85 protein-coding genes and 2 tRNA genes (1 of these 87 running past the window's edge) are annotated in these 115,343 nt (G+C 46.7%); 60 read left to right on the forward strand and 27 right to left on the reverse strand.

The genetic code is table 11. From position 1 onward, the window contains the following. Positions 1 to 303 precede the first annotated feature (303 nt). From TBC1_RS17760 to TBC1_RS04030, 3 genes are read left to right on the forward strand one after another with little or no spacing between them, the layout of a single operon-like run. Positions 304 to 921, forward strand: coding sequence for a diacylglycerol kinase family protein (locus TBC1_RS17760; protein WP_137305417.1), 618 nt, complete (start codon positions 304 to 306; stop codon positions 919 to 921). A 32-nt stretch (positions 922 to 953) separates the two neighbouring features. Then, entirely contained in the window at positions 954 to 1,799 is an 846-nt protein-coding gene (locus tag TBC1_RS04025; RefSeq protein WP_062038862.1) for a hypothetical protein, read from the forward strand. 13 nt (positions 1,800 to 1,812) lie between these two features. Continuing rightward, positions 1,813 to 3,363, forward strand: coding sequence for a serine hydrolase (locus tag TBC1_RS04030; protein ID WP_062038865.1), 1,551 nt, complete (start codon positions 1,813 to 1,815; stop codon positions 3,361 to 3,363). On the opposite strand, the gene msrB is transcribed toward TBC1_RS04030, so the two are convergent. Next, on the reverse strand, positions 3,360 to 3,914 hold the full coding sequence (gene msrB / locus TBC1_RS04035; protein ID WP_236695635.1) for a peptide-methionine (R)-S-oxide reductase MsrB: 555 nt from the start codon (positions 3,912 to 3,914) through the stop codon (positions 3,360 to 3,362). The two genes, TBC1_RS04030 and msrB, sit on opposite strands and share 4 nt — an antisense overlap. Positions 3,915 to 4,359: 445 nt before the next feature. On the opposite strand from msrB, the gene TBC1_RS04040 reads away from it, so the two are divergent. Genes TBC1_RS04040 through TBC1_RS04050 form a run of 3 tightly spaced genes read left to right on the forward strand, consistent with a single transcriptional unit; the run spans position 4,360 to position 6,668 of the window. Further along, positions 4,360 to 4,836 carry a DUF456 domain-containing protein gene (locus TBC1_RS04040; protein WP_062038868.1) on the forward strand — a complete coding sequence of 159 codons (477 nt, stop codon included), beginning with the start codon at positions 4,360 to 4,362 and terminating at the stop codon, positions 4,834 to 4,836. A 4-nt stretch (positions 4,837 to 4,840) separates the two neighbouring features. Beyond that, entirely contained in the window at positions 4,841 to 5,713 is an 873-nt protein-coding gene (locus TBC1_RS04045; protein ID WP_062038871.1) for a transketolase, read from the forward strand. Beyond that, on the forward strand, positions 5,703 to 6,668 hold the full coding sequence (locus TBC1_RS04050) for a transketolase family protein (protein ID WP_062038874.1): 966 nt from the start codon (positions 5,703 to 5,705) through the stop codon (positions 6,666 to 6,668). The genes TBC1_RS04045 and TBC1_RS04050 overlap by 11 nt, the downstream gene beginning before the upstream one ends. Here the strand turns inward: TBC1_RS04050 and truA are convergent. Continuing rightward, positions 6,649 to 7,473, reverse strand: coding sequence for a tRNA pseudouridine(38-40) synthase TruA (truA, locus tag TBC1_RS04055; RefSeq protein WP_236695636.1), 825 nt, complete (start codon positions 7,471 to 7,473; stop codon positions 6,649 to 6,651). The genes TBC1_RS04050 and truA overlap by 20 nt on opposite strands. A 181-nt stretch (positions 7,474 to 7,654) precedes the next feature. Between truA and TBC1_RS04060 the strand changes: the two genes are divergently transcribed. From TBC1_RS04060 to TBC1_RS04120, 13 genes are all read left to right on the forward strand, one after another. Further along, complete coding sequence (locus TBC1_RS04060; protein WP_062038878.1) at positions 7,655 to 8,125, forward strand: NADH-quinone oxidoreductase subunit NuoE family protein; 471 nt, start codon at positions 7,655 to 7,657, stop codon at positions 8,123 to 8,125. Between the two features lie 33 nt (positions 8,126 to 8,158). After that, positions 8,159 to 9,325 carry an NADH-ubiquinone oxidoreductase-F iron-sulfur binding region domain-containing protein gene (locus TBC1_RS04065; protein ID WP_062042743.1) on the forward strand — a complete coding sequence of 389 codons (1,167 nt, stop codon included), beginning with the start codon at positions 8,159 to 8,161 and terminating at the stop codon, positions 9,323 to 9,325. Between the two features lie 97 nt (positions 9,326 to 9,422). Next, the gene (locus TBC1_RS04070) at positions 9,423 to 11,216 is read left to right on the forward strand and encodes an NADH-dependent [FeFe] hydrogenase, group A6 (RefSeq protein ID WP_062038881.1); all 1,794 of its coding nucleotides are present in this window, start codon (positions 9,423 to 9,425) and stop codon (positions 11,214 to 11,216) included. 264 nt (positions 11,217 to 11,480) lie between these two features. After that, positions 11,481 to 11,825 carry a hypothetical protein gene (locus TBC1_RS04075; RefSeq protein ID WP_062038884.1) on the forward strand — a complete coding sequence of 115 codons (345 nt, stop codon included), beginning with the start codon at positions 11,481 to 11,483 and terminating at the stop codon, positions 11,823 to 11,825. 11 nt (positions 11,826 to 11,836) lie between these two features. Continuing rightward, complete coding sequence (locus tag TBC1_RS04080; RefSeq protein ID WP_062038887.1) at positions 11,837 to 12,253, forward strand: ATP-binding protein; 417 nt, start codon at positions 11,837 to 11,839, stop codon at positions 12,251 to 12,253. A gap of 12 nt (positions 12,254 to 12,265) precedes the next feature. Then, positions 12,266 to 13,642: a [Fe-Fe] hydrogenase large subunit C-terminal domain-containing protein gene (locus tag TBC1_RS04085; RefSeq protein ID WP_062042746.1), complete on the forward strand. Its 1,377-nt coding sequence runs from the start codon at positions 12,266 to 12,268 to the stop codon at positions 13,640 to 13,642. A 2-nt stretch (positions 13,643 to 13,644) separates the two neighbouring features. Then, the gene (locus TBC1_RS04090) at positions 13,645 to 13,980 is read left to right on the forward strand and encodes a DRTGG domain-containing protein (RefSeq protein ID WP_062038890.1); all 336 of its coding nucleotides are present in this window, start codon (positions 13,645 to 13,647) and stop codon (positions 13,978 to 13,980) included. 13 nt (positions 13,981 to 13,993) lie between these two features. After that, positions 13,994 to 14,731, forward strand: a complete 738-nt coding sequence (locus tag TBC1_RS04095; protein ID WP_062038893.1) for a PHP domain-containing protein — start codon at positions 13,994 to 13,996, stop codon at positions 14,729 to 14,731. After that, complete coding sequence (locus TBC1_RS04100; protein ID WP_236695637.1) at positions 14,728 to 15,279, forward strand: ATP-binding protein; 552 nt, start codon at positions 14,728 to 14,730, stop codon at positions 15,277 to 15,279. Before TBC1_RS04095 ends, TBC1_RS04100 begins: the two co-directional genes overlap by 4 nt. A gap of 28 nt (positions 15,280 to 15,307) precedes the next feature. Beyond that, complete coding sequence (locus TBC1_RS04105; RefSeq protein ID WP_062038896.1) at positions 15,308 to 15,706, forward strand: (2Fe-2S) ferredoxin domain-containing protein; 399 nt, start codon at positions 15,308 to 15,310, stop codon at positions 15,704 to 15,706. Between the two features lie 12 nt (positions 15,707 to 15,718). Then, positions 15,719 to 17,512, forward strand: a complete 1,794-nt coding sequence (locus TBC1_RS04110) for an NADH-quinone oxidoreductase subunit NuoF (protein ID WP_062038899.1) — start codon at positions 15,719 to 15,721, stop codon at positions 17,510 to 17,512. A gap of 13 nt (positions 17,513 to 17,525) precedes the next feature. Beyond that, positions 17,526 to 19,298 carry an NADH-dependent [FeFe] hydrogenase, group A6 gene (locus TBC1_RS04115; RefSeq protein ID WP_062042752.1) on the forward strand — a complete coding sequence of 591 codons (1,773 nt, stop codon included), beginning with the start codon at positions 17,526 to 17,528 and terminating at the stop codon, positions 19,296 to 19,298. Between the two features lie 70 nt (positions 19,299 to 19,368). Continuing rightward, the gene (locus TBC1_RS04120) at positions 19,369 to 19,848 is read left to right on the forward strand and encodes an NADH-quinone oxidoreductase subunit NuoE family protein (RefSeq protein WP_062042754.1); all 480 of its coding nucleotides are present in this window, start codon (positions 19,369 to 19,371) and stop codon (positions 19,846 to 19,848) included. Between the two features lie 234 nt (positions 19,849 to 20,082). Here TBC1_RS04120 and sucC read toward each other — a convergent pair whose 3' ends face one another. Continuing rightward, positions 20,083 to 21,276, reverse strand: a complete 1,194-nt coding sequence (sucC, locus tag TBC1_RS04130) for an ADP-forming succinate--CoA ligase subunit beta (protein ID WP_062038906.1) — start codon at positions 21,274 to 21,276, stop codon at positions 20,083 to 20,085. 236 nt (positions 21,277 to 21,512) lie between these two features. Here sucC and TBC1_RS04135 point away from each other — a divergent pair, with 236 nt between their 5' ends. The 5 genes from TBC1_RS04135 (at position 21,513) to TBC1_RS04150 (ending at position 30,487) form a co-directional block, all read left to right on the forward strand. Then, a complete protein-coding gene (locus TBC1_RS04135) occupies positions 21,513 to 23,957 on the forward strand; it encodes a DUF5916 domain-containing protein (RefSeq protein WP_062038909.1) in 2,445 nt (814 codons plus the stop codon). 220 nt (positions 23,958 to 24,177) lie between these two features. Beyond that, positions 24,178 to 24,318 carry a hypothetical protein gene (locus TBC1_RS17925; protein WP_154669509.1) on the forward strand — a complete coding sequence of 47 codons (141 nt, stop codon included), beginning with the start codon at positions 24,178 to 24,180 and terminating at the stop codon, positions 24,316 to 24,318. Positions 24,319 to 24,549: 231 nt separating this feature from the next. Further along, positions 24,550 to 25,212 (forward strand): ABC transporter ATP-binding protein, encoded by a 663-nt coding sequence (locus TBC1_RS04140; RefSeq protein ID WP_062038912.1) that lies wholly within the window; start codon positions 24,550 to 24,552, stop codon positions 25,210 to 25,212. Positions 25,213 to 25,307: 95 nt separating this feature from the next. Beyond that, positions 25,308 to 28,838, forward strand: coding sequence for a tetratricopeptide repeat protein (locus TBC1_RS04145; RefSeq protein ID WP_062038916.1), 3,531 nt, complete (start codon positions 25,308 to 25,310; stop codon positions 28,836 to 28,838). Positions 28,839 to 29,026: 188 nt separating this feature from the next. Then, a complete protein-coding gene (locus TBC1_RS04150) occupies positions 29,027 to 30,487 on the forward strand; it encodes an aminotransferase class V-fold PLP-dependent enzyme (protein ID WP_062038919.1) in 1,461 nt (486 codons plus the stop codon). A 47-nt stretch (positions 30,488 to 30,534) separates the two neighbouring features. Here TBC1_RS04150 and TBC1_RS04155 read toward each other — a convergent pair whose 3' ends face one another. The 3 genes from TBC1_RS04155 to TBC1_RS04165 form a co-directional block, all read right to left on the reverse strand. Further along, entirely contained in the window at positions 30,535 to 31,791 is a 1,257-nt protein-coding gene (locus tag TBC1_RS04155; RefSeq protein ID WP_172668820.1) for a metallophosphoesterase, read from the reverse strand. Between the two features lie 181 nt (positions 31,792 to 31,972). Continuing rightward, positions 31,973 to 33,751, reverse strand: coding sequence for an aconitase/3-isopropylmalate dehydratase large subunit family protein (locus TBC1_RS04160; protein ID WP_082189471.1), 1,779 nt, complete (start codon positions 33,749 to 33,751; stop codon positions 31,973 to 31,975). Between the two features lie 181 nt (positions 33,752 to 33,932). After that, positions 33,933 to 34,970: a DUF6340 family protein gene (locus TBC1_RS04165; protein ID WP_062038925.1), complete on the reverse strand. Its 1,038-nt coding sequence runs from the start codon at positions 34,968 to 34,970 to the stop codon at positions 33,933 to 33,935. Between the two features lie 466 nt (positions 34,971 to 35,436). On the opposite strand from TBC1_RS04165, the gene TBC1_RS04175 reads away from it, so the two are divergent. Both TBC1_RS04175 and TBC1_RS04180 read left to right on the forward strand, forming a co-directional pair. Then, positions 35,437 to 35,523, forward strand: a tRNA-Ser gene (locus TBC1_RS04175). 37 nt (positions 35,524 to 35,560) lie between these two features. Then, positions 35,561 to 35,635 (forward strand) — tRNA-Pro (locus TBC1_RS04180). A 317-nt stretch (positions 35,636 to 35,952) separates the two neighbouring features. Here the strand turns inward: TBC1_RS04180 and TBC1_RS04190 are convergent. Together TBC1_RS04190 and TBC1_RS04195 are read right to left on the reverse strand one after the other, a co-directional pair. Continuing rightward, positions 35,953 to 38,250, reverse strand: a complete 2,298-nt coding sequence (locus tag TBC1_RS04190; protein WP_062042758.1) for a TonB-dependent receptor — start codon at positions 38,248 to 38,250, stop codon at positions 35,953 to 35,955. An 89-nt stretch (positions 38,251 to 38,339) separates the two neighbouring features. Further along, positions 38,340 to 38,714: a hypothetical protein gene (locus TBC1_RS04195; protein ID WP_137305421.1), complete on the reverse strand. Its 375-nt coding sequence runs from the start codon at positions 38,712 to 38,714 to the stop codon at positions 38,340 to 38,342. A gap of 246 nt (positions 38,715 to 38,960) precedes the next feature. On the opposite strand from TBC1_RS04195, the gene TBC1_RS04200 reads away from it, so the two are divergent. Next, positions 38,961 to 40,022 (forward strand): linear amide C-N hydrolase, encoded by a 1,062-nt coding sequence (locus tag TBC1_RS04200; RefSeq protein WP_082189472.1) that lies wholly within the window; start codon positions 38,961 to 38,963, stop codon positions 40,020 to 40,022. Positions 40,023 to 40,055: 33 nt separating this feature from the next. Here the strand turns inward: TBC1_RS04200 and TBC1_RS04205 are convergent, their stop codons facing one another. Beyond that, positions 40,056 to 40,616, reverse strand: coding sequence for a pseudouridine synthase (locus TBC1_RS04205; protein WP_062038940.1), 561 nt, complete (start codon positions 40,614 to 40,616; stop codon positions 40,056 to 40,058). 154 nt (positions 40,617 to 40,770) lie between these two features. Here TBC1_RS04205 and TBC1_RS04210 point away from each other — a divergent pair, with 154 nt between their 5' ends. The 4 genes from TBC1_RS04210 to TBC1_RS04225 all read left to right on the forward strand — a co-directional run bounded on the left by TBC1_RS04210 (position 40,771) and on the right by TBC1_RS04225 (position 45,448). Continuing rightward, positions 40,771 to 42,738: a glycosyltransferase gene (locus tag TBC1_RS04210; RefSeq protein ID WP_062038943.1), complete on the forward strand. Its 1,968-nt coding sequence runs from the start codon at positions 40,771 to 40,773 to the stop codon at positions 42,736 to 42,738. A 103-nt stretch (positions 42,739 to 42,841) separates the two neighbouring features. Further along, complete coding sequence (locus tag TBC1_RS04215) at positions 42,842 to 44,167, forward strand: dihydrolipoamide acetyltransferase family protein (RefSeq protein ID WP_062038946.1); 1,326 nt, start codon at positions 42,842 to 42,844, stop codon at positions 44,165 to 44,167. A 69-nt stretch (positions 44,168 to 44,236) separates the two neighbouring features. Beyond that, entirely contained in the window at positions 44,237 to 45,058 is an 822-nt protein-coding gene (locus tag TBC1_RS04220; protein ID WP_062042761.1) for a 3'-5' exonuclease, read from the forward strand. Positions 45,059 to 45,151: 93 nt separating this feature from the next. Further along, positions 45,152 to 45,448, forward strand: coding sequence for a DUF721 domain-containing protein (locus tag TBC1_RS04225; protein ID WP_062038949.1), 297 nt, complete (start codon positions 45,152 to 45,154; stop codon positions 45,446 to 45,448). 76 nt (positions 45,449 to 45,524) lie between these two features. Here the strand turns inward: TBC1_RS04225 and TBC1_RS04230 are convergent, their stop codons facing one another. The 13 genes from TBC1_RS04230 to nusB all read right to left on the reverse strand — a co-directional run bounded on the left by TBC1_RS04230 (position 45,525) and on the right by nusB (position 58,812). Beyond that, positions 45,525 to 47,315 carry a hypothetical protein gene (locus TBC1_RS04230; protein ID WP_137305423.1) on the reverse strand — a complete coding sequence of 597 codons (1,791 nt, stop codon included), beginning with the start codon at positions 47,313 to 47,315 and terminating at the stop codon, positions 45,525 to 45,527. Between the two features lie 69 nt (positions 47,316 to 47,384). Further along, positions 47,385 to 47,996 (reverse strand): fumarylacetoacetate hydrolase family protein, encoded by a 612-nt coding sequence (locus TBC1_RS04235; protein WP_062038955.1) that lies wholly within the window; start codon positions 47,994 to 47,996, stop codon positions 47,385 to 47,387. Positions 47,997 to 48,098: 102 nt separating this feature from the next. After that, positions 48,099 to 49,217, reverse strand: a complete 1,119-nt coding sequence (gene recF / locus TBC1_RS04240) for a DNA replication/repair protein RecF (protein WP_062038958.1) — start codon at positions 49,215 to 49,217, stop codon at positions 48,099 to 48,101. A 3-nt stretch (positions 49,218 to 49,220) separates the two neighbouring features. Next, positions 49,221 to 50,117: a 4-hydroxy-3-methylbut-2-enyl diphosphate reductase gene (locus tag TBC1_RS04245; protein ID WP_062038961.1), complete on the reverse strand. Its 897-nt coding sequence runs from the start codon at positions 50,115 to 50,117 to the stop codon at positions 49,221 to 49,223. Between the two features lie 53 nt (positions 50,118 to 50,170). Next, positions 50,171 to 51,256: a type IX secretion system protein PorQ gene (gene porQ, locus TBC1_RS04250; RefSeq protein WP_137305425.1), complete on the reverse strand. Its 1,086-nt coding sequence runs from the start codon at positions 51,254 to 51,256 to the stop codon at positions 50,171 to 50,173. A 224-nt stretch (positions 51,257 to 51,480) separates the two neighbouring features. Next, the gene (locus TBC1_RS04255; RefSeq protein WP_062038967.1) at positions 51,481 to 53,748 is read right to left on the reverse strand and encodes an aconitate hydratase; all 2,268 of its coding nucleotides are present in this window, start codon (positions 53,746 to 53,748) and stop codon (positions 51,481 to 51,483) included. 180 nt (positions 53,749 to 53,928) lie between these two features. Further along, the gene (locus TBC1_RS04260) at positions 53,929 to 54,462 is read right to left on the reverse strand and encodes a hypothetical protein (RefSeq protein WP_062038970.1); all 534 of its coding nucleotides are present in this window, start codon (positions 54,460 to 54,462) and stop codon (positions 53,929 to 53,931) included. A gap of 11 nt (positions 54,463 to 54,473) precedes the next feature. Further along, on the reverse strand, positions 54,474 to 55,079 hold the full coding sequence (gene coaE / locus TBC1_RS04265) for a dephospho-CoA kinase (protein WP_137305427.1): 606 nt from the start codon (positions 55,077 to 55,079) through the stop codon (positions 54,474 to 54,476). Between the two features lie 122 nt (positions 55,080 to 55,201). Next, entirely contained in the window at positions 55,202 to 56,086 is an 885-nt protein-coding gene (locus tag TBC1_RS04270; protein ID WP_137305429.1) for a CdaR family protein, read from the reverse strand. A 150-nt stretch (positions 56,087 to 56,236) separates the two neighbouring features. Next, the gene (yajC, locus tag TBC1_RS04275) at positions 56,237 to 56,560 is read right to left on the reverse strand and encodes a preprotein translocase subunit YajC (protein ID WP_062038976.1); all 324 of its coding nucleotides are present in this window, start codon (positions 56,558 to 56,560) and stop codon (positions 56,237 to 56,239) included. Between the two features lie 41 nt (positions 56,561 to 56,601). Then, positions 56,602 to 57,081, reverse strand: a complete 480-nt coding sequence (locus tag TBC1_RS04280; RefSeq protein WP_062038978.1) for a DUF1573 domain-containing protein — start codon at positions 57,079 to 57,081, stop codon at positions 56,602 to 56,604. Positions 57,082 to 57,403: 322 nt separating this feature from the next. Further along, positions 57,404 to 57,853 (reverse strand): GNAT family N-acetyltransferase, encoded by a 450-nt coding sequence (locus TBC1_RS04285; RefSeq protein WP_062038980.1) that lies wholly within the window; start codon positions 57,851 to 57,853, stop codon positions 57,404 to 57,406. Then, a complete protein-coding gene (gene nusB / locus TBC1_RS04290) occupies positions 57,850 to 58,812 on the reverse strand; it encodes a transcription antitermination factor NusB (protein ID WP_062038983.1) in 963 nt (320 codons plus the stop codon). Before nusB ends, TBC1_RS04285 begins: the two co-directional genes overlap by 4 nt. 774 nt (positions 58,813 to 59,586) lie before the next feature. Between nusB and TBC1_RS04300 the strand changes: the two genes are divergently transcribed. From TBC1_RS04300 to TBC1_RS04350, 11 genes are all read left to right on the forward strand, one after another. Beyond that, on the forward strand, positions 59,587 to 59,922 hold the full coding sequence (locus TBC1_RS04300; protein WP_062038989.1) for a DUF3276 family protein: 336 nt from the start codon (positions 59,587 to 59,589) through the stop codon (positions 59,920 to 59,922). A gap of 358 nt (positions 59,923 to 60,280) precedes the next feature. Then, on the forward strand, positions 60,281 to 61,096 hold the full coding sequence (locus TBC1_RS04305; RefSeq protein ID WP_062038992.1) for a ParA family protein: 816 nt from the start codon (positions 60,281 to 60,283) through the stop codon (positions 61,094 to 61,096). Next, positions 61,086 to 61,976, forward strand: coding sequence for a ParB/RepB/Spo0J family partition protein (locus tag TBC1_RS04310; RefSeq protein ID WP_062038995.1), 891 nt, complete (start codon positions 61,086 to 61,088; stop codon positions 61,974 to 61,976). Before TBC1_RS04305 ends, TBC1_RS04310 begins: the two co-directional genes overlap by 11 nt. Positions 61,977 to 61,998: 22 nt before the next feature. Then, complete coding sequence (locus TBC1_RS04315) at positions 61,999 to 62,628, forward strand: DUF5683 domain-containing protein (RefSeq protein WP_062038998.1); 630 nt, start codon at positions 61,999 to 62,001, stop codon at positions 62,626 to 62,628. A gap of 17 nt (positions 62,629 to 62,645) precedes the next feature. Beyond that, entirely contained in the window at positions 62,646 to 63,368 is a 723-nt protein-coding gene (gene dapB, locus TBC1_RS04320; RefSeq protein WP_062039001.1) for a 4-hydroxy-tetrahydrodipicolinate reductase, read from the forward strand. Positions 63,369 to 63,435: 67 nt separating this feature from the next. Next, the gene (gene lepB / locus TBC1_RS04325; protein ID WP_172668822.1) at positions 63,436 to 64,944 is read left to right on the forward strand and encodes a signal peptidase I; all 1,509 of its coding nucleotides are present in this window, start codon (positions 63,436 to 63,438) and stop codon (positions 64,942 to 64,944) included. A gap of 19 nt (positions 64,945 to 64,963) precedes the next feature. Beyond that, positions 64,964 to 65,401: a peptidylprolyl isomerase gene (locus tag TBC1_RS04330; protein WP_062039004.1), complete on the forward strand. Its 438-nt coding sequence runs from the start codon at positions 64,964 to 64,966 to the stop codon at positions 65,399 to 65,401. Between the two features lie 52 nt (positions 65,402 to 65,453). Continuing rightward, on the forward strand, positions 65,454 to 66,131 hold the full coding sequence (locus TBC1_RS04335) for a DUF4412 domain-containing protein (RefSeq protein ID WP_062039007.1): 678 nt from the start codon (positions 65,454 to 65,456) through the stop codon (positions 66,129 to 66,131). A 152-nt stretch (positions 66,132 to 66,283) separates the two neighbouring features. Next, entirely contained in the window at positions 66,284 to 68,800 is a 2,517-nt protein-coding gene (locus TBC1_RS04340; protein ID WP_062039010.1) for an FtsK/SpoIIIE family DNA translocase, read from the forward strand. An 11-nt stretch (positions 68,801 to 68,811) separates the two neighbouring features. Beyond that, positions 68,812 to 69,438 (forward strand): LolA family protein, encoded by a 627-nt coding sequence (locus TBC1_RS04345; protein ID WP_062039013.1) that lies wholly within the window; start codon positions 68,812 to 68,814, stop codon positions 69,436 to 69,438. 265 nt (positions 69,439 to 69,703) lie between these two features. Continuing rightward, positions 69,704 to 70,174, forward strand: coding sequence for a hypothetical protein (locus TBC1_RS04350; protein ID WP_062039016.1), 471 nt, complete (start codon positions 69,704 to 69,706; stop codon positions 70,172 to 70,174). Between the two features lie 41 nt (positions 70,175 to 70,215). Here the strand turns inward: TBC1_RS04350 and TBC1_RS04355 are convergent, their stop codons facing one another. Next, the gene (locus tag TBC1_RS04355; protein ID WP_062039019.1) at positions 70,216 to 71,424 is read right to left on the reverse strand and encodes a helix-turn-helix domain-containing protein; all 1,209 of its coding nucleotides are present in this window, start codon (positions 71,422 to 71,424) and stop codon (positions 70,216 to 70,218) included. 1,472 nt (positions 71,425 to 72,896) lie between these two features. On the opposite strand from TBC1_RS04355, the gene TBC1_RS04360 reads away from it, so the two are divergent. From TBC1_RS04360 to TBC1_RS04425, 14 genes are all read left to right on the forward strand, one after another. Continuing rightward, entirely contained in the window at positions 72,897 to 78,539 is a 5,643-nt protein-coding gene (locus tag TBC1_RS04360) for a choice-of-anchor J domain-containing protein (RefSeq protein WP_062039022.1), read from the forward strand. A gap of 90 nt (positions 78,540 to 78,629) precedes the next feature. After that, entirely contained in the window at positions 78,630 to 79,877 is a 1,248-nt protein-coding gene (locus TBC1_RS04365; RefSeq protein ID WP_137305431.1) for a hypothetical protein, read from the forward strand. A gap of 58 nt (positions 79,878 to 79,935) precedes the next feature. After that, positions 79,936 to 83,838: a T9SS type A sorting domain-containing protein gene (locus TBC1_RS04370; RefSeq protein WP_062039028.1), complete on the forward strand. Its 3,903-nt coding sequence runs from the start codon at positions 79,936 to 79,938 to the stop codon at positions 83,836 to 83,838. Between the two features lie 65 nt (positions 83,839 to 83,903). Further along, complete coding sequence (locus TBC1_RS04375; RefSeq protein WP_062039031.1) at positions 83,904 to 84,137, forward strand: hypothetical protein; 234 nt, start codon at positions 83,904 to 83,906, stop codon at positions 84,135 to 84,137. A 373-nt stretch (positions 84,138 to 84,510) separates the two neighbouring features. Further along, on the forward strand, positions 84,511 to 88,101 hold the full coding sequence (locus TBC1_RS04380) for a S8 family serine peptidase (protein ID WP_172668823.1): 3,591 nt from the start codon (positions 84,511 to 84,513) through the stop codon (positions 88,099 to 88,101). Between the two features lie 159 nt (positions 88,102 to 88,260). Further along, positions 88,261 to 88,902: a hypothetical protein gene (locus TBC1_RS04385; protein ID WP_062039036.1), complete on the forward strand. Its 642-nt coding sequence runs from the start codon at positions 88,261 to 88,263 to the stop codon at positions 88,900 to 88,902. A 392-nt stretch (positions 88,903 to 89,294) separates the two neighbouring features. After that, complete coding sequence (locus tag TBC1_RS04390; RefSeq protein WP_062039039.1) at positions 89,295 to 93,008, forward strand: choice-of-anchor J domain-containing protein; 3,714 nt, start codon at positions 89,295 to 89,297, stop codon at positions 93,006 to 93,008. A gap of 58 nt (positions 93,009 to 93,066) precedes the next feature. Continuing rightward, a complete protein-coding gene (locus TBC1_RS04395) occupies positions 93,067 to 96,972 on the forward strand; it encodes a T9SS type A sorting domain-containing protein (protein ID WP_062039042.1) in 3,906 nt (1,301 codons plus the stop codon). Between the two features lie 66 nt (positions 96,973 to 97,038). Then, positions 97,039 to 97,272 carry a hypothetical protein gene (locus TBC1_RS04400; protein ID WP_062039045.1) on the forward strand — a complete coding sequence of 78 codons (234 nt, stop codon included), beginning with the start codon at positions 97,039 to 97,041 and terminating at the stop codon, positions 97,270 to 97,272. A gap of 268 nt (positions 97,273 to 97,540) precedes the next feature. Then, positions 97,541 to 101,284, forward strand: coding sequence for a GEVED domain-containing protein (locus TBC1_RS04405; protein WP_062039048.1), 3,744 nt, complete (start codon positions 97,541 to 97,543; stop codon positions 101,282 to 101,284). A gap of 111 nt (positions 101,285 to 101,395) precedes the next feature. Further along, positions 101,396 to 105,976 carry a lamin tail domain-containing protein gene (locus TBC1_RS04410; protein ID WP_082189474.1) on the forward strand — a complete coding sequence of 1,527 codons (4,581 nt, stop codon included), beginning with the start codon at positions 101,396 to 101,398 and terminating at the stop codon, positions 105,974 to 105,976. Between the two features lie 274 nt (positions 105,977 to 106,250). Further along, positions 106,251 to 107,000: an NUDIX hydrolase gene (locus TBC1_RS04415; protein WP_062039054.1), complete on the forward strand. Its 750-nt coding sequence runs from the start codon at positions 106,251 to 106,253 to the stop codon at positions 106,998 to 107,000. A gap of 84 nt (positions 107,001 to 107,084) precedes the next feature. Beyond that, the gene (locus TBC1_RS04420; RefSeq protein ID WP_062039056.1) at positions 107,085 to 107,654 is read left to right on the forward strand and encodes a hypothetical protein; all 570 of its coding nucleotides are present in this window, start codon (positions 107,085 to 107,087) and stop codon (positions 107,652 to 107,654) included. A gap of 11 nt (positions 107,655 to 107,665) precedes the next feature. After that, positions 107,666 to 107,935, forward strand: coding sequence for an acylphosphatase (locus tag TBC1_RS04425; protein WP_062039059.1), 270 nt, complete (start codon positions 107,666 to 107,668; stop codon positions 107,933 to 107,935). Here the strand turns inward: TBC1_RS04425 and TBC1_RS04430 are convergent. The 3 genes from TBC1_RS04430 to TBC1_RS04440 are packed head-to-tail and all read right to left on the reverse strand — an operon-like array spanning position 107,918 to position 110,382. Next, positions 107,918 to 108,385: an NUDIX domain-containing protein gene (locus TBC1_RS04430; RefSeq protein ID WP_062039062.1), complete on the reverse strand. Its 468-nt coding sequence runs from the start codon at positions 108,383 to 108,385 to the stop codon at positions 107,918 to 107,920. The two genes, TBC1_RS04425 and TBC1_RS04430, sit on opposite strands and share 18 nt — an antisense overlap. 3 nt (positions 108,386 to 108,388) lie before the next feature. Further along, positions 108,389 to 109,075: a tRNA (5-methylaminomethyl-2-thiouridine)(34)-methyltransferase MnmD gene (mnmD, locus tag TBC1_RS04435; RefSeq protein WP_062039065.1), complete on the reverse strand. Its 687-nt coding sequence runs from the start codon at positions 109,073 to 109,075 to the stop codon at positions 108,389 to 108,391. Beyond that, complete coding sequence (locus TBC1_RS04440; protein WP_062039068.1) at positions 109,075 to 110,382, reverse strand: hypothetical protein; 1,308 nt, start codon at positions 110,380 to 110,382, stop codon at positions 109,075 to 109,077. The genes mnmD and TBC1_RS04440 overlap by 1 nt, the downstream gene beginning before the upstream one ends. Before the next feature lie 393 nt (positions 110,383 to 110,775). Between TBC1_RS04440 and TBC1_RS04445 the strand changes: the two genes are divergently transcribed. The 3 genes from TBC1_RS04445 (at position 110,776) to TBC1_RS04455 (ending at position 113,762) form a co-directional block, all read left to right on the forward strand. Then, positions 110,776 to 111,486: a 3'-5' exonuclease gene (locus TBC1_RS04445; protein ID WP_062039071.1), complete on the forward strand. Its 711-nt coding sequence runs from the start codon at positions 110,776 to 110,778 to the stop codon at positions 111,484 to 111,486. 90 nt (positions 111,487 to 111,576) lie between these two features. Beyond that, positions 111,577 to 112,323 (forward strand): FKBP-type peptidyl-prolyl cis-trans isomerase, encoded by a 747-nt coding sequence (locus TBC1_RS04450; RefSeq protein ID WP_201781630.1) that lies wholly within the window; start codon positions 111,577 to 111,579, stop codon positions 112,321 to 112,323. 5 nt (positions 112,324 to 112,328) lie between these two features. Further along, a complete protein-coding gene (locus tag TBC1_RS04455; RefSeq protein WP_062039074.1) occupies positions 112,329 to 113,762 on the forward strand; it encodes a hypothetical protein in 1,434 nt (477 codons plus the stop codon). A gap of 39 nt (positions 113,763 to 113,801) precedes the next feature. On the opposite strand, the gene TBC1_RS04460 is transcribed toward TBC1_RS04455, so the two are convergent. Beyond that, positions 113,802 to 114,917 carry a TlpA family protein disulfide reductase gene (locus tag TBC1_RS04460; RefSeq protein WP_062039077.1) on the reverse strand — a complete coding sequence of 372 codons (1,116 nt, stop codon included), beginning with the start codon at positions 114,915 to 114,917 and terminating at the stop codon, positions 113,802 to 113,804. 195 nt (positions 114,918 to 115,112) lie between these two features. Here TBC1_RS04460 and dnaB point away from each other — a divergent pair, with 195 nt between their 5' ends. Beyond that, positions 115,113 to 115,343, forward strand: partial view of a replicative DNA helicase gene (gene dnaB / locus TBC1_RS04465; RefSeq protein WP_062039081.1) — the start only. 1,302 nt of this gene lie beyond the right edge of the window; only the first 231 of its 1,533 coding nucleotides appear in the window; the start codon lies at positions 115,113 to 115,115; its stop codon lies off the right edge, out of view.

Here is a 115,343-nt window from a genome sequence, read left to right on the forward strand (position 1 = left end):
GGTCGTCGCCAACCTTATAACACAAAGGCTATCCGAAAGGGTAGCCTTTTGTGGTTTATGGTGGTTCTATTCGGGGAATATGCGACCTGCCAGATTAATGTATTGATCCATGGCTAAAATAAACATGCGACTCCTCCGGAGTTGGGAAATCCGGAGACGAGCCGAGGTTTCTATAAGCATACCAATCCTCCGGAGTCGTCAGACGGATATAGTTCTCCGCGCCTGAAAATATTTGATTCCCGTATAGATTCATTGAACATTCGGTTATTGTAAACAGCGGCGCACCAACAAAACGGCAATTTTATGACTCCGGAGGAGTCAAACGTGTATAGCACGGAAGATGCCACAAAGAAATTACGACTCCGGAGGAGTCGAATGTCCTCAGCCCAAGTGCATTCCACCTGCCAACCGTATAAAACCGGCCGGAAATTTTCATGCCGCATATCCTCCTTGATTGTCGGCTCTGATACAATCAACAAAATTTATAATCTCCCCCCTCCCCTTTCAGAAAATAAAAACTACTTTAGACATATAAAACCAACCACCATGAATCTTTCATTTCTGTCAATGCGTGTTAAATCTTTCCGATGCGCCACATCGGGGATCATTCAGGCAACCAAAACTGAATTAAATCTCCGAATTCATTTTGCAGCTGTTACCGCGGTTACAGCCGCTGGTTTTATTCTCGGACTCAGTCAGCAGGAATGGATCGCCATCCTGCTTCTTTTTGCACTGGTTATTTCGTTGGAATTAATTAATACCTCATTTGAGAAACTATGTGATGTTATTGATCCGGAATACAACAATCCTGTCAAGAAAATCAAAGATATTGCCGCAGGTGCAGTTTTGTGGTCTACGGTTATTGCCGTAATCGCCGGAATCATTATTTTTGCACCTAAACTTCTGATCATCTTTAAATAGGCTGATCATATTATTTAAATTCTTTCAATTACATGATGCTGATTGCAGACAGTGGTTCCACCAAAACAGACTGGTGTATTATTGACAAATACGGGGATAAAAAAGTCGTCCAGACCATAGGCATAAATCCCTATCATATGAATTCCGCTGCCATCAGGGAAGTTCTGGATAAGGAGCTCTATCCTTTCATGAACCCGGAATCAATAAATGAGATATTTTTCTACGGATCCGGATGTTCAACCGATCAGAAGTGCAGAACTGTTGACAATGTTCTGAGAGACTTTTTCAAAAAGGCTTCTGTTGAAGTAAACCACGACCTGCTTGGGGCAGCCCGTGCTTTGTGTGACCACAAACCCGGCATTGCCTGTATTCTGGGCACGGGTTCCAACTCCTGTTTTTTCGATGGAAAAGAAATCACACAAAATGCCGTATCCCTTGGTTTTGTGCTGGGGGATGAAGGTAGTGGTGCCCATCTGGGTAAGCAACTGATCGTTGATTATTTTCACAACAACCTGCCGCCTGAACTCCATGCCCTGATCAATGAAGAATTCCGGCTCAGCCTGGAATCAACACTCGACGCAATCTACAACCAACCCAGGCCCAACCGTTTCCTGGCATCTTTCAGCCCTTTTATATTTAAGCATAAGGAGCATCCTTATTTCAGGGAACTTATCATTAAAAGTTTCGATGAATTTTTCAGAATCAGTGTAAGCAAATATGAGGAGTATAATTCTGTAGATGTTAACTTCCTCGGTTCAATTGCCTTCTTCTTCAGTGACCTGCTGCATATCTCTGCAGAAAAATTCGGGATCAGAATCGGGACCATCAGCCGTTCAGCCATAGACGGATTAAGTTTGTACCACATTTCTGAAAATTAAATCATTGATATACATGGAACGTTCTAAAAAGTTCATAACCTCCATTATTTTATCTCTTACATTACTATCATGTATCACAGCCTCCGGCCAGAATAAAAAGGCCGGCGAACTGGATAAATACTTCGAAAATGCCCTTATAAAGTGGAGAGTTCCCGGCATGGCTGTCGGCATCATCAAGGACAATCAGGTGTTTCTGCTTAAAGGATATGGCGTCCGCGAAACCGGAAAACAGGATGCTGTTGATGAAAATACCCTGTTCGCCGTTGCTTCAAATACCAAATCATTTACGTCAACCGCCCTGGGCATGCTGGTAGATGAAGGGAAAATAAGCTGGGATGATAAGGTTACGGACCACCTCCCCTGGTTTCGGCTTTATGATCCTTATGTAACCATGAACATCACCATCAGGGACCTGCTGACACATCGTACAGGTCTCGAAACCTTCAGCGGAGACCTGATCTGGTATGGCAGTACCCATTCCCGCGAGGAAGTAGTCAGACGTGCTTCCAATCTGAAACCCACCCATGGTTTCAGAGCAGGATACGGTTACTCAAATATTATGTATCTCGCAGCAGGACTGATCATTGAAAAAGTCAGCGGGTTAAGATGGGACGATTTTATCAGCCAGAGAATATTCGGGCCACTCGGCATGAATTCCTCAAATACCAGTATAACCAGGCTGGATTTGAATGGTAATACTGCTATCCCGCACAATGACGCGGATAATGAAGTAATCCCTATCAAATACCTGAATTGGGACAATATAGGGCCGGCAGGATCAATCAATTCCTCTGCATCGGACATGTTGAAATGGATAAGATTTCAGCTGGAAAAAGGCAAAATAAACGGACAACCGCTGATAAGTGAGAAAGCACTGCGCGAAATATGGTCCCCCCAGATTATGCAGAAGGTTTCACCATTCTCTGAGAAAAACTGGCCCTCCACACATTTCAAAAGCTACGGAATGGGCTGGTCGTTAATGGATTATCATGGAAAGAAAATCATTTCTCATTCAGGAGGGTATGATGGATTTATTTCATTTTCTGCTTTTGTTCCTGAGGCTGATCTCGGGTATGTAATCCTGACAAACAAAAACTCAAGCCTCTACTTGCCGCTTTCGTACCGCATTCTCGACTATTTCCTTTCAGATGAGCGAACTGACTGGAGCGAAAAAATCTTCGAACTGATCGAACAGGGGAATGCCGCTGAAAAGAAAAAATCAGAAGAAGAAATTGCCGGACGGATTACAGGAACATCCCCTGCCCTGCCTTTATCGCAATACTGCGGAACCTATACCAGCGAAATATATGGTGATGCGGAAGTTCAACTGAAAGATGATCAACTTTATCTGATTTTTAAACATACTCCGATTTTCCACAGCCCGCTCGAACACTGGCATTACAATACTTTTACCCTGAAATTTCCAGAAGTACCCTCATTACCTCAGGGTAAAGCCGCATTTATCCTGAACAGGGATAACCAGATTGACAGAATGTTGATAGACGTTCCAAATCCTGATTTTGACTTTACCGAACTTGATTTTATCCGGCAACAACAGGATTAATGAATGCTTTGAAAATTTGCTGAATCCGCTTCATTCCGGATCTGAAGAGCACTCTTAAAAAGCAGTGCATCAGAGTTTATACAATACCTTAACCCTGTCGGGGGCGGTCCGTCATTAAACACATGTCCTAGATGCCCCCCGCACTTTGAACAAACAACCTCCGTCCGTACCATTCCAAAACTCAGGTCTGTATGCTCCTCTACATTTTGCTTTGCGGCGGGTTCACTGAAACTTGGCCATCCGCAACCCGCATCAAACTTGGTTCCTGAATCAAACAGCTCATTGCCGCATCCTGCACAGTAGTACTTTCCTTCCACAAATAACTGGTCATATAAACCGCTTCCCGGACGCTCTGTTCCCTTTTTCCTGAGTATATAGTATTGCTCCGGCGTTAAGACTTCCTTCCATTCTTCATCAGTTTTAACAACTTTTTCCGGTAGCTGAATCTTACCCTCTTTCATTTTAGCAGTTTTTTGTGTTTCATGTTTACATGCATTGAAACCCACCATCATTAAAATGACCAGATAAAAGTTTAATAGATTTTTTTTCATGATCAGAAAATATCAGGGTTCATTGAAAAAACAATTCATCATCCGGCTTTGTTTGCCGGATCATCATAAAGAATAACAATCCCTGACGTCCAGAATAAAAATTCATCGCATTATTGCAGAAATTAAACATGAATAGCTAAATTTACACTGAAAAGAGACTGTGGGTCTTGCCGTTCAGCATAAATCCACTTTCAGTGAATGACGGATGGAAAAAATGTCCGGTTAATTCTCATTTGGTCAATTCATCGTTGATCAGGTAAATCAGCAAAGACCCGCAGACTCAATCAGGATCCCGGAGACTGCCAGATCCCCGGGAATCGTAAAGATTATTTATTAATGCATTATCAATATAAAAAGAACAATATTGATTTTTTTATTCCCGAAAGGGAACCTGATTCCCCGGCCGGAAATAAAATTTAGTTTTCACCGTGTAAAATTTGAGCGTATGGATTGGCTTTGGATCACACTTGGAGTTGTTTTAATTATTGCAGGCCTGGCTGGTTGTATCATTCCCCTGATACCAGGCCCTCCGCTCAGTTATCTTGGTTTGGTAATAATTCAGTTTGCACTTAATGAACCTTTTACGTACCGCTTTATGGTAATCTGGCTGCTGATAACGATCGGTGTCACACTGCTTGATTACTATGTTCCAATCTGGGGTACAAAGAAATTCGGCGGAAGCCGGAGTGGTATCTGGGGGGCTACCTTTGGGTTGCTGATCGGAATTTTCTTTTTCCCACCATTCGGGATGATTGCCGGACCCTTTATAGGAGCAGTGATTGGAGAACTGATCATCGGTAAGGACTCTGCAACGGCCATCAGGTCGGGATTTGGTTCGTTTATCGGTTTTATCGCGGGAACAGTAATGAAGCTCGCCGTTTCATTTATTATGGCATTTTACTTCTTCAAAGCGATCATCTGAATCTATGATCAAAATCAGCGATCCCCGCAAATTACTGAATATCAGTTATCAGACCAGGGCACTCATTATTAAAATGCTTTCGGCGGCAGGCTCAGGTCATACTGGTGGATCCCTTGGGCTGGCAGATATTTTTACCTGTCTTTATTTCAACGAACTAAATCATAATCCTGAAAATCCTGTCTGGCCAGATCGTGACAGGGTGATTCTTTCTATCGGGCATGTTGCACCGGTTTTTTATGCGACCCTTTCTCAAGCCGGTTATTTTGATAAATCAGAGTTGTTTACACTGCGCAAACTCGGATCAAGGCTGCAGGGGCATCCGGGTATGGATTGGGGACTCCCCGGAATCGAAACATCCTCCGGATCTCTGGGACAAGGTTTGTCCATCGCCACAGGTATGGCAATCGTTGCAAAAAAAAGTTTGCCGGATATCAGGGTGTTCAGTATTCACGGCGACGGGGAGTTGCAGGAGGGACAAATATGGGAAGCCGCGATGGCTGCTGTACACTACAACCTTGATAACATTACCGCCATTGTTGACCTGAACGGAGTTCAGATTGACGGCCCGACATCGGCAGTAATGCAATTGAACCCACTGTCAGAAAAATGGCGGGCATTTGGCTGGAATGTTATCAATTGCGATGGTCACGACATTCCCGGAATCCTGGCTGCATTCAGAAAGGCACGGTTGTGTTCAGGCAAGCCCTCGGTTATCCTTGCCGAAACAATCATGGGGAAAGGTGTTAAAACCATAGAAAACGACCACCGCTGGCATGGCCGGGCTCCCTCACCCGCCGAAGCCATTGAGTTCCTTTGTCAGATAGATGAAATTTACCGTATTGAACTAGCCAAAATCAAAACTGTCAATGATGTTTAACAACAGGGGAAATCGTTCGACCAGAGAAGGATTCGGAGAAGGACTACTCGAAGCCGGCCGGATGAATCCTAACGTTTTTGCCCTAGGTGCAGACATCACCGTTTCGACAGGTGTCAATCTCTTTGCCGGGGCATTTCCTGAAAACTTCATCTCCCTGGGCATTGCAGAGCAAAATTGTGCGGGTGTTGCTGCAGGTATGGCTTTGATGGGTAAAATTCCGGTTTTCACAACTTATGCCGTTTTCTCAGCCATACGTGCTACCGATCAGGTCAGGATTTCCATTTGTTACAACAATCTTCATGTAATGATCGGTGGAGCACATGCCGGCATCTCTGTTGGTCCTGATGGAGCCACTCACCAGGCTCTTGAAGATATCGCTGTGATGCGGTGCCTTCCGAATATGACAGTAATATCCCCCTGCGATGCCACACAGGCTGCAATTCTCACCCGTAAAGCCATTCTTGAAGAAAAAGGCCCGGTTTACCTGAGGTTTGGCCGCGAAGCAGTTGCCGATTTCACCCCTCCGGAGCTTGAGACCCAAATAGGTAAAGCGCAAATGCTTCAACCAGGAAACCACCTCACCCTGATCGCGACAGGACATATGGTGTGGGAAGCACTGAAAGCTGCAGAAATACTATCCCTCAAAGGCATCAACGCCAGGGTTATCAACATGCATACGATCAAACCGATCGACGCCGATGCCATCCTGGAAGCAGCAAAAGAGACCCGGTTGATCATCAGCATAGAAGAGCACCAGGTTACCGGCGGACTGGGAAGTGCCATCGCTGAGGTGTTGGTCGGAAACTGCCCGGTGAGAATGGAGAGAATCGGAATCCCTGATTGCTTCGGTGAATCAGGAAAACCCGAAGAACTACTTGATAAATACGGACTTACCGCCGATAAAATCGCCAGGAAAGCCGAATCCATCTTCCGGGCTAAACAGATTTCATCCTGAATCCCTCGGGATATTCAATGTCTTCAAGAAACAGCCCATGGGCCGGAACCGATTCGCCGGCGTCAGAGCGACTCCCGTTCAGGATCAGATCCCGGAAACCGGTTTCATCCATTTTCCCCTTACCCACTTCAATCAGAGTTCCGGTTATTGCCCTTACCATATTCCTCAGGAACCTGTTGGCTTTTATATGATAAATCAGTAAACCGGGCTCTTCAATAAAATATGATTCGGATATATGACAAATAGTTGAACCGGTTTCGGAACCCTTTTTCGAAAAACATGAAAACTCAGTGTATTCAGGCAATAATGAGGCGATGTGTTTCATGGCCTCAAGATTGAGTTTCCCTTCATATCTCCATGAAAAATCCGCCAAAAACGGGTTCTTTTTTCTGCTCAGGTAATATCTGTATGTTCTGGAAACCGCAGAAAATCGGGCATGAATTCCAGCCTCCACCGGAAAAATCTGAAACAAAGCAACTGAAGGAGGGAGCACCCTGTTCATCCGGTAAACCAACTCCTTTAATTCATCCGCATGAAACCTGTGCTGAAAACCAAAATGGGCATAGTAATTCCGCGCATGAACTCCTGTATCGGTGCGACCGGCTCCTGTAACCGATATTTTTTCCCTGAGAAGCATTGACAGCGTTGATTCCAGGGATTGCTGCACCGAGGGAGATGCGGGCTGAACCTGCCATCCGTTAAATTCTTTGCCATTATATGCCAGATGAATAAAATACCTGAAACTGTCCATCGGGATAAAAGTACAAAATACAACCATACTTCCATGGTAGTCTGAACGAATCAAAAATTGAATTATCTGAATTTAGAATAGTTATAAATTAAGTAAAACATGCGAAAAAAGGACACTGTTGTTAATTAATTCACAAAAGAATTTCTACTTTTGAGGTGAATTGTTAATCAATTCACAAGTCACACTCAATCTACTAATCAACAAAGTATTTTATCAACTAAAGTCGGAGGATTAAATGTTAACAACAGAAGCACTCGTAAAAGAGCTGGTTGAAAAAAACGGCAGAACCCGAAACAGCCTGATGCCGGTATTGCAGGGCATCGTGCAACAGGAACACTTCCTGTCGGAAGAAGCTTTACTGTGCGTTGCCAGGGAACTCGATCTTGCAGCAGCAGATGTATACGGTACAGCCTCTTTTTACACGTTTCTCGACACTGTGCCGAGGGGAAAAAACATTATCAGGGTTTGCAAGACCATCACCTGCCACATGAAAGGCAAGGATGAAATCATCAACACACTGAGCAACGCACTTAAAATCAAGGTAGGTGAAACAACCCATGACAAGAAATTTACACTTTTGACCGCCAATTGCCTGGGATGGTGTCACAAGGGACCAGTTATGCTGATCAACGATGAGGTTTATCCTGAACTTACGCCTCAGAAGGCTCTTGAAATTGTTGAAGAGTACGCCAAAAGCACTCACTAAACCCAAATGGTCACAAACAAAAACAATATCCAAATGGAAAACAATCTTAAAAAAGTTGATATAATATTCGAGGTCGACGACAAATGCACTCCGCTCGAAGTACTTGATAAAACGCTTAAAAGATCAGCAGATGATATTATCCTGGATCTGATCGACAGCGGTCTTAAAGGTCGTGGAGGCGCCGGATTTCCAACCGGACTCAAATGGAAATTCACCAGGAATGAATCAGGTGATGTAAAATATGTTATTTGCAATGCCGATGAGGGAGAACCGGGAACATTTAAAGACCGCGAGATCCTCGACCGCGTACCGGAAAAGATTTTCGCCGGTATGACTATCTGCGGCTATGTTATAGGGGCCAAGGAAGGTTACATCTACCTCAGGGGAGAATATAACTTCCTGTTGAAGAACCTGTTGAAGAAACTTGAGGACTTCAACAATGCGTTGAAAAAACGCAACATAGATTTCAGGATCTATTTCAAGTCCGGCTCGGGCGCATATGTTTGCGGAGAAGAAAGTGCGTTGTTCGAATCCATGGAAGGGAAGCGCGGCGAGCCCCGCAACAAGCCCCCCTACCCGACCGTTGCAGGTTACAACAGCAAACCTACCGTCATCAACAACGTAGAAACCCTTGTTTATACCACGATGATCTGCCACATGGGTCCTGAAAAATTCAAGGCCCTGGGAACCAGCGACTCCAGAGGGTCAAAAGTATTTTCCGTTTCAGGTGACACGCCGATTCCGGGAATCTACGAGCTGGAACTTGGCATGCCCCTGCATGAATTTGTGAATGAATTCGGTGATGGCGATACCAAAGCTGTTCAGGTAGGAGGCGCATCCGGTCACTGTGTACCTAGGAAGAAGTTCAATGATACAATCATTGGTTTCGAAGGGATACCCACCGGAGGCTCCATGATGATTTTCAACAGTTCACGTTCAATGTATAACGTTCTTCATGATTACCTGGAATTCTTCACCGAAGAGTCATGCGGGCAATGTACCCCCTGCCGGGTTGGTTGCCAGCAACTGCTTAAGGGAATAGAAGCGGTAAAACGTGGGGAACGCCCGCCTGCTTACCTCGATGACCTGAAAAAGCTGACAGGGACCATGAAAATCGCTGCGAAATGCGGTCTTGGTCAATCGGTTGGCAATCCCTTCAATTCGATTATTGACAATTTCAGGGAAGAGATTATTTACTAAGTCAAAGGAAAAAAGTACAAAGTAAAGGGCAATGATAACCTCAGGCAATATGTACCGGAGGATATAAACCCCAAAGAACCAAAAAGCAAGCGAAACCATGAGCAAATACCTTGTTAACCTTAAGATAAACAACATGCCCATAGCGGTGGAAGAGGGCACAACCATTCTTGAGGCAGCTAAAAAGCTGAATTTCAGAATCCCCACCTTATGTAATCATCCTGACCTTACTGTCGCCGGCAACTGCCGCGTTTGTGTGGTTGAAGTCAAGGGCGCCAGATTGCTGGCTGCCGCTTGTGCCACACCGGTTTCCGAAGGCATGGAAGTATTTACCAACAGTGAGAAAGTAAGGGTTTCACGGAAACACATCGTTGAACTCCTGCTTTCAGAACACAATGCAGATTGCACCAAATGTTTTAAAAACGGGCATTGCGAACTGCAGGACCTGGCCAGCGAATACCGTATAGGCGATCACGTATTTCTCGATCTCGTAAAACCGGAGAGTCTGATTCAGGATATTTCATCTCCCTCCATCGTAAAAGATGACAGCAAATGCATCCGCTGCCAGCGCTGTGTCAGAACCTGCGCCGAACTGCAGGGTGTAAGTGCACTTGCGGTAGTGAATAAGGGAGATCACCAGAAAATATCGACCTTCCTGAACAAACCGATGCACGAGGTGGTATGTACCAACTGCGGTCAATGTATCAACAGATGCCCGACAGGCGCACTTACAGAACGCAATTACATTGAAGAAGTCTGGAATGCCATCTACGATCCCTCAAAATTTGTGGTGGTTCAGACAGCCCCTGCTACCCGCATCGCCCTTGGAGAAGACCTCGGCATCCCGGTTGGTGAAAGAGTAACCGGCAAGATGGTTGCATCACTCAAGAAACTAGGTTTCAATAAAGTGCTGGATACCGATTTTACCGCCGACCTCACCATTATGGAAGAGGGAACCGAACTGCTTACCCGCCTGAAACGCGCACTGGTCGATAAAGACGAGAAAGTTGTCCTGCCTATGATGACTTCCTGTTCCCCAGGATGGATCAAATTCCAGGAGCACATGTATTCGGACATGCTCGACAACCTGTCTACCTGCAAATCGCCGCAACAAATGTTCGGTGCAGTTGCCAAAACCTACTATGCCGATAAGATCAATATTAAAGCACAGGATATGGTTGTTGTCTCGATCATGCCCTGCGTAGCCAAAAAGTTTGAATGCGAAAGACCGGAAATGCGCGACAGCGGATATCAGGATGTTGATTATGTATTGACTACCAGGGAACTTGCGATGATGATCAAACAGGCAGGTATTGATTTCAACAAGCTGGAAGATGAGCATTACGACAGTATCCTGGGAGAATCATCCGGAGCTGCTGTTATCTTCGGCGCTACCGGCGGTGTAATGGAAGCAGCTTTGCGAACTGCCTATGAAATTGTTACCGGACGTGAAGTTCCGTTCACTAATCTGAACATTCAACCGGTCCGCGGTATGGAAGGCATCAAGGATGCCACCATCAAGATCAAGAATGTAAAACCCGAATGGAGCTTCCTTGAAGGGGTTGACCTTCACGTTGCAATCGCGCACGGACTTGCGAATGCAAGACAACTGATGGAAAAAGTGAGAAAAGGGGAAGCAGCCTATCACTTTATTGAAGTGATGGGATGTCCCGGCGGTTGTCTGGGCGGCGGAGGCCAACCCATTCCCACGTCACCTGAAATCCGCAAGAAACGCTCTGAAGCAATTTACCAGGAAGATGAAGATATGCCTATCCGCAAGTCTCATGAGAATCCTGAAATTGTGGAAATCTACAAGGAATTCCTTGGCGAACCTCTGAGTCATAAATCTCATGACTTGTTGCACACACACTATAAACCAAGGAAGAGATACTAATCCTTGATGATTTTCCGGCAAAGAGGATGGCTAATGGCCGTCCTCTTGGCATTTTCAGAATTTTAAATTGCACTGTTTAAGTATTTGTTTGCGTGCATCTTAAAGACCCTTGTTTAGAATAAAAATAAATTCATTGTTATTTTTATAACAATGTGAATTTATTCACAATAAAATTTGTTTGGCATGATTAAACTATTTAATTTTGCCGCTCCATTTGTAAGAAGTTTGTGACCCCACACCGAAAGGTGCTTAATTTTAAAATGAATGAAAATCAAAGAGGTTGTCGAATTACTGAATGCCAGGGTTGTTTCAGGACAAGACCAGCTTGATGCTGAAGTGGAATATGCATTTGCATCCGACCTGATGAGTGATGTGCTCACCATTGAAACGGATAATCTGCTTTTACTTACAGGGCTTGCAAACCTGCAAACCATCCGGACTGCTGAGATGTCTGACATCAGCAAAATAATTTTTGTCAGAAAGAAAAAGGCAACCGATGAAATGATCCGACTGGCCGCTGAGAATGATATGATACTGATTGAGTGTGACTACTCCATGTTCAAATCCAGCGGAATCCTGTTCAAATCCGGTGTAAAGCCGGTATATTAAAAATAACCGTGATGCATTTCGAGTTTCATGTAGAGGGAGGTAACTTTTCCAAAGCGGGATCGGCATCCAGCCAGTTGAAGAAAATTCTGAAACAGCTGAATGTTGATCCAAGGGTCATTAAAAGGGTGGTAGTCGCCCTTTATGAGGCTGAAGTAAACATTGTGGCCCATGCTTACCAGGGAACTATTTACATTAACATCGACACAGAAAAGATCGAAATCAGACTGATTGACGAAGGACCGGGGATAGAGGACATAGAACTTGCCATGCAGCAGGGCTATTCAACTGCCTCGCCTGAAGTGCGTGAAATGGGTTTTGGGGCCGGTATGGGCCTTCCGAACATTAAAAACAACAGCGACCGGATGTCAGTTACCTCACAGGTTGGAAAAGGCACCACTGTTGAAATTATTACATTTCTGAACAACTAATTGATCAAAACAATGGAATCAGCTATTTTTCACCATGCACTCAAGATCAGGGAAGATCTGTGTATCGGCTGTTCCCATTGTATGAATGTGTGTCCTACTGAAGCGATCAGGGTAAAAAACGGGAAATCATATCTTATTGAGAACCGTTGTGTTGATTGCGGTGAATGCTTCAGGGTTTGCCCTGTAAGTGCCATAATCATTGATCATGATGACTTCAACTACATCTTTGACTACAAATACCGCGTTGCACTTGTTCCATCGGTATTTACCGGTCAGTTCCCTGAAGACATTTCACTGCGCCAGATACACAGTGTACTCCTTGAACTTGGATTTACACACGTTTATGAGGTCGAAAACGGTGTTGAAATCCTTACAGAAGCGATAAACACCTTTGCAGGCAAAGTCTCTGACAAAAAACCATTGATTTCTTCTTTCTGTCCTGCTATTGTGAGGCTTATCCAGGTGAAGTTTCCTGCCCTGGCCGACCACATCATGCTGCTGAAGCCTCCGTTGGATGTATCAGCATTACATATCCGGCATGAATTTGAGAAGCAGGGAATTCCTCTGGAAGAAACCGGCATTTTCTATGTGACGCCATGCGCGGCAAAAATAGCTGCCATCAAAGATCCGGTCGGAGAAAAGGCTTCGCCCATCACGGGTGTAATCAACATGGACATTCTTTTCAGCAAGGTATTCCGCCAGGTAAAGCAACGCAATCTGCAAAGCTGCGCCCTGCCTGTCGGCAGCAAACTGTCAAAAAAAGCTACCTGCTGGTCGCTCACCAATGGTGAAGCCCCCTATGCAAAAGGAAGATCGCTGGCCATTGACGAAATTCACAATGTAATCGAGTTCCTGGAACGGCTCGAAAATGAGGAAGTTTCCGATATCGATTTCCTTGAGCTCAGGGCCTGCGATGAAAGTTGCGCAGGTGGGGTACTTACCATTGCCAATCGTTTTCTGACTGCTGAGCGTTTGAGAAATCACACCGATGAATATCATCCCGAAAAAGATTTTAACCATCCGGATGCGATAAATCCAATAGATGAAAACAGGGATTTTCTCCTGAACAATATCGGCATTGGTGAAATCAAGCCCCGGTCGATGATGAAACTGGATGAAAATATGGCAGAGGCAATGCGGAAAATGGAAAAAGTAAACCGCATCATGCAACTATTGCCAATGGTGGATTGCGGCATCTGCGGAGCTCCCAGTTGCCAGGCGCTTGCCCAGGACATTGCCCAGGGAAATGCAACCATTAATTATTGTATATTTATTCAAAAAATACTTGAACAAAAGGGTGAACTCAGCCTGGAAGAAAGCATCAAAATAATGCAGGACATCTGGGGATTCGGGAAAACCAACAAATACCGGGACCTGAAAGGAATCTGAATATGAAAGTGAGAGAAGTTGCGGAAAAACTGGGGCTGACTGTAATCAGTGGTGCTGCCGGACTTGACAATGAGATCAATGAAGGATATTCATCCGACTTGTTAAGCGATGTCATGGGCAGCGCCGGATCAGGCGACATCTGGATTACACTTCAGACCCATAAAAATGTGATGGCAATCGCATCCCTGAAAGACCTTGCAGCCGTAATCCTGGTGAAGGGATTTGCCCCTGATCCTGACATGGCTGAACAGAGCGACGAAGAAAGTATTCCGGTGCTCGGTACCAGCGAGGACACATTTACAATCAACGGCAGATTGTATAATCTGTTAAAACAATGAACCTGAATACAAGATGAAGGAATTCAGCGCCGACCTTCACATTCATACTGTACTTTCGACTTGCGGCAGCCTTGAAATGAGCCCGCGAAACATTGTACGGAAGGCCCTGGAAGAAAAACTTGACATCATCGGAATCACTGACCACAATTCCACCCGGCAATGCCGGGAAGTATGCAGAGAGGCATCAAAGGCAGGCATCACTGTATACACCGGAGTTGAGGTAACCACAAAAGAAGAAGTTCACTGCCTGGCGTTCTTTGAAACATTTGACATTCTGGATGCATTTCAGGAATACCTTAACCGTTATTTGCCTGACATCATGAATCATCCTAACCTGTTTGGATACCAGGTTGTTGTTGATGAAGAGGAAAATATATGTTATGAAGAGCCAAAACTGCTGATATCTGCAATTTCGCAAAGCATTAGCCAGGTTGAAGTTGCGGTACACCAAATGGGCGGACTGTTTATTCCCGCTCACATCGACCGGCAGAAGTTCAGCCTTACGAGTCAGCTTGGCTTTGTCCCGCCCGATTTGAATGCAGACGCCTTTGAATTGTCGAAAAACACATCCATTGAAGACTTTCTGAAAAAATTCCCCTATCTGCGCGGAAAAACTTTTATCAGGAACTCTGATGCCCATCAGCCGGAAGTGATCGGGAGTATTCGCACCCGGCTCCGGATGGAAAATACCGGTTTTAATGAATTCCGTAAAGCGCTGCAGGCAAAAGAAGGAAGAGAGGTGGTGGTATGATGAAGGATTTTGCCATGCACATCATGGACATAGCGCAGAACTCAGTTTCTTCCGGTGCTACTGAAATAGATCTGCTGATTGAGGAATCCGTTGCAAATGACCGGCTCATGATGATCATCAGGGACAACGGAAAAGGGATACCTGCCGACATGATCGGAAAAGTGACCGATCCTTTTGTAACCAGTCGTAAAACCCGAAAGGTCGGGCTTGGGCTTCCGTTACTCAAACAACATGCGGATTCCACAGGAGGTGGATTAGCCATAGAATCAGGAAGTGGAAAAGGCACGACGGTAACGGCAACATTCGGCCTTTCGCATCTTGACCGGCAACCCTTCGGCGATATTGCCGGAACCGTTGTTCTGCTGGCAGCTGCAAATCCGGAAATCAGGTTTATTTACGAACACAGAACCCCTTCGGGGATGTACCGTTTTGATACAGCTGAAGTAAATGAAATGCTAGAAGGAATGTCAATATCAGAAGCTCCGGTAATCCGGTTTCTGAAAGAAATGATCAGCGAAAATCTGAAAGAAATAAAGATTTCAGGATAATAAACAACACACAAACAAAATTTTAAACATGGGACAAGTAAAATCACTGGCTGACCTGCGGAAGATCAAAGAAGAACTGCAGGGGAAAATGAGCCTCAGGGAGAAGAGCAACAACCCTGAAAGCCTGGTACAGGTGAAGGTTGCCATGGCTACCTGTGGAATTGCTTCAGGAGCCAAACAGGTAATGGATTTCTTTATTGAAGAATTTGACAAGAGAAACATCCAGGCAGTAGTTACCCAAACAGGTTGCATGGGTTATTGTTTTGCAGAACCTACCGTTGAAGTTACCCTTCCGGGAAAAGAACCCGTTGTTTTCGGCTATGTGGATACCAGGAAAGCCGATGATATCATTGAAAAATATGTAAAAAACGGTGAACTCGTTGAGGGTATCATTCCTGTTAATTATGAAACCATTGAAAAGAAATAAGGAGGAGCGGTAATGGCAAAATATAAAATGCATGTTTTGGTCTGCGGTGGCACAGGGTGTCATGCTTCGGAAAGCGACACGCTGCTCGATAACCTGAAAACCATTGTTGCCGATAAAGGTCTTGACAATGAGGTTCAGGTGATTGCGACAGGATGTTTCGGCTTTTGCGAGAAAGGTCCCATCGTAAAAATCATGCCCGACAACACATTCTACACCCAGGTGAGTCCTGCAGATGCACGGGAGATTGTAGAAGAACATCTGATCAAGGGGCGTAAGGTGAACCGCCTGCTCTATGTTGACCCCGAAAACAAGGAGCATATTTCTGATTCCAAACACATGGGCTTCTATAAGAAGCAGCTCAGGATCGCCCTGCGCAACTGCGGTTTTATAGATCCGGAAAATATTGATGAATACATTTCACGTGACGGCTATGAGGCCCTGGCCAAATGTCTGACCGAAATGACTCCGCAGCAGGTAATTGAGGAGATGAAGAAGTCGGGTTTGCGTGGACGCGGAGGCGGAGGTTTCTCCACGGGCCTGAAATGGGAAATCACCAGCAAATCAGTATCAGATATAAAATACGTTGTATGCAATGCCGATGAAGGAGACCCGGGCGCATTCATGGACCGTTCCATTCTGGAAGGTGACCCCCACTCCGTTATTGAGGCAATGGCCATCTGCGGCTATTGTATCGGTGCATCATACGGACTGGTATACATCCGGGCTGAATACCCGCTAGCCATCGACCGCCTGAAAACAGCCATTAACCAGGCAAGGGAATATGGACTTCTTGGAAATGATATCCTTGGCACCGGCTTTGCCTTTGACATTGAACTTCGTTATGGCGCCGGCGCTTTTGTCTGCGGCGAAGAAACTGCACTGATCCATTCAATGGAGGGACTCAGGGGCGAGCCCACCGTTAAGCCTCCGTTTCCATCTGTTTCAGGATATTATGAAAAACCGACTAACGTCAACAACGTTGAAACATTTGCCAACGTGCCCGTTATCATCAACAAAGGTGCAGACTGGTTTGCAAGCATCGGAACCGAGAAATCAAAGGGCACCAAGGTATTCGCCCTTGCCGGAAAGATCAACAATGTGGGACTGATAGAAGTTCCCATGGGCACCACTCTTCGCGAAGTAATCTATGAGATTGGCGGCGGTATCAAAGACGGCAAAAAATTCAAGGCTGTTCAAACCGGAGGACCATCAGGCGGATGCCTTACCGAGAAACACCTTGACACCCCAATTGATTATGACAACCTGCTCGCCAGCGGCTCAATGATGGGCTCCGGTGGTATGATTGTGATGGATGAGGACGACTGCATGGTTTCTATGGCGAAGTTCTACCTTGACTTCACTGTTGAAGAATCATGCGGAAAATGTTCACCCTGCCGGATTGGTAACAAGAGGCTTTATGAAATTCTCGATAAAATCACTCAGGGGAAAGGGACCCGCGATGACATCGACAGCCTAAGGAATCTCAGCTATGTGATCAAAGACACTGCGCTCTGTGGGCTGGGACAGACCTCTCCCAACCCGGTACTTTCCACCATCGACAATTTCTGGGATGAATATATTGAACATGTTACTGACAAGAAATGTCGTTCGGGCCAATGCAAAGCCTTGTTACAATATTACATTGATCCGGAAAATTGCGTTGGTTGTACAGCATGCGCCCGTAATTGCCCCGTCAATGCAATTTCAGGCGAGCGGAAAGGCATTCATGTAATTGACCAGGCTACCTGTATCAAATGCGGCGCTTGTCTTGAAAAGTGCAAATTCAATGCTGTGTTTATCAAATAATACCCGGAAAGAAATGGAAACAATTAAATTAACGATAGATAATAAAGTACTTGAGGTAGCCAAGGGCACCACAATACTCAAAGCTGCAAAGGAGGCCGGAATTCACATCCCTACCCTTTGTTACCTGCATCTCCACGACCTGAATATTGAAAATAAACCCGCCGGATGCCGTGTTTGCGTTGTTGAAGTTGCCGGCCGCCGCAACCTGGCCCCTGCCTGCGTTACGGAATGTACCGAAGGCATGGTCGTGAGCACCCATAATATAAGGGTACTGAATGCAAGAAAAACAGTTCTTGAGCTTATCCTCTCCGACCACCCCACCGATTGCCTTATCTGCGCAAAAAATGGCAACTGTGAACTGCAGACCATGGCTCAGGAATTTGGCATTCGCAAACTGCATTATGAGGGAGAGCAGTCAACATACCGTGAGGACACCTCCCCTGCCATTATCCGCGATGTGGATAAATGTATCATGTGCCGCCGCTGCGAGATGATGTGCAACGAAGTTCAGACAGTAGGCGTTCTTTCAGCTGTAAACCGCGGATTTATGTCGGTTGTAGCCCCCGCTTTCGAAATGAACCTTGATCACAGTGTCTGTACCTATTGCGGTCAATGTGTGGCCGTTTGTCCGACCGGCGCCCTCACCGAAGTTGACCATACCAATGCCGTTATCAGGGCACTTGCCGATCCTACCAAAACGGTAGTAGTTCAGACTGCTCCGGCAGTAAGGGCAGCCCTGGGTGAAGAATTTGGCATGGAGCCGGGCACCCTGGTAACCGGGAAACTTGCCGCCGCATTGCGCAGGCTGGGCTTCAACTACGTTTTTGATACAGACTTTGCCGCCGACCTCACTATTATGGAAGAAGGAACCGAGCTGCTTGACCGTCTGACCCGTCATCTGAACGGAGATAAAGATGTTCCGTTGCCGATCCTTACCTCCTGCTGTCCGGGCTGGGTGAGCTTTTTCGAGCACCAGTTCCCTGAAATGAGGGATATTCCTTCAACGGCGCGCAGTCCGCAGCAGATGTTCGGAGCTATCGCCAAAACTTATTTCGCTGACAAAATCAATGTGAAACGCGAAGACCTGGTGGTTGTTTCCATTATGCCCTGCCTGGCTAAAAAGTTCGAATGCCAGCGTGATGAATTTGCCACCAACGGCAATCCGGATGTTGACTTCTCCATTTCGACCCGCGAATTGGCCCACCTGATCAAGCAGTCGAACATTGAATTCAATGCCCTGCCGGATGAGGATTTCGACAATCCGCTTGGCGAATCCACCGGAGCTGCGGTTATCTTCGGAACAACCGGAGGGGTGATTGAAGCTGCAGTCCGTACCGCCTATGAGGTGCACACGGGTAAAAAACTTGAGAAAGTTGATTTCGAAGAGTTGAGGGGAATGGAATATATCCGCGAAGCAACCATTGACTTCAACGGACTTCCGATCAGGATAGGCATTGCGCACGGACTTGGTAATGCGCGTAAACTGCTGCAGGATATCAAGGACGGAAAATCTGAATTCCATGCGATTGAAATTATGGCCTGCCCGGGCGGTTGCATCGGGGGTGGCGGACAACCCTTACATCATGGAGATTCTTCCATCATTAAAGCTCGTCAGAAGGCCCTTTATCAGGAAGATACCAATAAGACCATCCGTAAATCGCACGAAAATCCTTACATCATCCAACTTTATGAAGAGTTCCTCGGTAAACCGCTGAGTGAAAAATCTCATCACCTGCTTCATACTCATTACTTCGATAAAAGCAAGGAGATAAAAGTTGTAGAATAAGGGAAGATTGCCGGTACGGAAATTTCCTTACCGGCTGAACAAACAACACAAAATCAAAAGAATTCAGATCATGGCAAATATTAAATTATCCGCAGAAAAGCTTGATGAATTGAAAGCTGTCTGCAAATCGTTTAACAACGATAAGGGAGAACTGATCAATGTGCTGCACAAGGCGCAGGGAATCTTCGGTTATCTTCCCGCGGAAGTACAGGAAGTGATCGCCAAGGAGTTAAACATCTCCGTTGCTCATGTTTACGGAGTGGTATCTTTTTACTCTTTCTTTACCATGTTACCAAAAGGCGAGCATCCGGTTTCTATCTGCCTTGGCACAGCCTGCTATGTGCGCGGTGCTGAAAAAGTTATTGATGAATTCAAGCGACTGCTTAACATCAATGTAGGAGAAACAACCCCCGACGGTAAGTTTTCGCTGGCATGTCTGCGCTGTGTGGGCGCCTGCGGGCTTGCTCCGGTTGTGCTCGTTGGTGAAAAAGTTTACGGGCGTGTGGCTCCCGAAGGCGTTAAGGATATCGTTGCAGAATACGCTAACTAGTTGTTTTCATTAGTGTTTGGTAGAAGCGGCCGGATTATTTCCGGCTGCTTTTTTTTACACATATAACAAAAATAATTACACTCAAGTTTTAGTTTCATCCGATCCTTATCATGCTATAATCTCGCCTGACCAGGCGATATTTAGCAAGGGGATCACGCCCGGGTTAAAATGTGAGAAAAAGAAAGAAGGGCTGTCCATGGACAACCCTTCTAAACCACATTCACAAAACAAAAACTAATTTTCAAGAACTTTTGTCACCAATTCGGCAGCTTCCTGCAATAATACGGCGGAGAAAACCTTCAGGCCCGAATGCTCAATCAGGACTTTGGCCTCCTCGGCATTGGTACCCTGTAACCTTACAATTATTGGAATATCAATGGTTCCAATGTTGCGGTATGCATCCACGATACCCTGCGCCACCCGGTCGCAGCGAACAATGCCACCAAAAATATTGACCAGGATTACCTTTACATTGGGATCTTTCATGATGATTCTGAAAGCCTGCTCAACCCTTTCGGCATTGGCAGTACCCCCTACATCAAGGAAATTGGCAGGTTCCCCGCCCGAAAGTTTAATAATATCCATGGTTGCCATGGCCAATCCGGCTCCATTCACCATGCATCCTACATTCCCGCTGAGTTTAACATAATTCAGATGATGCGCCCCTGCTTCAACTTCGGCGGGATCTTCTTCAGCAAGATCGCGCATGGCAAGCAGATCAGGGTGGCGGAACAGTGCATTCTGGTCAAGGCGCATTTTACAATCGGCCGCCATAATCAGATTATCGGATGTCTTAAATACCGGATTTATTTCAAGCAAGGCCGCATCACTTCCCATGTAAGCATCATACAGACTTTTTACAAATTTCTGCATATTCTTATGGGCAGCTCCTTCAAGTTTGAAGTTATAGGCAATCTTGCGGCACTGGAAATCCTGCAGGCCAACCTTGGGATCAACCTCCTCGGTAAATATGAGGTGAGGGGTCTTTTCGGCAACCTCTTCGATATCCATCCCCCCTTCAGTAGAATACATGATCATGACCCTTCCGCTGGCGCGGTTGAGCAACATACTCATATAAAATTCCCTGGGTTCACTTTCGCCCGGGTAGAAAATATTCTGCTCAACAAGCACTTTACTTACCAACTTCCCACCGGGTCCTGTCTGCGGAGTTACCAGCGTCATCCCGATAATCTGCGAGGACTTTTCCCAGACCTCATGCAGCGACTGGGCAATCTTAACGCCTCCGCCTTTGCCTCTGCCCCCGGCATGTATCTGTGCTTTTACCGCCCACCGGTCAGAGTCGGTAATCTGCTGGATTTCTTCGGCGGCTTTTACTGCCAGTTCAGGAGTCTCGGCAACAATGCCCACAGGCACCGGAACGCCGTAAGAGCGAAGAATTTGTTTTGCCTGAAATTCGTGGAGGTTCATGAGGATACGTTTAAACTGAATATTTAGTAGGTTGAATTAATCACTTTAAGTGCTAATCTTTGAGAAAATCCGGTATATTTGTCCGGAATCACTGGCTTAAACAAATTAGCCGGCTGTCAGTTCAAACAAATATAAAAAGTTTTTAATCTTAGTTACAATTTTAAGTTAACCAGAAGTACTATTAATTGAAGAGAGTTGTTTTCATTTCTATTTTATTCCAACTGCCATCGCCCCCTATGAGAACCTTTGTTCTTCTGTCAATCTGTATTATAAGCATATTTACCTTTTCGTCAGCCTCATTGGCCGGCGTTCCTCCTTCGGCTGCAATAAACCGGACTGTTACTATTCCTCATATTGATGGCAGAATCTCAGAAGGAGAGTGGACAAATGCCACTGTGCTCAGCGGATTCAGACAATTTGAACCTGTATCGGATGCCGAGCCGTCTTTCGAAACAACGGTTATGCTGACATATAATGATGAAGCAGTATATATTGCCGCCATCATGTATGACCGGGCTCCCGACAGTATCGCCCGGCAGCTGGGTGAACGGGACAATGATGATCTTAATGCCGATTACTTCGGAATTGCCTTTGACACCTATAACAATCAGCAGGATGCTTATTATTTCGCCGTTTCCGCTTCCGGAATACAGGTGGATGGCCGGATGCTTGATGAAACATACAGTGCCGTCTGGTACAGTGAAGTTGACATCACCGACTCCGGATGGATTGCTGAAATCCGCATCCCTTACTCTGCAATCAGATTTCCAGGCTTGCCCACTCAGGACTGGGGTTTCCAGGCGATAAGAAAAATCAGAAGATACCGCGAACAAATCCACTGGGCCCTTGAGGAAAAAGGAGCCGGCAATATTCAGGTGCACTGGGGCAGGCTTACGGGATTTGAAAGTATCAGGCCTCCCCTACGCCTGTCATTTACTCCGTACCTTTCTGCCAACATGCAACACAACAGTGATCCCGCGTTCCGCAGTGATCCATGGTCTTTTGCATACAACGGTGGTATGGATCTGAAATACGGCATCAATGAAAGTTTCACCCTTGATATGATTTTACTGCCGGATTTCAGCCAGGTACAATCAGACAAAATTCAGAAAAACCTTACTGCACTTGAGTTAATTTACGACGAAAACCGGACATTTTTCAATGAAGGCACTGATCTCTTCAACAAGGGAGAACTTTTTTACTCACGGCGCATAGGCCGCACTCCACTGCGTCATTACATGGTCAATTCTATGCTTGACGAGACGGAAGTCCTGACCCACAATCCGGTAAGTGCAAGACTGTTGAATGCGATAAAATTTAGTGGCAGAACAGGTTCGGGATTGGGGATAGGGGTTTTCAATGCAGTAACCGGCAATACCTGGGCTACCGCTAAAGATACGGTCAGCGGCAATGAAAGGGAAATCCTTACAGATCCGGCGACCAACTATAACATTGTGGTGCTCGATCAGGCGCTGCCCAACAATTCTTCTGTTTATTTTATCAATACCAATGTCACCAGACCCGGGGGCTGGGATGACTCCAATGTCACCGGAGCGGGTGCTACCGTCGGGAACAAAACAAAGACTTACTTTGCAGGACTGAATTTTTCCGCATCCAAGTGGAATAAAGCGGGGGCAAATCCCGAATTCTCATGGGGTGAAAATAAAACCGGCTATAATTACGGCGCTTTTCTGATGAAAAGCCGGGGAAAATTCCAGTTTTCGGTTTACCAGAGTGCACTGGATTCCAATTACAATATCAATGATCTGGGCATCAACCGATACAAAAATCAACAAAACCGGGGGATTTACGTCAGCTACAGGCTTTATGAACCTTTCGGCATATTCCTAAATTTTTCACAAAGTCTGGGTCTTGATCAGATCAGGGCGCTGAACAATAAAACCAACATCAACACCTTACTCACCTATAAGGGCAATACAACATTTAAGAATTACCTGACATTCTGGTGGGGAGTTTCTGTTTCACCATCCGAAAGGTATGATTATTATGAACCCAGAATTTCAGGAAGGTACTTCCTTAAACCTGGCTACACCCAGGGTTGGATAGGTTTTTCGAGCGATTATCGCAAAAAGCTGGCCATAGACGGTCAGTTCTATTATACAGCAGAATATGATAAAAAACATTATACATGGTTTGAAATAGGCCCTGTGGTAAGGCTCAGCAACCGGCTGTCATTCAAGCATACGACGGGCCTAGGCGATAATCCGGGAGATCTGGGATTTATCGGAGCATACAACAACACTGTGTGGTTTGGCAAAAGAGATGTAAAGACCCTTGAAAATTCTTTCTCCGGCAAGTATATGGTCAGCCGACTGATTTCAACTTCACTTTTGCTCAGGCATTTCTGGCAAACAGCAGATTATAGAGGTTATTATATTCTGAATGACGATGGCGGCCTGGTGCCTGATCCCGACCTGGTGTATGATGCAAATTTCAACTACAACTTTTTCAGCATCGACCTTGCCATCGGATGGGAATTTGCGCCGGGCAGCATGCTGAGCCTGGTATGGAAAAATAATATTGAGAGCGAAAACAAGGCTTATAATATTAAATACCTTGAGAACCTTGATCAATTATTCAATGCTTCACAGCTGAACATGATCAGCATCAAAGCATTATACCATCTTGATTACCTGATGCTGAAACGAAGAAAGCACTGATTTTCCATACCCAGAAGTCAAATACACTTCAGGCCGGGTCCATAAAAAAATCGTGCAGCAATTCCGGTCTTCCTATTGATTCATTCGGGTTTATAAATTCAACTGATCAGATATCAGGATATTATACACCATATCAGATTACTTTTATACTATAAAGCGATATATTACTATAGCCTGGCCGGCATAACCTGCCGGGTTTTAACACGCAAAAATCATCATTATGCTTGCAACACTTAAATTCCCTATTATGGGTTATGTCAAAATCAGACTCATTGTAAAAAACGGTTACAAGTGGCTGGCTGAACTGATCGGCGCAGAACTTGAAATTGAAGTTACAGAGGATGATTTTGTCCTTGATTAATTTTACAAGGGTGTTTAACCCGACTTTTATCCTGGCTCAGGAAGGTAATCTTTATCCTTCCCTGCATTGCTTTGGCAAAATCTGAAAATTCAGATCCCGGCTATTCTGGTATAATGATCCTTCTCTGAATCCGGCCACTTTTCCCCATCGGGCACTTCTTCCATTACTTCTCACCTAAGCAGGGTGATTTTCGCTTAAACTGTTAACTTTGCATTAAGTTAATTTCATTCTATGATTCAGGCGAAAGAAATAGTCAAGTCGTATGGAAGTCTCCAGGTATTGAAAGGGGTATCTGTAGTGATTAAAAAAGGTGAGATCGTTTCGGTGACCGGTGCATCGGGAGCCGGCAAATCGACCCTGCTTCACATTCTCAGCACCATAGACCGGGCCGACAGTGGTCATGTAGTTGTAGACGGAATTGATACCGGTAAGCTCAACGACCGTAAACTTGCCGAATTCCGGAACCGGAAAGTGGGTTTTGTTTTTCAGTTTCACCACCTGCTGCCTGAATTTACAGCCCTTGAAAATGTTTGTATCCCTGCATTTATCGCCGGGACCGGCCGCAGGGGGGCTGAACTCCGGGCCATGGAATTGCTTGATTTTCTTAACCTGAAAGACCGCTCCTCACATAAGCCATCAGAATTATCGGGGGGAGAGCAACAGCGCATTGCGGTAGCCAGGGCATTGATCAACAGTCCTTCTGTGATAATGGCTGACGAGCCTTCGGGCAATCTCGACTCAACCAACGCAAGGCAGTTGCATCAGCTCTTCTTTGAATTGCGCGAAAAGTTCAGCCAAACCATTCTGATTGTCACCCATAACGAAGAACTCGCTGAAATGGCTGATCGCAGGCTCTTTATGCGAGACGGACTCATTTTTGACCACAAAACCTGATTTAGCAAAGCACCCAATAAACTTTCCTGATTTTCGTTTTGTTATAGCGCTATTGAGCAAAAACAATACGTGATTACCAATTATCTGACTTCAAAATGATTAAATATTTCTCTATCCGGATTTTATCCGCCTTTCTTCTGATATGTTCACTCTTCCTGGGATGCGGTATAAATGCCTATGCTCAAAGCATTGACCCCGCAAGGTTACAGCAATTTGAAGAAGCCATCCTCCGTGGTGAAGAATTTCTGCAGGCAAAGGATTATGCAAGAGCCAAAGCCGAATACCAGAAGGCATTGAATATTGACCCCTCGGCCAAATTCCCAAAAGACAAGCTGGCCCAGATCAGGAAGGTTTACACAGATCCTGAAGACGAAGTACGGTTCACCAATGCAGTTGAACAAGGTAACCGCCTTATGCTGGCAAAGAATTTTGATGCAGCCAAAGATCAGTTTTCCATAGCGGTCAACATCAAACCGGAAGACAAAACAATCCGCGATAAGCTTGCTGAAGCCGAGAGACTTGCCAAAGAAAGGCAGGAGATGGTGAACCAATATGAAAAAATCGTAGCAGAAGCTGATAAATTGTACACTTCAGGAAACCTGCAGGCTGCCAGGGAAAAATATGCCGAAGCTTCCGCACTGAATCCGGAAGAAAACCATCCAAAACAGCGCATCCGTGACATCGACAACAACCTTGCATCAGAAAAAGCAAAGCAGGAGTTGTATGAAAAACTGCTGACTGAGGCTGATGAAGCCTATATGAACAGGGATTTCACCACGGCAAAACTGAAGTATGAGCAAGCCCTGAAGATCAAACCGGCCGATAACTATCCCAAAAGCATGCTTTCAAGAGTTGCTGAAGGAATGACCCAGCAAAAGGATGCGCTGGCAAAATACCAGACCTTGATTGCATCTGCCGACCGCTTATTTCAGGCCGGGGATTACGAAACTGCCCTAACAGCTTATCAGCAGGCTTCAGGCATTATGTCATCAGAAGAATATCCGAAAACACGGATTGCTGAAATAAACGGCATACTGCAGCAGCAAAAGGAACTTGAAGAGAATTACAACGACGCTATCACCCGCGGCGATGCCCTGATACTGGAAAAAAAATATGAAGAAGCCAGGGCAATATTCCAGCAGGCCGCCACCCTGAAACCCACCGAAACATATCCAAAGCAAAAGATTGAGGAGATTGCCGGGCTGACCGCTGCCCTGAAAGAAGCTGAAATAAACCAATCCTATCAGGAGGCAATTTCAAAAGCTGATAATTTTTTCACGATTCCCGATTACCCATCAGCCCTTGATGCATACGGGCAAGCCAAAAAAATTAAACCTGCCGAAAATTATCCTGACCAGCAGATTTCCAGGATCAATGATATACTGACCAAAGAAAAGGCGGATCAACAAGCATACAGCAATGTCATTGCAGAAGGTGATCAGTTATTCAACGCCGGGAATTATACCGGGGCAAAAGAGAAGTACAATCAGGCACTGAATATTAAACCCGGGGAAGCTTATCCGGCATCACAAATTTCAAAGGCAGATCAGCAACTGGCGCTCCAAAAAGAGAAGGACGACCTCTACCTTAAAACAGTGAGTGAGGCTGACCGTCTGTATGCCGAAAAAAACGTAAACAATGCCCTGACTGAATATAACAAGGCAGCATTGCTAAAGCCGGAAGAAGTCTATCCAAAAGAACAAATCGCAAAATTACAGACCGAACTTGATAACCTCAGGTCAGCAGAAGAAAAATACAAGAATTACATTGCCGAAGGTGACCGTTTATACGACAACCGGGACCTTCAAAATTCGGCCAATGCCTATAACAATGCACTGGCCATCAGACCAGGGGAAAAATATCCATCAGAACGAATAGCCCGGATCGGACAGGAAATGGAGAATCAACGCATTCAGCGTGAAAACTACTCCACGGAAATTGCAAAAGCCGATCAGATGTTCAGCGACGGAAAATACGAGGAAGCCCGAACGACCTATACCAGGGCGGCCGGTATTTTGCCGGGCGAAAATTATCCTCCGGAGCAAATAGCAAAAATTGAAAAAATAATCAGGGACCGGGAGTCGCTGGAAGAGAATTATGCAGCATATATTTCAGAAGGAGATGCCGCTTTCGCGAATAAACAATACCAGGCAGCACGTTCATCCTATCAACAGGCGCTGATGCTTAAACCCGGTGAAAAATATCCAACTGATCGCATTGCCCTAACCGATAAAGAACTGGAAACGGCCATGCAACTATCAGCAGGGTATCAAAAAGCCATTGCTGAAGGAGATATTCTTTTCAATTCAGGATCGCTCGGGGAAGCCAGGGATAAATATGCCGGCGCACTTAAACTGCAGCCCGGAGAAACCTATCCTGCCATCCAGATTGAACGGATCGCGCAAATGCAGGCAGAGCAGCTGGCCAATGAACAAAAATTCAGCAAAGCCATTGAGGATGGCGACCGTTTATTTAGTGCCGGAGAATATCGCCAGGCTCAGACCCATTACAATGCTGCCTTAATGATCAAACAGGATGCCGCCCACCCGGCAGGCAGGATTGCGGAAATTGCAAAAATACTGGGAGAGCAGGAAGCGACCGACAAACAGTATGCGGATGCCATACAACTTGGAGACAATATGTTGTCACAGAATAAGCTTGATGAAGCAGCATCGGCTTACCTGCAGGCCGGACAACTCAAGCCTTCCGAAACATACCCCGGAAGTCAGCTTGAGCTCATTGAAGGGAGGCGGGAAGCAGAAAAAGCACTGAATGAAAATTATGCCAATGCCATAATCACCGCCGATGCAGCATTTGAATCAAAAGATTATTCACAAGCCCTGGCATCATACAGGAAGGCGCTTGAACTCAAGCCCGGCAGCGAATATCCATCAGCAAAAATCAGGGAGATCAACGGCATACAGGAAGAGCAGAAAATGCTGGCTGACAGGGAGTATTATGAAGCAATCCGGCAAGCTGATCAGCTTTTCAGTGAAGAAGATTATACCTCGGCCGTTAAATTTTATGAAAATGCTTCCGCACTCAAACCAGGTGAAAAACATCCACAGGACAGAATCCTTGCTATCCGGACCATCTTGCAGGAGCGCACCCTGAATCAGCTTGCCACATACAATAAACATATCATCAATGCCGACAGGTTGTACCAGGATAAAATATTTGACCAGGCGATCGACGCATATCTTGCGGCATCCATTGCCAGACCGGATGAAACCTATCCCGGAGAAATGATCGGAAAGATCAGGAAATACCTGGAAGATCATGCCATGGTTGACCTGATCAGCGATCCAACGATAATAGATGCAGACACAGAAAAGAGATTCAGCTTCAACCCGATTGAAATGCGTCTGCGGAAAAACAACTATGTATCCATTAAAGGCCGCAAAACCAGCGAAGCCGATCCTAAAGTATATGTGAATTACGGGAAAGGCAACCAAAAGAACGGAGGCATTGTAATCAGGAGTATAACCACGGAAGAAAACGGAGATTACCTGGTTCGGGTGAGCATTCAGGACAAATGGTACCGGGAGGACAATAACTGGATAGCTATCTACGCGGAAGGTGGAAGCATTGAAATTTCAAAAATGCAGATCGCCCAGGGAGATTAAGTTCCCGTAAGGGTATGTCATAAATATCCTAACCTGCACATACCGGACACTACCGGCTTTTGCATTTATTATCAATGCAATACAGCGTTGCGCTTCCTGCTTTTTAAAATTTTTCCATCTTTCGGTTAAACCTTCGGAGAAGATCAATTTTTTATGACATTTGCAGCAATCTGCAAACTACTGCAATTATGGAAAACTATTTTGAAACTTTCCGCCGGAACACCATCGGACATGATGCAGAATATGATACTCCTTTTGGAAGGCAAAAGCTGATTTATGCCGATTGGATCGCCAGCGGAAGACTATATAAACCCATTGAAGAAAGGCTTTCATACGAAATAGGTCCTTTTATCGGCAATACGCACACCGAGACCAGCGAAACAGGCACCTCCATGACCAGGGCGTATCACGAAGCGCATAAACGGATCAAAAAACATGTAAATGCAGGGCCCGAGGATGTTATTATCACGGCCGGATTCGGTATGACCGGGGTAATAGTGAAGTTTCAGCGGATGATGGGACTGAAGATGTGCGGACAGCTCACCGACAGTAAATGCTTTAAGGAAAAAGAGCGCCCGGTCGTATTTGTCACGCATATGGAACACCACAGTAATCACACTTCATGGTTTGAGACCATGAGTGATGTGGTTGTACTGGCTCCGGATAAAGATCTGCTGGTTGACCCTGATGAATTGCGCAGACAACTGGAAAATTATAAAGACCGGCCGCTGAAGATCGGGGCGTTTACGGCTTGTTCAAATGTTACGGGCGTTGGCACTCCTTATCACCAGTTGGCAAAGATTATGCATGAGAACGGTGGCTTCTGCTTTATCGATTTTGCCGCATCAGCCCCATATGCCGATATCAACATGCATCCGGAGGATCCACTCGAAAAGTTGGATGCCGTTCTATTTTCGCCGCACAAGTTTTTAGGAGGCCCGGGTTCTTCAGGCGTACTGATTTTTGACCGGTCAATTTACAAAAGCAGGACACCGGATCAGCCCGGCGGCGGGACCGTTGACTGGACCAATCCGTGGGGTGAATACAAATATGTTGATGATATAGAACTGCGTGAAGACGGCGGCACTCCCGGCTTTATGCAGGCCATCCGCACAGCTTTGTGTATTGAACTCAAGGAGCGAATGGGCACGGTAAATATTGCAAAGAGAGAAGAGGAGTTACTGGAACGCGCTTTCCATGGTATGGATAAAATTCCGGGACTGCATATCCTTGCCAACAATCAGCGGAAACGACTTGGAGTCATTTCATTCTATTTCGAGAATATACACTACAATCTTGTAGTGAAACTCCTCTCCGACAGGTATGGCATACAGGTGAGGGGCGGATGCGCCTGCGCCGGGACTTACGGGCATTATCTTCTGGATGTAAGTTATGAGCATTCTAAAAGAATCACCGAACTGATCAATCATGGTGACCTTTCACAAAAGCCTGGTTGGGTCAGGCTTTCCCTGCATCCGACGATGACAAACAACGAACTGGATCATATTCTGAACGCACTGGAAGAAATCAGCCTGCACCATCAGACATGGATGAAAGAATACATGTACAACAAGCACACGAATGAGTTCAGGCATATCCAGGACAATTGCCAGATTACCAATAGGGTGAACGAATGGTTCAAGTTATAACAGGCATTCAGAAGGAGAAAATCTGATATTTCAAATCTCGATGACTGCTAATTGGCTTTGCTGAGGGTGATCAGGGTGATTTCCGGAAGAATGCCGACCCGACCGGGGTAGGCGATATGGCCTAATCCACGGTTCACATAAAGATAATTATCCCTTCCATCACGATTGCCCTGTATGGTAAGGCCGGCCCAGTGCTTATACATATAACGGGCAGGACTCCACTTCATCCCGAGTGCTTCGATACCAAGCTGCATGCCATGTGTATGCCCCGAGAGGGTAAGATCAAACCCGCGGTAGTTTTCCAGGACCTCTGCATCCCAGTGGGTCGGATCATGAGAAAGCAGGATATTAAAATCGCAATACGCCACACCCTCCATGGTCTTCGCCATATCTCCGTAACGTTTAAATCGTGCTGTTGCGCTCCAGTTTTCAACACCTGCTATTAATAAACGGGCACTGTCAATACTGATTACCTCGGTGGAATTACGCAGAAGCTTCCAACCTATTGATTTATAGAAATCAATGAGTTCATTCATGTTCTCTTCTTTTTCCTGTGGAGTTTTCCAGGATGTATAATCCCCGTAATCATGGTTGCCGAGAATGGCATAAACACCCAGCGGAGCTTTGACTTGTGCAAGAATGTGCCCGAAACCTTTCACCTCAGCGGATGAATAATTCACCAAATCGCCGGTAAACATGACAATATCCGGATTTAACGCATTGACTTTATCAATGGCGCGCTGCAACGGTGCAGCCGACATCCAGCTACCCAGATGCAGATCGGAAAGCTGAACAATTTTCAGCCCTTCCAGGGCATCCGGCAGTTCCTCTATCTGAAGAGAGACTGAGTGAACCTTAAATTTATACACCCATATGGTGCTCCCAATTAATAACCCGGCAAAAGCCAGGCCCCCGATAAATAATCCCATTCGTCTGAAAAAAAGAAATGATTTGCCTGAAGTTTCAGATTTCTTCCTGAAGAATAAACCTGTAACAAAGGCTTTGATTTGTAATAAAAAGACCGGTAACAAAGGTATCAGCATGATGACTTTGGCCAGATAGGCCATCAATGCAATGCCCGGAAGATAGATCCGCCAGAATTTACCCATTGACTGCAACGGAAAAACTGCTGTACCCAGAAGGAAAAGCAATAAAACAGCCAGAGGGAACCACCATAAAACACTAAAGAAACGCTTTACAGAACTCCTGTACTTTTTCAGCAAGCCGCCGATACTTTTTAAAATCAGCCAATCGAATAAAAAGAGCAGTACCAGGAAAGGCACGCGCCCGGCATATTTGGGCATTGAATACTGCATCAACAGGTACAGGACTGTGATCAAAATAAATCCGGCAATAGCCGGAATCAACCACTTAAAAATCCTGTGCTGAAAGATACTCTTCAAAATCTGTATGAATGCGGATGCTGTAATGAAAAACCGACCGGTGAATTTATCGCCGGCCGGTGCAAAAATACGAAATATTTATTTACGACATTGATTTAACATAATTTACAAGTCCTTTGGCTTCGAAAATCCCCATCAGTTTTGCAGGAAGCGGAGAAAATCTGAATTCTTTTCCTGCAATGGTAACAAAGCCTCCCGCAAAATCAATTTCGACTTTATCACCCTGCTTATAAGCATCTACTGCTTCAGGAAGTAAAATGATCGGCAATCCCTGGTTAACAGATGAGCGGTAGAAAATCCGGTTTACTGATTTGCAGATAACGGCTTTAACCCCGGCATAAGCAAGTCCTACACATGGGTGCTCCCGTGAGCTGCCGCAACCGAAATTAGCGCCCGCCATAAGGATATCTCCTTCTTTCACCCTTTCGGAGAAACTATCGTCAAATCCCTTGAACAGATATGGCATAATTTTCTCAGCCTCCGAGCTGTTGATCTCGTAGGTAAATTTTCCGGCAAACATCTGGTCGGTATTCAGGTTGTCCACATCGGCATAGTTCCAGGTTCCGCTGGCATAGCGATCCTCATCCTTTGCTATATCAACCGTTTTGCTTTGCTCAATTTTGAAGGGAAATTTGTCGGTAAAGTGGTCTCCGCGCGGATCGGCGATCTCGCCCTTCAGCGCCGAATATGCCACTACCGCAGGAGAAGCGAGGTAAATGGAAGATTCCTTGTTGCCCATCCGTCCCTTAAAGTTACGGTTTGCTGTAGAAATTACGTTGTAACCATCAGCAGGTATCCCCTGCCCTGTTCCCAGGCAGGGTCCGCAACTGGGGGCAAGTACATTGGCGCCCGCTTCCATAAACAAACGGATCAGTCCTTCTTCCATGGCCTGCAGATAAATTTCCTGAGATGCCGGAATGATCAGTAACTGGAATCCATCCGGTAATTTATTTCCTTTCAGTATCCCGGCCGCTTCGCGCAGGTCCTCGATGCGTCCGTTTGTACAGGTACCAATCAGCGCCTGGTTCAGTGTGACCCCTTTAACTTCGGCCAGGGCTTTCACATTGTCGACATGATGAGGGGCAGCAACCACCGGGAACAGCTCATTCAGGTTAATTTCGATCTCACGGGCATAGCCGGCATCCGGATCAGCCCATTCACCTTCCGCTTTATATCCAAGCCATTCAGAAAGCACTTCATCGGCCGGGAAAACGGCATTTTTGGCTCCCATCTCCGAAGCCAGGTTGGCAATGGTCATGCGGTCAGAAATATTCAGGGTCTTCACCCCTTCGCCATGATATTCAATGGACATATAATCTGCTCCGCTGGAACCTATCATTCCGATGATCCATAAAGAGAGGTCCTTTGCATATACTCCCTGAGGAAGCTTTCCGTTAAGTATGATTTTGATGCTTTCCGGTACACGGAACCAGGTTTCACCCTGCTTCCACAGACCGGCCGTCTCGGTGCGGTCGATCCCGGCAGCAAAAGCGTTAAAAGCACCTGCAGTGCAGGTATGACTATCGCTTCCAACCACAATCATCTTTGGCCTTGCATATTTCGAAACAATCTGGTGGCAGATTCCTTTACCTACATCGTGAAATTTCTCAATCCCCTGTTGCCTGACAATATCCCTGATCTTCTGGTAATCGTTGGCAAGTTTGGCATTGGTCGGCGGGGCATTGTGGTCAAGTACGATCAGTAGCTGACCGGGATCGGACACTTTCACCCCTCCCATCTTTGCAAATGTTCCTGCGATACTGGATGTATTGTCGTGGGTTAGGATAATATCCGGTTTACGGAATACAATGGCGCCGGCTTCGGCTCCCATGATTTTTTCTGCAAAAGTTTTACCTTTCATGGCGTTGCTTTTGATTTGATTATTGATATGAGGAATTTCTACCTGATAATTAATGCAACGAATTTACAGGTTTTCCGGCACCTTCTCCCTGCAAGCCAAAAATATTTTCCCGTAAAAGAAATCACAAAAAAACCACCGCTGAGGGTGGTTTTTCATTTATGCATGCAACTTGTTTTTTCAATTACATATCCTTCATCTGTTCATCCAGACGATTCTGCTGAGACAAGCGCTGTTCAAGAAGCAGAATATATTGCCGTGCCTTTTTCAATCCGTGTTGTTTCCATGCCCGGTTTGCCCATTCCAGCGCGAGGGGCAGGTTACCCTCAACTTCGCTGGCAAGGGCCATATTATAGCATGCCCGGCCGGCCACTTTCTCATCTGAACTCACTGCATATTTCTGCCAGATCTGAATGGCATCGTTCCATCTGTCCCTTTTTACATATCCGGTAGCAATCTTAAAGTCATCATTTGCTTTTCTGAAGTAGGAACGATGCTCGGCTACCCAGGTCGGTGAAATCCTTCTGGCATACTCCCTGCCCGAAAAGAAACCTGACTCATTGATAGCCCTTCTTTTGGAAGGCAGTTTAGCCAACACCTGTTCAGGGGTATCCCCCTGTTCACTCCACCGCATTTCATCATTAAAAGCATTGCGGTCAACAATCTGATGATCAGCGGGCTTATAAATCGTCCAGCCTGATCTTACATTCATTCTGAGGTCGGCATAATACTCCTTAACAATTACTTTTTTCTTATCCACAACCCTTTCCACATCTGCTGACCTTTTGCGAATGTCGGTATCGGAGTCAAATGATTCCAGGGCAATCAGCGCATCCAGCCGGAATCTTTCGCAGAGTTCATCCACCTGATTCCAGTCGAGGTAAGGGGGCCACTCACGGGTACCGGTTCCGGGGAGTTCAACCCCTTCAATGACAACGGCAGTGAAGCGCGGGCCATTGTTCAGCCCTGAAGCCAATCCTTTCAGCGTTTCCTGAGACCCTTCCCGGTCGGCACCGATTGACTCTCCGGTTACAAATCCTTCAAGAACATTCTTAAATCCTTGTCCCTTCCCGGGCAAAGACCGGTTTATAATTCCGACCTGCCTGATATCAGACGGAAGGTTAATATCTGCCGGCTTCAGAATCTGCATCTGATGCGATGATGTCCGGCAGGATGCGGAAACTATTGCCAATAAAAGGATAACGGGATAGATTTTCCTCATAATTTTTATAATTTAAGATTTACATATTGAATTAAAAATATCTCTTACCAACTACTATACCAAATTTACGCTAACTAAAGGAAAATTATACAGGCAAATGCAAATCATTGTTGTCCGGAAAAAACCGGATAATGAACTTAGAGATTCTTCGCTCCACGATGTTACGCTCAGAAAGACAATGTTTTAGGATTCAAAGGAGGGGGCTTGGTGGCGGCTTCGCCGCCACCAAGCCCCCTCCTTAAAAAACACATGCAAATTGCAGTCTTTCTGAGCGTTAGCGAAGAATCTCATGCTTTTTCCCGCCTTAAAAAACACATGCAAATTGCAGTCTTTCTGAGCGTTAGCGAAGAATCTCATGCTTTTTCCCGGACAATAGTGAATGCAAATAAATTAAGGGAGAAATTTAAACTGAATAAAAAATATTCTTTGTGAATAAGAAATCCTTTTGTACTTTTGCACTCCGTTTGGTGAGGTGGGTGAGTGGCTTAAACCAACAGTTTGCTAAACTGTCGTACTGGAAACGGTACCGGGGGTTCGAATCCCCCCTTCACCGCAAAGAGGATGAAAGTCCTCATTTTTTTTAAATTCAGCGGGGTGTAGCGCAGTCCGGTTAGCGCACCTGGTTTGGGACCAGGGGGTCGATGGTTCGAATCCATTCACCCCGACGCAAAAAGGAAGTTGTCTGATAAAGGCAGCTTCTTTTTTTTGACATGTCACCTGGTTTGGCCCCGCCACGGCAGGGGATGGTTCAAATCCATTCACCCCGACGCCAATAGTTGTCCGATACTGTTAAACTTTTTTTTCAGGAATTTTTCAATATACAATTATCCCCGCAATGGAAACCCCTGCATATCAATAAAAAAAACCGCCTCCCATGGGACCAGGAGACGGTTGTCGGAAAATTAACACACACAAATCTTCATAAACAGAAGCACATTACAGCCATCAAAATCCGTTACATGCTTTCTGCCTGCGCGGGAAATCAATTCAGCAGATTGCCGATTTTAATCCCGATCGAAAAACTTCTCGGGTAAGACGGGCCATAAATATATCCGGCATCCCTGAATTCTCCCTGATCGAAATCTTTCTGAAATGAATTAAACAGGTTTTGTATCCCGGCATAACCCTGGATACGGGTATCCCCCGACAGCCTGGTTGTATAACTCAGCTTCAGCGAGAGATCAAAGAAAGGATTTGTTTCTTTCAGCAGGTCATTTTCAATGTACCCGGCATAATGCGGCATGATCATGCTGCCGGTATAGCTTCCGGTAACAGAAAGTCCGACCCTTTTTAAGGGACTAGCTGTGAAGGTAAAATAACCGTAATGATCGGGCGAACGCAGGAGGCCTTCAACGGTTCCGGCATCCGGATCGTCAGACCATTCAAGAGGATCAGCATATTTGCTCTTCTGGAAAGTAAAGCCGAGCTGCAGTTGCGTTCTGGATGAAAAAGCAGTCCGCATTTCAAGATTCAGCCCCCTGACCACGGCACCCGAGCCGTTGCGACGTTCAAGCAACTTATTGCCGTATGCGTCCATGCCAATTTCAGCAACAAAAAACACATCATCAAGGTGGGTGTTGAATGCCTCTGCCAGCGCATTCACCCTGACTTCGCCAATACTGAAGTAATAATCGAAGGAGCCGCTTACGCTTTGAGACTTTTCTGTTTTAAGATCTTCCGCCAGTTGTATCAGCATCACTTCGCCCCCTACCGCGAGAATGTGGAGGTCCTCATCAAACGCCTGGGGCGCCCTGAATCCCGTACTGTATGAAACCCGTCCGTAAAGGTTTTCATTGAATGCATAGCGAAAATTGGCACGCGGGCTGAATACAGGATTCTCGATCAGGTTGTGCTTATCCAGTCTGGCCCCGAGCAAAAGGCTGATTTTATGATTCTTCCATTCATTCTGAACAAAAACGCCGCCTACGTTGGTTTCCTGCAGCAGGTCCCTATCGTACCCGGGCATCATATCATGCAGCCGGTTGTGGTTAAACTCCATCCCGGCGGTGAACTGTGAAGGCATGAACAGCACTTTGGTTATTTCCTGACTTACCTGCAATCCTGCACTGGCCGAAAGGTCATCGGTTGTGCCGTAAGCGTTGGGATCCATGCCTGCTCCGTAATAGCTTTCGCGGGCGATGTGTTGAACGGCGCCGTAAACTTCAAATTTGCGGGTGCGGTCTTTCGAGAACAACAGGTATGCAAGACTTCCCCCGTTGAACTGATGCTCCGTTTGCTCAGTGATATCGGTTTCGTGCGGTTGCAGATCGAATTTGTTGCCACCCCGCCGGAATTCCCTGAGGTTATGGTATTCCATGGTAAGTTTGCTTTGGTCGGTCAACCGCTGATAAGCCCTGAAGCCAAGGCTGTTGGCTTTAACCAGACCTATTTCAGAGTAGCCGTCACCATTGGCATCGTAATGACCGCGGTTTCTGTATGATGAATGCAGGAAGATACCGGATTTATGATCCCCGCTCACCAGTGCCCCATTCAGGTTGGTTGTGTGATCAGGGGTCGTTCCACCGATTGAGGTAAAATTATGACCAATGCTGAAGGTATTGACTACAGGCTCACGGGTAATAATATTTACTGTTCCGGCAATGGCATTGGATCCGTATAACGCTGATCCGCCGCCGCGAAGTATCTCCACCCGTTCGATCATGGATACCGGAATCTGTTCAATGCCGTAGACGCTGCCAAGGGCGCTGAACACAGGCCTGCTGTCGATGAGAATCTGCGAATACTGGCCTTCAAGTCCATTGATACGAACCTGCTGAAAACCGCAGTTCTGGCAATTGTTCTCCACCCTTAACCCAGGCTGAAAACCAAGACTTTGAGAGAGACAAACCGCATTGGTATTCTCCAGCATTTTTTGTCCGATTACGTTGACTATGGCCGGCGTTTCGCGCCGGTTGGATTCATTGCGGTTAGCGCTGACCACCAGTTCATTCAGCTGAATAATATCTTCCTCCAGTTCAATTGTCAGCTGGTTATCAGTTCCGGGTTTTATATCAATTTCAAGATCCCGGGGAGTATACCCCACTCCCTGTACCCTGATGACTGATTTGCCGGCAGGCATCCCGTTCAGGGTGAATTCTCCATTAACCCCGGTTACAGTGCCAATCGTGGTACCTTTTAAAGAAATTGTAATATAAGGCAAAGAATCCCCGGCATTTTTACTCAGGATTTTCCCCGAGAAACTGTATCCTGAAGGCGGAGCCTGAGAGAGTGAAAGCAGCGGGAAGAGAATTGCTATCAGATAGAGGTTGAGTTTTTTCATAAGTTTATTAATGTCAGTTAGGGAAAGTAATCTGCACATATCACCCGGGATATTCAGCATATCCGGTTCCATGCAGGGGAGTCAATCAATTAATTTCCGGCGGGAGGAGCGCGCAAACCATTGCCAATGAGCAGAACCTGAGCATGCAGAGGGATATTCTCCATTACAGATTGCTCAGCAACAGGCAAAAAGCAAACAGGCTGAGGTTGAAAAACAACCGGGGGTAGTTCAAACGCATTGTCATTTACTGTAAGAAACAGAGAGCCCGGATGGTGCTGATGCTGTTTGAACGGAGCATCGGGATTATCGTCAGAGAAAGGATGCGAATGGACCATTACCATTCCGTCGACGATATGCCTGTGCCGGTAGTTAAAATTGACCGAAAAGTAGAAACCTAACAGCAGAATCATCAGGAAACTGATGAAGACTTTTATGATTGCTGCCGCAGGTCTGATTCTGTTCATGGCGCAAAAGTAGACCGGTTCGGTGGAGTACACAATAGCCAGAAGTGGGTATTTTCGTCTATTATGAACATAGTTTTATAACAATTTAGAGTTCTCTTGCCTGACATCCATCAAACAAATGCCATTCCCTGTCCGGATGTGAACATTTTTTAGTTGAAGCAACAATAAATACAACTACTTAATGCCTGAATATCTGTATCTTAAAAAGAATGGCACATTTTTTATATTAGTTTAAAAAATACAATTATGAAAAAGGTCATTCTAACACTATTGCCTGTGTTAATATTTGCGTTGCTCGGAAGCGCCTGTACAACCTTTTTTCTGAAAAACAATGACAGTAAAATGATTTTCGGAAGAAACTTCGATTTTCCGGCAGGACAGGGGCATATCCAGATCAATCAGCGGGGCGTGATAAAATCGGCGTTTATCGCACCTCCCGAGAAAAAGTTTCAGTGGATATCGGAATATGGCAGTATTTCTTTCAATCAAAACGGCAGGGAATTTCCCTATGGAGGAATGAATGAAGCCGGTCTTGTTATTGAACAGATGTGGCTCGAGGAAAGCGTTTACCCTGAGTATGATGAGAGAAAGGCCCTCACTGAGCTGCAATGGATACAATATCAGCTCGACAAAGCCGGCAGTGTTGAAGAAGTTATTGCCAGTGATAAATACTTAAGAATATCGTTTACCTCTGTCGCGAAACTTCATTTCCTGGTGGCTGATGCAAGCGGGAATTCCGCAGTAATTGAGTATTTAAACGGCAGAATGTCGGTGAAAACGGGAGATTCCCTGCCTTATCCTGTGCTGGCTAATTCTGGTTACAGCACATCGCTTGATTATAAAAAACAGAAAGAAACAGGCGCTGACGTCACATATTCACCCATGGAAGAAAACTCTTCAGGACGATTTTTGACTGCTTCACGGATGATTTCCGGTGATACTCCCCGGGATACGGATCTTATTGATTATGGATTCAGCATTTTGAACGCCGTTGCCCAGGGCCTTGCCACCCAGTGGAGTATCATTTATGACCTGACCGACAGGAAAATTTATTACCGGACCCATCAAAATGCGGAAACCAGAAGAATAGATTTCAACACTTTTCATTATAACTGCAGCGGAAATTATCTGTTTATTGACATTGACCAGCAGAACAATGCACCGGCAGATTTCTTGGCCCTGGATTTCCTGAGGAATTTTGATCTGATCAATTCAGTCTGTAACGATGTGGAATTCCTGAGTAATATTCCCGGTGAGTATCGGAAAGCCACGGCCGGTGTATTCCTGGATTCGGTCTGCGCTGAATAGGAACCTCAGGGAGTGCTTCCCGGATTGAGCTGATCAGAATCCGCTGACTTCTCTGAACTCTCCTGCACTCAGGATCCCCAGCCTAACCTGATCAACCCGGACCCTGACAAGTCTCAATGTCGGAAATCCGGCAGCTGCGGTCATCTTCCTGATCTGCCTGTTTTTACCCTCTGTAAGGGTTATCGAAATCCATGAAGTCGGCCCGTGCCGGTCATCACGGATTTTCTTTACCCTCGGAGGAAATTCAGGATCAGGAATAAGCTCCGCCCTGCAGGGCAGCGTCATGTATTTCTTGCCGCGGATTCCTATTTCAACCCCGTTTCTTAATTTATCCAATCCAGCTTCGCCGATCAATCCATCCAGCTGGACATAATACTCCTTTTCCTTATCTTTTGCCCTCATCAAATCGCAGAGTTTGCCATCTGTTGTTAACAGCAGCAAGCCTTCGCTGTCCTCATCCAGTCTGCCGACCGGCATAGTTCCTTCCGGAAAATCGTATATTTCTCCAAGCACCTTCTTCCAGTCGTGCTCACAACGAAACTGGCTCAGATAACCGTATGGTTTATGGAGAATGAAATGCCTTTGGATTGTCATAATTATTTCCTTTGCAAAGCTAAGCCTTATCATTAGGAGGGCAAAGCAAAAATTTTGCTCCTGAAAATAACCATTCACAAAGCTTTCAGGAGAATACAGGACCAGATTTCTCCATTATTCCATATCTTTACGGACTTCAAATAATGAATACCGCATGAAACTTTCGGTTGTAATTGTCAACTACAACGTAAAATATTTCCTTGAGCAATGTCTTCATTCAGTAGAAGCTGCGATCCGCGATCTGGACGCAGAAGTCTTCGTGGTGGACAACAATTCCGTTGATGGTTCAGTGGAAATGATCAGGGAGAAATTTCCCAGGATCAAACTGATTGCCAACACGGTCAACACAGGTTTTTCGGTAGCCAATAATCAGGCAATCCGTGAATCTTCCGGTGAATATATTCTGCTGCTGAACCCCGACACGGTTGTTGAGCTTGATACTTTTACCCGATCGGTGGAGTTTATGGATGCGCATCCGGATGCAGGAGGGCTAGGTATTAAAATGGTTGATGGCAGCGGCAAATACCTTCCTGAATCAAAGCGGGGCCTTCCGACACCGGCGGTGGCATTTTATAAAATCTTCGGATTATCAGCGCTGTTTCCTAAATCAAAAGTATTCGGGCAGTATCACCTGGGCTATCTCGACAGAGATCAAACCCATGTAGTGGATGTGCTGGCCGGCGCTTACATGATGTTAAGGCGGGAAACGCTGGAAAAGACGGGATTGCTTGATGAAACATTCTTTATGTATGGCGAAGATATCGACCTGAGTTACCGCATTACAAAAGCCGGGTATAAAAACTATTACTATCCGGACGCACGCATCATTCATTACAAAGGCGAGAGTACCAAGAAATCAAGCATCAATTACGTGTTTGTTTTTTACAATGCCATGGTGATTTTCGCCAGGAAACACTTTTCGCAGAAGAATGCACGGCTGTTTTCCTTTCTGATACACATTGCCATTTACCTGAGGGCAGGCGTTTCCATTATTCACCGGCTGCTGAAGCGGGTAATGCTGCCCCTGGCAGATGCCGCTGTAATATATTCCGGCTCACTGCTGATCGTAAATTACTGGGAATCTGCCGTAACCTATACTTTTGGAGGACATTACCCTCCCCTGTTCCTTTATGGTCTGCTTCCCGCTTATATCCTGATCTGGCTTTTTTCCGTGCTGATCGCCGGAGGCTATGACAAGCCCCTCAGCCTGAGAAAGGTTTACACCGGCATATTTGCCGGCACTGTCGTTATTCTGGTTTTTTACGCATTGCTGCCATCGGGATTCCGGTTTTCACGTGCCATTATTATCCTGTCAGGGCTATGGGGGCTGATTTCACTCACCGGGATCAGGCTTGCACTGCATTTTGCGGGATTGAGGAACTACAGGCTCGGCTACAATGAAAACCTGCGTTTCGCCATCGCCGGCAGCGGTGATGAAGCCGGCAGGGTGGCCGATCTGCTGCGGAACAGCCTCCGGAATCCCGGATTTATCGGACTGGTTTCAACAGAGAATACTCCCGAAAAGAATGAGGGTTATATCGGCTCCATTGCAAACATCAGCGACATCATCAATATCTATAAAATAGATGAAGTCATCTTTTGTGCCCGCGATATCCCCGCCAACCAGATCATTGATACCATGGCACAGCTCAGTGATATGGAAATTGAGTTTAAAATTGCGCCACCCGAGAGCCTTTCCATTATCGGCTCCAACTCCATCAGCACGACAGGGGATGTTTATATCATTGACATCAATTCAATAACAAAAGCCAACAACCTCAGAAACAAACGGCTGCTGGATTTCGGAACAGCACTCCTTTTATTGCCGCTCTCCCCGCTACTGATGTGGACAATGAAAAATCCGCTGAATTTCCTGGTCAATATAATTATGGTTTTGTCTGGTTTCAGGAGTTGGGTTGGTTACAGCACTTTTGAGCACAGGACGACCACCCTGCCTCCGGTCAGGAAAGGCATTCTGAATCCGACAGATATGCTGAGGATCAGCAATCTCGACCCCGAAACCGTACTGAGATTAAACATGTTATATGCCAGAGACTACCGGATATCGAACGATATCAATATTTTCCTCCGGTCATTTCGTCACCTGGGCCGCAAAGCCTGAAAAACAGGTAAACCTTTTCAGGCGAAGATTGTTAAATAGGCCAGCAAACTAAAAGAAATCAGCCGCTCCCCGCCAGAGGATTGCGGTTTAAATAAACATACAAATGGCAAAATTTGAAGTGATTATGCCCAAGTTGGGCGAAAGTATCATTGAGGCAACCATCACGAAGTGGCTTAAGAATCCGGGCGACACCATCGAAGAGGATGATCCTATCGTGGAAATTGCCACCGACAAGGTTGACTCTGAAATTCCCTCACCCGTTGAAGGAAAACTTATTCAGGTCCTTTTTAATGAAGGCGACGTGGTTGCAGTAGGCAAAGTGATTGCCATTATCGAAACCGATCCCGGCGCTGCCTCCGAAATTGCAGAAGATGTTCCCGCTGCTGAAAAATCAACAGAAGCGGCCACCATTCAGCACGAAGATGCAAGTACAACCCAGAGTTCAACTGCCGTTGAGAGTTCCTCGGACAGGTTCTATTCCCCGTTGGTTAAAAATATTGCCAGAACTGAAGGAATCAGCCAGGTGGAGCTCGACGCCATCCCCGGCACCGGAAAAGACGGCAGGCTTACCAAAGATGATCTGATAGGTTATCTGAAGGACAGGACAGCCTCACCAGCAAAACCCGCCGCAGCAGCAACCGCTCCGGCTCCAGGCACTGCTTCTGCTCCGGCATCAACTGCTGCACCCAAAGTAACAGCCCCTCCGGTTGTATCAGCCGCCGGCGATGAGATTGTTGAGATGGACCGCATGAGGAAACTGATTGCTGACCACATGGTGATGTCGAAACAGGTGTCGCCTCATGTAACTTCTTTCATTGAAGTTGATGTAACCAACATTGTTAAGTGGCGCGATAAAGTAAAGGATGAGTTCCAGAAGCGTGAAAAAGAGAAAATCACTTTTACCCCGATCTTTATCGAAGCAGCCGCTCAGGCACTCAAGGATTTTCCGGGCGTGAATGCATCTGTTGACGGCTATAAAGTCATCCTGAGAAAGAACGTTAACATCGGGATGGCAGCAGCGCTTCCCAACGGCAACCTGATCGTTCCCGTAATCAAAAATGCTGACCAGAAAAACCTGCTCGGACTTGCAAAAGATGTTAACAGCCTGGCAAATAAAGCCCGGTCAAACAAACTCGAGCCCGATGACATTTCCGGAGGAACGTTTACCATAACGAATCTGGGAACTTTCGGAAGCATTACCGGCTCACCCATCATCAACCAGCCTCAGGTAGCCATACTCGGTATAGGTGTGATCAGGAAAAAACCTGTGGTACTCGAAACTGCCGACGGGGATGTTATAGCAATCCGTCACATGATGATATTGTCTCTTTCGTATGATCATCGTGTGGTTGACGGCGCCCTGGGCGGTATGTACCTGCAACGCATGCAGCAACTGCTCGAAAGTTTCGATCAAAACAGGTTAATCTGAGTTTAAAATAAACTAAATTCGCAGCACCACACGCGCAATGCGGTGGTGCTTTTTCTTTATATCAAGCCTATGAAACTCAATCTTACCAAACCTCTGGCGGTTTTTGACCTGGAAACAACCGGTACCAATGTTGGAACTGACAGAATAGTAGAAATCTCAGTCATTAAGATTCATCCCGACGGAAGAGAAGAAACCCTTACCCGGAGAGTAAACCCGGGTATACCTATCCCGCCGGAGGTTACAGCCATTCACGGGATCTCAGATGAAGACGTGAAAGACGAACCAACCTTTGCCATGCTGGCTCCGCTGCTCAACCAGTTTTTGACCAATTGCGACCTGGGCGGATACAACTCCAATAAATTTGATATTCCCCTGCTGGTTGAAGAATTCCTGAGGGCCGAAATTGACTTTGATATTAAAGGAAGAAGATTCGTTGACGTTCAGAACATTTTTCACAAGATGGAGCCCCGTACGCTTAAAGCCGCGTATAAATTTTACTGCAACAAGGAAATCGTCAACGCCCATTCAGCCGAAGCTGATACACGGGCCACCTACGAAGTACTGCTTTCGCAAATCGAAAGGTATCAGGGGGCAGAATATGCTGACAAAGACGGAAAAATCTCCACTCCGGTCATTAATGATATCAAGGCTTTGCATGAGTTTTCATTCCAGAACAGGAATGCTGATCTTGTGGGACATATTATCTTCAATGATAAAAATCTGGAAGTCTTTAATTTCGGCAAATACAAAGGCCGGCCGGTCGCTGAAATTTTCAGTAGTGAGCCCTCATACTATGACTGGATGATGAAAGCAGACTTTCCGTTATACACCAAAAAAATCATCACCGGCATTAAACTGAGGGGATTTAACAAGAGCTCAGTGAAGATATAATGTATCCTTCTGTAAAGAACAAGCAAGACCTGATTCTGCAGTTCACCAATAATAATATACCGGGGCACCGGTCTTGTCAGCAGAAATATTTCTATGCCTAAACGAACCACCAACAATCAATCACTAAGGCAGGTCATTGAGGAACTGATCGAGGCCTACCGGCTCAGCGACAAACTGAACCAGGCCAGGGTGATCAGTTTGTGGGATAATGTAGTCGGAAAAATGATTGCCCGTGATACAACGCATCTGTATATCAAGCACAAAACACTCTATGTGAAGCTCAACTCACCGGCGCTCAGGGAAGAATTAAGGTATGCAAAAAGCAAACTGATCAAATCGCTGAACAAGGCCGCAGGCGCCGAGGTAATTGAGGATATAGCATTCATCTAGTATTGATATTCAATTTTATATCATAGTATTACAAACATCACTAATCCCTTCGCAGGATGTCAATTCCGGTGTTTTATTACCACAATCCTGTCCTTAAATACGACTTCAGTTCTATTTTCAGGTCATCTATCCATATTTCAGCGTTACCGCGATTCCAGAAAAAAAGTTTCATCTCGCCCCGGGCAGGCAAAAATGGAAGTTTCATGCTGAGTTCCGTTTTGTCCCATGTAAAATCAGCAGCTCCGGCCTGAACCATGACCGGTTGAGCATGATAAAAAATCAGGCTGTCGCTATTTGTTACAGAGCATACAAGCTGAAGGCCATCAGCCTGGCCCTGTGAAGTTGCCTGAAAGGTTACTTCCAGATAGTATATTTTCCCTGAAATCAATTTTTCCAGTGGAAGCATGATGGCATCTGAATAGGCAAGTTCAGGGGAGATCCGGTTCACTTTTCTGCCTTCCGCAGCCATATCTGTAATATAAATCCTGTTACCGGGTTTCAGATAGTCATCCTGTTGTTCATAGCCTGTGTAATAGCTGTATTTTCCGGAAACAAACGGAAGAAGCCGCTCCCTCACCACATACTGATTGTAAGCATCAAAACTGCTGCCTCCTCCGTAACATTTACTGTAGGCCAGCGAGAATTTAAGGTTAAACCAGATCAGAAAAACGGCAATGAATCCGCTGAAAAGCATCAGCCAGTATTTTCGCCCGGCAATAACCAGATGAATCATCCATGCAAGTGGTATGGAGAGCAATGCATAGTATTCAACGAATGTCCGGTGTCCGAAACCACAGCCAAAACCGGGCATATGCCAGGATGAAACCAGGTAAATATGCAACGCAAGGATTGAAAATATCAGCCATCCATTTCTTTTCCGGGTTAAAATCATGAAGATCAGCCCTATAACCATAAAACCAAAAAGCGGGACGTACAATAACAGCCCATTGTTTGGCGATAGCATCACTTCAGCCATTTGAGGACAATTCAAGAATACAAAACTTTCATTTCCATAGGAGTAGTAGAACGGACTACCGGAAATAAAATTCCAGTAGAGCAACTGGGGCAATAGTACTAAAGTTACCGTAAACAAGATTATTGCAAGATTTACCGGCGTGAAAAGAACTCCCAGGCGAGCCATCAGTTCTTTAAATGAGTTCAGATCCAGCAGCAGGATTAAAGGCAAAAATATAATATTGGCGGGCCTAACGATCACAATCAGAGAAGCCAGGAGGCTAATCAGAAATAAGTTAACCCGGCCGGGCTTGCGGATAAAATTGCCGGCTATCAATAACAAGAAGCTAAAGAGGGCAAATGAATAGACGTGCGACATCAGGGAATCCCTGAAACTGTAATAAAAGAGATTGGTGGCCGCAACAATCATCAATACTGTCATTGTCGAAACAACTGCGGAGAACCGCTTTCGCAGGAAAAGCCAAAGGGCAATCATACCGGCCAGGAGGTAGAAAACCGCAGCCATGTATGTGTAGTTAAGGTAAGCCAACGAAAAGCCATCTGCAGTTTCGCCGGATGCCAGTTGAATCAGGTGCGTGATGAGAAAAAACGGGCTGGTTAATAATGCTACACCACAGGTGTATTTGGTAACCAGCTTGCCTCTGTAAAAACTAAAACCGTCACCCATCCTGACATCAATACTGTCGGGATAAGAAGACTCGTAGAATCCGTATATGAATGCAGCCGGAAGATAAATATAATACCCGGACTTATCAGCATATATCTCTGATTTCCAGTCTCCTGCCGGATAATCATTCAATTCTCCGGCTACTTTGACCAGAGATAAATATATTATCAGCAATAAGCCAGCACCGGACAGCCATCGATAAATCCCGTTTTCAGATTTTCTCATTCTTCGGACATATCTGTTATTACCAGGGCTGATATGACATCAATCCATTCGTATACCTGTCACCAGGAATTACCTGATATTACATAGCAACAATTTATCATTTCCGATAAATGCTTCAAGTCTGTCACCGATAACTACCGGACCTACGCCTGCCGGAGTCCCTGTAAAGATGTAATCGCCCTGCTTAAGGGTAACAAATTTCGACACGTAAGCTATAATAGCATCAAAGGTAAAGATCATATCATGTGAGTTCCCCTGCTGAACGACTACCCCGTTTTTATAAAGACCAAAAGGGATGTTGTTCCGATCAGCAAAATCGGAGACCGGCAGAAATCCGCTGACCGGTGCAGAAAAATCAAAAGCCTTAGCCATTTCCCATGGCAGACCTTTTTCTTTTGCCTTTTGCTGGAGATCGCGGGCTGTAAAATCAATGCCCACCCCTATTCCGTCATAATACGTATGTGCAAATTTTTCCTGAATATTCTTACCCACCTTGTTGATATGCAAAACAAGTTCAACTTCATAATGGATGTCGTTTGAGAATGCAGGATAAAAAAAGGGCTGATTATTGCGCAACTGGGCAGACTCCGGTTTCATAAAAAAGACAGGCTCCGCCGGAACCGGATTGTTTAACTCCCTCGCGTGTTCGGAATAATTACGGCCAATGCAGATAATTTTCATGTTATGATGATTTGAGATTCATGGCATGACACCGGCAATGGCTTTCAGACGAAAAACTGTTGCCCGGTCTATGATTCAAGTTCCGCAATTCAAATTCTCAGATCAGTAGGTACCGGCTCCTTCGTAAACCACTCCCTGGTTAACGGTAAACAATTTATGATCAATACTTGCTGATTCAAATATCTTGTTGACCCTTTCAGGCTGGGTATCCGTAATAAAGACCTGACCAAAGGAATTGTCACCCACCAGATGAATCAGTTGAGAAACGCGTTCATTGTCGAGTTTATCAAAAATATCGTCGAGCAGTAAAATTGGTTTAAAACCTTTAACAGTCTGCGTATAATCAAATTGCGCCAGCTTGATTGCAAGCACAAATGATTTTTGTTGCCCCTGTGAACCAAACTTCTTTACCGGATAGCCACCGATAGAAAATTCAAGGTCATCTTTATGAATACCGGATGTAGTGAACCTGGCGGTAAGGTCGCGCTGAAGTCCTGATTTTAGCAGTATATCCATAGCCGAATCCCGCAAGTCAGATGTATAGGAGATATCAACCAGATCCCTGCCATTGCTGATAAATTCAAAATATTTTTGGAAAACAGGAAGAAATCCCCCGATAAAAACATTGCGGCGCGCAAAGATACGGGCGGCAGGGCCGGCCATTTGTTCATCCCAGATTTCCAGCGATGTTTTATCAAAATATCTTTTCTCGGCAAAGTCCTTCAGAAGGGCATTCCTTTGCGCAAGGGCCTTGTTATAAGTAATCAGATCATCGAGGTACATCCGGTCGAACTGGGAGATGACCGAATCCATGTATTTCCGCCGGAGTTCGCTCCCCTCGTTGATCATATCGCGATCGTAGGGAGACACCATCACCAAAGGGAATGCCCCGATATGGTCGGCCATCCGATCATAATCCTTGGTGTTGATCCGGAACTGCTTTTTCAGGTTCCTCCGCTGAATGCAACTCACTTCATCATTTCCATTCCCGTTGCGGACAAACTGACCGTGAATGGCAAAATAATCTTCGCCGTGCCTGATGTTCTGGTTGTCGATCAGGTTAAAGTAACTTTTGGTAAACGACAGGTAATAAATGGCATCGAGCAGATTGGTTTTTCCGGACCCATTGCGTCCTGTGAAGCAATTTATCTTTTCAGAAAACCCCAGCGAAGCCTCACTGTAATTTTTAAAATTGTATAAAGTAAGTTTCCTGAGGTACATATTTTAAAGATTGTTTTCAACAATCGCCTTGATTCTGCCTGCCACTTCATCCATCAGCCACAACGGGGTGGAAGTGGCACCGGTAATGCCGATGCTGCGGGCGCCGGCAAACCAGTTTTCAACATCAGACGGACTGCCAACGACATGGGTTTCAGGATTAACTTCGCGTGCTACACCTGACAGATAGCGCCCATTGGAACTTTCCGACCCTGTGACAAAGATAATCACATCATGCTTCTGTGCAAACGCCCTCATCCGGGGCGCCCGCTGGCTCATCTGGCGACAAATGGTATTGTGGACGGTTACCAGGTCGTTCCTGCCGGTCAGTTGTAAAGAATTCTCTGAAATACGCCGGCACAAAGAAGCATATTCTTCCTCCCCTGCCGTCGTCTGGGCATAAAGATGTAATGGCTGATTGTAATCAATTGAACCGGTTTCCTCCAATTTGCTGATAAGTATAGCATTGCCCTCTGTCTGACCCAAAAGACCGGTTATTTCAGGATGACCCGGCTTGCCGTAAATAATTACCAGGCCGCTGCCAGTCTCCCGGAACTGCCGGCTGCTTTCCTTCACTTTATGCTGCAACCTCAGTACAACAGGGCAAGTGGCATCAATTACCGAAGCATTGTTATTTCTGAGAATACTGTATGTTTCCGGAGGTTCTCCGTGGGCACGGATAAACACGGTTTTCATCTCACCGTTGATCTCATCATGCCGGATAAACCGCATCCCCAGGCTGCTCAGGCGTTCCAATTCTTCTTCGTTGTGCACAAGGTTACCCAGGCAATAAATGGGTTCCTCCTGCAGAAGTTTATCCTCTGCAATCTTTATGGCACGTTCAACGCCCGAACAAAATCCGGAGGAACGGTCAATCTCAATTTCGGGAATTGCAGGATTCATGCTGCAAAAGTAAGCAATGAAAACGGTACTTCTGCAGGCAGTTGAAGCAAAAACTACTGCAGTCCGCCATCAGCGCTTTTTCTGCTGTCGCCGAAATCCGACAGGTTAAACGCGACACTCAGGAAGTTTGGCGAACCGGCCAGGTGATAGGCCGAACGGGCATATGAAAAGTTAAATTTTGAGACCCTCAGACCAATCCCCCAGGAAAAACCAACGGTGGAACGTTTGCTTTCAACTTTCATTTCCTGACGGCGCTGGTAGTTGTATCCCAACCGGAAACTGAAATTCTTTGTTGGAATAAACTCCCCTCCGATCACTACATGTCTCATTGCCTTGTCGGCAAACTCACCTGCTTTACTTTTCGTTTTTACTTCACCTGTAAACGGATCGATTTCATCTTCAGCCGGGTCGTAGTAAGTCAGGTCCCATTTCTGTAAATTTGTAAGCAATACCGAATAGCGGAACGGCAGGTGCTGCAGTCTTTTTGAAATGCCCAGCTGGATTTCAAACGGGAGGGGCTCATTATTACCGGCGGTATAGGTTTTAAGCTGTCTTCCGATATTCCGGGCAATCAATGAGGCGGTAAATCCGGAAGGGGAATGGTACGATCCGGCAACATCCACACCAAGTCCGAAAGAATTATAAGTTTCAAATGAAGAATAGATAGTCTTCAGGTTGGCTCCGATGCTGAAAAGTGAATCAAGGCGCCGCCCCCAGCCCAGGACCAGGGCAAATTCACCGGCCGAAAATTCACCGGCATCTTCAGCGAGGATTCCCGTTTCATCGGTATAGGTAAAACGGCCGTAATTGATATATTGCATGCTGGCCGCGAAACTGCCGGCCTTCTCATAAGTTCTCGAATAACTGGCAAACCCGTAATTTATATCTGAAAAATAATCCACAAAGTTCAATGAAACGGCATTGTGCATTTCTTCCGTAATCAGTGAAGGATTATTCAATCCGACAGACAAATCATTATCCGAAATAGCCACAAAATTGCCTCCCATAGCTGCCACACGGGGAGAATTGGGCAGATTCAGAAAACGGTAGGTACTTGTCCCTCCAATCTGAGCCTGAACATTCATGAAGCTAAAAACACTCAGAAAAATAATCAGTTGTAAAGATAATTTTCGGATCACGGTATAGGATTTAATATCAGTGTGCAAAAGTAACAGATCAGCAGACAATCTGCTAACAAACGATGTCAGGAACTGAATATTGCAGAAAAAAGACAAAATCGGTCAAAATTGCTGAATTTATCAGCCTCCGGCAAAGCGCCATATCCGGATTCAACCTTCATTGAACCTCACATAAAAACACCGGCAGGTAATTCTCCTTCCGGCGTAAATAAAATACTGACCGGCTATTTTCCGATCTGCTTCCGGATCAGGTTCAGTGCGCTGCCTGCAATAAACCACTCTATCTGCGACTGATTGTAAGTATGATTTACGATGAAGGATTCAGAAGAACCATCAGCATGATCAAGCGTAAGCGTTAACGGCTTGCCGGGAGAAAACTCCTTTAAACCGCTTACTGAAATGGTATCTTCTTCACGCACCTTGTCATAATCGGATTTATTGGCGAACGTCAGCGCGAGCATTCCCTGTTTTTTCAGGTTCGTTTCATGAATTCTCGCAAATGATTTAACGAGCACAACTTTCACCCCGAGATGACGGGGCTCCATGGCGGCATGTTCGCGGGAAGAACCTTCCCCGTAATTTTCATCACCGATCACGATTGAACCCGCACCAGCAGCCTTATAGGCCCTGGCAACCGCAGGCACGGCGTCATAACTTCCGGTCAGGCCGTTTTTTACAAAGTTCGTTTTTTCATTAAAATAATTTACAGCGCCTATCAGCAGGTTATCAGAAATATTATCGAGATGACCGCGGAACCGGAGCCAGGGACCGGCCATGGAGATATGATCTGTAGTGCATTTACCTTTGGCTTTAATCAGCAGGCGCAATCCTTTCATGTCTTTCCCGTCCCAGGCGGGAAAAGGCTGAAGCAGCTGCAGCCGGTTAGAATCCGGCTTAACGGCTACCGTAACACTGCTACCGTCTTCCGAAGGTGCGACATAACCGGCATCTTTCACCTCAAAACCGTCCGGAGGGAGTTCAAGCCCCTCGGGCATATCCAGGGTAACCCATTCTCCGTTTTCATTTAACAGCTTGTCGGTGAGCGGATTGAATGTAAGATCTCCGGCTATGGTCATTGCAGTGACTATTTCAGGAGAGGCCACAAAACCATGCGTATTCGGATTTCCATCATTCCTTTTGGCAAAATTCCTGTTAAAAGAGGTAATTATTGAATTTTTGCGTTCCGGATCATCGGTATGGCGTTTCCATTGTCCGATACACGGGCCGCAGGCATTGGCCATTACTACGCCGCCGATATCTTCAAAAACGTCCAGCAATCCATCACGTTCGGTAGTGTAACGTATCTGCTCTGAACCCGGCGTAATGATGAACTCGCTCCGCACCTTCAGGTTTTTCTGCTTTGCCTGACGGGCAACAGAAGCAGCACGGGTGAGATCTTCATAGGATGAATTGGTACATGATCCGATAAGCCCGACTTCAAGCGTCAGCGGATAATTTTTCTCCCTGACAATTTTTACAAATTCCGAAATACCGTAAGCGGCATCCGGCGTAAACGGTCCGTTGATATGAGGTTCCAGTTCCGAAAGATTTATTTCGATCAACTGATCATAGTATTTCTCTGGGTTTTGATACACATCCTCATCCGAACGCAGGTCTGCCAACATTTTATCCGCCATATCCGCCACCACGGCCCTGCCGGTCTCTCTGAGGTATGCACTCATTTTTGCATCATAGCCGAAGATGGAGGTTGTGGCACCGATTTCGGCACCCATATTGCAGATGGTACCCTTTCCGGTTGCAGAAATTGCATCAGCCCCTTCGCCAAAGTACTCAACAATAGCACCGGTACCGCCTTTCACTGTAAGGATACCAGCTACTTTCAGAATTACATCCTTGGCTGAGGCCCATCCGTTAAGCCTGCCGGTAAGTTTAACCCCGATCAGCCTGGGCATTTTAAGTTCCCATGCCATTCCGGCCATTACATCCACGGCGTCGGCGCCCCCGACACCTATGGCGATCATTCCCAATCCGCCGGCATTCACGGTATGCGAATCTGTACCTATCATCATTCCTCCCGGAAAAGCGTAATTCTCCAGTACCACCTGGTGTATGATACCGGCGCCTGGCTTCCAGAAACCGATGCCGTATTTGTTGGATACGGACTGCAAAAAATCAAAAACTTCCCTGTTTTGATCCAGGGCAGTGTCAAGATCGGCCTGAGCGCCGGAATGCGCCTGAATCAAATGGTCGCAATGCACTGTGGAAGGAACGGCAGTTCTGCTTCGCCCTGCATTCATGAACTGCAGCAGGGCCATCTGGGCTGTGGCATCCTGCATGGCGACCCGGTCGGGTGCAAAATTTACATAATCACCTCCCCTGGCGTATGGCTTAAATGCTTCCCCCTTAAAAAGATGGGAATAAAGAATTTTTTCACTCAGGGTCAGCGGTCTGCCAAGCATCACCCTGGCATTTTTCACCCGTTCGGGCATCGCTGCATAAACACGTTGAATCAGGTCAAGATCAAAAAGCATAAGAATTAAAGTTCAGGCATGTTAATAATAAGGTCTGCGGCAGGCGCTTGCCGTGGCAAACGCCTGAATATACCGGAATCCGGGGTTTGATGTAAAATACCACACGCTGTCAAAATCATCAGCAATAACAGCCGAATCCAGCTTTTGTTTAAGTACTGGCCGGCTTCATGCCATCATACTTCAGGCGCCTTTATCTCCTGTGAAATAATCTTCCTTGTTTTTAAACAATACATTAAAGGTGGTCAGGCTTCCGTAGATGCGGGTAATGTATTGCTGAATATTTACTTTATCCTCATCGCTCAGCGCGCTCGAATTAACCCTTTGCTCCAGCACACGCAGACGGTCGCGCACCATTACAATTTTATGAAAAAACGCATCGATCGGCACTTCTTTTTCCTTCAGGGTCGGATCGCCCGGAAATAAAACCATACGACCACCGGTCCACCGCTGCCCCAGTGGTACAGTTTCCTGGATATCTGTAAAGCGGCGCAATACCCTGATCAGGCTCTTCTCCATTTTCTCGTAGGTAGCAATGTCCGAAGGCGTTTCAACAGCCTCAAGCACCCTCATACCGGTAAAATCACGCTGGATAATCCGGGTTCCGTTTTCAATAAAGGTGATTTCCCATGCATCGGAGCGAACCTGAATGATCACTCCTTTTCCGAACTGGGGATGCTCCACCCGGGAGCCTATACCCAACACCATGTCTTCCATATAGTTTTTTTTTACTGATTTTTAAAGGCTTCAGAGATTCCCATAAGGTTTCTGTGAATTTCAAGCACCTGGGGTATGGCCAGGTCCGTGTCACTGTTCCGGATTACAAAATCCGACATCGCGATTTTGGACTCCTCCGGCCACTGGTTTTCAATTCGCGCCATTACATCTTCCCGCTTCAGTCCGTCACGAAGCATTACCCTGCTGATACGTTCCTCAACCGGTGCAGCTACGGTAATTATTTTATCAAACATTTTGTAAAAGCCGGATTCAAAAATTATGGCTGCCTCCTGAATGATATATGGCACGCCGGATTGCGTTTCGATCCAATCAAAGAAATGCCTCCTTACCCTCGGATGAATGATGTTATTGAGGGTTGTAAGTCTGGCCGGATCGTTGAATACCAAAGATGCCAGCATTCTCCGGTCGATGGATCCATCTGGGCTGAGCACACCGTCTCCGGCCATTTCCACAACCATGCGGATAACCTCCGGGTCACCCAGAAACTTCTTTGCCTCAACATCGGCAATATAAACAGGTATGCCAAAAACACGAAACAAACCGGCAATGGTCGATTTTCCGCTCCCAATACTCCCGGTGAGTCCTACTTTCAGCATCTGTTTTGCGTTTATCTTACAAACATAATGCTTTTCAGGGAAACAGAAAAATCCGCAACAGGGATGATTCCTGCAATGAACCAACAATCAGGGTATACTCCGTGAATGGCTGTACTTCTCTCCTATTTCAGGATGAGGTATTCAACCTTTTGCGGTTCAATGCGGATAACCTTCAGAAATGCCGGAGCCCGGCTCACTTCAACCGGCACTCTTTCGCTGTCAGAAGCGACAGGTTTATCAATGTCAACAACAACGGTTACCAGCGAGGGATCCACCCGGTTATAGTCGCGCAGGGCAACCCTGCAGGTAAGGGTTACCTTTTCAGGGAAGGTGCGGTAGTTAATTTTACCGTGGCCTGATCTTATATTTACAGGCACTTCCATGGTAGTTTCAGTGAACTTTTCAACATTCAGCTGAACCGTCACGCTATCTGCCGATAAATTAACCGGGGGCCTGACCGGGGGCGCAATCAGCGCCAGCCTGGCAGTTACATCAGCCTTCAGATTATCAAAGGCCTTTCTTTCAGTGGTAATACTCCTGATTGTATCAATAATTTCTTTTCTGCCTGATATATAGATTGAATCCGGATCAGTCTGTACAGAATCATAAAGCTGATACTGACGACTGAAATCAAGGGAAAGCCCGGGCCTGACACCTACCTTTTTTCTGATACTTTTTTCGAATATAAAATGAAGCGTATCCGGCTCTACAGCCGTCATTTCATATCCACCGGGAAGTTGTTGCGCAATTGACTTCAGCATTTTCGAAGTTCTCAGGAACCCGGTATACTGATCTCCTTCCTGTTTCAGCCTGAGGCTTTCCAGGCTTATGTTCACTGTGTTGCTTCTGGTTGAAAAAATACGCGAATATAACTCCAGCCCTTTGGCTTTCAGCGTAATACTGATAACAGAATCAGGATTAGAAATCATCACTTTTCCCTTAGGCAGGTTTTCAGGTACGGCCCTGAATCTGACCGGGATCTGATATTCCCTGGACAACTTGATCATTCCCCACATTATGACAGAGATAACGACACAAATCAAAAAAACGGAAAGCCGGTTTCTCAGCTTTCCGTCCATTGGTTTTCTGACGCGTGCAATAATAGCATGTAAAATCTCTTTCACCTGCAGGGATCTTTGCTAGCGAAAACTGTTACTTTACTTCTGCTGGTTGGCCAGCTGATCACTGGCATCTCCGGCTACTGCAGATTTTTCAATTCTAAGCCGTGTGCCATCTTCCACTTCAATGGTAAAAGTGGTTTCCTGAACCTCCACGATCTTGCCGTGAATTCCGCCAATGGTAACGATTTTGTCACCCTTTTTCAGGGCTTCACGGTACTTCCTGAGATCCTTCGCTTTTTTTGCCTGGGGCCTGATGAAGAAAAAGTAGAAAACCACCATGATGAGGACCAGAAAAATCAGTGAGCTGTAACCACTGCCGCCGCCTTCGGCCGGGGCCATTAATAATGCAGATGTGAACATTTGTTTGCTTGTTTATTTGGTTATTAAAGAATTCAGTATTGTCAATTCATTTCTTCCGGAAGCACCACCTGGGCTTTTATCCTCAGCACAACAGAGTTAGGCTGGGTATTGCTGATAATGGTAATGCTCTTGTTCTGAAATCCGCGCCGGTTTTCACTGTCGAATTTCACCGCAATCTTATTGGATTCACCCGGCCTGATCGGCGTTTTGGGAAACTCAGGTACTGTACATCCGCACGAGGTGCTGACTTTCGAAATGATGAGATCAGATTTCCCGGCATTGGTGAATTTAAAGCTGTACGAAACCTTTTCGCCCTGAATGATTCTGCCGAAATCATGAAAATCCTTCTCAAACTCCAGCACAGGCATGTCCCCGGCATCGGCCTCTCCGCTTGCAGTATTCGGATTTTTAACTATATCTGCAGGATAAAGTCCCTCTGCAGCATTTCTGTTGCCACAGGAGGTCTGCATCAATCCAGCAAAAACAAGGGCGGCAATCAATATAATCGCATTCATTTTCATACTAAACAGTTTATTGCCATTGAAAGGCCAAAAATATCAAATTCTCAAAGGCTCAGTCATCCCGGATCTTACTGCATCCTGATCTTCATGAAGGCCGGCAATACAACGACTGGGGCCTGAAGATGACAGGGCATTCATTCGCCTTTGCAAAGTTAGTCAAAAACATCAGATCAGGCGGGAGATTGCGGAATTATTTAAGAAATACCCTTTGTATCAGCATGGCATATCGTTCAGGACAGCATCAAATAATACCGGCCCGTATATGATCCGGTAAAATTTTAAAAAAACTGCGGCAACAGGAATCCAAACCTGATCCGGGAACTTAATCACAAGTGTTCCTGATGATTAACACATCATAATCTCCCAGATATGTAAAACCGGCTTTTTTATAGAGAAGCTGAGCAGGCAGATTATCCCGGTGAACCTCTATCTTAATCTGGTAACCGTCAGCACGGGCCAATTCCAGGGAGGCTTTCAGCAAAAAGGTGGCAAGGCCCATGCGGCGAAACGGATCAGCAATCCCGAAATGGTGAAGGTAAGTTCTCCTTTTATCATTGGTCATCCAGGATGTACCCGCCACCATTCCATCATCGGTAACAAGCAATAGAAGATGCCCGCCGGCTTTCAGGGTCTGTTCAACAACAGCGGCATCGTCACCCCTGTGTGCACCGCCAAGTCCGTTTTCATTCCAGAACTTTTCCACAGCGGTAAAATCACCCGGTTCGAAGTTCCTTAACCTGAACCCTTCCGGCAAAAACTTTCCGGCAATCATTCCACAAGTCCCCTGCCTGATTTTTTGATTTCTCCGGAGGCTTTCAGGTCGGCCACAAGTTTATCCATCATCCCGTTTACAAACTGACGGCTCCGGGGAGTGCTATATTCCTTGGATATCTCAATATACTCGTTAATGGTTACCTTAACCGGGATTGAAGGAAACTCGGTGAATTCACAGATCGCCATTTTCAGGATAATAACATCCAGTACCGCGATGCGCTCCAGGTCCCAGTTCTGTGCCCTTTCGGCAATCAGTTTGCCGGACACTTCACTTTTTACTATCGTTTTTCTGAATAGTTTAAGCACAAAATCCCTGATCAGGTCATCTCCTTCTTCATCAGGATTAATCATCAGCGGAGGCAGCGGCTTAAACTCGTCCATTGCCGGAGTCCACTTTCGCACGGTCTTGGCAACCAGCGATGCTGCAGTATCAATATCATCGGCCCAATGAATATTCCGTTCTTCAAAAATGCTGGTGTAAACCTCATTGGTAAGCATAAACTCACCAAACATCTGTAGCACCAGCTCCTTATCTTCATGGTAGGAGGCTGAAGGCGCATTCATATAGGACTCGTAGAGTTCAGAAGCTTTGAAATTCTGAAATATCTTTCTGAAAGTTTCCTGATGATCGGCCCAGGATATTTTTAATCGTGAAATATTACGCTGCAGGTCACGGTTATTCCCGAGTTGTTCAAGAAACCGGTTGTCGACAAAACGGGTATTCGGGTTCAGTTCCTCGGCGGTTGGCAGAAACTTCTGCCGTGCATCTTCCTGTCGGTTTCTTGCAAAATCCCTGACCTCCAGTATCGAGGACAACAGGTAAATGTATAAATCGTAAATGCTCTCAATACTCGAAAGCAGCCCCTTCTCTATCTGGTTTATCTGGCCGTCCTGCGTCTGGAAATGAGCGTACAGCGATTGTAAAACCTTAATCCTTAAATGCCTTCTGCTTAGCATGAAATCTTTATGTAAATGAACTTATTGATTCTTTATCCGGAATTAGAACTTCATTTTTACACCGGATAACAGCCGGCAAAATTACAATTTTTATTCAAAAGGTTTATTGCCTGATTTTTGACACAGGAGGAAAACCCTGCCGATTAAAGAAATCTGCCGGACAAAATAACCCGGTAAAAGAAATTCCAGGCATTAAGGATTCCTGAAAAATATCAGCCCTTCTGACCACCCTCCCGCCTGATCCCTTCGTAAAAATCTGAATAAATTGGTATTCAGTTAATTCAGAAGGTGCCAAAACCTGCCGGAATCTCATGCCCGGATGAATGCGCTAACAATACCTGCATATAAATATCATTGCTTTAACCATTACCGGATTTGGCTTTAAACAAGTACATCCATTTCACCTGCCCGCTTCATATAATTGATTGCCTCATAATCCGGAAGTCACTTTCGAACCCGTTACAAAACTTCAGTTGCATCTTAAACCTGCCGGATCCGAATGGTGTTAATGATCCGGAAAATCATTCAAAATCAGGCATCCCTGAATAGTAGCCGGGATTCGGAAAAATCATCAAATCAGCAAACAGACAGTCAGAAAGATTTTCACATTGAGCAATTATTAATATCCTGATTATCAGTATTAAAAAAACCATTAAAGGCTAATAATAAGCGGATTGAGAAAACTATCGGATTTTTTTATGCTCTATCCTTATAAATAATTACAATTATTTTAATATTTTTGCGTTTACATCCCAAAAATCTCAGATCACTGCCATGGAAGAGTCCAGCACCAGAAATAATGTTGATGTCTACACCAATATCATCAAAGCCGGAAAAAGGACATATTTTTTTGATGTTAAGCTGACCAAGTCAGGCGAGAAATACCTCACCATTACTGAGAGTAAGCGGCGGTATGACGAGGAGCAGGACAAGTTTATATATGAGAAACACAAGATCTTCCTTTACAGGGAGGATTTTGAAAATTTCATCCATGGACTTTCAGGCGCAGTTGCATTTATAGATGCTGACAACAAAGGGTTGGATGCAGAACTGTCAGCAGCCGGAGCAAGTAATTCATCAGACCTGAGTGCCGAAGATTTTGGCCTCTAGAAAACATGCCAGTGGCAGAGTAAACAGCCTGATTCCGGTATTTTGCAAGCACAAGTAAAATAATCCATCCAATGATCGGGATTGAGTCATGGCATCCGGTATGCCGCCGGAAAAATCTGAAGAACAATCCCTCATTCATCAATCATAACTTCTTGCTTTAAACTGCTGAAATTCTGCCGGACATCCTTATTGACGGTAATCAGACTACAGTTAAAGAATTGCGGGCCGGTTTACTATATTTATCAACACCCTGCCTGAACACTTCAGATATATGGAATAAAAAATTGTACCTTTGTGGGGCTTTCATCAAAGGCACAAATATTGAATTAAATACTTGATTACAAGAGATTTAACTAAAATGGGAAAGATAATCGCCGTTGCCAATCAAAAGGGAGGAGTCGGGAAAACAACTACTGCCATCAACCTGGGCGCAGCATTTGCCGTGCTTGAATACCGCACACTGATCATAGATGCTGATCCGCAGGCCAACTCCACTTCCGGTGTGGGATTTGACCCTAAAAATATCAAAACCAGCATCTATGAATGTCTTATGGATGAGGTAGAGCCTTTGAATATTATCCTTTCGACCAGTACGCCCAACCTCGACCTGCTTCCGGCACATATTGACCTGGTTGGCGCCGAAATCGAAATGATCAATCAGCCCAACCGCGAATTTATGATGCGCAAGGTGCTTCAGAAGGTGAGGGAAGCATATGATTTTATTGTAATCGATTGCTCCCCGTCGCTGGGACTTATCACGGTTAACTCGCTCGTTGCGGCGGATTCAGTTATTATACCCGTTCAATGTGAATATTTTGCGCTTGAAGGCCTCGGGAAACTGCTGAACACCATCAAGATTGTTCAGCAGCGCCTCAACAGGGGGCTTGATATTGAGGGGATACTGCTGACCATGTATGATTCAAGGCTCCGTCTCTCAAACCAGGTGGTTGATGAGGTAAAAGCCCACTTCCAGGATATGGTATTTGAAACGCTGATCAACCGGAATACAAAACTCGGTGAAGCCCCTAGTTTCGGAGAGACGATCATTATGCACGACATCAACAGCAGCGGAGCGATCAATTACCTGAACCTGGCGCGTGAAATACTCCAGAAAAACGAACTGACCCGGATCAAAACATCTGAAAAACAAATTGAACCTGAAAATGAATCCTAAAAAGAAAGCCCTTGGCCGGGGCCTGAGTGCCATACTTGAAAGCCCGGAAACCGACATCACTTCAAGTGACATTTCGGGCAATTTTGTCGCGGGGGCCATTGCCTCCCTCCCACTCAGCCAGATTGAAGCCAATCCCTTTCAGCCGCGTGAAGATTTTGACCAGGAAGCCCTGAACGAACTGGCAGCCTCCATCAAGGAACAGGGCATTATCCAACCCATCACCGTCAGAAAAATGGGATACGACAAGTATCAGCTGATTTCCGGAGAAAGACGGCTGAAAGCTTCCAAACTGGCCGGGCTGGACGAAATCCCCTGCTATATCCGTATCGCCAACGACCAGCAGATGCTCGAGATGGCCCTGGTGGAAAATATACAACGCGAAAGCCTTAACGCCCTTGAAATCGCCATCAGTTATCAGCGCCTGATCGAAGAGTGCGAACTTACCCAGGAAGAACTGAGCCAGCGTGTCGGCAAGAACCGGACAACTGTGACCAACTATATCCGGTTGCTCAAACTGCCGGCTGAACTGCAGGTGGCTATCCGGGACAATAAAATTTCGATGGGCCACGCCCGGGCTTTGATAAACATTGATGATGAGCAGACGCAGATAGCAATTCTGAAAAATATCATCACCAAAGACCTTTCCGTCAGGGAAGTCGAAGAGATTGTCCGCAACCTCAACAAACAACCGGCATCACGCAAGGAAGCGCCGGCAAGGGAATTGCCCCGTGAAATAGAAGCCATTCGTGAAAATATTGCAGGTAAACTTGACACGAAAGTCAATGTCACCCTCAACCAGAAAGGCAAAGGAAACATCGTAATCAGTTTCAATTCGCAAAAACAACTCGAACGAATACTTGCAGAGCTGCTTTCACGTTAATAATACACCAGGCAGGCCGGGTATGAATAAACCGTTCCATATAGTTAACTTCTGCAACATAAAAACAACCGCACTGACTGCGGTTTTCTTCGTTTTTATGACAGCCGCCGTCTGCCCGGCCGCCGCGCAGGAAGATGCCATGTACTTCCCGCCGAAGAAAACAACATACAACGACACGCTGGTCAGGCCCCTGCATTCCGCGCACAAAGCGACCATCTATTCACTGGCATTACCCGGCCTTGGCCAGGCATACAACAGGAAATACTGGAAAATCCCGCTTATCTACGCCGGCTTCGGCTATCTCGGATATTCGATTAAAATCAATAATGACGAGGTCAGGAAATTCACCGAAGCTTACCGCTATGTCTCCAATAAGGACACATATCCGATCGACAATGAATATGTCACACGGTATCCGAATACCGACGATCTCCTCCGGGGACGGGACTTTTACAGAAGGCGGGTAGAATTGAATATCATTTACAGCGCGGCCTGGTACATCCTGAATGTGATTGACGCCGCGGTGGATGCGCATTTTTTCGATTATGACATTTCCGACGACCTTACCCTCAGGGTTGAACCGGCGATTATCAGCCCATACAGTCCTGGCCTTCAGGGAGCCTCGGGCGTGAGACTCAGTATGAATTTCTGAATTAAAATCTGACGAAATTGAAGATAGCATTATCAGGATATGGCAAAATGGGCCATGAAGTAGAAAAAGTCGCGGTTGCAAGAGGTCACGAGATCCTTATTGCCATCGACACGCCTGATGCCTGGATTTCTGCCGTAAAGTTGCTGGAGTCCTGCGATGCCGTGATTGACTTCAGCACTCCGGCTGCCGCATCCATGGCTGTTAACCGCTGCTTCGACCTTGGCATTCCGGTAGTTTCGGGAACCACCGGCTGGAACGATGGGCTCTGCGCAGCCATTCAGCGCTGCCTGTCCGGTAATTATTCCTTTTTTCATGCACCGAATTTCAGCATAGGCGTCAATATCTTTTTTGAAATAAACAGGCAACTGGCCCAACTGATGAGTCCATACAGCACTTATCGTGCTGCCATTCATGAAATTCATCATATTTATAAAAAAGATGCTCCGAGTGGCACGGCCATTGCATTGGCTGACGGCATTATTGAAGCAAATCAGGCTTACCACCGGTGGGTCAGTGGCCCCGGCGCAAATCACGGTGAACTGGAAGTAAGCAGCGAGCGGACCGGCGAAATTCCGGGTACGCATATTGTCAGCTGGTCTTCGCTCACCGACGACATTGAAATAAAACATACCGCCCGCAACAGGGAGGGTTTTGCCCTGGGTGCCGTGCTTGCCGCCGAATGGTTACGCGGGCGTAAAGGGTTTTTCGGAATGGCGGATTTGCTTGGGAATAATCCTTAACTCAATAAAAAACCTTAATATTGCACCACACACTGTCCGTTAACGGCAGGTCATCAAGAAGAAATCTATGTCACCAACATTAATCCTGATCATTCTGATCATTTTCTTTCCGGTCTTATTATGGAAAACATTCGGGCACGCCGGGCATCCGGGATGGAAATCCGTTGTTCCCATATACAATTATTACATCTGGCTACAGATTATCAATAAACCGCTCTGGTGGTTTGTTTTCCTGGTTATGCCGTTCATCAACGCATTTATGGTAATGCTGATGGTGGTTGAAACCCTTAAATGTTACAAAATCCACAGTCTCGGTCAGCAGGCGCTGGCCGTTGTATTTCCGGTTGTTTATCTGCCCTGGCTGGGCCTGAAAAAGGAAAAAGACTATACCGTTCCGGCAAACCGGGTCAGGATTAAGAAGACCGCCCTCCGGGAATGGGTGGATGCCATTATCTTCGCAGTGATCGCGGCCTCCATTATCCGGATTTTCATGATTGAAGCCTATACAATTCCAACTTCTTCCATGGAAAAATCACTGCTGGTCGGAGATTTTCTTTTTGTCAGCAAACTGAGTTACGGCCCCAAAGTACCCAACACCCCCATTGCCTTCCCGTTTGTGCACCATACCCTCCCGCTTACGGAGAGCACCAAATCTTATGTGGAATGGATCAAACTGCCCTACTACCGGTTCCCCGGCCCTTCAAAAGTCAAAAACAACGATGTGGTGGTCTTCAATTATCCCGACGGCGATACGGTAGCCCTTAAAGTTCAGAACCAGAGCTATTACGCGCTGGTGCGTGATTACACCCGCAACAGGGTATGGACTGATAAGGCTAACTTTGGTGATATCGTTGCCCGCCCGGTAGATAAAAGGGAGAATTACATCAAGCGTTGCCTGGCGATCCCCGGGGATACCCTGCAGATCATCGACCAGGTTGTGCACATCAACGGTAAACCTGCAGATGTTCCGGAACTCGCGCAGTTTAAATATATTGTACGTACCGATGGCACCCGCATCAACCCTATGGCGCTTGACAAGCTTGACATTACCGAAGAAATCGGAATGGCAGGCCCTGAGGAATATTTAATTACGCTGACAAGTGCGGCAGCGGATAAACTCAAGGGCTTTATCAATGTGAAAGAGGTAAAAAAGATCATTCAGCCGGCCGGTTTCTGGCAACCTTACATTTTCCCGTTCGATTCAGCCTATCCCTGGAATGTTGACAACTTTGGCCCGCTGGTAATCCCGAAAGCAGGCGTCACCGTTGAAATCAACCACAGAAACATCGTATTGTACGAACGGATCATTAAAAATTACGAACTTAACGACCTTGAAATACAGGGCAATACCATCCTGATCAATGGCAAACCGGCCACATCCTACACCTTTAAGATGGATTACTACTGGATGATGGGCGACAACCGCCACAACTCGGCCGACTCCCGCTTCTGGGGCTTTGTGCCTCAGGACCATATCGTCGGGAAAGCGGTATTTGTTTGGCTTTCGCTCGACAACAGGAAACCCCTGTTCGGTGGAAAGATCAGGGTTAACAAACTTTTCAGAACCATTAACTAGTAAAACAAACTTTATACCGATGATAACTGCAGAAATTCACACCGCCAAAGGCCTGATGAAGGTTAAATTCTTCGAAGAAGACGCCCCCAATACCGTTGCAAACTTTGTAAATCTTTCAAAAAGCGGATTTTACAATGGACTGACTTTTCACAGGGTAATACCGGATTTCGTGATCCAGGGCGGATGCCCGAACGGCACAGGGTCGGGCGGACCCGGTTACACCATAAATTGTGAATTGGATGGCGACAACCAATACCACGACCGTGGTGTACTTTCCATGGCCCATGCCGGAAGAAACACCGGCGGTTCGCAGTTCTTTATCTGCCATAGCCGTCAAAACACCAGCCACCTCGACCGCAATCACACCTGTTTCGGAAAAGTGTACGAAGGTCTTGAAGTGATTGACCTGATCAGGGCCGGCGACAAAATCAACAAAATCGTTATCCTGGAGGAATAATAAAGCTCCGGGGTTTTCAGACATAATGTTAACCTTTCAAAATATTGCAAGCATGAACAGAAATATTTCAGCATTCCTCGCCATAACATTTGCCCTCACGACAGGCCTTTCAGCGGCGTTTGCCCAGAAACCCGGCAGCCCCTTCAAAGGCGTGATCAATTATAAAATTACCTATCCCGATTCAAAAATGGAAGCTTCGCAACAGGCGATGATGCCCCAGAGCATGAAGGTATTGATGAACGGGAACAAAGCCCGCATCGAAATGGCTATGTCAGGCATCAACCAGGTGATCATCATGGATGCTGATCAGCAATCGACAGTGATCCTTATCGATATGATGGGTCAGAAAGTAGCCATGAAGCCCAATAAGGGCGCCGACAGGCCTTCCGGGAAGGAGCCGGTGGTAACGGTAACATCAGAAACCAAAGAGATCGCCGGTTTTGACTGCAAGAAAGCCGAGATTCATTTCGGAGATGAAAAAAGCAAAGAAAGCCCGATGATCGTTTATTTTACGGAGAACATCGGCAACAACAAACTGTTCTATGATAACGAATACCGCACCTTGCCCGGCATTCCGATGGAATTCTATTACAAAATGCAGGGAATGAATATGTATATGACCGCGGTGAGTGTGGAAAAGGGAAAAGTATCCGGTAAAGATTTTGAAGTTCCTTCGGACTACAAAGAGATGACCCCCGATCAGCTCAGGCAGATGTTCGGAGGCAACTGATTACCGGGCACTGATAACGCAATTGTTTAAACCGGCCGACCCGGCTGTGACAGCGGATTATCCTGAGAGTACCATACAAATCAGGGATTTCGCTTCATCAGGTCTTCCGGTTTTTGTAAATTTGCCCACTTCACAAAACCAAAGACCCCCAAATGGCAAGAAAGGGAAATACCCTGAAAAAAAGCGCCCTCCGGAAGGACGAATTTAACGAGGACCAGCCTAAAAGCGGGAAGAAATCCGGGAAAAAGCCGGTATTACCTTCCTGGCTCACCGATGGTCGTGCCGTTAAGATAACGGGGGTTTTCTTCATTCTGCTTGCCCTTTACCTGCTTTTTGCATTTTCGTCATACCTCTTTCTTTATTTCAACTGGGGATCTGACGATCTGTTTACCACTTACTCTTTCCGCAGGGTACTTTTTGACACCACTATCGAGGCCGGTAACTGGGCAGGGAGACTCGGCGCTGCACTTTCGCTGCTGCTGATAAAAAAGGGATTCGGCATCGCCGCCTACCTGATTATTCTGATGTTGTTAGTTGCCGGGGTGCGCATGGCGGTGGGGGCAGCCATACTGCCTGCCGGTAAAACTTTCCGCAATTCATTGCTGGGGCTGTTATGGCTGCCGGTAGCGCTTGGCTTCCTGCTGCAACAATCTGCCTATGCCATACTCGGAGGAATTACCGGTTACCAAAGCGCCAGATGGCTCGAAGGCCTGCTCGGTAAACCCGGAACCGCGATCTTTCTGTTGTTTTCGCTGGTAGCCATCCTTGTATTTGCCTTTAATATGCCGCTTGAATTGCCCAAAAGGCCCGCCGGCAAAGATGAGGCGGAAGAATCTGAAGAGGCGGATGATAATTTACAGGTAAATCAGAAAACCGGTCAGAATCGCTTCAACACAGCGGTATTGCCTGAGGACAAATACAATACGGTTGAATTCGCCGTAAAGGATGAAGATTCCCATCCGGAAACAAAAAACGCCCCCTTTGCTTCCGTTCCTGAAGAGAACGGGTTTGAGCCGGTTGAGCCCAGGCCCGCTGAGCCCAAAGCGACCCCTGAAATTGAGCTGACCATCGAGAATATTGATACCCTGACTGAAAATCAGGAGATCAGGGAAACTCCGGACAGGTTTACCATTGATACAGAATTTGATCCGACCCTGGAGTTGCCGCATTATCAGTTTCCAACCCTTGAACTGCTGGATGATTACGGGAGCACGGCCAGCATCTCCGTTCAAAAAGAGGAGCTCGAAGCCAACAAGAACCGTATTGTAGAAACACTGGCGAATTACAGCATACAGATTGACAAAATAAAAGCCACCATCGGCCCTACCGTTACCCTGTATGAGATCATTCCTGCGCCTGGCGTAAGGATTTCGAAGATCAAGAACCTGGAGGACGACATCGCGCTGAGCCTGGCGGCCATGGGCATCCGGATTATCGCGCCGATTCCGGGAAAAGGTACCATAGGAATTGAAGTTCCGAACCTGAAGCCGGAAATTGTTTCGATGAAATCCATCATGGGAAATGAGCGCTTCCAGAATTCCAAATTTGAGCTTCCGTTCGGCATGGGCAAAACCATACAGAATGAGCCATATATTGCCGACCTTACGCGTATGCCCCATATTCTGATGGCAGGCGCTACCGGGCAGGGTAAATCCGTGGGACTGAACGCAATCATTGCTTCCATTCTCTACAAGAAGCATCCATCCCAGGTGAAATTTGTGATGATTGACCCCAAAAAGGTAGAGCTGACTTTGTTTTCTAAAATAGAACGGCATTTTCTGGCCAAACTTCCCGACTCGGAAGAGGCCATTATCACGGATACGCGAAAGGTAGTCAGGACACTTAATTCGCTCAATATCGAAATGGATAACCGTTATGACCTGCTGAAAGATGCACAGGTTCGTAACATCAAGGAATACAATGTTAAATTTGTTGACCGCCGGCTGAATCCCCTTCACGGACATCGCTTCCTGCCTTACATCATTGTGGTCATCGATGAATTTGCCGACCTGATTATGACCGCCGGCAAGGAAATAGAGACTCCGCTTACCCGGCTTGCCCAGCTTGCCCGCGCCATCGGCATTCACCTGGTAATCGCCACCCAGCGGCCATCGGTGAATATCATCACCGGAACCATCAAAGCCAACTTTCCGGCCCGCATCGCTTTCAGGGTGATCTCGAAAATTGATTCACGCACCATTCTCGACACGGGGGGCGCCGATCAGTTGGTTGGCCGGGGCGATATGCTGCTTTCCACAGGCAGCGACCTTATCCGGTTGCAATGCGCATTTGTGGATACCCCCGAAGTCGAACGCATTACCGAATTCATCGGCTCGCAACGGGCATATCCCGACGCTTACCACCTGCCTGAATATGCCGACGAACAGGATGAAAAAGAGGTGGAATTTGATCCGGCGCAGCGGGATGAGCTCTTCGAAGATGCCGCCAGGATTATCGTGCAAACCCAGCAGGGAAGCACTTCGCTGCTGCAACGAAAGCTAAAGCTCGGCTATAACCGGGCCGGCCGCATTATCGATCAGCTGGAGGCCGCCGGGATTGTAGGTCCTTTTGAAGGAAGCAAGGCCCGCGAAGTAAAAGTTGCCAATGAAATGGCTTTGGAACAATATTTGAAGGACCTCAGACCGGAAGCCAATCCAAACGACTATTAAAAGAAGTTAAAATGAAAAATGTTTTCTTAGCCTTACTCAGCCTGCTATTCGTATTGCCGGCATTTACTCAGACCGACAGGAAGGCCCGCACCATTCTCGACGAGGTTTCAGCCAAAACCAAGGCTTATAAAACCATCCGCATTGAATTTACCTATAAGATGGAGAACAAAGCCCAGAATATCAACGATAGCTTTAAAGGGGTACTGATCTCAAAAGGCGAATACTACAAACTGAGTTTCTCGGGACAGGAAATTTTCAGCAACGGCAAAACCGTTTGGACTTATCTGAAAGATGCCAATGAAGTGCAGATCAACAACGTAAGCAAGGAAGACGACAGTTTCACCCCGAACAATCTGCTCAGTTCGTATAATGAGAATTTCAAAGCCAGGCTGCTGGAAGAAAACAGCAAACAACAGGTCATCGAACTGATTCCCGTGCAGAAGAAAAACTTCAACAAAGTCAGGGTAACCATTGAACGTGCGCGGAAAATTGTGAGCAGTATCACCATTTTTGATAAAAACGGCAGCACTTATACTTACACGGTCAATAAGTTTGAAACGGATCTTCCTTTTACAGACAGCATGTTTGTTTTCAAAACCAGTGAACATCCGGGCGTTGAAGAGATTGACATGCGTTAGCCTTAAAGATCGCCTGATCTTCTTTTTTCAAACAATATCAGATAACCCGGGATAGTCTGTTCCGGGTTTACTTTTTGTATTATAAAGGATAATCTTCAGTAACATACTACAGGTTAAATCCTAGAGGATACTTTGTGGTAAATCCATAGAGGTTGGACGATAAACTGTTGATTCAGCCAGGTCCTGCAATAAAAAACCAGTTGTGCTGATTTTTTATTGAACATGTTGCCGGCCGGAGTGTTTAACTGCGAAAACAACTGTAAAGATGGACTCACTCTATACCTTCTCGCTTTACCTGCATTCATGGAACCGCTGGATTATCCTTATTGCCGGATTACTTTCAATTGCAATGGCCTTAAAAGGATTGCGTGAAAGGACCGCTTATTCGGGCACCAACAGAAATCTTTCCCTGCTGTTTATCAGCAGCCTGCATCTTCAACTTCTGCTGGGCCTTTTGCTCTATTTCATTCTGAGTCCATTCACCCTGCAGGCTATGAATGACTTCGGCGCCGCCATGAAAGACAGCACCCTTCGCTACTGGGCCGTGGAGCATTCATTGTTAAACATCATCGCAGTCATACTCGCCCAGGCAGGCAGCATTCTTATCAAAAGAACCGCAGATTCCCGGGTTAAACACCGGAAAACGCTGATCTGGTCAGGAATTGCCCTGCTTATTATTCTGCTTATGATACCGGCTGGAATTATGGGGCCCGAAAGACCGTGGTTCAGGTTTTGAAGCCGGCTTTACGGAATTGATCCTAATTATGAAATAAGCTTCTAATTCTGAATCAGCTTTTTCATTGAGCCTGCAAATTCGGTGGGCGTGGAACCTGTTTGCGCCTTAAATGCTGAAATAAATACCGATTTACTGTGAAATCCGGCCTTTTGCGCAAGCCCGAGGTAAGAATATGATTCCGCCTGGTTATCCACCAGCAGCTGAATAACCTTGTTCACCCTGTAACGGTTAAGCATCTGATTGAAGTTGCAGCCTTCAAACTCGTTGATCACCATCGAAAGGTAGCGGGTATTGGTATCCAGGTCCGAGGCCAGTTGCTTCAACGTTAGCTTGGGATTGGTATAGGCCTCACTTTCCTTCAGGTATCTCAGCAAATGTTCATAAAGGGCTTTTTTCTTACTGTCGCCAAACGGTATGCGGCCGTTCACCTGAGCGGAGGCATCCTCTGCTTCGCCATTCACGGGAACCGGTTGTCTGGCAACTACACTTTCTTTTGCAGGAATATCGCTTTTCTTCTCAGGAACAACAGCAGGTGATGAGGCAGGACGGCAACAGGCCGGGGCAGCAAGGCCCAGCCAGCCGGTGATGAAAGCCGCTGAAAACAGCAGCACCGGATAAACAAGCGGAAATACCTCCTGAGGAATCAGAAATGTCATCAACCAGTTATCGAGCACCAGCAGAAAAATAACAAACGACAGCAGCAGGTTTCTGATTTTGACCGGATGCCTGTCAGACTCCTGATAATACTTCTGTAACTTACCCGAGTAACGTGCATAACGTCTGAACATGCGCAGCGTATAAAATACTGTCTGCAACATCAGTACCAGATGACCCAGCAGGAAACGCAGGGTATAGCCAACCTGATTCCGGCCGATTATAACATCTGATTCCGGAAAAACTAACAGCAAGGGCGCAGAGGCAATAAACAAGACCGGCAGGATCAGGTGTTTGATAACCATTGAAAATTGCTGTGTGGTTCCGGTAATCAGGTCGCGCAGAAACAGGAAAAACAAGGGAATAAAGGCAAGTACCAGGGGGATTTTAAACGCTCCGCCGATTTCATTGTAAGGCGAAGGAGCGCAACAATATAAACCGTAAGAGGTAAAATAAAGGGCCGAAACCAATAAGAAGACAACCAGGTACAACCTTGCCTTGTCGCCCTGACGCATCGCCTTTTCAAACGCCAGCAATGCCAGCAATAGCAATGCGCTGGTGCCGATAATCAGAAAAGCATTGATAAAACCGTTCATAGATGGTAGATTCTCTGATGCTGAATGAAAAACCATTGCCGTCAGGTGAAACTTAAGACATGATCATTCATTGCTTCAATACTTTAAATCATTAATAGCTAAAAACCTGATATTGTAACTTTTGTTTGGTAATTGAAGCAATCCGCATCCCCACAACCGGAAGTCTCACCGGCCGCATATAAGTAAACAGCCAAAATCTAACCTCCTGAAGCAGGCGGCAAACCATGCAGTTCACCGGAAACTGTCCGGTCAAAGATCTATTTTTCATATCTGCGAATCAGCAGATTGCTTGGTATTCTTTGGAAAACGCGCCCGGATATTCAGTTCAGTATGGCGTGCGGGCAGAGTGAAACGAGTGAGTCAGGATTCAGTTATAAAGAATGCAATTGAATGACTGCTGAACCAAGCGATTAAATATTCGGATTTTAACATTATATCAACGGTAAAGTCCTGCTTGCAAAGGTTGAAATACCAGCGATATGAAAACAAAGGTACGAAATAATAAATCGGAAATCAAGGTACGGATTTATAAATTCAAACTTTAAATAGAAAAAATTCAATATTAAGGACTTATTCATCTGTAAATTTGTATTATCCTGATATATAAATATTTAAACCGACACTTTATCATTTATCCCGAAACAGAGTAAAATATTTTTACGATCAAAAAAAATATTACCAGCCTGAGTTGTGAGCAGACAGGAAAAGAAAGCACAAATAGCTGATTCGCATGCTGCTGATTTAATGATATTTAAAATATGATATATCCGTTTTCGTCTTGTCCCGGAGATTCCGCAGCAAAATCAGTGTAAAAAAATAATCTTCCGGGAATTCAGGTCTGCAGAAATATCTGAATGCATAACTAATTTTTTTTAAGAAGTTTTAAAATGTTGCTTCCCTGAGCTAAAATATCCTGAAGAACCTCCATTGTTTATGTATTCATGCAATGAAATCATCCTGATTTCCGGGATAAGCAGCAAGTCACAATTTCTTGAAATAATATGTATAACACAGTATATCTGCATGTTAAAAAGATGGAATTAATCTGGTTACCGGGAACCAAAAGATCTTCCTCATGGCTTAAAAAAGATTATCACTGTGAAAACCGGTAATGATTCCTTAAAAAATTACCGGAAAGTTTCAGGGATTTTCAAACTCCCCTCCCGAAAACAGCAGAATGGGTTTGAAATCATAAATCCGCAACTCTATGGCCGGATTTATAAATCTGAACCAATCCCGTTTGCATGCCGCTTTCCCGCGCTGTACTTTGGTTCTGCTATAAAAACGATCACCGTGCCGTCCGCGATCTCTCGTAACATCTTGAAATACAGCATTATTATCATTTCCCTATCATTTTAATCACGGCCGGTTTTTCTCCCATCCTCGCAGATTTTTGATGAATTCAGGTTATTTAATTGATTTTCAGTAGGATAATGCCAATAAACATAATTTATTAACCAAAAAACCGTGTTATGAGAAAACTTTTTACATTGCTAATTCTGCTGTTCCTATGGGCCGGAAGCTCTTGGGGGCAGGGGCAGGTGAATGCCTACACATTCGTGAGTTCATCTGGCACTTATACCGAAATTACCGGAGGAACCCAACTGGGCTCAGGTACAACTATGGATGATGTCAGCTACAATGCCAACAATATCGGATTTACATTTAACTTTAATGAAACTAATTTCACACAGTTCAGTGTAAATGCCAACGGCTTTCTTGCTTTTGGTGCAAGTGTCTCCAGCAGTTATGCGGCATTAAGCACCGGATCCTCCAACAATGTTATTGCCGCATTTAACGCAGACCTCCAGGGAAATACCGGAGCAACCCTGCGCTATGAGCTTTCCGGAACCACTCCAAACCAGGTGCTGACCATTCAATGGAAAGACTTCAGGCATTATGCTGCTGCATCCGAAAGCTACAACTTTCAGGTAAAACTTTATGAAACTACAAATGTAGTTGAGGTAATTTATGGAACCATAGTTAAGAACTCCACAGCCAGAACAAAGCAGGTAGGTTTAAGAGGATCCTCCAGTTCTGTGTTCAACAACAGGACGACAACTACAGATTGGGCGGCGACTACAGCAGGAGCATCCAATTCTGCAAACTGCACATTAACCAGCTCCATCTTTCCCGCAAGTGGTCTGACATTCACATGGACCCCACCGGCAATAGCCACCCCTCCCAACTGCGCAACCCTGGTCTCCCCTGCCGATGCAGCAACCAATGTACCTGTAAGTACCTCATTAAACTGGGCTTCCGGGGGCGGTGCGCCAACTGGGTACAATCTTTACTTTGGAGCCGACGAGTTGCCTGAAGATCCAATCGACCTTGGTCTCGTAACCACTTACGATCCTGCGGGAGATATGGATTACTCCACTACTTATTATTGGAAAGTTGTTCCCTATAACGCTTTTGGAGATGCTACCGGTTGTCCTACATGGACATTTACCACAGGACCCGACCCGACAGTCACTGTATTTCCATTTACCGAAGGGTTTGAAGGCGCGGCATTTCCGCCTTATGGATGGTCACAAATTACAGTTAGTGGTACTAGTCCCTGGATAATGTCCACAATAAACCCACATTCCGGATTACAATGTGCCAGGGCTCCATGGGCCTCCGCAGGTGGTGAGCATCTATTGATTACTCCACCCCTTGATTTGAATTCTGTCGATTATCGATTGAAATTCTGGTTAATTGGGAGTTCATTGGCCGGAACAGATCTGGAAGTTCAAATTGCTACGAGCAATTCATCTGCCTCCAATTTTTCGACAACTCTCGCAACATATATTGCAGGCACAAATATGCCAACAGTTTGGACAGAACAGATAATTGACTTGTCAGCCTACGAGGACATTCAATATATTGCATTCAGATTGATTGATGATGATGGATATGCTTTTTACATTGATGATGTCACCATTGAAGAAATTCCTGCAACACCCGTATTTTCAGTCAGCCCGTTAACCAAAGACTACGGATCAGTAGCTGTCGGTGGGTCATCATCACAGGTATTTACCATTTCCAATACAGGTGGTGGAACATTAGTTATTAACCCTGCCATTTCAGTTACAGGCACCGATGCTGACCAGTTTGTACTAACTGATGCCAATTCTTATCCGTTGAGTCTTACCGCTGGCCAGACAGCTACTGTCAGTGTTGCATTTACCCCAACTTCCGAAGGCGCAAAAAGTGCCAGCCTTGTTATTGTTGATAACCTGGGGTCGAAGGCTACCAACACTGTTCCACTTACAGGAACCGGCTTTGTTCCTCCTCCAGGCTCAACCTGCGATAATCCATATCCCACTACGCTTCCACTTGTAGATTTTTCCGGTAATACTTCAACCATGGGAGATGATTATTCAAGCACCTGGATTACTCCAAGTTCATTATATATGAATGGTGATGATATGGTGTTTGAATTTACCCTGACCGAAGCAGGATATCTTGACGGTTCAATGACAACCACGGACTCGTACCTCGGATTGTTTATCCTTGAAGATTGCCCTGATCCTGTATCGCCTGCAGCGGTTATAAGGTCAGCTACCTCCTCCGGGTCTTCTGTTTCGTTTGCAGATCAGCTAATGCAACCAGGTACATACTTTGCCATCGTTTCCAGCTGGCCAGATCCTCAGTCAATCGAATTCATCCTGAATCTGTCGTTTGAACCCTTACCCGACTGCCTTCCCCCGACCGGGCTCTCTGCATCAGTAACATCGACTTCAGCAAACCTTTCATGGACTGAAGCAGGTACAGCCACAGCATGGGAATATGTTTACGGAGAAGCGCCGCTGGCAGAGCCAACCGGTTCGGGCACAGCTACTACGTCCAACACTGACAACCCGATTACTTCCCTTGAACCTGGTACAAACTATCAGTTTTATGTAAGGGCAAATTGCGGTGATACATACAGTACATGGACCGGACCGGCATCATTCAGCACAACCCAAATTCCTGCCACTTTACCTCTTACAGAAGGCTTTGAAAGTGGATTCGGATCATGGGCAGTTGTTAATGGAACGCAGCCAAATACATGGTTTGCCGGCACTGCCGCTGTACCCCACTCCGGAACTAATTCCGCTTTTATAACCAATGACGGAGGCACTTCATATTCTTATACAATAGATGCAGCAAGTGTTGTGCATCTGTATAGGGACATTGCCTTTACAGGAGGTGAAGCTGCAGGTTATTCTCTGAAATTCTGGTATAAAGGATTGGCAGAATCCTGCTGTGACTATATGAAGGTATTTATTGTAGATCCATCTACTTTGCCTGTTGCAGGCACACAGCTGACTACTGGTCAAATCGGAGTCAATTATAATCAACAGGCAGATTATGTTGAAGTCACATTAGCAATACCTAACACTGTAGCAGGAACAAAACGTCTGGTATTCAGCTGGAGAAATGACGGTTCTATTGGTCCAAATCCGCCAGTCTCTCTGGATGATATAAGCCTGCAGGTCATAACAACGGGAGCAGTCAGAGGCGAGGTAACCGATTGTTATACAGGCGCTTTACTGGAAGGTGTTACCGTATCAATTGCCGGTTCCACAACAACGACCGATGCCAACGGTTATTATGAGTTCCCCGCAATTGCAACAGGCACCTATGACCTGACAGCCAGTCTGTCTGGTTACTTTAACAAAACCATTACCGGTGTAGTTGTTTCAGAAGGTGCAACAACCACCCAGGATCTCTGCCTGAATATTTATGTTGACCCGCCGCTGAACCTCCAGGCAAGTGTTGAGAATCAGGATGTGCATCTAACATGGAATGCACCGGGTGTTGTTCCGGAAAGTTTCACCGATGGCTTTGAAAGCTATACAGATTTCTCGCTTAGCTTTCCCCCATGGTTAAATACTGATATTGACCTTTCATCAACCTATTCTATCAGTGGCGTAACCTTTACAAATCAAGGTTACACAGGCGCATTTATCACATTTAATCCCGGCACTACTGTGCCTGCGCTGACTGATGCCGCCTGGCTGGCACATAGCGGCAGTAAATATGCCGCATGTTTCGCTGCTATTACTTTTCCAAATAACGATTGGTTGATCAGTCCTCAGGTTGCTGTAGTAACCGGATCTCAGCTTAAATTCTGGGCGAAAAGTGTTACTGATGCATACGGGCTTGAGCGCTTCAGGGTAGGAATTTCCACTACTGGCACCGCAACGACTGATTTTACAATTATCAGCGCAGAACCATACATAGAAGCACCTTTAGATTGGACAGAATACACCTTTGATCTTTCGGCTTATGTAGGGCAAAATATCTATGTAGCCATTAATTGTGTTTCAAGTGATGCATTTGTCCTGATGATTGATGACTTCAGTATAGGTGTACCAGGCAAGAATGCTGAGCCAATTATTGCCAATCGTCCATCTGACCGGCAATTAGTGAACCTACAGCCACCTACACGGAGTATTGTTAAGGGCTCCAATATAATTTCTGAAAAAGCCAATGTTGCTTTAATTGATAATGCAACAGAAAACAACCGTGCACCAATGGCTACTTTAACCGGTTACAATATCTATAAAGATGAAGCATTTCTTGCTTATACCACATTAACAGAGTATGATGACCTTAACCTCCCGGCCGGCACATACAGCTATACTGTTACGGCTGTTTACACGGAAAGTGAATCAGAACCTGCAGGCCCTGTAACTGTTGAAATCATTACATGTAATGTTCCGATCAATGTTCAGGTAGCCGATATTACTCCGACATCCGCCACCATTTCATGGACAGCACCCGATCCTGCCCCTGCCAACGGCTATGAATATGAAGTCAGAACCGACGGAGATCCGGGCAGCGGGGCAACCGGACTGGCAGCTTTTGGAACTACGGCTGCAGGGGTGACCACCGCCGATATCACCGGGCTGGATGATGGAACCGCTTATATGGTTTATGTACGTTCAGTATGCGGGACAGATAATTACAGCAATTGGACAGGCGGAGTGGAGTTCGCCACCTCCTGCTTTGCACTGAATCTTCCATTCGCTGAAGACTTTGAAGAAACTTCAGCCAATTTAAATTGCTGGGTTATATACAACATTGACCTTGCCGGTACTTCGTGGGGACTTTCATCCTCTTACAACCATACAGAGGGTGGAACCCTGTCAGCAGCTCATGTTTATGGTCCTTCATCCAATACGGAGGATGGTTACCTTGTCAGCCCCGGATTGATTATCCCGGCTTCAGGATACATCGAACTCAGCTTCTGGTCATACAACGTATACCCAGGCGATTATGTTAAAAACAGTGTATTGATTTCTGCAGGCTCACCTGATCCTACTGATGGTGATTATGTTGAAATCTGGTCACCTGCTTCCGTAACTGCCAGTTGGGAACAGACACTGCTGGACCTCAGCGCCTATCACGGACAAACCATTTACATCGCATTCCGTTATGAAGGCAGTTTTGCGCACACCTGGCATCTTGACGATGTAAGTGTTTCCATCCAGACGCCTCCGATTAAAACCCTCAATCTTAAAGCTTACATTGAAGGTTTCTGGAACGGCGTTTCAGCCATGAACCAGGCTCAGGATGTGGATCAGGATGAGAATATCTTCAACAAGTTCAGCGGAACCACGGTGGATACCCTCAGTGTTTACCTGGCCGAAGCCGATGCCCCCTGGGCATATCTCTTTGCCGCACATGAAGTCAACATCAACACCGACGGCTCCATGATTGTATCGGTTCCTGCAGCCTTCTCGGGCAGCTATTATATTGTAATTGACCACCACAGCAGTGTAGAAACCTGGAGTGCCCTGCCCGTTGATTTCAGCGGCACCACCATCGATTACGACTTTACCACTGCTGCCGGACAGGCTTACGGATCCAACCAGAAATCAATGGGTACGGTGTGGGCGCTCTATTCAGGCGATGTAGGCAATGATGAATACATTGAATTCCTTGATGTGGTTCCTGTTTACAACCTGAGTGTTGCCGGCTTCTTCGGATATTCACTCTTCGACCTTGACGGCAGCGGCTACATTGAATTCCTTGACTATATCATTGCATACAACAACAGTGTAAACGGTGTAGGCATGAACACGCCGCCCAACCCGGCCAAACGGCCCGGTTTGTTAAAGTTGAAACTGACTGATTAATATCATCGGACACACAGCGCCGGAACAAATTCCGGCACTGTGTGTTCCTTTTTGAGGATCACACAAAACCTTGCATATAAAATCAGAGATATGAAAGAGCAATTTATAAGAAGTATGAAAATAATGCTGACGGGTATCATCCTGATATCAGCCGGCACACTCCATGCGCAGTTACCTGCATACACGGCCTTTCTGAAAAACGACCTGATGACTGCAAATGATACTTATGAGTTTGACCTCTACCTGACCCGCACCGGCACCATACCGCTGGAACTGGCCAATTTTCAGGCGGCCATCCTGGTTGATCCGGCGTTTGTAAACGGGGGGACCATTACACCCGCGATTATAGGGGGCGGCTCAGAATTAAACACATTGCAGCAACCGGCCTCCATTGGTTTTTCTGCAAGTGAGTCGTGTATAAAAATTGCTCCGGAAATTCCTCCAAGGACCCTTTTTCCCGAAACCCAGACCTCCTCAACCGACGGAACCATTATTTCGACTGAAGGAACCAGGGTTTGCCGGATCAGGTTATCCAATACCGTGCCTTTTGGCAATACTCAGATCAATCCCATCTGGAATTTCACCATCCAGCCCTACCGTACAGCGGTAACCGCTTATACAGGCCCTGAAGATCAGCGTATTAACACATTTATCACGTTGGCCGAATCTCACAGTAAAACCCTTAATCTTACCTTACTTACCGAGGGGCTTTACAATCCGACAACCGGTCTGCTGAACAAAACACAGGATGTTGATGATGATTACAATAGCTGGGATAATTTCCCGGGATTGGTAGCAGATACGCTCTCCATACTGCTGGCGCAGACAAGTTCACCCTGGAATATCCTTTGGGCTGTTCACGGCGTGAGCCTCAATCAGACCGGCCATTGCAGGATTCCGGTGCCCGGGAATATGAACGGCACCTATTACATAGTTGCAAAACACCGCAACAGCGTTGAAACCTGGTCAAAGGCCGGCGGCGAATCTTTTGCTTCGGGCATTACCTCATTCGACCTGAGCAGTGCTTCTTCACAGGCATTCGGGCAGAACCTGAAACCGGTGACGGGCGGCAAATATGTAATTTTTTCGGGTGATGTAAGTTCTTCGACCCCATCAGTTCAGGACGGCTATATTGATTTCTTCGACCTGACACAGATATACAACCTCAATGTTAACAGTGCTTACGGATATCAGGCATCTGACCTTACCGGAGAGGGCTTTGTAGATATTGTCGACCTGATCATGGTTTACAACAACAATATTAACGGTGTAGGCATGAACACGCCGCCCAACCCGGCCAAAAGGCCCGGAACCTCAAACGTACAGCTCACTGAGTAACAGCAGGGCATTAACATATTTTCAACAATAATCCCAAGTCAATTTAAAACCAAACATTATGAAAAAATCAAAACTCTTCCTAAGCATGAAAGTGCTTCTGACCTTGTTGGCTCTTTTTGCCTTGGCCGGGGCACAGGCTCAGCCTGTTGCTTCCTCCGAGGTGATTCTTGCCAATGATGAGATAATCAGCCCCAATGTGATTGAATTTGACCTGTATGTCAAGTCAACCAACAATGTCGATTTTCCTGACGGCTTCCCCTATGGCGGGGGGCAGTACAGGATTAACTTCAACCCGGCCATCCGCAACGGGGCCAATACCCAGATCTTTTTCGAAATGATCCCGGGCACTACCGGGTTAACGAACACGGCACAGGCTCCGCCTTCTGTTACCAATCCCTCTCTGGCCCAGAGTTTTGTCAGGCTTACCGGGCCTTTACCGGTGGCCTACGGCGCAGCTTCAATTATTTCACCAACCGGTAACGGTACCAGGATCATCAGGTTAAGGATGACCAGCAGGGATAACACAAACCAGACTCCGGTTCCATTTACTCCAGGTATCGCACCATCCCTTGTCCTTTCAACCTCGGCTCCCGGGGCTACAACAACCTCCTATGTTATTCCCGCGGGAACCGTATTGTTCTGCAGCCCACAGGTATTGACTACCTTACTGAACAATCTCCCGCCCAACCCGGCAGGAAGCCCGCCCCTGGCCTTTAACGTGACAGGCGGAGGCTCATACTGCCAGGGCCTCGCAGGATTACCTGTCGGACTGGAAGATTCAGAACTTGAGGTCAATTATGAACTGCTGCTTGGCGGAGCCCCCATGGTTCCTCCCGTTATTGTTGGTGGAACCGGTGAGGCCATCACTTTTGGCGATCAGCTGGCAGGAGTCTATACGGTCACCGGAACCAATGCTTTCGGATCAACACCGATGACCGGTGAGGCAGTCATTACTGAAATGCCGCTGGTAACGTCTACCGTAGCGATTGCTGCAGATCCGGCCGGACCTGTCTGCCAAGGAACTACGGTAACCTTTACCGCAACCCCGGTGAACGGCGGCGACCAGCCGGCCTATGAGTGGTTTGTTGGCGGCGTTTCCCAGGGCATCGATTTTTCAGGTTCATTCTCCTATGTCCCTGTTGACGGAGATGCCGTTTATGTTGTAATGATCCCCGACATCCTGTGCTCGGCAGGAAATGCCACTTCTAATACCATAGATATGGTGGTTGAAGAACCGCTCCCGGTCAGCGTAAGCATTGAAGCCGACGATACCGAGGTATGCGCAGGCACCAGCGTTACATTCACCGCCACACCGATGAACGGGGGAACCCCTGACTACCAGTGGTACCTGAATGGCAACACGGTCGGCAACAACAGCGCCATCTATAGTGTCATTCCGGAAAACGGAGACCAGGTCTACGTAGTGATGAACTCAAGCCTGGGATGCACCACCGGCAACCCCGCCACTTCTAATACCATAGCAATAACTGTCAATCCGCTGCTGACACCATCAGTAAGCATTGTAGCTGATCCCGCCGGCGCCGTTACAACAGGAACAACCGTAACATTTACAGCTACTCCTGTATACGGAGGTGTACCCACCTATGAATGGTTTGTTAACGGAAGCTCTGTAGCCACAGGAAATCCCTATGCTTACATTCCGCTAAATGGCGATGAGGTATATGTTATAATGACCAGCACTGAAGCATGCGTCACCACAGCTACTGCCGTTTCTGATATTATCACCATGGTGGTTGAAGACGTGATACTGCCTCCTGTTGCCTTTGAAATGACAGGCGGAGGCTCATACTGTGAAGGAGAGGATGGCGTTGTGGTCGGACTATCGGGATCTGAGATCGGGGTAACTTACACCCTCTATCAGGATGCCGTAGCAGTGGCTTCGACACCCGGGACAGGCGCTGCCCTTGACTTTGGGCTCAGACTCGAAGGCGTTTATACCGCCAGCGGAACCAATTCGGGAGGGACTACAGATATGACCGGAAGCGCCATTGTGATCGAAAATGCACTGCCGGATGTTACCTGTCCCACCGATATGGATGTTTGTATCAATGCAGGCGGTCAGACGCTTGCCGGCGGCAGCCCCACAGGCGGGGTGTATTCAGGCACAGGTGTAACTGACGGTATTTTCTATCCCGCAGTTGCAGGTGTTGGAGCACATACCATAACCTATACCTATGAAGATATGGAAACCGGATGCTCCGATTTCTGCACCTTTACAATTACCGTTCTTGACATACCTGCCGCTGCCGGACTTATTGCTGGCCCGGCCACGGTTACCGAAGGAGATATGGGCGTAGCCTATAATGTCGGCGTGATAGCCAATGCCACTTCTTATGTCTGGGTTTACTCAGGAACCGGAGTTACCATCTTCGGAACCGGCAACATGATTACCCTCGACTTTGCCATCGGGGCAAGCAGCGGAGTATTATCCGTTTACGGTGTAAACAGCTGCGGAATGGGTGTTGAATCATTCTTTGACATTACCGTTGAACCCCAGGTTATCTCCTGCACGGAAACTACCTGGACCGGACTTATTGATGAAGGCTGGTTTAATATCGGCAACTGGGATCCCTGCGTACCAACCGCAGAAACGGATGTAACCATCCCCGGCGGGGTACCCAATTTCCCGACACTTACCGTACCTGCCGAATGCGCCAGCATCCTGATTCTTGACGGTGGTTCATTTATTGGTGCCGAGAACCTGACTGTGGCCGAAGCCGAAGTACAGCGCTATTTTGCCAACTCCGACTTCCACTTCCTGTCATCGCCGGTCACCAACATTAACTTTGGCACCGTATTCCCGCTGAACCAGGATGCCGTATGGGCACGCGAATATGACGAGCCTTCAGGCGACTGGGTCAATCTGTTTGTGTATGACTTTATGGAAGTGGGTCTTGGTTATTCCATCGAAATGACCGAGCCTCAGATGGCCCTCTTCCCGGGCGTATTCAACAGCGCTGATGTTACCAAAACCCTTTCGTACCAGAATATGGGCGGTGATCCCGACCGTGTTGGCTGGAACCTGCTGGGCAACCCCTTCCAGAGCGCTATCTCCTGGAATGCCATGGTGGGTATTATGCCGACAGCCGTAGCAGAAGCTGCCGTTTACGTATGGGACGGCGTACAGTATGTTTCATGGAACGGATATACCGGTGCACTTACCGACGGAATCATTCCGGCCCAGAATGGATTCTTTGTCAAGGCAATGGCTGACCAGGAGATATTCAATATTCCTCTGACAGCCCGTGTTCACAGCAACATTCCGTTCTACAAGAGCAACCTTGCAAACCTGCTCAAACTGAGTGCTAACGGAAACAACTTCTCTGATGCGGCCTTTATCCGGTTCAACGAAGCTGCCACCCCCTTGTTCGATGGTCAGCACGATGCTTATAAACTGTGGGGACTCAGCAATGCACCCCAGCTTTACAGCATTGTTCCCGGCGATGTATTGAGCATCAACGAACTGCCCTTCGAAGGTAATGAGGTGGTCAACCTCGGATTTAAGTGCGGCATTGGCGGAACATACAGCATTACTGCTTCCGGCATGGAAAGTTTCAGCGCTAACACCCCCGTTATGCTCGAAGACCTGAAACTCAATACCATCCAGGATCTGCGCCAGAACCCGGTTTACAATTTCACTTACAATACCAGTGACAATGAAAACCGCTTCAGGGTGCACTTCAAGGCTGCTACCGGAATCAACGATCCTTCATTGGGCGGAATCTCCGTTTACAGCTATAACCATACCGTGGTGATTACCAATACCACCGGCCTTGCAGGAGATGTCCGCATCTATGACCTGGCCGGACGCGAACTGATCAACACCAACATGGGAAGCCAGATGACCACCCGCATTCCTATGCAGGCTGTTATCGGCACCTACATCGTGAAGGTGATTACCGAAAAAGGCACTGTCAACCATAAAGTGTTTATCCGCTAACCAATTTTAACCAAGCTCCCCGGCCTGGCCGGGGAGCAAATATTAACCACTAAAATCTGCTGAATATGAAAAAAATCATGAAATACTTAGCCGCATTCACCGTGTTGATGGTTCTGAGTTTATCTGCCAGTGTGCTTGCCCAGCCCAGTCCGGGCTCAAACTCAGGAGGTGACCCTGTCGGCGGCCCTCCCATCGGCGGAGGCACCGCTCCCATCGGCGGCGGAATCGTCCTGCTGATCACCATGGCAGCCGGCTACGGTATCAAGAAAGCCTTCGATGCCAGGAATAAATTCGAATAACCACAACACCCGATTTTTCGAAAGCCCGGACATTAGTCCGGGCTTTTTCAAATCAATAAACACAACACTTTTCTAAACATTAATCATTAATTCATATTTACTTATTTATACTGAAACTGTGTAGTAAGAATATATGAATAATGATTCTCCGGAATTCAATGCCGCTTCAGGAATTAAATCTGAAGCTGAAATCAATCCAATTATAAACCCCTAAATACCTTTCACCATGGAAACAATAAACCCTTCAGGGTGCAGAATAATTCTCCGGTTCCTATTTATAACTGCTATATTTGGCCTGTCTTCCGGCTGGTTTTTACCGGACAAGGGAGCTGCTCAAGTCATCAAAAGGGGGGAACGCCCTCCTATTGACATAATGTCCGTTCCCGATGACGCAATGGAACAGGGCATCATCAGGATAAAATTCAGCCGGTCAGCAGAGGCCCTGCTTGACAATCATCTGCCATCAACAGACCCCCGGGGCATCGTTCAGTTTGGGTTGCCCGAAACAGACCAGCTAAACCGGCAGTTCGGCGTAACTGAAGTGAGAAAAACCTTTGCCGCCGCGATGCAGAATACCAGGTTTGCCGACCGGCACCGGGCATGGGGCTTTCATCTGTGGTACGACCTGACTGTATCTGAAAGTACCGACCTGCGCGCCATGGTTTCCGCCTACACTTTGCTGGGTGAAATCGAGCTGTCGGAACCGGTTTACCGGAAACATCTGATCGGAAACGTTATGAATCCCATGCAGCTTCCGCCTGAAACCGGGCTGAATTACACCCCCAATGACCCGCAATACCCTGCTCAATGGCACTATCACAATACAGGACAGCAGGGAGGGACCTCGGATGCGGATATAGATCTGCCTGAAGCATGGAACATCAACCGGGGCGATTCCGAAGTGATTGTTGCCATCGTTGATCAGGGTATTCAATACACTCACCCTGACCTTGCCGGTAATATGTGGAGTGGCATCGGATACAACTTTGTTGACGATTCGCCAACAATTGTTCCCGGAGACCATGGTACCCATGTTGCAGGAACCGTGGCAGCCAATACGAACAACGGAACCGGAGTAAGCGGCATTGCCGGAGGTGATGGCAGCGGGAACGGGGTCAGGCTTATGTCGTGTCAGGTGTTTATCGGCTCCTCAGGAGGCAGTGGATTTGAGAATGCCCCTGTTTACGCGGCCGACAATGGCGCAGCGATATCTCAGAACAGCTGGGGATACAACTCATCAGGGTATTATGAACAGGCGGTACTGGATGCCATTGACTATTTCAATGCAAACGGAGGCGGATCCTTGCTGAATGGCGGAATAACCATCTATGCAGCCGGGAACAGCGGCTCTCCGGGGCAATGGTATCCGGCATATTACAGCGGGGCGTTTTCAGTTGCCGCAACCAACAATCAGGATCAGAAAGCATGGTATTCAAACTATGACACATGGATTGATATTGCAGCTCCGGGCGGTGAAACAGATTATGTTAATGAAAGAGGCGTGCTGAGCTGCCTTACGGGCAGCAGTTACGGATTCTACCAGGGCACTTCCATGGCCTGTCCTCATGTTTCAGGGGTTGCCGCGCTGATTCTTTCGGTTGCTCCGGGTCAGTTGTACCCTCAGGATATCAAAGATATTCTCACCTCGACGGCAGACGACATAGATGCGCTCAATCCTGACTATACCGGAATGCTCGGCAGCGGCCGCATGAATGCCTATGAGGCGCTGCTGGCGACACAAGGCTATATCAACCCTCTTTTACCGGCTGCCCCGCAGAGTTTTTCGGCGGATGCTGTAAGCCATAATCAGATTGACCTGAACTGGCAACCCAATGCCGCCAATGATATAGTAATGCTTGCCTGGAATTCAACCAATAGTTTCGGTGTCCCATCAGGAGATTATCTGCCGGGTCAATCGATTTCAGGGGGCGGAACTGTACTCTATGAAGGAAGCCTCACAGAATTTGAACATACCGGTCTTGATCCTTCTACTACCTATTATTATGCATTGTGGTCGAAAAATGGCGGCTATTATTCCGCAGTTTCAAGAAAAGCCAATGCCACCACTTTTTGCGGAGTGCTGAATTTACCATTTAGTCAATCATTTTCAGGCCCTGCCCTTCCAAACTGCTGGACCCAGCAGAATCCCGGGGCAAGTGCTGATCATTGGTCATTTTCTGCGACGAACCTGGCAGCCGGAGCTGTTCAGGGCGAAGCAAAATGTTACTGGCAGGGAGGAGGCAGTGCAACCCGCCTTGTGACTCCTCAGATCAACACCCTGGGAGTAAATTCGATTGACCTGACTTTCAGTCATCTGCTTGACGATTACGGGACAGGGGCTACGCTCCGGGTGCAGAGCAGTACCGACGGCATAAACTGGACGAATGAAGCCTGGTCGATGATTTCGGTAAATAATACGAATAAGGGACCTTTTATCACACAGACAACAGTCAATAGCAACCTTAATTCACCCGTCACATACATCGCTTTTACCGTCGAAGGAAACCTTTCTGCCATTGACAACTGGTATATTGATGATATAACTGTTGAAGCAGCCAATACTGACCTACCCGTGGTTATAACATCCCCGGTAACGGACATAACCGATATTACTGCAATCAGCGGTGGCGAGGTGGTGTTTGGAGGAACCTCCGCGGTCACTGCCAGAGGAGTATGCTATGGCACCAGCCCGGACCCTGCCCTTTCCGACAACTTTACAATCAATGGTCAGGGTACCGGCGCCTTTATCAGCCAGATGATCAACCTTTCGCCGATAACAACCTATTATGTCCGGGCTTATGCCACAAACAGCAGCGGAACCGCCTATGGCAGCAACATTGAATTTTCAACAAACTGCGGAATCGTCTCACTTCCATTAAATGAGAACTTTAATAATTCAACTTTCCCGGAGTGCTGGAGCCAGACATCAACCATCAGCGACCGGTGGACGGTATCAAACAGTGCCAATGCCGGAGGAGCTCCAAACGAGATGGTGGCCATCTGGACAGAAGGAACCGGAATTTCCAGGCTGATTACACCTCCGTTGAATACCAGCGGAATGAGTGAGCTTACTTTGACTTTCAGGCACTTCTACGACGACTGGGCATCCGGACTGTCCTATAAAATCCAGTCAAGTGCGGACGGGATCACCTGGACGGATGAATCATGGGTCAACGCATCCGGTAATGGAAATGACGAAGGCCTTGTTTCAACACCCATCGTAAACAATCTCGGCTCCGTCACTTACATTGCCTGGGTGCTGGAAGGAGATCATTATAACTTTGATGCCTGGTATATTGATGGCATATCTATTGAAGGTACATCTTCAGATAAGACATTAAATCTGAGTCTTTTCATCGAAGGATTCTGGAATGGCTCAGGCATGAATCAGGCACAGGATGTAGATCAGGATGAAAATAGCTTCAATAAGTTCAGCGGAACCACCGTTGATACACTCAGTGTTTACCTTGCTGAAGCCAATGCCCCGTGGGCAATTGTTTATGCTGCTCATGCAGTCAGCATCAACACTGACGGATCCATGATCATTCCGGTACCCGCAGCCTTCACTGGAAGTTATTATATAGTAATTGATCACCACAGCAGTGTTGAAACCTGGAGTGCCATGCCCGTTGATTTCAGCGGCACAACCATCGATTTTGACTTCACCACTGCCGCAGGCCAGGCTTACGGATCCAACCAGAAATCAATGGGGTCAGATTGGGCGATCTATTCAGGGGATGCAGGCGGTGATGAATACATCGAATTTCTGGATGTAGTAGCCATCTATAACCTTAGTGTAGCCGGGTTCTTCGGATATACACTCTTCGACCTCGACGGCAATGGTTACGTTGAATTTCTTGACTACATCATCGCGCATAACAACAATGTTAACGGTGTAGGCATGAACACCCCGGCAAATCCGGTCAAACGACCAGGATATTTTTCAGGTAAACAAATTGAATAATTGACTGGAAATTTTTCTGAATCCAGCTGAACACCCGGAAGCAAGCGCTGCTTCCGGGTGTATCTTTATGAGCCGGAATTTGTATATTAGCAAAATAGTACGTTGAATTCATCAACCATAGCCGCATACATTGATTTCACATAATAAACTTCATCTGCCATGAAAGCAAACTTTCACATATTTCCGCCTTTAACCCTTTTACTCTTTTTTGTATCAATGGTCATGGGTACTTCAGCTTATGCGCAGACTGCATCCTGCGAAGTTTATCTGACCAACGACGCGCAGACAGCCCCTGATCAGATTGAATTTGATATCTGTGTAAGATCGACAAACCATGATGATTTTCCTGCCGGATTTTTATACGGGCACGGACAGTACAGAATTGAATTTAATCCATCCATTATAAACCATGAACGCGATCTGATTGAGGTTGAAGTATTAAAAGGGTCTTCAGAATTAAGTTGTGTTGATCAGCAGCCACTCCACTGTAGTTTTTTGCCTGATACTATCAGTGCTTATCTGGTCAGGGCAAGGTTTCCGGTAAAACCGGAGCTTGCATCACTGATCCCTGCCGGAAATACCGGGATCAGAATAGCCCGGATCAGCATGAAAGTTGTAAGTATCTCCGAAAAAACGCCATCCTTTTTCAATCAAGGCACCACAGCCGATCTCCGCTTATCAGATCAGAATCCGGGAACTACAGCTGTATCATTTATGGAGAAATCCGGAACAGTGGCTGTTTGCAAGCCGATTGAACTATCAGGCGCTTCCTTATCCAACAAACCATTGCTCGGGCAATGAGCCTTACCTAAACAACATTAAGTCAATGACATGCTAATTTCTTGATTTACTCAGAAGCGACAGGTCTGGTTGACTTTCAGACGCATACACCTCAATTGTATATATGGTTTGAAATCAGGAAACCAATGATTTGGGGCCGGATTTATAAATCAGAACCAATTCCTTTTGGAGGGCATTGCAGGCTGAAGTAATTTGGTTTTCTCAACAAAATCAAGCGCTTCAACATCTCTCCCCATCTCAACTACTTCATTATCATTTAATTAAGCCGGACAACCAGTTACTATTGATTAAAAATAGTAACCAAAATACTGCAGGCAATTTTTACCTTAAACTTAATATACTGAATATCTGCTTATTAACCCAGTAGTTTTAATCCCAAAACCAAGCAAAAAATGGAGAAATTTTACAAACTGCTAAGCCCGCTGTTGCTTATATGGTGGGTTGGAGGCTTTGCCCAGCAACAGGCTTCCATTTATTCAGATCAGACAGATGGCAGGTATCAGCTTGAGGCCTGCCAAAACAGTCACCGGAGCATTTTTAACTCCACACGTGCCACCATGATTTTTTCTGAAGAGTTCAACGGATCACTTCCTGCCGGATGGCAGAACAATGTAATTGCCGGACCAACGGGTTTTCCCGGTTGGGAATGGACCTTAACCGGTGGTAATTACGGAGGTCAGTTAAACTCTACCACAGCATCAAACGGTTACATGATCCTTGATTCGGACGGTTATGGTACCGGGGATCCTGAGGAAGCTGATTTAATAAGCCCACCCATAGATTGCAGCGGGGCAACCACTGCGATTTTTCTGTCATTGGAACATTATGCCAGGACATTCGGCGCTGCGGACATCAGTATTTTCATTTCCAATGATGATTTTGTAACCCAAACCCTGCTTTATAACTGGTCGGGCGCTCCGGTAAACGCCGGTAACGGCACTAATCCGGTTTTTTCTCAGTTTGACATCACATCTGTTGCCAACGGCCAGACAAATGTGAAACTTAAATTCAAGTGGATCGGCGCATACGATTATTGGTGGCTGATTGATGATATCAAGGTCTTTGCTGCTTCCACCTACAACCTGACCATGCTTAACCCTTCCGGAAACGGCACGGTCATTCCAGCACCGGGTGTTACACAACAACTTGAAGGATCATTTGCCAATATTTCGGCCCTCCCTGATTTTGGCAATACGTTTCAATCATGGAGCGGCGAAGCTACGGATCCGTCGGCATCCCGGACAACGGTTGAAATGACCAAAGACCAGACCGTTCAGGCAAATTTTACAGCCTATACCGATGATTTGCTCTGGCATCAGTTCACCTACGGTACTTCTGCGAACAACAGTGCGTATATTGATGATGTCACCGAATATGAGGTTGCAGATAACTTCTCAAGTTCAGGCATAGAAGATATCAGAAAGATCGTGGTTGAAGGCCTGCCCTTAGGTTACAGCATAGGAGCCACTCAGCAATTCATTGTCAGATTTTACGATGAGCCTGCCACCTCAGAGCCAGACTGGGCAAATCCGGTTGTTGTTCAGACGATCGATGCCATACCCTATTATGTTGAAGTACTCTCATGGAACAGCGGGTACCTGGTTTACAGATATGAACTGAATCTCACCTCACCGGTTACACTGCAAACGGGCTGGGTATCCGTACAAAATGGTTCAGGCACCTTTTTCTGGCTCAGGTCAACCGAAGGCAATGGCAACGGAAATGCCTGGCAAAGGGTATTGGGTGAACCAAGTAATCAACTTGAATACGACATGATGCTCGAATTATGGGGAACGCAGGCACTGGCACCCCCATCCTGTGTTGATCTGGTATTTCCGGCCGACGGAGCCATTGATGTGCCGGCCAATACCGACCTTAGCTGGAATGCAGATGCCAACGCAACCGGGTATATTTTATTTTATGGAGAAACATTGCCTGCCACCGGGACAGATGTTGGAAATGTATCATCCTTTCCCGTATCTCTGGACTACACCACCACCTACCAATGGAAGGTTGTACCTTACAACGGAAGCGGAGAAGCCACAGGATGCCCGGTATGGTCTTTTACCACCCAGGCCGACCCTACCATTACTACTTTCCCCTGGACCGAAACCTTTGAGGATGACTCTCCTTCGAGAGCTTCATGGATCCAGATACAGGAAACCGGCAGCGGGCTGTGGAGTTATGCCAGCGGTTCATCCGGCGGGTTAATCCTTACTGCCTATGCCGGCGACTTAAATGCAAGGTTTGTATCAACAAGCGGCACCAACACTCCGGTAGCTAAACTTGTCTCGCCCCCGCTGGATTTAACTTCTATCACAAATCCAAGACTGGTATTTTATTACGGGCAGGAATCGTGGGTTGGCGACCAGAACACGCTTAAAGTTTATTATCGTACGGATGGAATCTCGCCATGGACTGAACTTATTCACCTTACTGAAGATATTACTGCATGGACCGAGTACATAATCACCCTCCCTGACAAATCAGCAACTTACCAGATCGCATTTGAGGGGATCAATAATTACGGCCGGGCCAATGTGGTTGACCAGGTAACCGTTCAGGAGACCCCGCTATCCGTGCTTTCATGGTATAATCTTCAATGGCCTCCAACCGCGACCATTACATTGACTGAAAACGTATCAGTATACGCCCAATGTTGGGAACCCGGAGTAACCCCGGGAGCAGGTCCGGGCGTTGGCATTGAATGCTGGATTGGAATCAGTTCATCTGATACTGACCCAAGTACCTGGGATTATTGGGTACCTGCAGCATACAACACTGGTTTTGACCCGGGAAGCAATAACGATGAATATTTTGCTGAAATCGGAAACGCACAGGGCATCCCTCCCGGTACTTATTATTATGCCAGCCGGTTCAGGTACCTTGGCGGACCATTCACCTATGGCGGTATCGGAGGCCCCTGGGATGGCACAACAAATGTTTCAGGGATTCTCACTGTTACCCCGTGCAATGCTTACACGGTTCCTTTCAGCGAAGATTTTGAAGAATCATCACCCAACCTAGGGTGCTGGCTGACATATAATGCTGATGAAGGCGGAACTGCCTGGACATTATCAAATATATACAACAATACTCCCGGCGGTCAAAGAAGTGCCCTGCACAGTTACGGAGACATTGGCTATGATGAAGATGGCTGGCTTGTCAGCCCGCCCGTAAGCATACCATCGTCCGGTCAGATTGATCTTGCTTTTTGGTCATATAATGAGTTCCCTGATGATTATGGCAAAAACAGCGTACTAATTTCCACAGGATCGGGAAATCCCGATGATGGCGAATTTGTTGAAATCTGGTCACCTGCTAGTGTTACAGATGCCTGGACAGAAACAATTCTGAGCCTCGTAGCTTATGCCGGGCAAGATATTTTTATTGCCTTCAGATACGAGGGAAATTATGCACACGAATGGTATCTGGACGATGTGTTTGTCGGCACCCTTGCCCCTCCTGTTAAAACCCTCAACCTGAAAGCGTACATTGAAGGTTTCTGGAACGGCGTTTCAGCCATGAACCAGGCTCAGGATGTGGATCAGGATGAGAATATCTTCAACAAGTTCAGCGGAACCACGGTTGACACCCTCAGTGTTTACCTGGCCGAAGCCGATGCCCCCTGGGCATATCTCTTTGCCGCACATGAAGTCAACATCAACACCGACGGCTCCATGATTGTATCGGTTCCTGCAGCCTTCTCGGGCAGCTATTATATTGTAATTGACCACCACAGCAGTGTAGAAACCTGGAGTGCCCTGCCCGTTGATTTCAGCGGTACTACCATTGACTATGACTTTACCACTGCTGCCGGACAGGCTTACGGTTCCAACCAGAAATCAATGGGTACGGTGTGGGCGCTCTATTCAGGCGATGTAGGAAATGATGAATACATTGAATTCCTTGATGTGATTGCCATCTACAACCTGGGTGTAACCGGATTCTTCGGATACACGCTCTACGACCTTGACGGTAATGGCTACATCGAGTTCCTCGACTACATCATTGCATACAACAACAGTGTAAACAGTATAGGCATGAACACGCCGCCCAACCCGGCCAAAAGGCCCGGAACGTCAAATGTACAGCTCACTGAATAACAACAGGGCATTAACATATTTTCAACAATAATCCCAAGTCAATTTAAAACCAAACATTATGAAAAAATCAAAACTCTTCCTAAGCATGAAAGTGCTTCTGACCTTGTTGGCTCTTTTTGCCTTGGCCGGGGCACAGGCTCAGCCTGTTGCTTCCTCCGAGGTGATTCTTGCCAATGATGAGATAATCAGCCCCAATGTGATTGAATTTGACCTGTATGTCAAGTCAACCAACAATGTCGATTTTCCTGACGGCTTCCCCTATGGCGGGGGGCAGTACAGGATTAACTTCAACCCGGCCATCCGCAACGGGGCCAATACCCAGATCTTTTTCGAAATGATCCCGGGCACTACCGGGTTAACGAACACGGCACAGGCTCCGCCTTCTGTTACCAATCCCTCTCTGGCCCAGAGTTTTGTCAGGCTTACCGGGCCTTTACCGGTGGCCTACGGCGCAGCTTCAATTATTTCACCAACCGGTAACGGTACCAGGATCATCAGGTTAAGGATGACCAGCAGGGATAACACAAACCAGACTCCGGTTCCATTTACTCCAGGTATCGCACCATCCCTTGTCCTTTCAACCTCGGCTCCCGGGGCTACAACAACCTCCTATGTTATTCCCGCGGGAACCGTATTGTTCTGCAGCCCACAGGTATTGACTACCTTACTGAACAATCTCCCGCCCAACCCGGCAGGAAGCCCGCCCCTGGCCTTTAACGTGACAGGCGGAGGCTCATACTGCCAGGGCCTCGCAGGATTACCTGTCGGACTGGAGGATTCAGAACTTGAGGTCAATTATGAACTGCTGCTTGGCGGAGCCCCCATGGTTCCTCCCGTTATTGTTGGCGGAACCGGTGAGGCCATCACTTTTGGCGATCAGCTGGCAGGAGTCTATACGGTCACCGGAACCAATGCTTTCGGATCAACACCGATGACCGGTGAGGCAGTCATTACTGAAATGCCGCTGGTAACGTCTACCGTAGCGATTGCTGCAGATCCGGCCGGACCTGTCTGCCAAGGAACTACGGTAACCTTTACCGCAACCCCGGTAAACGGCGGCGACCAGCCGGCCTATGAATGGTTTGCAGGCGGCGTTTCCCAGGGCATCGATTTTTCAGGTTCATTCTCTTATGTTCCGGTTGACGGCGATGCCGTTTATGTTGTAATGACACCCGACATTCTTTGCTCGGCAGGCGATGCCACTTCAAATACCATAGATATGGTGGTTGAAGAACCGCTCCCGGTCAGCGTAAGCATTGAAGCCGACGATACCGAGGTATGCGCAGGCACCAGCGTTACATTCACCGCCACACCGATGAACGGGGGAACCCCAGACTACCAGTGGTACCTGAATGGAAACACGGTCGGCAACAACAGCGCCATCTATAGTGTTACCCCGGCAAACGGAGATCAGGTTTATGTGGTAATGAATTCAAGCCTGGGATGCACTACCGGTAATCCAGCCACTTCAAATACAGTTGCAATTACCGTGAACCCGGTGCTTACACCTTCGGTAAGCATTGTAGCCGATCCCGCCGGCGCCGTTACACCGGGAACAAGCGTTACATTTACAGCTACCCCGTTAAACGGAGGTGTACCTACCTATACCTGGTTTGTTAATAATGGTTCGGTAGGCAGCGGGAATCCCTATACCTACATCCCTGAAAACGGCGATTTAGTTTATGTTGAAATGATCTCCTCTGAAGAGTGCGTTGACTCCCCGTTTGTTTTTTCAAATCAGATCACCATGGTGGTTGAAGAAATCATTCAGCCGCCCGTTGCTTTTGAAATGACAGGCGGAGGCTCATACTGCGAAGGAGAGGATGGCGTTGTGGTCGGACTATCGGGATCTGAAATCGGGGTAACTTACACCCTCTATCAGGATGCCGTAGCAGTGGCTTCGACACCCGGGACAGGCGCTGCCCTTGACTTTGGGCTCAGACTCGAAGGCGTTTATACCGCCAGCGGAACCAATTCGGGAGGGACTACAGATATGACCGGAAGCGCCATTGTGATCGAAAATGCACTGCCGGATGTTACCTGTCCCACCGATATGGATGTTTGTATCAATGCAGGCGGTCAGACGCTTGCCGGCGGCAGCCCCACAGGCGGGGTGTATTCAGGCACAGGTGTAACTGACGGTATTTTCTATCCCGCAGTTGCAGGTGTTGGAGCACATACCATAACCTATACCTATGAAGATATGGAAACCGGATGCTCCGATTTCTGCACCTTTACAATTACCGTTCTTGACATACCTGCCGCTGCCGGACTTATTGCTGGCCCGGCCACGGTTACCGAAGGAGATATGGGCGTAGCCTATAATGTCGGCGTCATAGCCAATGCTACTTCCTATAGCTGGGCTTACTCAGGAACCGGAGTTACCATCAACGGAACCGGCAACATGGTTACCCTCGACTTTGCCATCGGGGCAAGCAGCGGAGTATTATCCGTTTACGGTGTAAACGGGTGCGGAACGGGCGCCGGGTCATTCTTTGATATCGTCGTTGATCAGACTGGAACAGGCTGTGCAGCTACAACATGGACCGGTGCAGAAGACAGAAACTGGTTTAACCCGGCCAACTGGAATCCGTGCCTTCCTACAGCAATAACAGCTGTAACCATCCCTGGGGGAGTGCCTAATTTTCCAACACTGTTTTTTGATGCAGCGTGCGCAAGCATTGTGATTCAGGACGGAGGTTCCTTTATTGGTGCGGAACATCTCACTGTAGCTCAGGCAGAAGTACAACGTAATATTGACAATGCAGCGTTCCATTTGCTGTCCTCACCAGTTACCAGTATTAATTTCGGCACTGTATTTCCACTGAACCAGAATGCGGTATGGGCCCGTCAATACGATGAACCCTCAGGTGACTGGATAAACCTGTTCATCAATGATTTTATGGAACCAGGTATTGGCTACTCCATTGAAATGGATGAACCACAAATGGCTTTATTCCCCGGCATCTTTAATACAGATGATGTTACACACAACTTATCTTATGCCAATACCAGTGGCGATCCTGACCGTGTAGGATGGAACCTGCTTGGCAACCCATTCCAGAGCGCAATAGACTGGGATATCGTCCTGAACGGGCCAGGCTCCACACCTGTTGTGGATGCAGCAGTTTATGTATGGGATGGTGCGCAGTATGTTTCTTACAATGGTTACGCCGGAAGCCTGACAGATGGTATTATTCCGCCTCAGAACGGTTTCTTTGTCAAGGCAATTGGTGACGGATTGTCACTTACCATTCCGCTTTACGCCCGGGTTCACAGCAACATTGAATTCTACAAGGCAAGCCAGGCTAATCTGCTGTCGCTGCGTGCAAATGGTAATGGCTATAAAGATGAAACCTTTATCCGCTTCAACAGCGCTGCAACCCCCTTGTTCGATGGTCAGCACGATGCTTATAAACTGTGGGGGCTCAGCAATGCACCCCAGCTGTACAGCATTGTTCCCGGCGATGTATTGAGCATCAACGAACTGCCCTTCGAAGGCAATGAGGTGGTCAATATCGGATTCAGGTGCGGCGTTGGCGGGACATACAGCATTACCGCTTCCGGAATGGAAAGCTTCAACGCCAACACCCCGGTTATGCTCGAAGACCTGAAACTCAATACCATCCAGGATCTGCGCCAGAACCCGGTTTACAATTTCACTTACAATACCAGTGACAATGAAAACCGCTTCAGGGTGCACTTCAAGGCTGCTACCGGAATCAACGATCCTTCATTGGGCGGAATCTCCGTTTACAGCTATAACCATACCGTGGTGATTACCAATACCACCGGCCTTGCAGGAGATGTCCGCATCTATGACCTGGCCGGACGCGAACTGATCAACACCAGCATCGGAAGCCGGATGACCACCCACATTCCTATGCAGGCTGTTATCGGCACCTACATCGTGAAGGTGATTACCGAAAAAGGCACTGTCAACCATAAAGTGTTTATCCGCTAATCAATTTTCAACGAAGCTCCCCGGCCTGGCCGGGGAGCAAATATTAACCACTATAATCTGCTGAATATGAAAAAAATCATGAAATACATAGCCGCATTCACCGTGTTGATGGTTCTGAGTTTCTCTGCCAGTGTGCTTGCCCAGCCCAGTCCGGGCTCAAACTCCGGAGGTGACCCGGTAGGCGGCCCTCCCATCGGCGGGGGTACCGCTCCCATCGGCGGCGGAATCGTCCTGCTGATCACCATGGCAGCCGGCTACGGTATCAAGAAAGCCTTCGATGCGAGGAATAAATTCGAATAACCTGAACAAACCCGGGCCAGATCTGAAAAGCAAGATTTCTTCGCTTCCAGCCGGGAGAATTCAATTTGCCGTACTGTTTGAAAACAGTAAGACGTATCAGTTTCAGCGCTGGTTATCGAACAAAAGATAACCAGCGTTGACTGCTGATTAAGTAACAATCGCGGGAAGCTGGTGACATCAGCAAAGATTAATATTTCAACGTGTCATTTATTCAAAAAGGCAGTTAATGCAACAACCTGTCCGGAATTCCTAAATCCACCATCTGATAATGAAAAAACTTCAATCTGCTTCATTAACAATTTTTCTGTCAATATTCTCACTGACTCTGACTGCGCAACAGGAAAGCATAATAAATCCTACCGGATCGCAAAAGCCAACACTGATTACATCATCAGAACAAGTTGTTTCGGTGCCTTCCATTGCGGCGCAAATAGCAAACGGCACCTTCAGGCCGGCAGAAGACGAAAAGAAAGAATTTAATCCCAAGCGCTGGGGCTCGAACAATTCCGTTCCGGGCAAAGGCCTTCCCGCCGGAAATGACCCGCTTTGGGAAATGCAAACTAAGTCTCCTTTAAGGTCAGGTAAGGCGCCCATCCTGACTTTTGAAGCAGCCAGCGCATCGTCCACACCTACAGATCCTACAGGTGCAGTCGGGCCGAATCATTTTGTAAACTCCTGGAATACCGCATTCAGAATCTGGGACAAGAACGGCAACCCGTTAACGGCCGCTGCTTCTTTAGGAACGATATTCCCGGGAACTTTGGGAGATCCGATCGTTGTATACGATCGTTACGCCGACAGATTTATGCTGACCGAATTTTTCTCCAACGGTTTTGATGTAGCCATCAGCCAGGGACCTGATCCGGTAAACGACGGATGGTATGTTTACAGGTTTAATACCAATACCTTCCCTGATTATCCTAAGTTCTCCGTATGGTCTGACGGATACTATATCACAGCCAATAAGGACCAGAACACAGCAGGCAGCAGCCAGGTGGTTTTTGTCCTTAACCGGGATCAGATGATTGCCGGAAGTGCATCGGTACAAATGCTGGGCTTTCCGCTGACCGGAATCGTTACCAGCGGATTTTACAGCCCTCTTGGCTTTAACTGCAATGGCCCTTCGCTGCCACCGCCGGGCAACGCACCCATCGTATACATGCAGGATGATGCCTGGTCGGGGGTATCAACCGACCATCTGAAAATATGGACGATCAATGTCAACTGGTCGGTACCTGCCAATTCAACCATTTCCAGTCCACAGATCATTAACACACAGGCATTCGATGGTCTTTTCGACGGCGGGTCCTTCTCCAACCTGCCCCAACCATCGGGCGGCGACATTGATGCATTGCAGGCCACAATTATGTATATGGCCCAATACCGGAGATTCCCAACCTACAATTCTGTAGTTTTCAATTTTGTGGTTGATCTTAACGGAGCCGACAACTATTCAGGCATCCGTTGGTATGAACTCAGGCAAAGCACCGATGGTGCGCCCTGGACCATTCATCAGGAAGGCACCTATGCCCAGCCCGGCGGACACAGCGCCTTTTGCGGCAATATGTGCATGGATGCCAGCGGCAATATAGGTCTGGCTTATACAATCGTCAGCGCATCCCAATTCCCCTCCCTGCGTTTTACAGGACGTTACGCTTCTGATCCTCCGGGGCAGATGACCCTTGCTGAGGAGATCATCGCTACAGGCACCCAATCCGACCCTTCAACCCGCTACGGAGACTACGCCCAAATGACCATTGATCCCACAGACGATGCAACCTTCTGGACCATCTCCGAATATTTTAACGGGGGACGGAAAAACCATGTGGGGGTATTTCAGATAGCTCCACCGGCGCTTACAGCAGATTTTTCCGCTTCTCCCACAACCCTCTGCAATTCAGCATCCGTTACTTTTACTGACCAGTCCTTGTCATCCCCGACCTCATGGAACTGGATTTTTCCGGGTGGCATCCCTTCCGTTTTCAGCGGACAGACCCCACCCCCGGTCGCGTATCCGGCATCAGGCGATTATGATGTTACCCTGACAGTTTCTGACGGTACCAATACCAGTATTGAAACAAAGACAGCATACATACATGTCAGAGACCTGATTCCCGATTTTACAGCAAATTCCACAAACCTGATTGTCGGCAACAGTGTAATTTTCACCGACAATTCGGAATGTAACCCGACAGGATGGGAATGGCTGTTCCCGGGAGGAAATCCATCCTCCTGGTCGGGCCAGGTTCCTCCTCCTGTTACCTATAACAGCACCGGTACCTATGACATCACATTAACCATTACCAAATCCGGTTTGACAGAAACGATTACAAAAACCGGTTATATCAATGTTATCCCCCCGGTATACTACATGACCAACGGCAACATAACTGCCTGCAGCGGTGATTTTTACGACTCAGGCGGGCCGGGTGAAAATTATCAGAATAATGAAGATTTCACACTGACCTTTTTACCATCCACCCAAGGGGCAATGATTACTGTTTCATTCAGCTCTTTCAACCTCGAATCAGGTTATGATTATCTGAGCATATACAACGGTAGCAGTTCAGCCGCTCCACTGCTGGGAACATTCAGCGGAACCAGCCTGCCCGGGTCATTCACCGCAAGTAATCCCGACGGAGCGCTGACATTCAATTTTTCTTCTGACAATACGGTGGTCAGGGCCGGATGGGCAGCCACCATCGGCTGCTTCAGCTTAACAGATCCGCCCGTTGCGGAATTTTCGGCATCTACCACAACCACCCTTGTAAATACAGGCATCACGCTTAACGACCTCTCAGAGAACATACCAACTTCATGGCTCTGGAGCATTTCACCGGATACGTTTACATTCATCAACGGGACCAATGCCAACAGCCAGAATCCTGAAGTTGAATTTGACGCAACAGGAGCCTATACTGTTTCTCTCACCGCATCCAACGACTACGGATCAGACACAGAGACAAAAACCAATTATATTAATGTAATCCTTTACGAGTATTGTATTCCCACCTATACATCAGGCTCAGGGGCAGGTGATTACATTTCGCTTGTACAACTCGGTGATATCAATAACGCCAGTGGTGCATCGGCTAGTCCATATTACACCTACTACAGCAATCTTACCACCGACCTGAATCCCGGCTCAGATTATACAATCACGTTAAGCCCGGGCACATACAGCAACGGGAATAATATCTCGGTATGGATTGATTATAATCAGAACGGAGTTTTTGATACTGCGGAAAAACTGGGTAATATCAATATCCCACCGACACCAGCCACCGGCTCTATCAACTTTACTGTTCCGGAAAATGCAGCTCCGGGAACCACCCGTATGCGTGTGCGGGAAGTATGGAACAACAGCAACTTTGATCCATGCTCTGCATATGGATATGGTGAAACCGAAGACTACAATGTGTATATTTTAAGCACAGAGAAAATACTCAATTTCACGGTTTACCTCGAAGGATTGTATGCCGGCAACGGCACAATGAATCAGGCCTTTAACACTACAGGGCCGCAGTTCAGCGCGGGGATCGCCGATCAGGTCTCCTTAGAATTGCATAATGCAACGGATTATAACATTCTGGAATATGTGATTCAAGAAATCAATCTTGGCACCAATGGTTCAGCTTCAGTTACATTTCCGGCGCAGTATGCCGGAAGTTATTATCTCACTGTGAGGCACCGTAATTCGCTTGAAACCACATCAGCCATTCCTGTTTCCCTGAGTGGCCCGGTAACTGACTATGCATTTAACCAGCCATCGGCCATTTTCGGAAACAACCTGAAACAAATGCCTGACGGACAGCATGCAATTTTCGGCGGCGACGTTAACCAGGACGGCCTCATCAACCAGGTTGACATTGATGATGTAAACACCAATGCCTCCATGTTCATTTCGGGTTATGTAGTCTCTGACGTTAATGGCGACGGCCTCGTTGACATTCAGGATTTCCAGATTATTGACAACAACCAGTTTAATTTCACCGGCTCTGCATTGCCTTAATGCAGGATACGGATTAAAAGAATCCGGCATGCTTGAGTTCAAAATCCTGATTATGCGGTAATAATCCGAATAAACCCAATGAAATTATTAACAACTCAAATACTTCAGACAATGAAAAAAATCAAACACGTTTTATTACTGTTCTCAATTATGTTTGTGATTACCACAAACTTATCTGGGCAAGTAGTTATCAGCCAGGTATATGGAGGCGGAGGAAATACCGGTGCACCATATACACATGATTTTATTGAGCTGTTTAACAAAGGGACAAACGCAGTTGACCTGAACGGTTGGTCGGTTCAATATGCGTCTGCCACAGGATCCACCTGGAGTGTAACGAGCCTTACATCGGTCACACTTCAACCCGGGCAGTATTACCTGATCCAGCAAGCTCAGGGATCCGGAGGCACCAGTCCACTTCCAACTCCGGATGCCATTGGTACAATCGCGATGTCCGGCACAAACTGCAAAGTTGCTTTGACAAACACCACCACAGCCTTATCAGGCGCCTGCCCCACCGGAACCGAAATTGTTGATTTTGTTGGGATTGGAACAGCAAACTGTTATGAAGGAACAGGAGCTAGTCCCGCAATGAGCAATACAACGTCCGTTTCACGGGCTTCTTCAGGATGTACAGATAACAATGATAATTCAGCAGATTTCACGGCAGGAGCACCTAATCCAAGAAATACCTCTTCCCCGTTAAATGTCTGTTCTGCCAATGCTGCAGCAACACCTGTATTCTCGCCGGGCAGCGGTAATTATTTCAATCCGGTTTCGGTAAGCATTACCTGCCTGACTCCGGATGCCATAATTTATTACACATCCGATGGCAGTGACCCTGACAATACCAGCACAGAATACACCGTACCGGTAAATGTCAGTACCACTACCACCCTGAAAGCCATTGCCTATGCCGACGGATTTGACCCAAGTGCGATAGCCACTGCGATATACACTTTCCCGCCAGTCACCGAGGTAGCGGATATTGCAAGCCTGAGAACAGGGCTGACAGACGGAACAATCTACCGCCTGACAGGAGAAGCCGTGCTTACGTATCAGACAACCGAACGACATGTTAAGTATATTCAGGATGCAACCGGCGCCATTTTAATTGATGACTTTGCCGGAATTATTTCCACCACATACAATCTGTACGATGGCATCACGGGAATAACCGGCGCCCTTGGCTCATTTAACGGCATGCTGCAGTTTACCCCGGTTACCGACCCCGGTGCAGCCAGCAGTTCAGGAAACACGGTTACCCCGGAAGATGTTACGCTGACTGAACTGACTGCCGGTTATCAGGCCCGGCTTGTAAGGGTACTAAATACAACCATTACAGGCAGCAGTCCGTTTGCTGCCAATACGAGTTATGCGCTTTCCGATGCAAGTGGCAGCGGAGTTTTGCGCACACAGTATGACGATCTGGACTATATCGGAACAGCAGTTCCAACGCTCCCGCAAAACCTGACCGGGGTAGTTCTCGAGTTTAATACTAACATGCAACTGGTTCCGCGCGGACTTGCAGATTTCGAGGAAATAATCCCCGAAGATCCGACCATATTTGTCAGTCCTTCGGCGCTCAGCGGTTTCAATTATGTGCAGGGCAATGGTCCTTCGGCAGAGCAAACCTTTATTGTTTCGGGAGAAAACCTCACCGCCGGCATTAACATTGCCGCATCCGCAGATTATGAAATTTCCCTTACTTCCGGTACGGGATATTCATCCCCGCTTACCCTGACACCAACTACCGGATCGGTTGGTGAAACTACCATTTTTGTGAGGTTAAAAGCCGGATTAACGGCAGGAGATTATAATGATGAAATCATCAGCCTCACTTCAACGGGAGCTACCGATCAATCCGTAACATGCAGCGGCTCCGTAAGCCTGCCTCCTCCACCGGATGCACCTGTTGCGCTGGCCGCAACCGATGTCACAACAACTGGTTTTACGGCCAACTGGCAGGCTGTATCAGGTGCTTCATCTTACCGGCTTGATGTTTATGCCACCACCATAACTCCGGCTACCGATCTGTTTTTCTCCGAATACATTGAAGGAAGCAGCAACAACAAAGCACTGGAAATTTTTAATGGCACAGGCAGTGCCGCCGACCTCTCCGATTACACCGTTTACACATACTCTAACGGGGCTGTTGACCCATCTTATACATTAGAATTATCCGGCACATTAGACAACGGGGATGTATATATTATAGCAAATGCGTCAGCCAATGCAGCAATCCTGGCGCTGGCAGATGTTACATCCAACGTTACTTTCTATAATGGTGACGATGCTGTCGTTTTATACAAAGAATCAACAGCATCCAATGTTGATATCATCGGCCGGATTGGCGAGGATCCCGGTTCTGCCTGGGGCACACCTCCCCTTACAACCCTCAATCAGACCCTTGTCAGGAAAAGTTCCGTTATCTCAGGGGTGACTGTAAATCCTGCAAGCGGATTCCCGACCCTGGAAACAGAATGGGATGCTTATGATATAGATGTGATCACCTACCTGGGTAGTCATTCGCTGGCCGGAGATATCATTTATGTAACCGGTTTCCAGGACCTTAACGTAGGGGATGTCACGAGTTACCCGGTTACGGGACTTGCACCCGGCACAACGTATTATTATGTAGTACGGGCTGTGAATGACAATGGCGCCAGTGCAAATTCGAATGTAATCGAAGTAACTACCGGAGGAATTATTCTCACCCCCCCTGTGATTATCTCCCCGACGGCTACCGGAATAACTGTAAATTCAGCCATACTGGGAGGAAATATCACCTCTGATGGCGGCAGCCCGGTGACTGAAAGAGGAACGGTATGGAACACGACCGGAAGCGTTACCATTGATGACAACAAACTGGCTGAAGGGGGCACCACAACGGGAATTTTCACCCATCTCAGAAGCGGCCTGCCTGAAGGCACACAGATATTTTACTGTGCCTATGCCACCAATGCCGAAGGAACAACACTGACCAATGAAGCGAGCTTCTACACCCTGTTCAGCGAGCCGGACAACCATGTTACCAACTTCACTGCCGGCACAGCCACCGTTACCTCCATCCCGCTTACGTGGACCGATGCGACCGGAACAGTATTGCCCGAAGCATACCTGATCAAAGGGAGTTCAGTAAGTTTTGATGATATTGCCGATCCGGCCGACGGCGTACCTGAATCCAACGGAGCGCTGGTCAGAAATGTAATCCAGGGGACACAGGCCTATACTTTTGAAAACCTGACTCCTGAAACACCGTACTTCTTCAAAATCTATCCCTACACCAATTCAGGTACCGCCATTGACTACAAAACCGATCCGGTGGTTCCTACTGCAACAGCTGTAACACTTGAAATACCTGCCGGTGCATTGGTGTACGAGCCTTTTGATTACCCCGCAGGAGAAACATTACCGTCACAGACAAACTGGACCGGTATTAATACTGGGGATGACAATATTCTTATCAGCGAAGGTAACCTGACATACAGCGGCTTGCAGGTATCAGCCGGTAATAAAGTTTCATTTGCCGGAGGCGGAATTGATGCATACAGAACCTTCGTCAGTCAGACTGCCAATATTGTCTACTATTCATTTATCATGAATGTAACCGACCTGAATCTGTTAAACGCCACCGGAGGCTATTTCACCGGAATTGCAAGCAATTCAACCAATTTTGGCGCTACAGTATGGACCGGGCTTGACGGAGATGGCTACAGGATTGGTATCAATCCAAGGAGTACCACGGCAAATACCGTTTGGGCCACAGGCACGCAAACTATAGGGAATGCTGTCCTGGTTGTTGTTTCATACGAATTTGTCGAAGGTACAGGCAACGACGTGGTTAATATCTGGGTGAATCCGGCAGCGGCCTCCCTGGGAGCAGCAATACCCCCGGCAGCAACAGCCACGGCTACCAATACCGACGGCACAGACCTCGGCAGTATATCACAATTTTTTATCCGGCAGGACAGTGATTCGGAAACCCCGTTCATCGATATGGATGAATGCAGGGTCGGCACCTCATGGGCGGATGTCACACCGGCAGGTTCAGCCGGAAAAACGCTTAATTTAAAAGCATATATTGAAGGTTTCTGGAATGGATCAGGCATGAACCAGGCCCAGGATGTGGATCAGGATGAGAATATCTTCAACAAGTTCAGCGGAACCACGGTTGACACCCTCAGTGTTTACCTGGCCGAAGCCGATGCCCCCTGGGCATATCTCTATGCCGCGCATGAAGTCAACATCAACACCGACGGCTCTATGGTCATTTCAGTACCTGCAGCCTTCTCCGGCAATTATTATATTGTAATTGACCACCACAGCAGTATTGAAACCTGGAGTGCCCTGCCCGTTGATTTCAGCGGCACCACCATTGATTATGACTTTACCACTGCCGCTGAGCAGGCCTACGGCTCCAACCAGAAATCGATGGGAACGGTATGGGCGCTCTTTTCAGGGGATGTTGGCAATGATGAATACATCGAATTCCCGGATGTGGTTGCCGTCTACAACCTGAGCGTAGCTTCTTTCTTCGGATATACGCTTTACGACCTTGACGGCAGCGGATACATAGAATTCCTTGACTACATCATTGCTTACAACAACAGTGTAAACAGCGTTGGCATGAACACCCCGCCCAATCCGGCCAAGCGGCCAGGCTATTCAAACACTAAGCCAACAAACTGAAATGATTATTTCATAAGCCTGCTATAACAATCACCCGGACCTGACAGTAATTCACAGCTGTCAGGTCCGTTTTACCTCTGCTGAATTATTGACCGGTCCGACATGCCCTTTTCAATCCATAAACAGGCATTAATTGAATTTTCCAAACATAATATTATCCTGCCAAATGGTTAAAAACACAATGGAACTTGTACAGGGCAATTTTTGCCGTATATTTACCGATCATTTCCTGTGTATCCAATTCCTACACTAACCCTTGTTAAACGCTTTGTTCATGTTGCAAGAAGCCCCTGTTTCAGGATTAAACCTTCATGTTTCCGTCGATTGTGTGGTATTTGGATTTGAATTCGGAAAACTGAATGTCCTTTTACTTGAAAGAAAGATGATGTTTCAGGGACAGGAGTACAAAGACCTGAAATTACCCGGCGACCTGGTGCGCAAGGATGAAGATCTGGATACTGCTGCGGCAAGAGTGCTTAAAGAGTTGACGGGTCTTGAGAACATCTATCTTAAACAATATGCCGCCATCGGCACTCCTAACCGTCTGACGCGCCTGGAACGTGATATGGAATGGCTCAGGCAGATCGGGCACCCTGAAGAAGTGGTGGTAACCGTGGCTTATTATTCCCTGCTCAACATCGACCAGGAAAGAATCAATAAATTTCAGCTGCAGGAAGATGTAAAATGGCACCCGGTTTCCCAGATCAAAGAACTGGCTTTTGACCACATGGAGATTCTTGCTGATGGACTTGAAGCACTCAGGACAGAACTCCGGTCAAACCCTATCGGATTTGAACTGCTCCCTTCAAAATTCACCCTCAGCCAACTGCAAAAACTTTATGAGGTAATCCTTGGGGTAAACCTGGATAAAAGAAATTTCAGAAAAAAGGTCACCAATATGCCCTATGTGATCCCGATCAATGAAAAGGAGCGCGGTGTCTCACACAAACCGGCGAGGTTTTACATCTTTAATAAAAAAATTTACGAGAAAACCAGGAAAAACTCTCTGGACTTCTCCGTTTAAACTTCGCAGATATTCATAACCCTGAAGTGAAACAAATTTCAGTACATTCCGTTAATTCACCGGATAACATACGCTTTTAGTCCGATGCACGACATTGAGCCGTTTTATGCCTGGCGAAACCTTTACGATGCCGCTGATGACATCCATTCTCCGTTCTATGGACGAACATACAGCGAAACCCAATGCATAAATTCTGTTTACAATTATTTTATTCACCCGCTCTGGGATGAAATGGGCTCAGCAACCCTTTACATAAAAATACTCTATGCTGACTACAGGGCAGGTTTTTGTGTGATAGAGTGCCTTGGTGAATGGAACGATACTCTTTACAATGACATCATGTACCTGTACCGGAATGTAGCAGAAATCCTGATGGATGCCGGTATCCGGAAATTCATACTTATCGGTGAGAATGTGCTTAACTTTCACGCCGATGATGATTCCTATTATCAGGAGTGGTTTGACGGCATTGAAGACGGGTGGATTGCCTGTATAAACTTCCGGGACCATGTGCTGGATGAAATTCACCGGGGGCGACTTGATTATTATCTTGCCATTGGCGGTAAACTTGACCATATCAATTGGCGCACACTCAATCCTAAACAGCTTTTTACTCTGATCGACAGCCTGATTATGAAACGTTTAACAGCCTGAACCGGTCTGCCATGACAAAAAACATCATTATCCGGGTATATGGAAGGGTTCAGGGCGTGGGATTCCGCTATTATACGAGGGAAATGGCAATTAAGAGCGGGATCACAGGTTATGTGAGCAATGAAGCCGACGGATCCGTTTATATTGAAGCCGAGGGAGCGCAGGAACAGCTTGATGTATTTATCCGTTTATGCAAAGAGGGCCCTGCCAGGGCCATTGTTACTGACTTCAGGAAGTTTGAAGGCACACTGATGAATTATTCTTCATTCAGAATCAAATAACCACCCCGGATTTTCACGGATCATCCCTGCAACTACCCTGTCGACCGGCAATGTAAAAAGCTCAGGTTCAATTTTATAAGGATCGATCCACCGGAATGCCTGTGCTCCTTCCACTGCATCAATTTCAAATGATTTCTCCGCGGCAGGAAAAACCGGGTTACCCTGTAAACCTGCCAGATAATAAACATTAATGATCTGACTGACTTCGGGCAGAAAATGCGAAGGCTGAAAATAATCAGTTGTGTAGAAATGCCTGCGGATTAGCACCTCCTGATTTAATTCCTCCCTGCATTCCCGTTTCAGGCAATCAAGCGTTCCTTCCCCGAAATGAAGGCCGCCACCCGGGAATTTGGTCATAAACATGCCTAGCCTGTATTCGTCGGTAACCAGTAACCGGTTTTCGAAAACGATCAGTCCGTAAACACGGATATTAAACCTGCACTTTTCCATTGGTTATAATTTATTAGCTGTTGCCCGGAGCATTTCCCGTTTGCCCGGCGGGCCCGGCAGTCGCTCCGTCGAAAAGCCTGCCTCCTGCAATGTTCTTCGCACCCTCCCCTTGGCACAATATGTGACCAAAATGCCTCCCTGATCCATACTCATGCGTAGTTTGCGGAAAATCTCCGGCTCCCATAGTTCCGGAGCCGTTTCGGGCGAAAATGCATCAAAATAAACCAGGTTATATTTTCCAGATCCCGGATAAGTGTCTTCTAACCGGCTTCTGCTCAGGCAAAAGGTGAAATTTTCGCGCAAATGGATTTCTGTATCAGGCACAGCATGATGCATTTTCCGGAAATCGTCAGTAAAACCCTCCAACCCGCCAAGGCTGCAATAATTGATCGTTTCAATAACTGACCAGTCAGGGAGGAATGGCTCAAGGGCATGATAGCGCGTGTTCACACCGGTTTTATCAGACGCATCAAGGGTCAGCAACGCGTTAAGACCGGTTCCGAAGCCAACCTCTAAAATACTGATGTCCCTTAATTTATTACAGATGTATCTGTATCCGGCTTCCAGAAAGACATGACGTGACTCCTGAACCGCTCCGTGAATGGAATGATAATGCTCTCCCAATTTACGGTTTAACAATGTATAAGATCCATCTTCTGTTAACACAAACTCTGTGCTGTCATCCATCATTATCGGTTGTATAATAACAATAAATCTGCTGTTTCACCCTGCACAGCCACAGTCGCAATGCTGACCTGATCCGGAATCCGGTACGTTTCTATGTTGTTTCCCGCGGCAACAAATACCCTGCCCGACAATGCATCATACTGTACTGCATGAATTTCATCAAAGGTAAGATACCTTACCGTACTTCCTGTTGCCGGACGGTACCACCACAATTCGTTGCCGGAAGCAATAAAACAGTTCCCTTCTGATGGCCCGGTCACCATGCTGATGTCAGGAAATGGAAATATCCTGAGCTTAACCATCGTGTTCTCTGTGACAGAAAAACGGAACACGGCCGATGCCGCATCACTATTTACAAAAATCATCACCCCTTCATCGTCATCCGGGTCAAGGTGCACAGCTTTCCCCTGAAACTGGAATTGCCTGAATACGGTTCCGCCGGGATAATTAAAAACAACCAGTTCACTCAACACACCATTAAAAGGCTCAAAAACGGCAATCAGCCAGTTACTGAGCCTTACAAACCGGGTAAATTTTCCATTCGGGAAAGCCTGACTTTTGAAGGATACAAGTCCTTCGGCAGTATAACCCCTGATATAGCCGTCGCGGTCCGATACAAAAACTTCATTTTCATCGGAGCAGAGATGATAAAAATACTCCAAAGGAGGATTTACAATGGCCTGGACAGTCCAGTCGGCCCTCTTCTCCGCAAGGTTCCAGGCCTGAAGATTGCCGTTAATCCTGCCTGCAGTATATAACTGCCGGTTCGCTGAACTCACCGCCGCCCCGGAATAGTCTCCCTGAAGCCTGAAAAGTTCAGAGAGCTGGCCAGCCAACGGTAACTCAGAGACAACATATTCTGAAGATGCCAGTTTGCTGACTGACAAAACAGACACCAAATCCCTTTCCAGGGCTGAATACTGCACCTTAACGGATTCAGCACTTTCCGACTCTCCGTCACCCGCCCTTACCTGCACATAATATGTGCCGTCGTCCATTTGCGGATCATTCAACGGAATGGATGCAGTGAGCAGATAATTGTATTCATTCACATTAAAATTCAGCGCAGGCAAGACCAGCACATTATTTGCGCTGATCAACGATACCCTGGCATACTGTATGGCCTTGTAATGACTCAGTTCTGCCTGCAGATGGATGGTATCACCATAACCGCAGGCCCGGCCATCATAAGGCAGCCGGATTCTGATTTCAGGCGGAGTCACATAATCATCTCCATTGCTGCATGCAACAATGATTGACGACATCAGCAGGATTAACAATCCGGAAAAAAGATTAACCGCGCTTTTCATACCTCAAACCTAATTCAAAAAACAAGATCAAATCGGAAAAGTTCCGTTTTTTTCGTCATTCTTGTTACCCGGATCAATTCAGGGTTTGCTACCGGCAGGCAATAAGTTTGCGCTGACAAATCTTTCCGAAACAACAACATCACGACAAATGCTTCCTGCAAAAGTTCTGAATCCGTTCAGTTAAACAACCCGTTCTTATCATATATAGCGGTTGTCAAAAGGTAAAAACACAACTTTTACATATTCGGGAACCCCTTAATCTGCAATTTAATTTTGACTGTTGGCGTGATTTTAATACCTTTAGCATCGGAAAACGTATTATCAGGATATGTAATTATTTATCATCGGTAGCCTGTAAAAAAATAGTTTTGTCGGTTATTAAAAAACACATTTATGCTTGACCAGGTTAACATTGAGAAGGTATTGTTTCTTGACATTGAAACAGTTTCCCAGTACCCGGAATATGAGATGCTTCCGGAAGAAATAAAGAAGCTATGGGATCACAAGGCGCAACGGATTGTCGCTGCTGATCAGGGAGAAACGGCCGGCAATCAGTACGAACGGGCCGGTATTTATGCCGAATTCGGCAGAATCATCTGCATTTCCGTTGGATTCATCAGGAATGGTAAGCTCAGGATCAAATCCTTTTACGGGGATGATGAAGCATTGTTGCTGAATGATTTTGCGGATTTATTGAATCAAAGTTTCAGTAAGCCCGATATTCTTTTATGTGCCCACAACGGTAAAGAGTTTGATTTTCCTTACATAGCCCGGCGTATGCTGATCAACGGTATCAGGCTACCCGCCCTGCTGGATATAGCCGGCCGCAAGCCCTGGGAAGTGCAGCACCTTGACACTATGGAGCTGTGGAAATTCGGAGATTATAAAAGCTATACATCCCTGGCATTACTTACAATGGTATTCAATATTCCTACGCCTAAGGATGATATTGACGGAAGCCAGGTTGGAAGTGTTTACTGGAAAGAAAAAAATCTTCCCAGGATAGTGGAATATTGTCAGAAGGATGTGGTAGCTGTTGTGCAACTTCTGCTCAGGTATAAAGGAAAGCCGCTTATAGAGGCTGCTGACATAGTTTTTACCTGAAAACCGTTAAAAATTGATAATTATTGATGTCAGCACACAACCGAGACAGATGAATCTTTACTTTTGTTTGCTAATTTTAAAACCAATCCGATGAAAACATTCTACGGAGCAATCTCCATGCTCCTTATTTCCGCGCTATTATCAGGTTTACCGGCATCAGCCCAGAAAGCCGGTAAAAAAAACAAAAACGACAAAAATGCCGGTGAGCAGGCGCTTATAATGAAATCAAGACAGGATTCAATCAGTTACATTATAGGCAGGGACATTGGCAAGAATATGGTGACCAATGATATCAACGTGAATGAAGCACTGCTCTATCAGGGATTGAAAGATGGGCTGAAGGGAATAGACAGTATCATCAATGAGGAGGCAACAGAAAAAATCATGATGGCTTTTCAGCAGGAAATGATGATGAAACAACAGCAAAAAAGCCAGGCTGCCGCTTCGGAGACCCGTACCGCAGGCGAGGCTTTTCTGGCCTCGAACAAAAGCCAGCCGGGCGTTATTGCCCTGCCCAGCGGCCTGCAGTATAAAGTAATTACCGAAGGTGAAGGCGAACATCCCAGGCCGGAAGATGTTGTTGAAGTGCACTACACCGGATCACTGATTGACGGAACCGTTTTCGATTCATCAATAGAACGGGGAGAAACTATAAAGTTCCCTCTGAACGGCGTTATACCCGGCTGGACCGAAGGTGTTCAGCTAATGAAACCCGGCTCAAAATACATGTTCTACATTCCGTCAAATCTTGGTTATGGCGACAGAGGAACTGGTCCTATCCCGGGAGGATCCGTGCTTATTTTTGAAGTAGAACTGATTTCCATTGAAAAACAATAAAGGTTTTGGCTGAAAAGGGGCATACACTTTCCAAATCCACGTTTATCCGTGGTGTACAGTGTCTGAAATCCCTTTACCTGAACAAGCACAGGCCATTCCTCCGCGACAGGCTTTCTCCCGAACAACTGGCAAAGTTCAGGAGAGGGCATGAAGTTGGTAAGCTCGCCTGGCAATTGTTTCCCGGGGGCATAAACTGTGCGCCCGGACACCCGTCACAATACACGGCAGCGCTTGAAAAAACCCGTAATCTTATTGTTGAAAAGACACCGGTAATTTACGAGGCGGCTTTCAGTCATCATAGCGTGCTTGTCCTGCTCGATATCCTCGTTAAAAACGAACAGGGCTGGCATGCTTACGAAGTAAAAAGTTCAGCCTCCATCTCAGAAACCTATATCACCGATGCCGCGCTGCAGTATCATGTTATAACCGGCTCGGGTCTGAGCCTGCAGTCATTCAATATCATCCACCTGAATCCTGACTTTATACGGGCCGGAATCCCCGACGTTCATAAATTGTTTTGCATTCAGGTGGTAACGGACCAGGTTCGGGGATTGGGATCATTTATCTCCGCCCAGATCGAAAAATCGAGAGAGACCCTGTCGCTGAAGCACTCCCCTTCCATACCAACGGGTCAGCATTGCTACAAACCCTACCCCTGTGATTTTATCGGCCATTGCTGGAAAAAGACAGACAAGGATTCCGTGTATTCCCTTACCGGAATTCCCTTCGAAACAAGAGCGCGTTTGGCTGCAGCCGGACATCTGACTATTCCGGATATCCCCGACGGCCTGCTTGAAGAAAATGATGCCGCCATCCTGGCATCACACCTTTCAGGAAAAGATATTGCCGACAAGGATAGGATCAGAAAGATGATCGACGGAAACGTGACACCGGTTTTTATCGCATTTCTGGTCGTTCGGCCGGCGGTACCGGTCGTCGATGGATTCAGACCTTTCGGCCCCATGATTGTTGGTCTCAACCGGGTTGACATTCAGGGCAAAGGAGAATCCTTTATTGTTGAGCCGGGCGAAAATCCTGTTTATCAGATAAGAAATAAACTCGGGCAATGGGCTTCTGAAAGCGGCATGATCGTGCATTCGGGCGGCGAATGGGTTAAGGACACGCTCAGCCAGCATTATCCGGATCTGACGGAGAAATTTATCTTCCTTGACCTGGAAGAGGTTTTCTTATCCGGATATTTTTACCGTCCCGGGCTTATACCGGATGCCGGAATCAATGATATTGCAGCATTTCTGAATCTAACCGGCCCGGATCAGATAAATATTTCACAGGTAATGGCCGGAGTGAAATATATGGAAGTAAAAAAGGAGAACATGAAGGAAACGCTGAAAGAACTCGGTGCTGCCATATCTGCAGAGGCGGATTCATGCCGGTCAGTTTACAATTTTCTAAAAAGTATCATCTATAATGAAGCCTGAGTCTGCAAGCTCAGAAGAAACCTGATCACCCGGCATCAATTATTTGCCGAAGATCTCTTCTAATTTGCGCTCGAGCGCTTTTCCACGCAGGCGGCGCGCGATAATTTTTCCATCCTGGTCAATCAGTACCGTGTGGGGGATCGATTTCACCCCATAAACCTGAGCGGCCTGGCTCTGCCAGTACTTCAGATCACTCACCTGAGTCCAGACGAGGCCGTCTTTTGCAATCGCATTCAACCATGCATCCCGGTCCCGGTCGAGCGAAACACCAAACACTTCAAATCCATTATCCCTGAAACGGTTATAGATTCTGACAACCTCCGGGTTTTCCCTCCGGCAGGGACCGCACCAGGATGCCCAGAAATCGATCAGTACGACCTTTCCCCTGAGGGATGAAAGTTTTGTTTCCATGCCATCAGGGGCTGGCAGTGATATTTCAGGGGCGGGATTTCCCGCTGCCAGTTTACGCTCAAGGGTGACTTTTTGCTTCAGATCCGCAGCAGGTTTAAAAGACGGATACTTTCTGCTAGTAGCATTGGCTACACTGTCATAAACATCGAAATCAGCGGTGATATCCAGTTTCTCAATCAGCAGCAAAGCGGCAGGCGAGTCAGCATTGGCCATCAACAGATTGCGCATCTCATCGCGCTTGCCCTGCTCCAGCTTATTATATTCCTGCTCGATTGAGGGGATTATTTCCGCAAAATCCGGCCGTCCCTGCGAGGCTGTATAAAGTCTGGTAAGGCTGTCCATCTTCTTTTCAAAGATGGCAGATTTTTCAGCCATCTCATAAAGAATCCTGGTATCCGGGGAACCTTCCACCACGGGTTGCCTGCCAAGCCTCTCCCTGTTCAGTTCCAGACTGACCTGGTCATCAGGCCTGACAAATAAAAAAATGTAATTGTCAGCCGTAATTGCAAGTTTAAACAAAGTCAGCTCTTTTACCTGCAAATCAAAAGCGAATACCCCATCAGAAGCTGTGGTCGCTGAAACAGGCGCTGATGCCATCACAAGGGGATTGGTCATATTTAAAACAATACCTGCAATTCCTTCCCCTTTAAGCATCCCGCTGATCCTTGCCGGATTTTGCCCGCTTGCAATTGAGAACGGGATTATCACAAAAATTATAAGAAGCAATCTGATTATCCTGAGCATCGTTTCACATCGATTAATGCAGGCAAATATATCAATATATTCCTTAGGGATGATTGCTGTTTTTCCGGCCGGTCACAACCTGAAATTCAAGTGCATATAATTGATTATCTTTTACTTAAATAATTTACTTCTTTGTTAATAACTAAATAATACAAAGGGGTCTGCAGGCTGAACAGTATTTTATAATTTTGGATTATGGAAGAGAACGACAAAATGGTGGGAGACACCAGAAAAAAAAAGCAATACAAACCCAAAGCGCTGAGTGAAATCTTTGAACATGGCAAGGTTCCGCCACAGGCTACAGATCTTGAAGAGGCGGTTCTTGGCGCTATTATGCTTGAAAAAGATGCCCTTGCCTCCATCATTGACGTTATCAGGCCGGATGCATTTTACAAGGAGGCGCATCAGATTATTTTCATGGCCATC

It is taken from the genome of Lentimicrobium saccharophilum (assembly GCF_001192835.1).
Classification (GTDB): domain Bacteria; phylum Bacteroidota; class Bacteroidia; order Bacteroidales; family Lentimicrobiaceae; genus Lentimicrobium; species Lentimicrobium saccharophilum.

Excerpts from the sequence above, each read along its gene's own strand:
- TBC1_RS04245 (WP_062038961.1), bottom strand. The coding sequence starts at position 50,117 with ATGAATCCTGCAATTCCCGAAATTGAGATTGACCGTTCCTCCGGATTT.
- TBC1_RS04445 (WP_062039071.1), top strand. The coding sequence starts at position 110,776 with ATGCTTGACCAGGTTAACATTGAGAAGGTATTGTTTCTTGACATTGAA.
- TBC1_RS04220 (WP_062042761.1), top strand. The coding sequence starts at position 44,237 with ATGAAACTCAATCTTACCAAACCTCTGGCGGTTTTTGACCTGGAAACA.
- recF (WP_062038958.1), bottom strand. The coding sequence starts at position 49,217 with ATGTACCTCAGGAAACTTACTTTATACAATTTTAAAAATTACAGTGAG.
- TBC1_RS04095 (WP_062038893.1), top strand. The coding sequence starts at position 13,994 with ATGAAGGAATTCAGCGCCGACCTTCACATTCATACTGTACTTTCGACT.
- TBC1_RS04330 (WP_062039004.1), top strand. The coding sequence starts at position 64,964 with ATGATAACTGCAGAAATTCACACCGCCAAAGGCCTGATGAAGGTTAAA.
- TBC1_RS04235 (WP_062038955.1), bottom strand. The coding sequence starts at position 47,996 with ATGAAAATTATCTGCATTGGCCGTAATTATTCCGAACACGCGAGGGAG.
- mnmD (WP_062039065.1), bottom strand. The coding sequence starts at position 109,075 with ATGATGGATGACAGCACAGAGTTTGTGTTAACAGAAGATGGATCTTAT.
- TBC1_RS04080 (WP_062038887.1), top strand. The coding sequence starts at position 11,837 with ATGCATTTCGAGTTTCATGTAGAGGGAGGTAACTTTTCCAAAGCGGGA.
- TBC1_RS04115 (WP_062042752.1), top strand. The coding sequence starts at position 17,526 with ATGGAAACAATTAAATTAACGATAGATAATAAAGTACTTGAGGTAGCC.
- TBC1_RS04165 (WP_062038925.1), bottom strand. The coding sequence starts at position 34,970 with ATGAGGAAAATCTATCCCGTTATCCTTTTATTGGCAATAGTTTCCGCA.
- TBC1_RS04045 (WP_062038871.1), top strand. The coding sequence starts at position 4,841 with ATGATCAAAATCAGCGATCCCCGCAAATTACTGAATATCAGTTATCAG.
- TBC1_RS04305 (WP_062038992.1), top strand. The coding sequence starts at position 60,281 with ATGGGAAAGATAATCGCCGTTGCCAATCAAAAGGGAGGAGTCGGGAAA.
- TBC1_RS04385 (WP_062039036.1), top strand. The coding sequence starts at position 88,261 with ATGAAAGCAAACTTTCACATATTTCCGCCTTTAACCCTTTTACTCTTT.
- TBC1_RS04375 (WP_062039031.1), top strand. The coding sequence starts at position 83,904 with ATGAAAAAAATCATGAAATACTTAGCCGCATTCACCGTGTTGATGGTT.
- TBC1_RS17760 (WP_137305417.1), top strand. The coding sequence starts at position 304 with ATGACTCCGGAGGAGTCAAACGTGTATAGCACGGAAGATGCCACAAAG.
- TBC1_RS04350 (WP_062039016.1), top strand. The coding sequence starts at position 69,704 with ATGGACTCACTCTATACCTTCTCGCTTTACCTGCATTCATGGAACCGC.
- yajC (WP_062038976.1), bottom strand. The coding sequence starts at position 56,560 with ATGTTCACATCTGCATTATTAATGGCCCCGGCCGAAGGCGGCGGCAGT.
- TBC1_RS04360 (WP_062039022.1), top strand. The coding sequence starts at position 72,897 with ATGAGAAAACTTTTTACATTGCTAATTCTGCTGTTCCTATGGGCCGGA.
- TBC1_RS04085 (WP_062042746.1), top strand. The coding sequence starts at position 12,266 with ATGGAATCAGCTATTTTTCACCATGCACTCAAGATCAGGGAAGATCTG.
- TBC1_RS04060 (WP_062038878.1), top strand. The coding sequence starts at position 7,655 with ATGTTAACAACAGAAGCACTCGTAAAAGAGCTGGTTGAAAAAAACGGC.
- TBC1_RS04145 (WP_062038916.1), top strand. The coding sequence starts at position 25,308 with ATGATTAAATATTTCTCTATCCGGATTTTATCCGCCTTTCTTCTGATA.
- TBC1_RS04390 (WP_062039039.1), top strand. The coding sequence starts at position 89,295 with ATGGAGAAATTTTACAAACTGCTAAGCCCGCTGTTGCTTATATGGTGG.
- TBC1_RS04090 (WP_062038890.1), top strand. The coding sequence starts at position 13,645 with ATGAAAGTGAGAGAAGTTGCGGAAAAACTGGGGCTGACTGTAATCAGT.
- TBC1_RS04335 (WP_062039007.1), top strand. The coding sequence starts at position 65,454 with ATGAACAGAAATATTTCAGCATTCCTCGCCATAACATTTGCCCTCACG.
- TBC1_RS04160 (WP_082189471.1), bottom strand. The coding sequence starts at position 33,751 with ATGAAAGGTAAAACTTTTGCAGAAAAAATCATGGGAGCCGAAGCCGGC.
- TBC1_RS04260 (WP_062038970.1), bottom strand. The coding sequence starts at position 54,462 with ATGGAAGACATGGTGTTGGGTATAGGCTCCCGGGTGGAGCATCCCCAG.
- TBC1_RS04225 (WP_062038949.1), top strand. The coding sequence starts at position 45,152 with ATGCCTAAACGAACCACCAACAATCAATCACTAAGGCAGGTCATTGAG.
- TBC1_RS04430 (WP_062039062.1), bottom strand. The coding sequence starts at position 108,385 with ATGGAAAAGTGCAGGTTTAATATCCGTGTTTACGGACTGATCGTTTTC.
- TBC1_RS04460 (WP_062039077.1), bottom strand. The coding sequence starts at position 114,917 with ATGCTCAGGATAATCAGATTGCTTCTTATAATTTTTGTGATAATCCCG.
- TBC1_RS04345 (WP_062039013.1), top strand. The coding sequence starts at position 68,812 with ATGAAAAATGTTTTCTTAGCCTTACTCAGCCTGCTATTCGTATTGCCG.
- TBC1_RS04150 (WP_062038919.1), top strand. The coding sequence starts at position 29,027 with ATGGAAAACTATTTTGAAACTTTCCGCCGGAACACCATCGGACATGAT.
- TBC1_RS04120 (WP_062042754.1), top strand. The coding sequence starts at position 19,369 with ATGGCAAATATTAAATTATCCGCAGAAAAGCTTGATGAATTGAAAGCT.
- TBC1_RS04230 (WP_137305423.1), bottom strand. The coding sequence starts at position 47,315 with ATGAGAAAATCTGAAAACGGGATTTATCGATGGCTGTCCGGTGCTGGC.
- TBC1_RS04100 (WP_236695637.1), top strand. The coding sequence starts at position 14,728 with ATGATGAAGGATTTTGCCATGCACATCATGGACATAGCGCAGAACTCA.
- sucC (WP_062038906.1), bottom strand. The coding sequence starts at position 21,276 with ATGAACCTCCACGAATTTCAGGCAAAACAAATTCTTCGCTCTTACGGC.
- TBC1_RS04340 (WP_062039010.1), top strand. The coding sequence starts at position 66,284 with ATGGCAAGAAAGGGAAATACCCTGAAAAAAAGCGCCCTCCGGAAGGAC.
- TBC1_RS04255 (WP_062038967.1), bottom strand. The coding sequence starts at position 53,748 with ATGCTTTTTGATCTTGACCTGATTCAACGTGTTTATGCAGCGATGCCC.
- TBC1_RS04210 (WP_062038943.1), top strand. The coding sequence starts at position 40,771 with ATGAAACTTTCGGTTGTAATTGTCAACTACAACGTAAAATATTTCCTT.
- TBC1_RS04140 (WP_062038912.1), top strand. The coding sequence starts at position 24,550 with ATGATTCAGGCGAAAGAAATAGTCAAGTCGTATGGAAGTCTCCAGGTA.
- TBC1_RS04070 (WP_062038881.1), top strand. The coding sequence starts at position 9,423 with ATGAGCAAATACCTTGTTAACCTTAAGATAAACAACATGCCCATAGCG.
- TBC1_RS04410 (WP_082189474.1), top strand. The coding sequence starts at position 101,396 with ATGAAAAAAATCAAACACGTTTTATTACTGTTCTCAATTATGTTTGTG.
- TBC1_RS04415 (WP_062039054.1), top strand. The coding sequence starts at position 106,251 with ATGTTGCAAGAAGCCCCTGTTTCAGGATTAAACCTTCATGTTTCCGTC.
- TBC1_RS04050 (WP_062038874.1), top strand. The coding sequence starts at position 5,703 with ATGATGTTTAACAACAGGGGAAATCGTTCGACCAGAGAAGGATTCGGA.
- nusB (WP_062038983.1), bottom strand. The coding sequence starts at position 58,812 with ATGCTAAGCAGAAGGCATTTAAGGATTAAGGTTTTACAATCGCTGTAC.
- TBC1_RS04365 (WP_137305431.1), top strand. The coding sequence starts at position 78,630 with ATGAAAGAGCAATTTATAAGAAGTATGAAAATAATGCTGACGGGTATC.
- TBC1_RS04400 (WP_062039045.1), top strand. The coding sequence starts at position 97,039 with ATGAAAAAAATCATGAAATACATAGCCGCATTCACCGTGTTGATGGTT.
- TBC1_RS04310 (WP_062038995.1), top strand. The coding sequence starts at position 61,086 with ATGAATCCTAAAAAGAAAGCCCTTGGCCGGGGCCTGAGTGCCATACTT.
- TBC1_RS04155 (WP_172668820.1), bottom strand. The coding sequence starts at position 31,791 with ATGCCCAAATATGCCGGGCGCGTGCCTTTCCTGGTACTGCTCTTTTTA.
- TBC1_RS04065 (WP_062042743.1), top strand. The coding sequence starts at position 8,159 with ATGGAAAACAATCTTAAAAAAGTTGATATAATATTCGAGGTCGACGAC.
- TBC1_RS04420 (WP_062039056.1), top strand. The coding sequence starts at position 107,085 with ATGCACGACATTGAGCCGTTTTATGCCTGGCGAAACCTTTACGATGCC.
- TBC1_RS04370 (WP_062039028.1), top strand. The coding sequence starts at position 79,936 with ATGAAAAAATCAAAACTCTTCCTAAGCATGAAAGTGCTTCTGACCTTG.
- TBC1_RS04440 (WP_062039068.1), bottom strand. The coding sequence starts at position 110,382 with ATGAAAAGCGCGGTTAATCTTTTTTCCGGATTGTTAATCCTGCTGATG.
- TBC1_RS04380 (WP_172668823.1), top strand. The coding sequence starts at position 84,511 with ATGTCCGTTCCCGATGACGCAATGGAACAGGGCATCATCAGGATAAAA.
- TBC1_RS04195 (WP_137305421.1), bottom strand. The coding sequence starts at position 38,714 with ATGAACAGAATCAGACCTGCGGCAGCAATCATAAAAGTCTTCATCAGT.
- TBC1_RS04190 (WP_062042758.1), bottom strand. The coding sequence starts at position 38,250 with ATGAAAAAACTCAACCTCTATCTGATAGCAATTCTCTTCCCGCTGCTT.
- TBC1_RS04105 (WP_062038896.1), top strand. The coding sequence starts at position 15,308 with ATGGGACAAGTAAAATCACTGGCTGACCTGCGGAAGATCAAAGAAGAA.
- TBC1_RS04040 (WP_062038868.1), top strand. The coding sequence starts at position 4,360 with ATGGATTGGCTTTGGATCACACTTGGAGTTGTTTTAATTATTGCAGGC.
- TBC1_RS04025 (WP_062038862.1), top strand. The coding sequence starts at position 954 with ATGATGCTGATTGCAGACAGTGGTTCCACCAAAACAGACTGGTGTATT.
- TBC1_RS04270 (WP_137305429.1), bottom strand. The coding sequence starts at position 56,086 with ATGATCAAGTTGTCCAGGGAATATCAGATCCCGGTCAGATTCAGGGCC.
- TBC1_RS04110 (WP_062038899.1), top strand. The coding sequence starts at position 15,719 with ATGGCAAAATATAAAATGCATGTTTTGGTCTGCGGTGGCACAGGGTGT.
- lepB (WP_172668822.1), top strand. The coding sequence starts at position 63,436 with ATGTCACCAACATTAATCCTGATCATTCTGATCATTTTCTTTCCGGTC.
- TBC1_RS17925 (WP_154669509.1), top strand. The coding sequence starts at position 24,178 with ATGCTTGCAACACTTAAATTCCCTATTATGGGTTATGTCAAAATCAGA.
- TBC1_RS04315 (WP_062038998.1), top strand. The coding sequence starts at position 61,999 with ATGAATAAACCGTTCCATATAGTTAACTTCTGCAACATAAAAACAACC.
- TBC1_RS04215 (WP_062038946.1), top strand. The coding sequence starts at position 42,842 with ATGGCAAAATTTGAAGTGATTATGCCCAAGTTGGGCGAAAGTATCATT.
- TBC1_RS04395 (WP_062039042.1), top strand. The coding sequence starts at position 93,067 with ATGAAAAAATCAAAACTCTTCCTAAGCATGAAAGTGCTTCTGACCTTG.
- TBC1_RS04205 (WP_062038940.1), bottom strand. The coding sequence starts at position 40,616 with ATGACAATCCAAAGGCATTTCATTCTCCATAAACCATACGGTTATCTG.
- TBC1_RS04075 (WP_062038884.1), top strand. The coding sequence starts at position 11,481 with ATGAAAATCAAAGAGGTTGTCGAATTACTGAATGCCAGGGTTGTTTCA.
- TBC1_RS04280 (WP_062038978.1), bottom strand. The coding sequence starts at position 57,081 with ATGAAAATGAATGCGATTATATTGATTGCCGCCCTTGTTTTTGCTGGA.
- TBC1_RS04135 (WP_062038909.1), top strand. The coding sequence starts at position 21,513 with ATGAGAACCTTTGTTCTTCTGTCAATCTGTATTATAAGCATATTTACC.
- TBC1_RS04355 (WP_062039019.1), bottom strand. The coding sequence starts at position 71,424 with ATGAACGGTTTTATCAATGCTTTTCTGATTATCGGCACCAGCGCATTG.
- TBC1_RS04030 (WP_062038865.1), top strand. The coding sequence starts at position 1,813 with ATGGAACGTTCTAAAAAGTTCATAACCTCCATTATTTTATCTCTTACA.
- TBC1_RS04285 (WP_062038980.1), bottom strand. The coding sequence starts at position 57,853 with ATGATTGCCGGAAAGTTTTTGCCGGAAGGGTTCAGGTTAAGGAACTTC.
- msrB (WP_236695635.1), bottom strand. The coding sequence starts at position 3,914 with ATGAAAAAAAATCTATTAAACTTTTATCTGGTCATTTTAATGATGGTG.
- TBC1_RS04300 (WP_062038989.1), top strand. The coding sequence starts at position 59,587 with ATGGAAGAGTCCAGCACCAGAAATAATGTTGATGTCTACACCAATATC.
- TBC1_RS04405 (WP_062039048.1), top strand. The coding sequence starts at position 97,541 with ATGAAAAAACTTCAATCTGCTTCATTAACAATTTTTCTGTCAATATTC.
- TBC1_RS04450 (WP_201781630.1), top strand. The coding sequence starts at position 111,577 with ATGAAAACATTCTACGGAGCAATCTCCATGCTCCTTATTTCCGCGCTA.
- TBC1_RS04200 (WP_082189472.1), top strand. The coding sequence starts at position 38,961 with ATGAAAAAGGTCATTCTAACACTATTGCCTGTGTTAATATTTGCGTTG.
- TBC1_RS04425 (WP_062039059.1), top strand. The coding sequence starts at position 107,666 with ATGACAAAAAACATCATTATCCGGGTATATGGAAGGGTTCAGGGCGTG.
- coaE (WP_137305427.1), bottom strand. The coding sequence starts at position 55,079 with ATGCTGAAAGTAGGACTCACCGGGAGTATTGGGAGCGGAAAATCGACC.